Origin of the sequence: Actinosynnema sp. CS-041913 (genome assembly GCF_050942485.1) — a bacterium.
Taxonomy (GTDB): domain Bacteria; phylum Actinomycetota; class Actinomycetes; order Mycobacteriales; family Pseudonocardiaceae; genus Actinosynnema.
The window spans coordinates 7,616,640-7,731,579 of the sequence record NZ_CP192037.1; the positions used below are offsets into that span (position 1 = coordinate 7,616,640).

Annotated in this window: 102 protein-coding genes and 2 tRNA genes (2 of these 104 only partly in view); 35 read left to right on the forward strand and 69 right to left on the reverse strand. The window is 71.3% G+C overall.

The genetic code is table 11. The annotated features are described in order from the left end of the window. Nucleotides 1-965 carry the 5' portion of an MBL fold metallo-hydrolase gene (locus ACQPZF_RS34275; protein ID WP_433264167.1) on the reverse strand. Its footprint begins 148 nt before the window's first position, so 965 of the gene's 1,113 nt are visible here — the first part of the coding sequence; the start codon lies at nt 963-965; its stop codon lies off the left edge, out of view. A 142-nt stretch (nt 966-1,107) separates the two neighbouring features. Here ACQPZF_RS34275 and ACQPZF_RS34280 point away from each other — a divergent pair, with 142 nt between their 5' ends. Further along, the gene (locus ACQPZF_RS34280; RefSeq protein WP_433264169.1) at nt 1,108-1,650 is read left to right on the forward strand and encodes a helix-turn-helix domain-containing protein; all 543 of its coding nucleotides are present in this window, start codon (nt 1,108-1,110) and stop codon (nt 1,648-1,650) included. Continuing rightward, nucleotides 1,647-2,120 carry an IS3 family transposase gene (locus ACQPZF_RS34285; protein ID WP_433264171.1) on the forward strand — a complete coding sequence of 158 codons (474 nt, stop codon included), beginning with the start codon at nt 1,647-1,649 and terminating at the stop codon, nt 2,118-2,120. The genes ACQPZF_RS34280 and ACQPZF_RS34285 overlap by 4 nt, the downstream gene beginning before the upstream one ends. 5 nt (nt 2,121-2,125) lie before the next feature. Here ACQPZF_RS34285 and ACQPZF_RS34290 read toward each other — a convergent pair. After that, a protein-coding gene (locus tag ACQPZF_RS34290; RefSeq protein WP_433274840.1) for an IS5 family transposase occupies nt 2,126-2,919 on the reverse strand; the annotation gives its coding sequence in 2 pieces (ribosomal slippage) (nt 2,126-2,586 and nt 2,586-2,919; 795 coding nt in all). A gap of 35 nt (nt 2,920-2,954) precedes the next feature. Between ACQPZF_RS34290 and ACQPZF_RS34295 the strand changes: the two genes are divergently transcribed. After that, nucleotides 2,955-3,395, forward strand: coding sequence for a transposase (locus ACQPZF_RS34295; RefSeq protein WP_433264173.1), 441 nt, complete (start codon nt 2,955-2,957; stop codon nt 3,393-3,395). 62 nt (nt 3,396-3,457) lie between these two features. On the opposite strand, the gene ACQPZF_RS34300 is transcribed toward ACQPZF_RS34295, so the two are convergent. After that, nucleotides 3,458-6,835, reverse strand: a complete 3,378-nt coding sequence (locus tag ACQPZF_RS34300) for a pyruvate carboxylase (protein ID WP_433264175.1) — start codon at nt 6,833-6,835, stop codon at nt 3,458-3,460. Between the two features lie 793 nt (nt 6,836-7,628). On the opposite strand from ACQPZF_RS34300, the gene ACQPZF_RS34305 reads away from it, so the two are divergent. Further along, nucleotides 7,629-8,930: a hypothetical protein gene (locus ACQPZF_RS34305; protein WP_433264176.1), complete on the forward strand. Its 1,302-nt coding sequence runs from the start codon at nt 7,629-7,631 to the stop codon at nt 8,928-8,930. Between the two features lie 186 nt (nt 8,931-9,116). On the opposite strand, the gene ACQPZF_RS34310 is transcribed toward ACQPZF_RS34305, so the two are convergent. The 4 genes from ACQPZF_RS34310 to ACQPZF_RS34325 are packed head-to-tail and all read right to left on the reverse strand — an operon-like array spanning nt 9,117 to nt 15,375. Further along, complete coding sequence (locus ACQPZF_RS34310; protein ID WP_433264178.1) at nt 9,117-9,938, reverse strand: hypothetical protein; 822 nt, start codon at nt 9,936-9,938, stop codon at nt 9,117-9,119. A 35-nt stretch (nt 9,939-9,973) separates the two neighbouring features. After that, nucleotides 9,974-10,915 carry a hypothetical protein gene (locus ACQPZF_RS34315; protein ID WP_433264180.1) on the reverse strand — a complete coding sequence of 314 codons (942 nt, stop codon included), beginning with the start codon at nt 10,913-10,915 and terminating at the stop codon, nt 9,974-9,976. After that, nucleotides 10,916-13,771, reverse strand: coding sequence for a helicase-related protein (locus ACQPZF_RS34320; protein ID WP_433264182.1), 2,856 nt, complete (start codon nt 13,769-13,771; stop codon nt 10,916-10,918). It lies immediately after the preceding gene. Nucleotides 13,772-13,785: 14 nt separating this feature from the next. Beyond that, nucleotides 13,786-15,375, reverse strand: coding sequence for a DAK2 domain-containing protein (locus tag ACQPZF_RS34325; protein ID WP_433264183.1), 1,590 nt, complete (start codon nt 15,373-15,375; stop codon nt 13,786-13,788). Nucleotides 15,376-15,522: 147 nt separating this feature from the next. On the opposite strand from ACQPZF_RS34325, the gene rpmB reads away from it, so the two are divergent. Continuing rightward, nucleotides 15,523-15,714: a 50S ribosomal protein L28 gene (gene rpmB / locus ACQPZF_RS34330; RefSeq protein ID WP_433264185.1), complete on the forward strand. Its 192-nt coding sequence runs from the start codon at nt 15,523-15,525 to the stop codon at nt 15,712-15,714. 125 nt (nt 15,715-15,839) lie between these two features. On the opposite strand, the gene ACQPZF_RS34335 is transcribed toward rpmB, so the two are convergent. Genes ACQPZF_RS34335 through ACQPZF_RS34350 form a run of 4 tightly spaced genes read right to left on the reverse strand, consistent with a single transcriptional unit; the run spans nt 15,840 to nt 18,521 of the window. Further along, on the reverse strand, nt 15,840-16,514 hold the full coding sequence (locus ACQPZF_RS34335; RefSeq protein ID WP_433264187.1) for a uracil-DNA glycosylase: 675 nt from the start codon (nt 16,512-16,514) through the stop codon (nt 15,840-15,842). Between the two features lie 14 nt (nt 16,515-16,528). Further along, nucleotides 16,529-17,050 carry a gamma carbonic anhydrase family protein gene (locus tag ACQPZF_RS34340; protein ID WP_433264189.1) on the reverse strand — a complete coding sequence of 174 codons (522 nt, stop codon included), beginning with the start codon at nt 17,048-17,050 and terminating at the stop codon, nt 16,529-16,531. Nucleotides 17,051-17,061: 11 nt separating this feature from the next. Then, complete coding sequence (locus tag ACQPZF_RS34345; protein ID WP_433264191.1) at nt 17,062-17,541, reverse strand: GNAT family N-acetyltransferase; 480 nt, start codon at nt 17,539-17,541, stop codon at nt 17,062-17,064. A 14-nt stretch (nt 17,542-17,555) separates the two neighbouring features. Then, nucleotides 17,556-18,521, reverse strand: coding sequence for a thiamine-phosphate kinase (locus ACQPZF_RS34350; protein ID WP_433264193.1), 966 nt, complete (start codon nt 18,519-18,521; stop codon nt 17,556-17,558). Nucleotides 18,522-18,618: 97 nt separating this feature from the next. On the opposite strand from ACQPZF_RS34350, the gene ACQPZF_RS34355 reads away from it, so the two are divergent. Next, complete coding sequence (locus ACQPZF_RS34355; RefSeq protein WP_433264195.1) at nt 18,619-18,852, forward strand: Lrp/AsnC family transcriptional regulator; 234 nt, start codon at nt 18,619-18,621, stop codon at nt 18,850-18,852. Nucleotides 18,853-18,872: 20 nt separating this feature from the next. Further along, nucleotides 18,873-19,454 (forward strand): DUF3515 domain-containing protein, encoded by a 582-nt coding sequence (locus ACQPZF_RS34360; RefSeq protein ID WP_433264197.1) that lies wholly within the window; start codon nt 18,873-18,875, stop codon nt 19,452-19,454. Between the two features lie 557 nt (nt 19,455-20,011). Here ACQPZF_RS34360 and ACQPZF_RS34365 read toward each other — a convergent pair. Both ACQPZF_RS34365 and ACQPZF_RS34370 read right to left on the reverse strand, forming a co-directional pair. Then, nucleotides 20,012-21,082, reverse strand: coding sequence for a D-alanine--D-alanine ligase family protein (locus ACQPZF_RS34365; RefSeq protein ID WP_433264199.1), 1,071 nt, complete (start codon nt 21,080-21,082; stop codon nt 20,012-20,014). A 36-nt stretch (nt 21,083-21,118) separates the two neighbouring features. After that, nucleotides 21,119-22,501 (reverse strand): PLP-dependent aminotransferase family protein, encoded by a 1,383-nt coding sequence (locus tag ACQPZF_RS34370; protein WP_433264201.1) that lies wholly within the window; start codon nt 22,499-22,501, stop codon nt 21,119-21,121. Between the two features lie 67 nt (nt 22,502-22,568). Here ACQPZF_RS34370 and ACQPZF_RS34375 point away from each other — a divergent pair, with 67 nt between their 5' ends. Beyond that, nucleotides 22,569-23,216 carry a pyridoxamine 5'-phosphate oxidase family protein gene (locus ACQPZF_RS34375; RefSeq protein WP_433264203.1) on the forward strand — a complete coding sequence of 216 codons (648 nt, stop codon included), beginning with the start codon at nt 22,569-22,571 and terminating at the stop codon, nt 23,214-23,216. On the opposite strand, the gene ACQPZF_RS34380 is transcribed toward ACQPZF_RS34375, so the two are convergent. The 4 genes from ACQPZF_RS34380 to ACQPZF_RS34395 all read right to left on the reverse strand — a co-directional run bounded on the left by ACQPZF_RS34380 (nt 23,200) and on the right by ACQPZF_RS34395 (nt 26,654). Next, complete coding sequence (locus ACQPZF_RS34380; RefSeq protein ID WP_433264205.1) at nt 23,200-23,667, reverse strand: cysteine dioxygenase; 468 nt, start codon at nt 23,665-23,667, stop codon at nt 23,200-23,202. The genes ACQPZF_RS34375 and ACQPZF_RS34380 overlap by 17 nt on opposite strands. 209 nt (nt 23,668-23,876) lie before the next feature. After that, nucleotides 23,877-24,950 (reverse strand): cystathionine gamma-lyase, encoded by a 1,074-nt coding sequence (locus ACQPZF_RS34385; protein WP_433264207.1) that lies wholly within the window; start codon nt 24,948-24,950, stop codon nt 23,877-23,879. Then, nucleotides 24,947-25,933, reverse strand: a complete 987-nt coding sequence (locus ACQPZF_RS34390; RefSeq protein ID WP_433274842.1) for an NAD(P)H-dependent glycerol-3-phosphate dehydrogenase — start codon at nt 25,931-25,933, stop codon at nt 24,947-24,949. Before ACQPZF_RS34390 ends, ACQPZF_RS34385 begins: the two co-directional genes overlap by 4 nt. Before the next feature lie 19 nt (nt 25,934-25,952). Then, nucleotides 25,953-26,654 carry a lysophospholipid acyltransferase family protein gene (locus ACQPZF_RS34395; protein WP_433264208.1) on the reverse strand — a complete coding sequence of 234 codons (702 nt, stop codon included), beginning with the start codon at nt 26,652-26,654 and terminating at the stop codon, nt 25,953-25,955. 88 nt (nt 26,655-26,742) lie between these two features. On the opposite strand from ACQPZF_RS34395, the gene cofC reads away from it, so the two are divergent. Further along, complete coding sequence (gene cofC, locus ACQPZF_RS34400) at nt 26,743-27,345, forward strand: 2-phospho-L-lactate guanylyltransferase (protein ID WP_433264210.1); 603 nt, start codon at nt 26,743-26,745, stop codon at nt 27,343-27,345. 28 nt (nt 27,346-27,373) lie between these two features. Here the strand turns inward: cofC and ACQPZF_RS34405 are convergent, their stop codons facing one another. Then, nucleotides 27,374-28,948, reverse strand: coding sequence for a hypothetical protein (locus ACQPZF_RS34405; RefSeq protein ID WP_433264212.1), 1,575 nt, complete (start codon nt 28,946-28,948; stop codon nt 27,374-27,376). 91 nt (nt 28,949-29,039) lie between these two features. On the opposite strand from ACQPZF_RS34405, the gene ACQPZF_RS34410 reads away from it, so the two are divergent. The 3 genes from ACQPZF_RS34410 to ACQPZF_RS34420 all read left to right on the forward strand — a co-directional run bounded on the left by ACQPZF_RS34410 (nt 29,040) and on the right by ACQPZF_RS34420 (nt 32,639). Continuing rightward, nucleotides 29,040-29,234 (forward strand): hypothetical protein, encoded by a 195-nt coding sequence (locus tag ACQPZF_RS34410; protein WP_433264214.1) that lies wholly within the window; start codon nt 29,040-29,042, stop codon nt 29,232-29,234. A gap of 229 nt (nt 29,235-29,463) precedes the next feature. After that, a complete protein-coding gene (locus tag ACQPZF_RS34415; protein ID WP_433264216.1) occupies nt 29,464-31,731 on the forward strand; it encodes an RNA degradosome polyphosphate kinase in 2,268 nt (755 codons plus the stop codon). Then, nucleotides 31,731-32,639: an NUDIX hydrolase gene (locus tag ACQPZF_RS34420; RefSeq protein WP_433274844.1), complete on the forward strand. Its 909-nt coding sequence runs from the start codon at nt 31,731-31,733 to the stop codon at nt 32,637-32,639. The genes ACQPZF_RS34415 and ACQPZF_RS34420 overlap by 1 nt, the downstream gene beginning before the upstream one ends. 416 nt (nt 32,640-33,055) lie before the next feature. Here the strand turns inward: ACQPZF_RS34420 and ACQPZF_RS34425 are convergent, their stop codons facing one another. From ACQPZF_RS34425 to leuC, 3 genes are all read right to left on the reverse strand, one after another. Next, nucleotides 33,056-33,730 (reverse strand): HU family DNA-binding protein, encoded by a 675-nt coding sequence (locus ACQPZF_RS34425; protein ID WP_433264218.1) that lies wholly within the window; start codon nt 33,728-33,730, stop codon nt 33,056-33,058. 207 nt (nt 33,731-33,937) lie between these two features. Further along, entirely contained in the window at nt 33,938-34,540 is a 603-nt protein-coding gene (gene leuD / locus ACQPZF_RS34430; RefSeq protein ID WP_433264220.1) for a 3-isopropylmalate dehydratase small subunit, read from the reverse strand. A 13-nt stretch (nt 34,541-34,553) separates the two neighbouring features. Beyond that, complete coding sequence (gene leuC, locus ACQPZF_RS34435) at nt 34,554-35,957, reverse strand: 3-isopropylmalate dehydratase large subunit (protein WP_433264222.1); 1,404 nt, start codon at nt 35,955-35,957, stop codon at nt 34,554-34,556. Nucleotides 35,958-36,026: 69 nt separating this feature from the next. Here leuC and ACQPZF_RS34440 point away from each other — a divergent pair, with 69 nt between their 5' ends. Beyond that, nucleotides 36,027-36,728: an IclR family transcriptional regulator gene (locus ACQPZF_RS34440; RefSeq protein WP_162470707.1), complete on the forward strand. Its 702-nt coding sequence runs from the start codon at nt 36,027-36,029 to the stop codon at nt 36,726-36,728. A 206-nt stretch (nt 36,729-36,934) separates the two neighbouring features. On the opposite strand, the gene ACQPZF_RS34445 is transcribed toward ACQPZF_RS34440, so the two are convergent. The 4 genes from ACQPZF_RS34445 to gltX all read right to left on the reverse strand — a co-directional run bounded on the left by ACQPZF_RS34445 (nt 36,935) and on the right by gltX (nt 39,596). Then, nucleotides 36,935-37,007 (reverse strand) — tRNA-Glu (locus tag ACQPZF_RS34445). A gap of 83 nt (nt 37,008-37,090) precedes the next feature. After that, a tRNA-Gln gene (locus ACQPZF_RS34450) sits at nt 37,091-37,162 on the reverse strand. A 104-nt stretch (nt 37,163-37,266) separates the two neighbouring features. After that, the gene (locus ACQPZF_RS34455; RefSeq protein WP_433264224.1) at nt 37,267-38,004 is read right to left on the reverse strand and encodes an HAD family hydrolase; all 738 of its coding nucleotides are present in this window, start codon (nt 38,002-38,004) and stop codon (nt 37,267-37,269) included. Between the two features lie 104 nt (nt 38,005-38,108). Beyond that, on the reverse strand, nt 38,109-39,596 hold the full coding sequence (gene gltX, locus ACQPZF_RS34460; protein ID WP_433264226.1) for a glutamate--tRNA ligase: 1,488 nt from the start codon (nt 39,594-39,596) through the stop codon (nt 38,109-38,111). Between the two features lie 87 nt (nt 39,597-39,683). Between gltX and ACQPZF_RS34465 the strand changes: the two genes are divergently transcribed. Continuing rightward, nucleotides 39,684-40,928, forward strand: a complete 1,245-nt coding sequence (locus tag ACQPZF_RS34465; RefSeq protein ID WP_433264228.1) for an FAD-dependent oxidoreductase — start codon at nt 39,684-39,686, stop codon at nt 40,926-40,928. Between the two features lie 257 nt (nt 40,929-41,185). Here the strand turns inward: ACQPZF_RS34465 and ACQPZF_RS34470 are convergent, their stop codons facing one another. Beyond that, complete coding sequence (locus tag ACQPZF_RS34470; protein WP_433264230.1) at nt 41,186-41,956, reverse strand: fumarylacetoacetate hydrolase family protein; 771 nt, start codon at nt 41,954-41,956, stop codon at nt 41,186-41,188. A gap of 56 nt (nt 41,957-42,012) precedes the next feature. Here ACQPZF_RS34470 and ACQPZF_RS34475 point away from each other — a divergent pair, with 56 nt between their 5' ends. After that, a complete protein-coding gene (locus tag ACQPZF_RS34475) occupies nt 42,013-42,618 on the forward strand; it encodes a S1 family peptidase (RefSeq protein WP_433264232.1) in 606 nt (201 codons plus the stop codon). Here ACQPZF_RS34475 and cimA read toward each other — a convergent pair. From cimA to serA, 7 genes are all read right to left on the reverse strand, one after another. Continuing rightward, entirely contained in the window at nt 42,599-44,209 is a 1,611-nt protein-coding gene (gene cimA, locus ACQPZF_RS34480) for a citramalate synthase (RefSeq protein WP_433264234.1), read from the reverse strand. The two genes, ACQPZF_RS34475 and cimA, sit on opposite strands and share 20 nt — an antisense overlap. 248 nt (nt 44,210-44,457) lie before the next feature. After that, the gene (locus tag ACQPZF_RS34485; protein WP_433264236.1) at nt 44,458-45,444 is read right to left on the reverse strand and encodes an ABC transporter substrate-binding protein; all 987 of its coding nucleotides are present in this window, start codon (nt 45,442-45,444) and stop codon (nt 44,458-44,460) included. Next, nucleotides 45,441-46,205: an ABC transporter ATP-binding protein gene (locus ACQPZF_RS34490; RefSeq protein ID WP_433264238.1), complete on the reverse strand. Its 765-nt coding sequence runs from the start codon at nt 46,203-46,205 to the stop codon at nt 45,441-45,443. Before ACQPZF_RS34490 ends, ACQPZF_RS34485 begins: the two co-directional genes overlap by 4 nt. Further along, nucleotides 46,205-47,227, reverse strand: coding sequence for a FecCD family ABC transporter permease (locus tag ACQPZF_RS34495; protein ID WP_433264240.1), 1,023 nt, complete (start codon nt 47,225-47,227; stop codon nt 46,205-46,207). Before ACQPZF_RS34495 ends, ACQPZF_RS34490 begins: the two co-directional genes overlap by 1 nt. Nucleotides 47,228-47,535: 308 nt before the next feature. Beyond that, complete coding sequence (locus ACQPZF_RS34500; RefSeq protein ID WP_433264241.1) at nt 47,536-48,576, reverse strand: 3-isopropylmalate dehydrogenase; 1,041 nt, start codon at nt 48,574-48,576, stop codon at nt 47,536-47,538. A gap of 228 nt (nt 48,577-48,804) precedes the next feature. Next, nucleotides 48,805-52,137, reverse strand: coding sequence for a S8 family serine peptidase (locus tag ACQPZF_RS34505; protein WP_433264243.1), 3,333 nt, complete (start codon nt 52,135-52,137; stop codon nt 48,805-48,807). A 468-nt stretch (nt 52,138-52,605) separates the two neighbouring features. After that, nucleotides 52,606-54,213 carry a phosphoglycerate dehydrogenase gene (gene serA / locus ACQPZF_RS34510; RefSeq protein ID WP_433264245.1) on the reverse strand — a complete coding sequence of 536 codons (1,608 nt, stop codon included), beginning with the start codon at nt 54,211-54,213 and terminating at the stop codon, nt 52,606-52,608. A 266-nt stretch (nt 54,214-54,479) separates the two neighbouring features. Here serA and ACQPZF_RS34515 point away from each other — a divergent pair, with 266 nt between their 5' ends. Both ACQPZF_RS34515 and ACQPZF_RS34520 read left to right on the forward strand, forming a co-directional pair. Beyond that, entirely contained in the window at nt 54,480-55,781 is a 1,302-nt protein-coding gene (locus tag ACQPZF_RS34515) for a hypothetical protein (RefSeq protein WP_433264247.1), read from the forward strand. Between the two features lie 43 nt (nt 55,782-55,824). After that, the gene (locus ACQPZF_RS34520; protein ID WP_433264249.1) at nt 55,825-56,640 is read left to right on the forward strand and encodes a hypothetical protein; all 816 of its coding nucleotides are present in this window, start codon (nt 55,825-55,827) and stop codon (nt 56,638-56,640) included. Nucleotides 56,641-56,652: 12 nt separating this feature from the next. On the opposite strand, the gene ACQPZF_RS34525 is transcribed toward ACQPZF_RS34520, so the two are convergent. The 5 genes from ACQPZF_RS34525 to ACQPZF_RS34545 form a co-directional block, all read right to left on the reverse strand. Beyond that, complete coding sequence (locus ACQPZF_RS34525; protein WP_433264251.1) at nt 56,653-56,868, reverse strand: hypothetical protein; 216 nt, start codon at nt 56,866-56,868, stop codon at nt 56,653-56,655. A gap of 200 nt (nt 56,869-57,068) precedes the next feature. Then, complete coding sequence (locus tag ACQPZF_RS34530) at nt 57,069-57,338, reverse strand: DUF397 domain-containing protein (RefSeq protein WP_433264253.1); 270 nt, start codon at nt 57,336-57,338, stop codon at nt 57,069-57,071. Nucleotides 57,339-57,404: 66 nt separating this feature from the next. Further along, on the reverse strand, nt 57,405-58,418 hold the full coding sequence (ilvC, locus tag ACQPZF_RS34535; protein WP_433264255.1) for a ketol-acid reductoisomerase: 1,014 nt from the start codon (nt 58,416-58,418) through the stop codon (nt 57,405-57,407). Nucleotides 58,419-58,486: 68 nt separating this feature from the next. Beyond that, complete coding sequence (gene ilvN, locus ACQPZF_RS34540; protein WP_433264257.1) at nt 58,487-58,993, reverse strand: acetolactate synthase small subunit; 507 nt, start codon at nt 58,991-58,993, stop codon at nt 58,487-58,489. Then, a complete protein-coding gene (locus ACQPZF_RS34545; RefSeq protein WP_433264259.1) occupies nt 58,993-60,825 on the reverse strand; it encodes an acetolactate synthase large subunit in 1,833 nt (610 codons plus the stop codon). Before ACQPZF_RS34545 ends, ilvN begins: the two co-directional genes overlap by 1 nt. 270 nt (nt 60,826-61,095) lie before the next feature. On the opposite strand from ACQPZF_RS34545, the gene ACQPZF_RS34550 reads away from it, so the two are divergent. From ACQPZF_RS34550 to ilvD, 3 genes are all read left to right on the forward strand, one after another. Further along, on the forward strand, nt 61,096-61,494 hold the full coding sequence (locus ACQPZF_RS34550) for a PH domain-containing protein (protein ID WP_433264261.1): 399 nt from the start codon (nt 61,096-61,098) through the stop codon (nt 61,492-61,494). A gap of 36 nt (nt 61,495-61,530) precedes the next feature. Next, a complete protein-coding gene (locus ACQPZF_RS34555) occupies nt 61,531-61,971 on the forward strand; it encodes a vitamin K epoxide reductase family protein (protein WP_433264263.1) in 441 nt (146 codons plus the stop codon). 75 nt (nt 61,972-62,046) lie between these two features. Next, nucleotides 62,047-63,891, forward strand: a complete 1,845-nt coding sequence (ilvD, locus tag ACQPZF_RS34560; protein ID WP_433264265.1) for a dihydroxy-acid dehydratase — start codon at nt 62,047-62,049, stop codon at nt 63,889-63,891. A gap of 527 nt (nt 63,892-64,418) precedes the next feature. Here the strand turns inward: ilvD and ACQPZF_RS34565 are convergent. Together ACQPZF_RS34565 and ACQPZF_RS34570 are read right to left on the reverse strand one after the other, a co-directional pair. Continuing rightward, a complete protein-coding gene (locus ACQPZF_RS34565; RefSeq protein ID WP_433264267.1) occupies nt 64,419-65,162 on the reverse strand; it encodes a DoxX family protein in 744 nt (247 codons plus the stop codon). Nucleotides 65,163-65,512: 350 nt separating this feature from the next. Further along, a complete protein-coding gene (locus ACQPZF_RS34570; RefSeq protein ID WP_433264269.1) occupies nt 65,513-66,427 on the reverse strand; it encodes a 2-hydroxyacid dehydrogenase in 915 nt (304 codons plus the stop codon). 28 nt (nt 66,428-66,455) lie between these two features. On the opposite strand from ACQPZF_RS34570, the gene ACQPZF_RS34575 reads away from it, so the two are divergent. Both ACQPZF_RS34575 and ACQPZF_RS34580 read left to right on the forward strand, forming a co-directional pair. Next, nucleotides 66,456-67,322, forward strand: coding sequence for an alpha/beta fold hydrolase (locus ACQPZF_RS34575; RefSeq protein ID WP_433264271.1), 867 nt, complete (start codon nt 66,456-66,458; stop codon nt 67,320-67,322). A gap of 11 nt (nt 67,323-67,333) precedes the next feature. Beyond that, nucleotides 67,334-68,518, forward strand: coding sequence for a PQQ-dependent sugar dehydrogenase (locus ACQPZF_RS34580; RefSeq protein WP_433264273.1), 1,185 nt, complete (start codon nt 67,334-67,336; stop codon nt 68,516-68,518). A gap of 144 nt (nt 68,519-68,662) precedes the next feature. On the opposite strand, the gene ACQPZF_RS34585 is transcribed toward ACQPZF_RS34580, so the two are convergent. Further along, nucleotides 68,663-69,859 carry an IS701 family transposase gene (locus tag ACQPZF_RS34585; RefSeq protein ID WP_433264275.1) on the reverse strand — a complete coding sequence of 399 codons (1,197 nt, stop codon included), beginning with the start codon at nt 69,857-69,859 and terminating at the stop codon, nt 68,663-68,665. Nucleotides 69,860-69,925: 66 nt separating this feature from the next. Then, nucleotides 69,926-70,809, reverse strand: a protein-coding gene (locus ACQPZF_RS34590; protein WP_433264277.1) for an IS5 family transposase whose coding sequence is annotated in 2 segments (ribosomal slippage) — nt 69,926-70,461 and nt 70,461-70,809 — 885 coding nt in all. Because the reading frame shifts where the segments join, the coding sequence is not laid out codon by codon here. 98 nt (nt 70,810-70,907) lie between these two features. On the opposite strand from ACQPZF_RS34590, the gene ACQPZF_RS34595 reads away from it, so the two are divergent. Continuing rightward, a complete protein-coding gene (locus tag ACQPZF_RS34595; RefSeq protein WP_433264275.1) occupies nt 70,908-72,104 on the forward strand; it encodes an IS701 family transposase in 1,197 nt (398 codons plus the stop codon). Nucleotides 72,105-72,231: 127 nt separating this feature from the next. On the opposite strand, the gene ACQPZF_RS34600 is transcribed toward ACQPZF_RS34595, so the two are convergent. The 7 genes from ACQPZF_RS34600 to gatC all read right to left on the reverse strand — a co-directional run bounded on the left by ACQPZF_RS34600 (nt 72,232) and on the right by gatC (nt 82,525). Beyond that, nucleotides 72,232-74,775 carry a M14 family zinc carboxypeptidase gene (locus tag ACQPZF_RS34600; RefSeq protein WP_433264279.1) on the reverse strand — a complete coding sequence of 848 codons (2,544 nt, stop codon included), beginning with the start codon at nt 74,773-74,775 and terminating at the stop codon, nt 72,232-72,234. Nucleotides 74,776-74,986: 211 nt separating this feature from the next. Beyond that, nucleotides 74,987-77,566, reverse strand: coding sequence for a CHAT domain-containing protein (locus tag ACQPZF_RS34605; RefSeq protein ID WP_433264281.1), 2,580 nt, complete (start codon nt 77,564-77,566; stop codon nt 74,987-74,989). Between the two features lie 128 nt (nt 77,567-77,694). Beyond that, nucleotides 77,695-78,237: a hypothetical protein gene (locus ACQPZF_RS34610; RefSeq protein ID WP_433264283.1), complete on the reverse strand. Its 543-nt coding sequence runs from the start codon at nt 78,235-78,237 to the stop codon at nt 77,695-77,697. 710 nt (nt 78,238-78,947) lie between these two features. Then, nucleotides 78,948-80,450, reverse strand: a complete 1,503-nt coding sequence (gatB, locus tag ACQPZF_RS34615; RefSeq protein WP_433264284.1) for an Asp-tRNA(Asn)/Glu-tRNA(Gln) amidotransferase subunit GatB — start codon at nt 80,448-80,450, stop codon at nt 78,948-78,950. Beyond that, nucleotides 80,447-80,620, reverse strand: a complete 174-nt coding sequence (locus tag ACQPZF_RS34620) for a hypothetical protein (RefSeq protein WP_433264286.1) — start codon at nt 80,618-80,620, stop codon at nt 80,447-80,449. Before ACQPZF_RS34620 ends, gatB begins: the two co-directional genes overlap by 4 nt. Before the next feature lie 14 nt (nt 80,621-80,634). Continuing rightward, on the reverse strand, nt 80,635-82,134 hold the full coding sequence (gene gatA / locus ACQPZF_RS34625; RefSeq protein WP_433264288.1) for an Asp-tRNA(Asn)/Glu-tRNA(Gln) amidotransferase subunit GatA: 1,500 nt from the start codon (nt 82,132-82,134) through the stop codon (nt 80,635-80,637). A 91-nt stretch (nt 82,135-82,225) separates the two neighbouring features. Continuing rightward, complete coding sequence (gatC, locus tag ACQPZF_RS34630) at nt 82,226-82,525, reverse strand: Asp-tRNA(Asn)/Glu-tRNA(Gln) amidotransferase subunit GatC (RefSeq protein ID WP_015104569.1); 300 nt, start codon at nt 82,523-82,525, stop codon at nt 82,226-82,228. A 211-nt stretch (nt 82,526-82,736) separates the two neighbouring features. On the opposite strand from gatC, the gene ACQPZF_RS34635 reads away from it, so the two are divergent. Further along, nucleotides 82,737-83,390 carry an amino acid-binding protein gene (locus ACQPZF_RS34635; protein WP_433264290.1) on the forward strand — a complete coding sequence of 218 codons (654 nt, stop codon included), beginning with the start codon at nt 82,737-82,739 and terminating at the stop codon, nt 83,388-83,390. Nucleotides 83,391-83,418: 28 nt separating this feature from the next. Here ACQPZF_RS34635 and ACQPZF_RS34640 read toward each other — a convergent pair whose 3' ends face one another. Both ACQPZF_RS34640 and ACQPZF_RS34645 read right to left on the reverse strand, forming a co-directional pair. Continuing rightward, nucleotides 83,419-84,144 carry a 3-keto-5-aminohexanoate cleavage protein gene (locus tag ACQPZF_RS34640; protein WP_433264292.1) on the reverse strand — a complete coding sequence of 242 codons (726 nt, stop codon included), beginning with the start codon at nt 84,142-84,144 and terminating at the stop codon, nt 83,419-83,421. A 184-nt stretch (nt 84,145-84,328) separates the two neighbouring features. Next, on the reverse strand, nt 84,329-84,835 hold the full coding sequence (locus ACQPZF_RS34645; protein ID WP_433264294.1) for a GNAT family N-acetyltransferase: 507 nt from the start codon (nt 84,833-84,835) through the stop codon (nt 84,329-84,331). Nucleotides 84,836-84,980: 145 nt separating this feature from the next. On the opposite strand from ACQPZF_RS34645, the gene ACQPZF_RS34650 reads away from it, so the two are divergent. Continuing rightward, nucleotides 84,981-85,400 carry a phosphatase domain-containing protein gene (locus tag ACQPZF_RS34650; RefSeq protein WP_433264296.1) on the forward strand — a complete coding sequence of 140 codons (420 nt, stop codon included), beginning with the start codon at nt 84,981-84,983 and terminating at the stop codon, nt 85,398-85,400. A gap of 175 nt (nt 85,401-85,575) precedes the next feature. Then, entirely contained in the window at nt 85,576-87,390 is a 1,815-nt protein-coding gene (locus tag ACQPZF_RS34655; protein ID WP_433264298.1) for a GTP-binding protein, read from the forward strand. A gap of 27 nt (nt 87,391-87,417) precedes the next feature. Here the strand turns inward: ACQPZF_RS34655 and ligA are convergent, their stop codons facing one another. Genes ligA through ACQPZF_RS34670 form a run of 3 tightly spaced genes read right to left on the reverse strand, consistent with a single transcriptional unit; the run spans nt 87,418 to nt 91,216 of the window. Further along, the gene (gene ligA / locus ACQPZF_RS34660) at nt 87,418-89,598 is read right to left on the reverse strand and encodes an NAD-dependent DNA ligase LigA (protein WP_433264300.1); all 2,181 of its coding nucleotides are present in this window, start codon (nt 89,596-89,598) and stop codon (nt 87,418-87,420) included. A gap of 32 nt (nt 89,599-89,630) precedes the next feature. Next, nucleotides 89,631-90,281 (reverse strand): hypothetical protein, encoded by a 651-nt coding sequence (locus ACQPZF_RS34665; RefSeq protein WP_433264302.1) that lies wholly within the window; start codon nt 90,279-90,281, stop codon nt 89,631-89,633. A 47-nt stretch (nt 90,282-90,328) separates the two neighbouring features. Beyond that, nucleotides 90,329-91,216, reverse strand: coding sequence for a LysR family transcriptional regulator (locus ACQPZF_RS34670; protein ID WP_433264303.1), 888 nt, complete (start codon nt 91,214-91,216; stop codon nt 90,329-90,331). Between the two features lie 11 nt (nt 91,217-91,227). Between ACQPZF_RS34670 and ACQPZF_RS34675 the strand changes: the two genes are divergently transcribed. Next, a complete protein-coding gene (locus ACQPZF_RS34675) occupies nt 91,228-92,076 on the forward strand; it encodes a YeiH family protein (RefSeq protein WP_433264305.1) in 849 nt (282 codons plus the stop codon). Here the strand turns inward: ACQPZF_RS34675 and ACQPZF_RS34680 are convergent. From ACQPZF_RS34680 to ACQPZF_RS34690, 3 genes are read right to left on the reverse strand one after another with little or no spacing between them, the layout of a single operon-like run. Next, nucleotides 92,052-92,798: a succinate dehydrogenase/fumarate reductase iron-sulfur subunit gene (locus ACQPZF_RS34680; protein WP_433264307.1), complete on the reverse strand. Its 747-nt coding sequence runs from the start codon at nt 92,796-92,798 to the stop codon at nt 92,052-92,054. The genes ACQPZF_RS34675 and ACQPZF_RS34680 overlap by 25 nt on opposite strands. Then, nucleotides 92,795-94,705 carry a fumarate reductase/succinate dehydrogenase flavoprotein subunit gene (locus ACQPZF_RS34685; RefSeq protein WP_433264308.1) on the reverse strand — a complete coding sequence of 637 codons (1,911 nt, stop codon included), beginning with the start codon at nt 94,703-94,705 and terminating at the stop codon, nt 92,795-92,797. The genes ACQPZF_RS34680 and ACQPZF_RS34685 overlap by 4 nt, the downstream gene beginning before the upstream one ends. A gap of 1 nt (nt 94,706) precedes the next feature. After that, the gene (locus ACQPZF_RS34690) at nt 94,707-95,336 is read right to left on the reverse strand and encodes a succinate dehydrogenase cytochrome b subunit (protein WP_433264310.1); all 630 of its coding nucleotides are present in this window, start codon (nt 95,334-95,336) and stop codon (nt 94,707-94,709) included. Between the two features lie 72 nt (nt 95,337-95,408). Here ACQPZF_RS34690 and ACQPZF_RS34695 point away from each other — a divergent pair, with 72 nt between their 5' ends. Both ACQPZF_RS34695 and ACQPZF_RS34700 read left to right on the forward strand, forming a co-directional pair. Then, nucleotides 95,409-96,314: a LysR family transcriptional regulator gene (locus tag ACQPZF_RS34695; protein WP_433264312.1), complete on the forward strand. Its 906-nt coding sequence runs from the start codon at nt 95,409-95,411 to the stop codon at nt 96,312-96,314. Between the two features lie 9 nt (nt 96,315-96,323). Further along, nucleotides 96,324-96,830, forward strand: coding sequence for a GNAT family N-acetyltransferase (locus tag ACQPZF_RS34700; RefSeq protein ID WP_433264314.1), 507 nt, complete (start codon nt 96,324-96,326; stop codon nt 96,828-96,830). Between the two features lie 13 nt (nt 96,831-96,843). On the opposite strand, the gene ACQPZF_RS34705 is transcribed toward ACQPZF_RS34700, so the two are convergent. Continuing rightward, nucleotides 96,844-98,700, reverse strand: a complete 1,857-nt coding sequence (locus ACQPZF_RS34705) for a glycoside hydrolase family 9 protein (protein ID WP_433264316.1) — start codon at nt 98,698-98,700, stop codon at nt 96,844-96,846. A gap of 85 nt (nt 98,701-98,785) precedes the next feature. Next, nucleotides 98,786-99,796: a methionine synthase gene (locus ACQPZF_RS34710; protein WP_433264318.1), complete on the reverse strand. Its 1,011-nt coding sequence runs from the start codon at nt 99,794-99,796 to the stop codon at nt 98,786-98,788. A gap of 205 nt (nt 99,797-100,001) precedes the next feature. Here ACQPZF_RS34710 and ACQPZF_RS34715 point away from each other — a divergent pair, with 205 nt between their 5' ends. Further along, nucleotides 100,002-101,375 (forward strand): cellulose binding domain-containing protein, encoded by a 1,374-nt coding sequence (locus ACQPZF_RS34715; protein ID WP_433264320.1) that lies wholly within the window; start codon nt 100,002-100,004, stop codon nt 101,373-101,375. 74 nt (nt 101,376-101,449) lie between these two features. On the opposite strand, the gene ACQPZF_RS34720 is transcribed toward ACQPZF_RS34715, so the two are convergent. Further along, the gene (locus ACQPZF_RS34720) at nt 101,450-101,920 is read right to left on the reverse strand and encodes a hypothetical protein (protein WP_433264322.1); all 471 of its coding nucleotides are present in this window, start codon (nt 101,918-101,920) and stop codon (nt 101,450-101,452) included. A 29-nt stretch (nt 101,921-101,949) separates the two neighbouring features. Between ACQPZF_RS34720 and paaI the strand changes: the two genes are divergently transcribed. Then, nucleotides 101,950-102,336 carry a hydroxyphenylacetyl-CoA thioesterase PaaI gene (paaI, locus tag ACQPZF_RS34725; RefSeq protein ID WP_433264324.1) on the forward strand — a complete coding sequence of 129 codons (387 nt, stop codon included), beginning with the start codon at nt 101,950-101,952 and terminating at the stop codon, nt 102,334-102,336. Between the two features lie 44 nt (nt 102,337-102,380). On the opposite strand, the gene ACQPZF_RS34730 is transcribed toward paaI, so the two are convergent. Continuing rightward, nucleotides 102,381-102,758 (reverse strand): hypothetical protein, encoded by a 378-nt coding sequence (locus tag ACQPZF_RS34730; RefSeq protein ID WP_433264326.1) that lies wholly within the window; start codon nt 102,756-102,758, stop codon nt 102,381-102,383. Nucleotides 102,759-102,824: 66 nt separating this feature from the next. Beyond that, complete coding sequence (locus tag ACQPZF_RS34735) at nt 102,825-104,000, reverse strand: hypothetical protein (protein ID WP_433264327.1); 1,176 nt, start codon at nt 103,998-104,000, stop codon at nt 102,825-102,827. 41 nt (nt 104,001-104,041) lie between these two features. Here ACQPZF_RS34735 and ACQPZF_RS34740 point away from each other — a divergent pair, with 41 nt between their 5' ends. The 3 genes from ACQPZF_RS34740 to ACQPZF_RS34750 all read left to right on the forward strand — a co-directional run bounded on the left by ACQPZF_RS34740 (nt 104,042) and on the right by ACQPZF_RS34750 (nt 106,205). Continuing rightward, on the forward strand, nt 104,042-104,542 hold the full coding sequence (locus tag ACQPZF_RS34740; RefSeq protein WP_433264329.1) for a DUF6584 family protein: 501 nt from the start codon (nt 104,042-104,044) through the stop codon (nt 104,540-104,542). Nucleotides 104,543-104,558: 16 nt separating this feature from the next. Further along, nucleotides 104,559-105,428, forward strand: coding sequence for a serine/threonine dehydratase (locus ACQPZF_RS34745; protein WP_433264331.1), 870 nt, complete (start codon nt 104,559-104,561; stop codon nt 105,426-105,428). Nucleotides 105,429-105,539: 111 nt separating this feature from the next. Then, on the forward strand, nt 105,540-106,205 hold the full coding sequence (locus ACQPZF_RS34750; RefSeq protein WP_433264333.1) for a hypothetical protein: 666 nt from the start codon (nt 105,540-105,542) through the stop codon (nt 106,203-106,205). A 174-nt stretch (nt 106,206-106,379) separates the two neighbouring features. On the opposite strand, the gene mnmA is transcribed toward ACQPZF_RS34750, so the two are convergent. The 7 genes from mnmA to ACQPZF_RS34785 form a co-directional block, all read right to left on the reverse strand. Continuing rightward, nucleotides 106,380-107,462, reverse strand: coding sequence for a tRNA 2-thiouridine(34) synthase MnmA (gene mnmA / locus ACQPZF_RS34755; protein ID WP_433274845.1), 1,083 nt, complete (start codon nt 107,460-107,462; stop codon nt 106,380-106,382). Nucleotides 107,463-107,467: 5 nt separating this feature from the next. Beyond that, nucleotides 107,468-108,664, reverse strand: coding sequence for a cysteine desulfurase family protein (locus ACQPZF_RS34760; protein ID WP_433264335.1), 1,197 nt, complete (start codon nt 108,662-108,664; stop codon nt 107,468-107,470). Continuing rightward, the gene (locus ACQPZF_RS34765; RefSeq protein ID WP_433264337.1) at nt 108,664-109,956 is read right to left on the reverse strand and encodes an MFS transporter; all 1,293 of its coding nucleotides are present in this window, start codon (nt 109,954-109,956) and stop codon (nt 108,664-108,666) included. The genes ACQPZF_RS34760 and ACQPZF_RS34765 overlap by 1 nt, the downstream gene beginning before the upstream one ends. A gap of 317 nt (nt 109,957-110,273) precedes the next feature. After that, complete coding sequence (locus tag ACQPZF_RS34770; RefSeq protein WP_433264339.1) at nt 110,274-111,077, reverse strand: lysophospholipid acyltransferase family protein; 804 nt, start codon at nt 111,075-111,077, stop codon at nt 110,274-110,276. A gap of 68 nt (nt 111,078-111,145) precedes the next feature. Further along, nucleotides 111,146-111,919, reverse strand: coding sequence for a GNAT family N-acetyltransferase (locus ACQPZF_RS34775; protein ID WP_433264340.1), 774 nt, complete (start codon nt 111,917-111,919; stop codon nt 111,146-111,148). 215 nt (nt 111,920-112,134) lie between these two features. Then, nucleotides 112,135-113,094 (reverse strand): electron transfer flavoprotein subunit alpha/FixB family protein, encoded by a 960-nt coding sequence (locus ACQPZF_RS34780; RefSeq protein WP_433264342.1) that lies wholly within the window; start codon nt 113,092-113,094, stop codon nt 112,135-112,137. A gap of 14 nt (nt 113,095-113,108) precedes the next feature. After that, on the reverse strand, nt 113,109-113,891 hold the full coding sequence (locus tag ACQPZF_RS34785; protein WP_433264344.1) for an electron transfer flavoprotein subunit beta/FixA family protein: 783 nt from the start codon (nt 113,889-113,891) through the stop codon (nt 113,109-113,111). A 293-nt stretch (nt 113,892-114,184) separates the two neighbouring features. On the opposite strand from ACQPZF_RS34785, the gene ACQPZF_RS34790 reads away from it, so the two are divergent. Beyond that, nucleotides 114,185-114,940: the 5' portion of a DegV family protein gene (locus ACQPZF_RS34790; protein WP_433264346.1), read on the forward strand. The gene runs 87 nt beyond the window's last position; 756 of the gene's 843 nt are visible here — the first part of the coding sequence; the start codon lies at nt 114,185-114,187; its stop codon lies beyond the right edge, outside the window.

Here is a 114,940-nt window from a genome sequence, read left to right on the forward strand (position 1 = left end):
ACCGGCTCGGCCCAGTCGTGGAACGCCAGGTTGAACGTCGCCCAGTGCACCGGGATCAGCAGGCCGCCCTGCACATCGCGGTGCGCCGCAACGCCTTCCTCCGGCGTCATGTGGATGTCCGGCCACCCCGGCCCGTACGCCCCGATCTGGATCAGCGACGCGTCGAAGGGCCCGTACTCCTCGCCGATCCGCTTGTACCCGTCGAAGTACCCCGTGTCCCCGCTGTAGTACACGCGGTGCCGCGGGCCGACGATCGCCCAGGACGCCCACAGCGTGTTGTCCCGCTGGAACCCGCGCCCGGAGAAGTGCTGCGCGGGTGACGCGACCAGGCGCACGCCGGCCACCTCGTGCGACTCGTCCCAGTCGAGTTCCACGATCCGCTCCTCGGGCACCTTCCACCGCCGCAGGTGCGCCCCGATGCCCAAGGGCACCACGAAGACCGCGTCGCCGCTCCGCGTCAACGCCCGCACGGTCGGCAGGTCCAGGTGGTCGTAGTGGTCGTGCGAGATGACCACCGCGTCCACGTGGCCCACCTCACTCAACTCGTGCGGCACCGGGTGCAGCCGTCTCGGACCCACCAGGTGGGACGGCGAGCACCGGTCGCTCCACACCGGATCGAGCAGGACGCGCGCGCCGTCGATCTCGACCAATGCGGACGCGTGGCCGTACCACGTGATGTGCAAACCCTCGGCCGAACCACCGGGCACGGGCCGCACCAACGGCACCTCGCCCACCGGATGCCGTTGCCGGCCACCGAAGAACAGCTCCCGCGCGGTCTCGCCCGTACCGCCCGGAGGCAGGGTGCGGGTACGAGCGGCATTGTGGAACCTGCCGTCGCGGAACTGCGGGGAACGCCGCACCCGTTCCCCGCCGGGGGTGCCGCCCAGCGCGGCGGGCAGGTCGCGCAACGCCCACGCGACCGCCCCCGCCGCCAAGCCGAGCAGCGCTGCGGTGACCTTCTTCATGGTTCCTCCAACGGCCGGTTCGCGCCTCGGGTTCCCGCGCACGCGGAGATCAACCGGACGAGTGAAGTCGGCAGGAGAAGACAACCGATGCACGAGAGCCGCGATTTCCTGAAGTGACCTTGAGAAAGGGGTTCGCCGGACCATGAACCGCTCCCCAGAAGTTGGACTGGGAATCCAGTTCCGACTTCCGGGGAGCGGTTTGGTGCATCCACGAAGTTCGTTGTCCGAGGGGCAGCGGGAGTCCGCTGTGGCGTTGTTCGAGGCCGGGTATGGTCCGAAGGCTGTGGCAACCCGGTTGGGTGTGTCCAGGGCCGCGGTGCGACGCTTGCATGATCGTTGGAGGTTGAGAGGCGCGGGAGCGCTGATGAACAATCCGGGCAAGCGGTCGTTCACGTTCGAGTTCAAGCTCGGGGTCGTGCGCCGGTTCGTGGCGGGTGAGGCGACCGCGGCCGAGCTGGCGCGCGAGCACGACCTGTCCTCGTCCAAGCTGGTCGAGAACTGGGTGCGGGCGTATCGGCGCGAGGGAGAGGAAGCGTTGCGCCCCAGGCGGAAAGGCCGGCCCGCGGCGCCACCGGCTTCGGAACCGGATGAGCTGGAACGGTTGCGGGCCGAGAACCTGCGGTTGTCCGCGAAGGTGGCCTACCTGGAAAAATTGCGGGCCTTGAGGGAGCAGGGGCGAGGGTGAAAACCCAGGTCATCGCCGCCCTCAAGGCCGACTACCCGCTGCCGGTGCTGCTGGCGGTCGCCGGCCTGGCCCGGTCGACGTTCTTCCATCACCAGGCCCGGCTCACGCGACCTGATCCGCAGGCCGGGCTCAAGACCGCGATCATCGAGGCGTTCGAGGCCGCCCGTGGCCGCTACGGGCATCGGCGGATCCACATCATGCTGATCCGTCAAGGCCGGCAGGTGGCCAAGAAGACCGTGCTCAAGCTGATGAACATCCTCGGCCTGGTCTGCGAGGTCCGGCGGCCACGCCGGTATCGGTCCTGGCTCGGGCAGACCGGCACGACCGCCGAGAACACGCTGAACCGCCAGTTCACCGCATCGGCGCCGGACACGAAGTGGGTCACCGACGTCACCGAGTTCCGCATCGGTGACCGCAAGCTCTACCTGTCCCCGATCATCGACCTGTTCGACCGATCCGTGATCGCTTAGAGGTCCTAACAGAATCGCTGGACGTGTCGGTAGCAGATGATGCAGGTGGCGAGGCCGAGGAAGGCTTCGTGGATGTCGTCGCGGCGTTCCCAGCGGATGCGCAGGCGCTTCATGCCGTGGTACCAGGCGATCGTGCGCTCCACGACCCAACGGATCGCGCCCAGGCCGGAGCCGTGCGGTTCGCCGCGACGGGCGATCCGAGGGGTGATTCCCCTGGCGCGCAGGCGTCGGCGGTACTTGTCGTGGTCGTAGCCGCGGTCGGCGTAGACCGTCTTCGGACGCCGGCGGGGTCGACCCCGCCGACCGCGCACGTTCGGCACCGCGTCCAGCAGCGGCTCCAGGCCGACGACGTCGTTGCGGTTGCCGCCGGTCAGCAGGACCGCGAGCGGGATGCCGCCGCCCTCGGTCAGGACGTGGTGCTTGGAGCCCGGCCGGGCGCGGTCGACCGGGCTCGGCCCGCTTTTGGGCCGCGTCGCGCAGCCCGGATGTGCGAGGTGTCGATTACCGCGCGGTCCCAGTCCAGCCTGCCCGCCGAATGCAGCTCGGCGAGCAGCAACTCGTGCAGCCGGGACCAGACGCCGGCCTCGTTCCAATCACGCAGCCGCCGCCAACAGGTCATCCCGGAGCCGAAGCCCAGCTCCTGCGGCAGGAACTCCCACTGGATGCCGGTATGCAGCACGAACAGGATGCCCTGCAGACACAGCCGGTCCGGCACCCGCTTGCGGCCCGGGTTGTGGGTCCTGCGCGGCACCACCGGCAACAACGGCTCGATCCGCTCCCACAGATCGTCGGAGACGATCCATGGCGGCGACTCACCCCTCCTCACAACCGAACATGATCCAGATCGGGCAGGCCCGACGCCACCACGTTGATCATTTTGTTAGGACCTCTTACTCCTGTGGCCCGTCGCCAACGCTGGAGCTGACCAACTCTTCACTCCGCGAGGCGATCGCCACCCTGCCCGCCGGCACCTCGCCGCTGGTGCACTCCGACCAAGGGTTCCAGTACCAGCACGCCTCCTGGCGGAAACTGCTTGACGACGCGGGCCTGACCCAGTCGATGTCACGGCGGGCCAACTGCCTGGACAACTCCATAGCCGAGAACTTCTTCGGCCACCTCAAGGAAGAACTGTTCCACCACACCAAGTTCGACACCGTCACCGAGTTCACCACGGCGCTGGACGAGTACATCGACTGGTACAACACCACCCGCATCTCGACCACGCTCAAGGGCCTGAGCCCGGTCGAGTACCGAGCCCAGGCCCTCACGGCCTAACCTTCAGTTAGCCAGTCCAACTTCCGGGGACCAGTTCAACCACCGACGAACCCCCGTCCCCGCTACTCCAGCACGATCAGCAGGTCGCCGCCCTCCACCTGCTGCACGCCCCGCACCGCGAGCCGCTTCACGCGGCCGGCCTTGGGGGCGGTGATGGCGGCCTCCATCTTCATGGCCTCGATGGTGGCGACGGTCTGCCCAACCTCGACCTCGTCGCCCTCGGCCACGGAAGGCGTGACGACACCCGCGAACGGCGCGGCCACGTGACCGGCGTTCGCGCGGTCCGCCTTCTCCGCGACCGGTACCTCCGCCGCGATCGACCGGTCCCGCACCTGAATCGGCCGGAGCTGGCCGTTCAACGTCGCCATCACGGTCCGCATACCGCGTTCGTCGGCCTCGCCGATCGCTTCGAGACCGATCAGCAGGCGCACGCCGGGCTCCAGGTCGACCGAATATTCCTCACCCGGCCGCAGGCCGTAGAAGAAGTCCTTGCTGCGCAGCACGCTCGTGTCGCCGTACGCGTCCCGGTGCGCCTCGAACTCCTTGGCGGGCGCGGGGAAGAGCAGGCGGTTCAGCGTCGCCCGGCGGTTCTTCTCCAGGCCTTCGCGGTCTTCGTCGGTCAGCTCCGACACGCCCTTCGGCGCGGCCCGACCCTGCAGGGCCTTGCTGCGGAACGGCTCCGGCCAGCCGCCGGGCGGGTCGCCCAGCTCACCGGACAGGAACCCGACCACCGAAGCGGGGATGTCGAACTTGTTCGGCTCCGCCTCGAAATCCTTCGGGGACACGCCGGCACCGACCAGGTGCAGCGCCAGGTCGCCCACGACCTTGGACGACGGCGTCACCTTCACCAGGCGCCCGAGCATCCGGTCGGCCGCCGCGTACATGGCCTCGATCTCCTCGAACTTCTGACCGAGGCCGAGGGCGACCGCCTGGGTGCGGAGGTTCGAGAGCTGACCGCCGGGGATCTCGTGGTTGTACACGCGGCCCGTGGGACCGGGGATGCCGGACTCGAACGGCGCGTACACCTTGCGTACGGCCTCCCAGTACGGCTCGATGTCGCACACCGCTTGGAGGTCGAGGCCCGTCGCGTGCTCGGTGTAGTCGGTGGCCGCCACGATCGCCGACAGGGGCGGCTGGGACGTGGTGCCCGCCATCGACGCCGCAGCGCCGTCCACGGCGTCGACACCGGCCTGGATGGCCGCCAGGTACGTCGCGAGCTGCCCTCCCGCCGTGTCGTGCGTGTGCAGGTGCACGGGGAGGTCGAACTCCTTACGCAACGCGGTCACCAGCCGTGCGGCGGCAGGAGGCCTCAAGAGGCCTGCCATGTCCTTCACGGCCAGCACGTGCGCGCCCGCGCCGACGATCTGCTCGGCCAGCTTGAGGTAGTAGTCGAGCGTGTACAGGCGTTCGTCCGGATTGGACAGATCCGCCGTGTAGCACAGCGCCACCTCGGCAACGGCCGTTCCGGTCGCCCGCACGGCCTCGATCGCCGGACGCATCTGCTCCACGTCGTTCAACGCGTCGAAGATGCGGAAGATGTCGATGCCGGTCTTCGTCGCCTCTTCGACGAAAGCGCTGGTCACAGCCTCGGGATACGGCGTGTAGCCGACCGTGTTGCGGCCTCGCAGGAGCATCTGGAGAGTGATGTTCGGGACGGCTTCCCGCAGTGACGCAAGGCGTTCCCACGGGTCCTCGGCCAGGAAGCGCAGCGCCACGTCGTACGTCGCGCCGCCCCACGCCTCCAGCGACAGTAGCTGCGGCGTCATACGAGCCACGTGCGGCGCTACTGCGAGCAGGTCCTTGGTGCGTACTCGGGTCGCCAACAACGACTGGTGCGCGTCGCGGAACGTGGTGTCGGTCACCGCCAGCGCCTTGCTCTCCCGCAGCCAGCGGGCGAAGCCCTCCGGGCCCAGCTCGGTCAGCTTCTGCTTCGACCCGGCGGGCGGCTCGACCGTCACATCCACGGCCGGCAGCTTGTCCTTCGGGTCCACGGCGGCCGGGCGCGGGCCGTTCGGCAGGTTCACCGTGACGTCCGCCAGATAGGTCAGCATGCGCGTGCCGCGGTCGGCGGAGTGCCGTGCGGTGAGCAGGTGCGGGCGCTTCTCGATGAACGACGTGGTGACGCGGCCCTCGTAGAAGTCCTCGTCGTCCAGGACCGCCTGGAGGAACGGGATGTTCGTGGACACGCCGCGGATGCGGAACTCGGCGACCGCGCGGCGGGCCCGCGCCACGGCCGCGGAGAACGTACGGCCGCGGCAGGTGAGCTTGACCAGCATCGAGTCGAAGTGCGCGCCGATCGCGGTGCCGGAGCCCGTGGTGCCGCCGTCCAGCCGGATGCCCGAGCCGCCCGGCGAGCGGTAGGCGCTGATCATGCCGGTGTCCGGGCGGAACCCGTTGGCCGGGTCCTCGGTGGTGATGCGGCACTGGAGGGCCGCGCCGCGCAGCCGCACGGTGTCCTGGCTCAGGCCCAGGTCCTCCAGGGACTCGCCGGACGCGATGCGCATCTGCGACTGCACCAGGTCGACGTCGGTGACCTCTTCGGTGACCGTGTGCTCCACCTGGATGCGGGGGTTCATCTCGATGAAGACGTAGTTGCCGTTGGGGTCGAGCAGGAACTCGACGGTGCCCGCGTTGCGGTACTTGATGTGCCGGGCGAACCGCACGGCGTCGTCGCAGATGCGTTCCCGCAGCTCGGGGTCGAGGTTCGGGGCGGGCGCGATCTCGATGACCTTCTGGTGGCGGCGCTGCACCGAGCAGTCCCGCTCGAACAGGTGCATCACGTTGCCCTCGCCGTCGGCGAGGATCTGCACCTCGATGTGGCGGGGCTCCACCACGGCCTGTTCGAGGAACACGGTCGGGTCGCCGAACGCGGACTCGGCCTCGCGGGACGCGGCCTCCAGGGCTTCGCGGAGGCCCGCGGGGTCGTCGACCTTGCGCATACCGCGCCCGCCACCGCCCGCCACGGCCTTCACGAACACCGGGAAAGCGATGTCCCGGCCGGCTTCGAGCAGGGTGTCGATGTCGCTGGACGGCTCGCTGGACTTCAGCACCGGCAGGCCGGCTTCCCTGGCCGCGGCGATGGCGCGGGCCTTGTTGCCGGTCAGCTCCAGCACGTCCGTGGGCGGGCCGACGAACGTGATCCCGGCTTCGGCGCAGGCCTTGGCCAGCTCGGGGTTCTCCGACAGGAAGCCGTAGCCGGGGTAGACCGCGTCGGCACCGGCCTTGCGGGCCGCCTTGATGATCTCGTCCACGGACAGGTACGCCCGGACGGGGTGGCCGGGCTCGCCGATCTCGTAGGACTCGTCGGCCTTGAGCCGGTGCAGTGAATTGCGGTCCTCGTGGGGGAAGACGGCAACCGTGCCGGCGCCCAGCTCGTAGGCAGCGCGAAAAGCCCGGATCGCGATCTCGCCGCGGTTGGCGACAAGAACCTTGCGGAACATTCGGCGTTCCCTCCCAGGTCACTCGGCGGTCAATCAAGGCACGCTACCGTGCGTGTCCCGCCCCTCGGGAGTTCCATCCCACGTGACGGACGTCATCGTGATCGTTCACTCACGCGGTCAAGCGGCTCCCGGCCCGGCGCACGGCCCGTGGATTGTCCCTTGCGGGCGAGCCCGGCGCAGCCCCCTGACGGACGGCTCACACCGCCGGCGGCCACCACGGGCGACACTCCGCCCACTTCACCCGATAGTGATCTTGACCCCCTCGAACGCCTGTTCGACAATAGAACGGCAAGCCCACAACCCGGCTGAAATCCCGACGACGAAAGGAGGTCCGAGTGCCAAGTGGTGTCAGAGCGGTGGTGGCTCCCTCGAACGCCCCGGGGGTCGTTCCCCACCCCACTGAGCCGATCTTCGGGCGGCAGAACCCGACTACCTCACGGCGAGTGGGCGTGCCGCCGCGCCGACGACCGGTCAGGGCGTGCCGGTCGGAGGCGCGGCGCCGACAACCGCCGTAGCCATCGCTCTCGTTTCCGTTGTCGCCGTTCGACGCCGCCGTTCGACACCGGCCGCGGTGAACGTTCGGTAACCGCCACGAGCGGGTGGTCGTATCACCGCTGTGAGCGCTCGATCACCGAGCCGTTACACTGCGTTCGCTGCATCGGGTGACGGACGGTGCCGACTTCTCGGTAGGGTTGGACATATGGCCGGGGCTGAAGGGACTGGGCAGCCTGCTGCCCGCACCCACTTCGACGTTGTTCTGCGCGGGTACAACCAGCGACAGGTCAACGAACGCGTGACACGTCTGGAATTCGACCTCAAGAACTCCAACAGATCACGCGAAGCCGCCGCGGCCCAGATCGCGGAGCTGAACAAGCTCCTCGGCACCACGCGCGCCGAACTGGACAAGGTCAAGGCCCAGCTCGGCAACCTCGCCAACAGCCCCGTCAACGCGTCGAACGTCACCGAGCGTGTACGCGTGATGATGACGCTGGCCGAGGAAGAGATCGCCGACATCCGCAAGGGTGCGATCGACCAGGCCAACGCGACGCGTGCCGAGGCCGAGCGCTTCGCCGCCGAGGGCCGGGCCGCGCACCAGCGCGCGATGGGTGAACTCGACGAGCGCCGCAAGCAGTTGGACGCGGCCCACCAGCAGCGCTCCGCCGAGCTGGAGTCGATGCACCAGCAGCGCGCGGCGGAGCTGGAGAAGCAGTACCAGGACCGCCGGGCCGAGCTGGAGCGGTCGCACGAGGAGCTGCGGACCAAGCTGGCCGCCGAGCACGAGGCGCTGGTGGCCGAGACGCGGGCCGACCGCGAGCGGGTAACGGCCGAGTACGACGCCAAGAACGCGGCGCTGGACGCCCGCCGGGTTGAGTTGGACCAGAAGTACAAGAGCTACCACGACGACCTGGACAAGGAGTACGACGAGCTGCGTGCGACGCTCCGCAAGGAGCACGAGGCACACGTCGTGGAGGCCAAGGCCGAGGCCGCCCGCCTGCTGGCGGAGGCCCGCGCCCAGGCCGACGCGCTGCGTGCCGAGACGGAAAAGCAGATCGCCGACCTGGAGTCCGAGGCCTTGGCGAAGGCCGAGAAGGCAGTGGCCGACGCGAACGCCTACGCGGAGAAAACCACTGCCGAAGCGACCGCGCACGCCGAGAAGACGATCACGAACGCCGACAACCAGGCCGACAAGACCGTCACCGAGGCGACCGCCAAGGCGGAAAAGACCCTTGCGGACGCGAAGTCCGCAGCGGAGAAGACGGTCACCGAGGCGAATGCCCACGCCGAGAAAACCGTCCGCGAGGCCAACGCCCGAGCCGAAAAGACGATCAGCGAGGCCACGGCCAAGGCGGAGAAGACGATCAGCGACGCTGATTCCCACGCCGACCGCCGCACCACCGCCGCCGACCGAAAGCTGACCGAGCTGCACACCGTGCACAAGGCCCTGTCCGAGCAGTTCGCCGCGGCCCAAGCCGCCGTCAGCCAGGCCGTGGCCAGCCTGTCGCCCTTGGACGCGGAGTCCGACTCGTCAGAGCCCGAAGCGTTGTCGGACTCCGAACAGCCCACCAAGCAGCTCCCGCTCCCCCGCACCGACTGACCGCACCCGACCGACCGGGCCGACAGCTTCTGACCGACCTCGATGCGACGCAGCGTCGGTGCCGCATCGAGGTCGGTGCCGCATCGAGGTCGACGTCAGGCCGGTGACCCAGCGGTGCGGCGGCGAAGCGCGCCGGCGGGCGGTGTGGGTCGGCCGCCGAGGCGGATCAGCGTGGGGCCGGGCTTGCTACTGCGGCGGCAGTTGGTCGGCGGGCACGACTTCGGCCGGGGTCGGCACGGTGATCTCGATCGGCTTGCCCCAGTCGGTGAAGCGGGTGGTCGACTGCTTGACGACCTTGCCGTTCATCTCGAAGCGGTACTCCGCTTTGAGCGGTGCGCCGGTGTTGTCGACCCACACCACGGCCGCGATGGTCACCCCGTACTCGGCCAACTGGGTGTGTTGGAGCTGGATGTCCGGGTCTTCGATGACCTTCGCCATCTTCATCGGGTCGACCACCAGCTCGTAGCGGGTCGTCGGCACGCCGTCCAGCCGCTCCTCGCCCCGGCCGGCGATGAGTGCCGCGCGTGGCTGCACGTAGTCCAGTTCCGCGCCCACGGTCGCGCCTGGGCCGAAGCCTCGCAGCAAGGCGTCGACCTCGCCGCTGTTCTTCCGGGAGTAGAGGCCCCACTTCTTGCCCTCGGGCATCGGGGCGCCGTCGACGTGCACGTAGAGACCGTCGCGGGTCATGACCATGTCCATCTTGCGGGCTTGGCCGCCCGTCGACATCTGCATCGCCATCGAGCCCGTCACGCCGTCGGGGTCTTGGCGGAGGGCGCCGTCGACGGTGCTGCGCACCTCGGTCGCGTCGCCGTCCGACGCGAAGCCCTCGGTGTGGAAGTGAGCGGTTCTCAGCTCGGTTCGCCGTTGGTCGATGCGTTCCGCCAGCACCGCCAGGTCGCCCTTCGGCGGCGATGACGGCACGGGCGCCGGCGTCTCGCCGGACGAGCACGCGACCAGCAAGAACGGAACCAGCGAAATCGGCATCAGGGCGAGCAGCAGACGGCGCACAATGCGGCGACGATACTCCAGCTGCCGAAGGCCGCTCAGCGCAGCAGGACGTCCCACTCGTCTCGTACCGGCGGCAACTTCATCCCCTCGAACTCGATGAAGTCCCTCCGCCACTGCGGAGCGGTGCGAGCCGAGTGGACGATGTACACCGACCCGGCGACCACGCACCCGGCTGCGCAGACGGCGGCGATCCTGGCCGGCCAGCCGCCGTCCGACCAGGCCCGGAGGGCCACCAACACCGGCGAGCCGAGCACCACGAGGTCGAAGAGCCATCCCACCGCGTTCCGCCACCAGGGGCGCGTCACGAGCCGCACCCCGGCGACGGCGATGGTGTCGCCTTCGTCCGGTCCGTGCACCCGGAGCCTCGTCGCCTCGATCCGACGCATCGAGACCTGGCCGATCACCGACCACAACGTGCCCAGCCCGAGGACCAGCAACAGCACGTCAACCAGGTGGAAGAACCATGGCGCCCCCTGGTTGGCCACCATCGAGCCGCCCGCGCCGAGGAGCATCAAGCCGCCGGCCACCTTCAACGAGCCGAGATGCAACGTCGACAGCCACGGAGGCAACAGCGATCGGACAACCTTGTCCCGCACCTCGGGCCGTCCGGCCAGGAACTGCCGGACCTCGGCCCGAGCACGAGTCACCGCGAGATCACGCGACTCGGCCGCCGCAGACCCCGGCTCGGCAGCCTTCTGGTCGGCGCGAGCCAGCTCGGGATCGTCCGGCGCTGCGGGAGCCCTGGCGGTGTCGTCCGGGGCGGCGTGGGTCGTGTCGGCGTTGTCGGGCTCGGCGTTGTCGGGCTCGGCGTTGTCGGGCTCGGCGTTGTCGGGCTCGGTATGGAGTGCCTCGGTGTGCGCTGGCTCGGCGTGGGGTGCCTCGGCGTGGGGTGCCTCGGTGTCGTCCGGCTCGGTGGCTGGGCGGGCCGGGGTGGGTGGCTGGGGTTTGGTGTCGTCGACTGCCGAGGGATCGCGCATCTAGGCCTTCTCCAGGTATTCCGCCCGTTCCTCGTCCAGCAGGCCGGCCACCAGTGCTGCCAGGCCCGGGTGCTCGGCCAGTTCTGGGTCGGCGTCCACCACTCGTGATGCCACCACTCGCGCGTCGGCGATCACGTCCTCGTCCCGCAGCAGGGACAGCATCTTCAAGCCCGAGCGCTTGCCGGACTGGGCCGCGCCGAGGATGTCGCCCTCCCGCCGCAGCTCCAGGTCGAGCTGCGCCAGCTCGAAGCCATCCAGAGTGGACTCGACCGCGCGCAGGCGGTCCATGGTCGACGTCCCCTCGGGCATCTCCGTCACCAGCAGGCACAGGCCCGGCGCGCTGCCCCGGCCCACCCGGCCGCGTAGCTGGTGTAGCTGGCTGACGCCGAATCTGTCCGCGTCCATGATCACCATGACGGTCGCGTTCGGGACGTTCACGCCTACCTCGACCACTGTCGTGGCCACCAGGACCTGCACCTCGTTCGCCGCGAACGCCCTCATCACGGCGTCCTTGTCGTCCGGTGGCATCCGGCCGTGCAGGATGTCGACGCGCAGGCCGCTCAGCGGGCCTTCGGCCAGCCGTTGCGCGACGTCCACGACCGCCAGTGGTGGGCGGCGGTCCGAGGTGTCGTCTTTCGGGGGTTCGGGGCCGTCTTCGGACTCTCCGTCACCGATGCGTGGGCACACCACGTACACCTGGTGGCCCTTGCGGACCTCCTCGTGGATTCGCTGCCATGCCCGGTCCAGCCAGGCGGGTTTGTCCGCCACGGGGACGACGGACGTGCTGATCGGCGAACGGCCCTGGGGCAGTTCGCGCAGTGCGGACACCTCCAGGTCGCCGTAGACGGTCATCGCCACGGTGCGCGGGATCGGGGTCGCGGTCATCACCAGCACGTGCGGGGTCGAGCCGCCGGCTCGGCCGCTCAGGGCCGCTCGCTGCTCCACGCCGAAGCGGTGCTGCTCGTCGACCACCACGAAGCCCAGGTCGGCGAACTCCACCTTGTCCTGGATGAGCGCGTGCGTGCCGACGACGATGCCCGCCTCGCCGGTCACGATCTCCAGCATCGCCTTCTTGCGCTGTGCCGCCGGCATCGAGCCGGTCAGCAGGGTGACCCTGGTCGCGTGCTCGGCGCCGCCCAGCTCGCCCGCCTGGCCGAGGTCGCCCAGCAGGTCGCGCAGCGACCGGGCGTGTTGCGCGGCCAGCACTTCGGTCGGCGCGAGCATCGCGGACTGGCGTCCGGCGTCCACGACCTGGAGCATCGCCCGCAGCGCGACCATCGTGTTGTGGGTGACGATGAAGTGGTCCGTCACGTAGAGCTGGGACGGGTGCGCGACCGAGATGCACTGCACCGGCTTCACGCCCACGAACTCGACCCGCTCGATGTGCCGCACGGGCGGCGCGGTGCGGTCCAGCGCGTCGCGGAACGGCGGGAAGTCCTCCGGCAGCCGCACGACCACCTCGTGCTGCTCGTAGCCGTAGCGCAGGAGCCCCGTGCCGCCCAACGACTCCGCCAGCTCGCTCACGTACTCGGCGAGGTGCGTCGACTCGGTGCGGAACACCACGTCCGTCCCGTCGCACCGCCCGCCGGTGCTCAGCAGGCCCTGCAACAGCTCGTGCCGCTCCTTGACCGGCGCCAGCTCCACGCAGTCCACGTCCGGCGCGACGACCATCGGCAGCCGCCGGCGGGACGGGCCGTCGCCCGCCAGCAGGCCCTCCCGGATCTCCCGCAGCGTCAGCACCTCCCCGCCGTGCGTCGCCCACAGGTGCTCCAGGTCGGACTCGACGGACTTGCCGTCCGACAGCACCACCCGGAACACCTCGCGCTCGCCCTGCGGGAACACGCCCGTCACCGCCGTGGGCGTGCCGTCCGCCGAGATGACCTCGTCGCCGACCTGGATGTCGCCCATCGGGCGGAAGCCCTCGTGCGTGAGCACCAGCGCGTCCAGCGGCTGCGCCTTGCCCGAGCCCACTTCGCCTTGCAGCAGGCGGTTCATCGGGTGCTCGCCGGACAGGTCGCGCGCGATCTGCTCGCCGACCTCCTGCTGCCCGGCGGTCAGCTCGAACGGCAGCCGCGCGTCGAACGCGTCGCCCACCAGGCCGGGCCGGCGCGGGCAGGCGGGCGCTGGACGGGCCGTCGCGGACTTCCGGCGTTGCGCCAGCGCGAGCTGCACGGCCATCGCCTCGTCCCACTTGAGCCGCTGCTGCGCCACGGCGATCGCGGCCCACCCGTCCGGCCGGTGGATGTCCCGCAACGCCTTCTCCAGCGGCACCAGGCCGCGTTCGGCACGCAGTTCGAGCGGCAGCGGGTCCTCGGCCACGCCGTCCCACACGGCCAGCACCTGCTCCACGCAGTTGGACACGTTCCACGACTGGATGCCCTGCGCCGCCGGGTAGACCGGGATGAACGCCCCGGCGAACTTCGCGGCGTTCTCGTCGACGGTGTCGTCCAGCACCTGGTAGTCGGGGTGCGCGAGCTGGAGCTTGCCGTTGAACATGCCGACCTTGCCCGCGAACATCGCCTCGCGGCCGGGCAGCAGCTCCCGCTCCACCTTGCGCGAGCCGCGCCCGAAGAACACCAGGTGCAGGTCGGACGAGCCGTCCGTGATCACCGCCTCCAGCAGCTCGCCGTTGCGGCTCTTCATCCGCCGTTGGCGCGCGCTCTTGACCCGCGCCTGCACGGTGGCGTGCTCACCCAGCTCCAAGCCCTTGATCTCGGTGAGCTTGCCACGCTCGTCGTACCGGCGCGGGTAGTGCCGCAGCAGCTCGCCGACCGTGGTCAGGCCGAGGCCGCTCTCCAGCGCGTCGGCGCTCTTCTTGCCGAGCACCGACACCAGCTTGTCGTCGAAGGTCGTCATCCCGGCCTATTCAACTACTCGACACCGACAATCAGGACAGCGCCGGGCTGGCCGCCGTGATACGCCGCCAGTTCGACCTCCGGATGGACGATCCGGAGGTGGTCCTCCACCACGTTCGCCAGCCCTTCCGGGGCGTCCTCGCCGAGCAGCACCGTGACCAGTTCCCCTCCGCCCGCGAGCATCCGGTCCACCAGCCGGCAGGACAGCGCCGCCACGTCGGCCGGGCCGGGCTCGATCAACACGACCTCGCCGTCCAGCATGCCAAGGAGATCGCCCGGCTGACAGCGTCCCACCCAGGTGATCGCCTCGCGCTCGGAAACCCTGACCTCACCCCGTCGGGTCGCCGCCGCCGCCTCGGCCATCGCCACCACGTCGTCGCCGGCCCGCCGCGAGGCGTCGTGCACGGCCAGCGCGGACAGCGCCTGCACCGGGGAGAACGTCGGCACCACGACCACGTCCTGGCCGGACTCGACCGCCTGCGCGACCGCCTCCTCCAGCGGCGCGCGCAGGTCGGGGTCGCCGGGGAGCAGCGTGACGTGCCGGGCGCGGGTGCTCACCACGACCGCGAGCAGGTCGGCCGGGTGGTCGGTCGGTTCGGCCACCACGGCGCCCTCGGAGCGGAACAGCTCCTTGGCCCCCTCGCCCTCGACCAGGACGACGACCGCCCGGTCCCGGACGAACCGCGGGGCCTGGGCGGCGACCTGGTCGGCGAACCGGGCCACCGTGATGCGGTGCGGACGGCCCTGCGCGATACCCGCCTCGACGGCCGCACCGATGTCGTTGCAGTGGACGTGCACGGTCCACAGGCCGTTGCCGTCGCCGACCACCGAGACGCAGTCGCCCAGTGCGGTCAGCTCCTGCTTGAGCCGGTCGGTGTCGGGTTCGCCGTCGAGCAGGTACATGACCTCGTACTCGTACTCGGCGGAGCCCGCCTCACGGGCGGTGGTGAGCGATTCGGGCGTCCGGGGCGGAGCGGTGGCGGGCGGCACCTCCACCGGCTGCCCGGTGATCACCGCGACCAACGTGTCCAAGAGCACGACCAGGCCTTTCGCGCCCGCGTCCACCACACCCGCCTTCGCCAGGACGGCGAGCTGGCGAGGGGTCTCGGCCAGGGCCTCCGCACCGGCCTTGGCGGCGGCCGTGACCACCTCGTCCAGGTCGTCGGAGGGGCAGTCCCGGGCGGCTTCGGCCGCGGCGTGCAGGACGGTCAGCACGGTGCCGGCGACCGGCGCGGAGACGGCGGCGGTGGCGAGTTCGTCGGCCCGGCGCAGGGCGGTGCGGATGGCCTGGCCGCCGGCGGTGGACGTGCCCTGGGCGGCTTCGGCCAGGCCTCTGAGCACCTGGGACAGGATCACGCCGGAGTTGCCCCGCGCGCCCGCCAGCGCGCCCCGCGCGAGCGCCGCCAAGGCCTGCCCGACGGAGTCCACCGGGGTCCTGAGCAGCGAGTCCTGCGCGGACCGCATGGTCTGGGACAGGTTGGTGCCGGTGTCGCCGTCCGGCACCGGGAAGACGTTGATGCGGTCGATCTCGTCGCGGTTCGCGTCCAGGGAACGGACACAGGCGTCCGCCCACTGGCGCACCGCGACCGCGTCGAGAGCGTGCATGGCGAGGAGGGTATTCCCACCCGGTTTGGAGGGGACGCCCGCCATTGGCTACCCTGTCCAGGTTGCCATGCCCGGCTGAGGCTTGTGCACGCTTGCGCGCCCGCCGGGGCGTGAGTACCGCTGGATAAACCTTAAGGAGTGGCTGACGTGGCTGCCGTGTGCGACGTCTGTGGCAAGGGGCCGGGCTTCGGCAAGTCGGTCTCGCACTCCCACCGGCGCACCAATCGCCGGTGGAACCCGAACATCCAGTCCGTGCGCGCGAAGGTTTCGTCTTCGCAGCGCCAGCGGCTGAACGTGTGCACCTCCTGCCTCAAGGCGGGCAAGGTGGTTCGCGGCTGAGACCGCGTCCGGAGCGTTGTCGGAAGGCCCCCGGGACTTGGTCCCGGGGGCCTTTCGGCGTTCGAAGGTGTCGGTTCGGAGGTGTCGGCGAGTGCGACGTCCGGAGTTCCTCGGCGGTGCGGCCGTCAGGGCAGCTTCCAGTCGATGGGGGACGCGCCCTGGCCGACCAGCAGCTCGTTGGCCCGGCTGAACGGGCGTGAGCCGAAGAAACCCGCTCCCGCCGACAGCGGCGACGGGTGGGCCGACTCGACGCACGGGAACGGCTGGAGCACCGGCTTGAGGTTGCGGGCGTTGCGGCCCCACAGGATGGCCACCAGCGGCTCGTCGCGCGCCGCGAGGGCCTTGATCGCCTGCTCGGTGACGGCTTCCCAGCCCTTGCCCTGGTGGGAGTTGGACTTGCCCGGCTGGACCGTCAGCGCCCTGTTGAGCAGCAGCACGCCCTGCTCGGTCCACGGCGTCAGGTCGCCGTTGGACGGCTTCGGGTGGCCCAGGTCGTCCATGTACTCGCGGTAGATGTTGATCAGGCTCTTCGGGATCGGCCGGGTCTCCGGCGCCACCGAGAAGCTGAGCCCCACCGCGTGGCCGGGCGTCGGGTACGGGTCCTGGCCCACGATCAGCACCCGCACGGCGTGGAACGGCTGCTGGAACGCCCTCAGCACGTTCTCGCCGGCCGGCAGGTAGGTCCGCCCGGCGGCGACCTCCGACCGCAGGAACTCGCCCATCTTCGCGATCTGGTCGGCTACCGGGGCCAGCGCCTGCGCCCAGCCGGCTTCCATGACTTCCTCAAGCGGACGTGCCACGGCGGGACCTTATCTCAGTCGAGCCGGCGGAGACCCTTGCGGTACGTCAAGATGTTGTTCACGTACTTGTCCACCACGGGCAGGCACGCGCCGTCCGGCACGGCGAAGCCCTCGCGGATCTTCGCGGGCACGCCCAGCGCCATCGAACGTGCCGGCACGTGGCCGTTGAACGACACCACCGCGCCCGCGCCGACGATCGCCCCCGTCTCCACCACCGCGCCGTTGAGGACCACCGACCCGGACGCGATGAGGCAGCGGTCGGCGACGGTCGCGCCCTCGATGTGCACGTTGTGGCCGATGACGCACTCCTCGCCGATCAACGCCGGGTGCACCTCGGTGCAGTGGACGACCGTGCCGTCCTGGACGGACGTCCGCGCGCCGATCTCGATGCGCCCGGAGTCGCCGCGCAGCACGGCTTGCGGCCACACCGACGCGTGCGCGTGGATCCGCACGTCGCCGATCACCGTGGCATCCGGGTGGACGTAGGCGTCCGGGTGGATCACCGGCTCGTGGTCGCCCAACGCGTAGATCGCCATCGCGACCCTCCTCAGTGCTCCGGTAGTTCCTTCGCGTAGCAAAGGCTTTCGGGATGATCCCGGTAGACGCCGAAGTTGTCGATCCGCCGGTACCCGCTGGACTCGTAGAGCCCGATCGCCTCGGGCTGGCGCAGGCCGGTCTCCAACACCATCCGGGTGCGGCCGACCGCCCGCGCGGACGACTCCAGCTCCGCGAGCATGACCCGGGCCAAACCCTTGCCGCGCACGGAGTCCACCGTGTACATGCGCTTGATCTCGGCGTCGCCGGGGCGGATCGAGTCCCGGGCCACGTCGTGCGCCCGCCACCCGCCGCAGGCCACCGGGACGCCGTCGAGGTAGCCGACGACGAAGTGGCCCCGGGGCGCGGTGAACTGCGCCGGGTCGACCGGTGTGGCGTCCTCGTCGCCGTAGCGGACCACGAACACCTGTTGGAGATCGGCGATCAGCTTGACCGAGTCTGGATGGTTATACGCACGTGTGAATATTTCCACAGCAGGCAGACTACCTACCGCCAGTGCTCCCAGCCAGGGGGTTTCTCGTAGGCCCGACCGTCCACCGTCACCCCGCTGCCGTGCCGCACGGTGCCGATCGTCCGCCACCCCTCGGGCACCGCGGCCGGCTCCGGGAACGTCGCGGCGAGCGCGTGGTCCTCGCCGCCGGTCAACACCCAGTGCCGCGCGTCGGCGCCCAGCGCGGAGGCCACGTCCAGCAGTCGCGGGTGCACCTCCAGCAGCTCGGTGCGGATGTCGATGCCGATGCCCGACTCGTCCGCGATGTGCGCGAGATCGGCCAGCAGCCCGTCCGACACGTCGATCATCGCCGTCGCACCGGCCGCGGCGGCCTGCGGCCCGGCCGCGTAAGGAGGTTCGGGATTCCGCTGCGCCCCGACCACCGCCACCGGCGACCGGAACCCGCGCCCCAGCACCGCCAGCCCGCCGGCCGCCCAACCGAGCCTCCCGCAGACGGCCACGACATCACCCACTTGGGCTCCCGACCGGGTGACCGGCTCCAGTCCGTTCATATCCCCCAGGGCGGTAACGGAGATCACCAGTGTCGCGGAGGACACCATGTCCCCGCCCACCACACCGGCTCCCGCGACGGCCGCCTCCTGCCACAGGCCGGCGGTGATGCCCTCGACCAAAGAGGACGGCGTGTCGGACGGGCAGGCGAGACCGATCAGCAACGCCGTGGGCATGGCCCCCATGGCGGCCACGTCGGCCAGGTTCACGGCCGCCGCCTTCCGGCCGACCTGCTCGGGAGACGACCAGTCGAGTCTGAAGTGGACGCCTTCGACCAGCACGTCGGTGGACACCACCACCCGTCCGTCGGGCGCGGCCACGACAGCCGCGTCGTCACCCGGCCCGAGCAGGGTGGTGGGCGGCTGCGTCCGACCTGCCGTCACCCGGCGGATGAGACCGAACTCACCCACTTCAGCGACCGTGTCCGCGTTGCGCGGCGGCTCCGGACGCAAGATTGCCTCCCGTTCTGAGCATTCGGAACCCCGACTGGGGTACGTTGCTGACCACGTTCCTACCCCGACCTAACCTGTCGCGACGAAGGGGCACGCCGTGGTGCACGCATACATCCTCATCCAGACCGAGGTCGGGAAGGCAGCCGCCGTCGCGGCCGAGATCTCCGGCATCCCCGGAGTCGCCACGGCGGAAGACGTCACCGGCCCCTACGACGTCATCGTGCGCGCGGAAGCCGACACCGTCGACCAGTTGGGGCAACTCGTGGTCGCCCGCATCCAGACCGTCGAGGGCATCACCCGAACACTGACCTGCCCGGTGGTCCACCTGTAGCCCCGTGTTGTCATAACCGGGTGGCACAGGACCCGAAACCCACCGCACTGCTACCCAAACCGCTGATGGCCGTAGCCGTCGGCCTGCCTGTACTGCTGGCCGCAGGCGTGGCGGCCGTGGGCCTCTTCCTGGCCACCGGCGGACAGGACGTGCAGCCCGCCCCGACGACCGAAGACCGCTCAGGGCCATTGGCCTTGGTCCCGGTGCCCGCGCCGGAGGCGGAGGGCGAGGAGTGCAAGGCCCTGCTGAACGAACTCCCGACGGAACTGGTCTCGAACGGCGCCCCCCTGCCCCGACGAGAACTGGCCTCACCGGCCCCGACGGCGACAATGGCCTGGGGCAACGCCGACCACGAGCCGATCGTCCTGCGCTGCGGCCTGAACCGACCGGCGGACCTCAACCAGACCTCGCAACTGAGGGTCGTCTCCGAGGTGCAGTGGCTGGAAATCAACGAGGGCGACAAAGCCACCTGGTACACCGTGGACCGACCGACCTACGTGGCCCTGACCCTGCCGTCCGACGCAGGCACAGGCCCACTGCAAGACATCTCGACCACCATCCGCGACACCCTCGCCCCAGTCCCCATCGAAACCGAGGGCTGAACGCACTGAGCGCGCTCCGCGCTCTTGTCCTCGGCGCGCGCAGCGCGCACACCCCCAGGTGGGCTGCGTGTCATCCCCGTATGGCCTGCCCGCAGGGAACCGCGCTTTTCCTGGGGATGCAAGCACGCTTTTCGCTTGCATCCCCAGGAAAAGGGTGGTTGTCTTTGACCAGGTCATGCGGGGATGGCACGACGCCCGAGTCTTGCTTTTGTGTACATCCTTGGCGGCCTGCCTGTCCGGCGAGCGAGGACGCTTGTAGCTTCTCGACTCAGCGCGATCGCGACCGCTCTGAGTCGAGAAGATTAAAAGCGACGCTCGCCGCTTGGCAGGCCTCCGGGGAGGAAGGGCAAGGCGTCGTGTTCTCCCCGTATGGCCTGGTCAAAGACCACCACACTTGTCAAGGAGGCGCAAGCGAAAAGCGTGCTTGCACCTCCTTGACAAGCGCGGTTCCCTGCGGGCAGGCCATACGGGGAGAACACGAGGCCCCTTCTTTGTGCTCGCGCAAGCCTCAGGCCGCCGTGCTCGCGCAAGCCTTGGGCCGCTGTGCTCGCGTCGTTTCAGCGCAGGCCGGTGCCCCGGGCGAGTGCCGTCTCGATGAGCGTGGTGAGCAAAGTCGGGTAATCGACACCGGTTTCGGCCCACATCCGGGGGTACATCGAGATCGGCGTGAAGCCGGGCATGGTGTTGACCTCGTTGAGGACCAGTTCGTCATAGTCCGTGATGAAGAAGTCGACTCGGGCCAGGCCCTGGCAGTCGAGTGCCCGGAACGCCGTGACGGCCATTTCCCGGAGGTCCGCCGTGATCCTCGGGTCGAGTTTCGCCGGGATGTCGAACTCGCAGACGTCGTCCAGGTACTTGGCGTCGAAGTCGTACCAGTCGACCTCTCCGCCGACGATGCGCAGTTCGGCCGGCAGGGAGGCTTCCACCCGGCCGTCGGGGAATTCCAGCACGCCGCATTCGACCTCGCGGCCGGCGACGGCGGACTCGATGATCACCTTCGGGTCCGTCTTCCGGGCCAGTGCGATCGCGCTGTCCAGGTGCGACCAGTCGACCACCTTCGAGATGCCGACCGACGAGCCCGCCCTGGCCGGCTTCACGAAGACCGGCAGGCCGAGCCGGGTCCGGTCGTCGATGGACAGCGTGTCCTGGTCACGGCGCAGGACGGCGAACTCGCCCACGGGCAGACCGGCGCCGCGCAGCAGGCGCTTGGTGAACTCCTTGTCCATCGCCATCGCCGACGCCAGCACGCCGGGTCCTACGTACGGGATGGACGCGAGTTCCAGCAGACCTTGGATGGTCCCGTCCTCGCCCCAAGCCCCGTGCAGCACGGGGAAGACCACGTCGACGTCGGTCAGCGCCTCGTCCGGCGACACGGGCACCAGCTCGCCGCCCGACACGGGCACCAGCGAGTTGACCGTCGGCAACTGCCGGTTCCGGACCTCCAGCGCCTTGGTGTCGTCGGCGCCGATCACCCACCGGCCTTCGCCGTGGGTGATGCCGACCGGGACGACCTCGAAGCGGTCCCGGTCCAGGTGCGGGAGGATGCTGCCGGCGGACAGGCAGGAGATCATGTGCTCGCTGCTGCGCCCGCCGAACACCACGGCGACCTTGGTCTTGCGTCGAGTCATGGTTTCCGACCCTACCCGGATGGCGTAACCGGCTGCTCAGACGGGACGGAGCAGCTCCACCAGCACCGGGAGCGCGGCCATCAACTGCTCCCGCGAGCAGGCCCCGTACCCGATCGCGGCGCCGAACACCTTGGGCCGGCCCGCGTGGTGCCGGGCCAGGCCGTCCAGGCGGAGGCCGCGCGCTTCGGCGGCGGCCAACAGGTCCCGTTCCGCCTGGGCGTCGTCCAGCAGCACGACGACGTGCGCGCCGGCGTCGTCGCCGAGCACGGAAACCCCTGCGGCGGCGAGGGTCGAGGCGACCAGCGCCCTGCGCTCGGACAGCTCCCGGCGCAGCTTCCGCAGGTGCCGCCCCAGATCGCCGGTCCGGGCCAGCTCGACCAGCACCCGTTGCCCCGCCGCCGAAGGACTGGTGCCGGTCCGATCCCGGTGGGCCAGCACCTCCAGGGCGATGGGCTCGGGCGCGACCATCCACCCCGCGCCCAGCGTCGGGGTGAGGATCTTGCTGGTGGTCCCCAAGTGCACCACCACATCGGGCGCCAACGCCGCGAGCAACGGCAGCGGCGCTACGTCATAACGGAGTTCGCCGTCGTAGTCGTCCTCCACGACGAGCCACCCCTCCCGACGGGCCCGCTCCACCAACGCGACCCGGCGGCCGGCCGACATCCGGCCGCCCATCGGGTACTGGTGCGCCGGCGAGCAGTAGACGCCCCGCACGCCCTCCGGCACGCCCTCCACGAGCATCCCTTCCTCGTCCACCGGGGCCTGCACGACCTTGATCCGGGCCGACCGCAGCGCCCACACGGCACGCTGGTAGCCGGGTTCCTCCACGGCCACCACGTCACCGGGCTTCAGCACCGCCGCCGCCAGTTCCACCAACGCCGCCGTGGTCCCGCCGGTCGCGAGGACCAGTTCCGCGCGCAACCCGCCGCGCACCGCCAACCCCCGGTGCCGCAACAGGTGCTCGGCGACCACCGCGCGGTACTCGGGCAGGCCGCCCCGCTGGGGGCGGAACAACGGCAGGGCATCCGCCGCCGCGCGCCACGCCCGCCGCCACGCCGCCCGGTCCAAGCCGTCCGCCCACGGCCCGCCGGGCGCGAAGTCGATCACGTCGACGGCGGGCTCGGGCGCGGACGCGCGGCGCGGACGTCCTTTGAAGGAGCCGGGAGGTGTCGTGGTGACGTAGGTGCCCGACCCGTGCCGCCCGGCGATCCAGCCCTCGGCGTGCAACTGCTCGTAGGCCGCCGCCGTCACGGTCCGGCTGACGCCCAGCCGCTCGGCCAGCGCACGGGTCGACGGCAGCCGGTCCCCGCTGCGCAACCGCCCGTCGGCCGCCGCCGCCCGCAGGGAATCCGCGAGCTGCACGGCCAACGGCTCGCCGGAGGCCCGGTCCAACGTGACCGGCAACGCCGTCTCGGACAAAGCGGCCTCCTCGGTCAGCCAGTAATTGGCTCTTGAAGAATGCCACTTTACCCGTGAAGCTGCGGACATGACGTTGTCACCGACGCCCCGCAGCACGATCAAGCGCGGCAAGAACCGCGCCGTGACCGAACGGGACGCCCTGCACGCCGTGCTCGACGCCGCCCTGGTCTGCCACCTCGCCGTGGTGGTGGACGACGCGCCGCTGGTCCTGCCGACCGGCTTCGGCCGCGACGGCGACACCCTGTTCCTGCACGGCTCCACGGGCGCGCGCAGCCTCCGCGAGGCGGCGACCGGGGTGCCGGTGTGCGTGGCGGTGACGCTCCTCGACGGCGTGGTCTACGCGCGCTCGGTGTTCGACCACTCGATGAACTACCGTGCGGCCGTCGTCCACGGCACCGCCGTGCCCGTCACCGACCCCGACGAGAAGACGCACGCGCTGCGCGTCCTCACCGAGCACCTCGCGCCCGGCTCCTGGGACTACGCCCGCCGGCCCACACCGAAGGAACTCGCCGCCACCTCGGTGCTCGCGCTGGGCCTGGCCGAGGCGTCGGTGAAGATCCGCAGCGGCCCGCCCGGCGACGAGGACGAGGACGTCGCCGCCAACGCCAGGTGGGCGGGCGTGCTGCCGCTGCGCACCTCCTGGGGCGAGCCGGAGCCCGACCCGCTGCTGGTCGGCGACTGGGACGTCCCCGGGCACGTCAGCGGACGGCGGTAGCCCCGTCCACCGGGTCGAACCGGTACGGCCGCATGGTGCGCCCGCCGTCGCGGTACACGTGGATCGTGACGGCCGGGTCCGGCCCGTCGTTGCGCACCTGGTGCACGTAGTCGGGGCCGAACACGCGGGACTGGCCGGCTGTCAGGTGGTGCAGCACCTGGGTGCGGCCGGGCGCGACGATCTCCGTCAGCGAGCCGTTGACCAGCGTGAACGCGCCGGTGGTCGGGCCGTGGTCGTGCAGGTCGGTGTGCTGGCCGGGCAGCCAGCCCATCAGCCAGACCTCCTGCTCGGCGGTCTTCTCGACCAGCGTGGAGAAGCGGCTGTCGGGGTCGTAGCGCAGCAGGTGGGCCCAGCGCTCGCGCCGTGCCGCCATGTCGAGCGCGATCCGCACGGGGTGCAGCGCGGCGTGCGACTGGGGCAGGGCGATCGTGTTCTCCGGAACGGCGAACATGGTTCCTTCTCGGGGGAAGTGCGGAATGCAGGCGTCACAGGCCTGCGGGACGCAGGTGGATCACCGAGAAGGACAGAGCGCGCTGGCGACCAGGCTGAGGTCGATGTGACCCCGCCCGTCGATCATGGCGCGGAAAGACATGGGCAAAGCCTGACAGCGCCGCCCGCGCCGGGCAACCACGTCCCACGAATTGGAACACGCGTCACCCACTAGAGCGACTGGAGCACGTCCTCCACCAGGTCCGCCGTGTCCTCGCACCCGGCCGACATCCGCACAAGCCCTTCCGGCACCGGGTCGCCCCACTGCGCGCGCCGGTCCAGCGTCGTGTGCAGGCCGCCGAAGCTCGTGGACGCCGCCACCAGCCGCGACCGCTCCAGGAACGCGCCCACCGCGTCGGCGTCGCGCAGCACGAACGTGAGCACCCCGCCGAACCGCCGCATCTGCCGTGACGCCACCTCGAACGCCGGGTCCTCCGGCGCGCCCGGCCACCGCAGCCCGGAGACCTCCGGCCGCCCCTTCAACGCCTCGTGCAACGCCGCCGCGTTCTCCGCCTGCCGCGCCAGCCGCAGGTCCAATGTGCCCAGTCCGCGATGCGCCAGCCAGGCCTCGAACGGGCCGGGGATCGCACCGCCGACCGTCCGCGCCGCCCGGATCCGGTCCGCCAGCACGTGATCCACTGTGGACACGTGCCCGAGCAGCACGTCGCTGTGCCCGGCGACGGCCTTCGTGTCGCTGCCCACCACGATGTCCGCGCCCAGCGCCAACGGCCGCTGACCCAACGGGGTGGCGGTCGTGTTGTCCACCGCCACCAACGCGCCCGCCGCGTGCGCCCGCGCGGCCAGCGCGGCGATGTCGCACACGTCCAGGCCCGGGTTGGAAGGCGACTCCAGCAGCACCAGCCGCACTCCGTCGAACGACGGATACGGCCCGGCGGTGGGCGCCGCCACGACCTCCACGGGCATTTCGGCGGCCAACGTCCGGGTCAGGTAGTACCCGTCGGCCGGCAGCACCACCGTGTCACCGGGCGCGAGCACCACCCGCAGCAACGTCGAGATCGCCGCCATCCCGGACGGGAACAGCACCGCCTCGCCGCCGTCCAACCCGCCCAGCGCGGCTTCCAACGCCCGCCAGGTCGCGTTGTGCGCACGCCCGTAGGTGTCGTCACCGCCCAGGTGGTAGGCCGACGCGAACACCGGACCCGCCAGGAACGGCTCGCCCGCCACGGCCGACACCGAGTGCACCACCCGCGTGCCGTCGCCCCATTCGCCGCCGGAAGTGCTCACTGCCGCTCCGCCTTGCGCTCCCGGCCCAGCAGCGCCGCCGTCAGCGCACGCGGGTCCAGCCCGTCGTGGCACACCCGGTGCACGCCGTCCGTGAGGGGCATGTCCACGCCCAGCCGCGCGGCCAGCTCCCGGATCGACGAGCACGACTTCACGCCCTCCGCGACCTGCCCGTGCGCGGCGTCCTGGGCCTGCGCCACGGTGTCGCCGCGCCCCAGCCGCTCGCCGAACGACCGGTTCCGGGACAGCGGGGACGCGCAGGTCGCCACCAGGTCGCCCAGCCCGGCCAGACCGGCGAACGTCAGGGGGTCCGCGCCCAGCGCCGCGCCCAGCCGCGCCGTCTCGGCCAGCCCGCGGGTGATGATCGACGCCATCGTGTTGTCGCCGAACCCGAGCCCGGCCGCCATGCCGCAGGCCAGCGCGATGACGTTCTTGCACGCCCCGCCCAGCTCGCAGCCGACCACGTCCACGTTGGTGTACGGCCGGAAGTACGCGTTCGAGCACGCGTGCTGGAGGTCCACCGCCCGGTCGTGGTCGGTGCACGCGATGACCGTCGCGGTCGGCTGCTCGGCCGCGATCTCCTTGGCCAGGTTCGGCCCGGACACCACCGCGACCTGGTCCTCCGGCACGTCCGCGACCTCCCGGACGACCTCGCTCATCCGCTTCAGCGTGCCCAGCTCCACGCCCTTGGCCAGGCTGACCAGCGTCGCGCCGGGCGGCAGCGCGGCACGCCACTGCGCGAGGTTCGCCCGCAACGTCTGGCTCGGCACGCCCAGCACCACGGCCTGCGCCCCGTCCAGCGCCTTCCCCGCGTCGGCGGTCGCCACCAGGTTCTCCGGCAGCACCGTGGTCGGCAGGTAGCCCGAGTTCACCCGCGACCGCGTGATCTCGTCGGCCACCTCCGCCCGCCGCGCCCACAGCACCACGTCCGTGCCCGAGTCGGCCAGCACCTTCGCGAAGGCCGTCCCCCACGACCCCGCACCCATCACCGCGACGCGCTCCACGTCAGCTCTTCTTCGAGTAGAAGCCGTCGGGCGCGGGCTCCTGGCGGATGTCGGCCAGGAGGTCCTTCACCTCGCCCATGAGCAGGTCGGTCACCTCGCGCAGCACCGCGAGCGACTGCGGCTTCACGCGGTGCGCCGACAGGTCGACCGGCTCGCCGACCTTCGTCACCACGGTCTTGCGCGGGAGCGGCCGGAACTTCTTGCGGTAGTGGTCGTAGACCTCGCGGGTGCCCCAGCGGGCGGCCGGGATGACCGGCACGTCGTGCTCCAGCGCCAGCCGGGCCACGCCGGTCCGCGACGTCATCGGCCAGCCGTCCGGGTCGCGGGTGATCGTGCCCTCGGGGTAGATGATCACCAGCAGGCCGTTCTCCAGGGCCTCGTGCGCGGCGCGCAGGCTCTGCTGGGCGTCGGCGGTGCCCCGGTAGACGGGGATCTGCCGCGCGCCCTTGATGACGGTCCCGAGCACGGGGACGTTCCACAGGCTGTGCTTGGCCAGGAAGTGCGGCACGCGCCCCTGCTTGTGGGTGAACACCGCGTCGTAGACGGGGTCCAGGTGGGACACGTGGTTCATCACGAGGAGCGCGCCGCCCGTCTTGGGAATCCACTCCACGCCCTCGTTGCGCCGCCGCGCCATCAACGCGGTGGCCGGGTAGAACGCCGCCGCGGCGACCCCCACCCAGAAGCCGCCCTTCTCCTTGGCCAATGTCCTGCCCTTTCGTCACCCGCGGTTCGCCTGGAGTCTTCCCCGCGAGTCCCGGCGAGGTCCAGTCGACATCGGGGAGTATGGCGGTGTGCGTGCCGATGTGGACCTGGTGGTGCCGGTCAAGACCCTGCAACGGGCGAAGACGCGGCTGGTGGGGGTGACCGACGACCGGCCGGCGCTGGCGCTGGCGTTCGCCCTGGACACCATCGCCGCCGCGCTTCCGGTCGTGCGGAGGGTGCTCGCCATCACCGAGGACCGGGCCGTGGCGGCGGAGCTGCGGGCGATGGGCGTGGGCTCGATCCCCGGACCGGAGGGGCTGAACGAGGCGCTGCGGTTCGGCGCGGCCGTCCTGCGGCGGCGGGACCGGCACTCGGTGGTGGGCGCGCTCCAGGCCGACCTGCCCGCGTTGCGGACCGACGAGCTGGAGCTGGCCCTCGACGCCGCCGAGGGGCGGGCGTTCTGCCCGGACCGGCAGGGCACCGGCACGACGCTGCTGCTCTCCGCGCCCGGCGCGGACCTGGACCCGAGGTTCGGGGCGGGGTCGGCGGCGGCCCACGCGGCGGACGCGCGGACGCTGGTCGGGCCGTGGCCGTCGCTGCGCAACGACGTGGACACCGCCGAGGACCTGGGGCTGGCCGCCGGACTGGGACTGGGGCCCCGCACCTGCGAGGCCCTCAGCCCAGTCTGCTAGCAGTCCGGCCGGTCAGCGGTCCACTCCGTCAGCAGCAGGCCGAACCGTCACCGCAACCACGGCCGCTGAGCATCGGGCACGCGTGCCCGTAGTCCGGGTGCGGCACGAGCGGCAAGCGCTTGCGCGGGCCGTCGGTGGACCGGAACGACGCCGCCACCGGCTCGGTCTTGAGCGTCACGTTGGTGTGCGTCGCCTGGGCGTCGTACGCGCCCTTGCCGAGCTCCAGCACCTCCACGCCACGGCCGTAGTCCGCCAGGAACACCCGGTCGCGGTGGAAGTAGGGCGCCCACGAGACCGCGCCGTCCGGCCGCCAGTAGGCCACCTGGATGGGGTTCTTCGGGTCCGTGATGTCCAGGAACCGCGTCCCCTGCTCGTACCACGAGTAGGCCACGATCCGCTTGTGCACGTCGAAGTAGTGCGCCGAGCAGAACACGTCCGGGCCGGGCACCGTGCCGTCCTGGTCGTCCGGGCTCCAGATGCCGACCGTCTCCATCGTGAACGGCTTGTCCGGCGTGGCCCGCCACGACTCGCCGTTGGTCGAGCCGTCCAGCGACGAGATGACGAACCGCCCCTGGTCCTTGCACGTCGCCGAGCCGAACGCCTCCTCGGTGTGCAGCAGCAGGCTGCCCGCCGGGTGCTCGCGGGTCGGCTTCGGGCCGTCGTGCAGGGTGCGGCCGACCGGTCGGAACGAGTTGTGCGAGAACGACGTCGGCATGTCCAGCTTCGGCACCCCGCCGCCCGCGTACGGCACCGGGCTGTACGGCGTCGCCTCGCGCACCTTGCCGGTCAACGGGTCTCGGTGCCAGCCGCGCGTGTGGTAGCCGCGGGTGCCGCCGGTGCCCGCGACCCACGCGATGCCCGCGCCGTCCACCTGGACGTCGTGGGTCATGTGCGTCTCGCCCTGGTTCCGGTTCAGGTCCACGTACGTCGCCAGGGTCTTCGGGTTGCGCGGGTCGCGCAGGTCGGTGACGAACACCTTGCCGGAACGGCGGTAGCTGTCCGGGTCGTTCGACGGCGTGCCGTCGTAGCCCGTGGTCCACAGGTAGTTGCAGTCGTTGATGCACGTGGTGATGTGGCCGGTGCCCATCGACGCGAAGCTCATCAGCTCCAGCCTCGCCGGGTCCTTCGCCGACACGATGTAGACGCCGGTCGGCCGTTCGTTGCCCGGCTGGCGGCCGAACGCGTTGCGCTCGCGGGCCAGGAACACCAGCTTGCGCTTCGGGTCGACGGTGACGTCCTCGTTCTCCCAGAAGCGCTGCTCCGGGTCGTCGCCCGGCAGCGCCAGCTCCTTCTTCGTCAAGTGGTCCAGGAGCTTCGGGTCGTCCTGGTTCGTCACGTCGTAGGACTTGAGGCCGAACGTGCCGCTGACGAACATCACGTCGCGGTGCCGGTACTGCACGAAGTTGATGGAGATCGCACCCACGGTGTCCGGGATCGCCTTGCGCAGCTCGACGTTCTTCGCCGCCGGCGCGAGGCCGCTGCCCGAGGAGCCGGCCGGCTCCTCCTGCCCTACCGGTGCGTCGGGGACAGGCGCCGCTGTCGCGCTGCCCAAGCCCACGAAGCCGAGGAGCACCCCGGCGACCACCCCTGCCAGAACCTTCATGCCCGCCACTCCTTTCGGTGATGGGGATATCGCGGAGCGTGTCAGGTGCGCGACCGGGGCCACCACCTCCGATCGGCTAACGTTGCCCGCCGTGGCGGAGCAGGCGACGGTGAGCGCGCACCACCCGGACGGCTCGGCGACCGTGCTGCGCGACGACGGGGTGCTGGTGGAGGTCCCGGCCGCGGCCGTGGCGGAGGGCGGCTGGCGGACGCTGCGCCCCGGCCAGCGCGTCACGCTCGACCGCGCCCCCGACGGCACCGTCCGCGCGGCCCGACGCCCGGTGTGACGCACGGCCCGCGTGACCTCCGACTCGTCGGGACCGCGCTCGCCGACAGGCCTCGACGGGAGCACGCTTGCCGCACCGTCCGGCGTGTGGGGTTCGGTGGCGCGAACAATCGGGTGGGACGCGGGGTTCGGCGTCACGAAGAGTTCCGCGTGCCGCCGCGTCCGGTGTGACGCGGTGTTCATCTCATCGTCGGCTGCGATCAGCGCGAGGCCGCCCGTTGTGGGGAACAATGCCATCCGTGAGCACGGACAACACCCCCGAACAGCCCGCGCCCAAGCGACGGACGAGGACGCCGCGGACGCAACCCGCCGGCAGCGCGCCCCGCCGCCGCCCGCGTCCGGCCGTCCGACGCGAAGACACCCGCGCCGAGACCCAGCCCGAGACGCCGCCGCGCTCGTTCCCGAGCTCGCCGCCCGCCGTCACCGCGACCGAGGCGCAGGCCGACCTGCCCGACGACCGCTACTTCAACCGCGAACTGTCCTGGCTGGACTTCAACGCCCGGGTGCTCGCGCTCGCCGAGGACGCCTCCCAGCCGCTGCTGGAGCGGGCCAAGTTCCTGGCCATCTTCGCGTCGAACCTGGACGAGTTCTACATGGTCCGGGTGGCCGGCCTGAAGCGCCGCGACGAGACCGGCCTGAACGTGCGCAGCGCCGACGGCCTCACCCCGCGCGAGCAGCTTGCCGCGATCTCCAAGCGCAGCCAGGAACTGGTCGAGCAGCACGCCCGCGCGTTCCTCGACCACGTGCGGCCGGAGCTGGAGAAGCACGCGATCAGCATCGTCACCTGGACCCAGTTGACCGACTTCGAGAAGCTGCGGCTGACCAACTACTTCAGCGACCAGGTGTTCCCGGTCCTCACACCGCTCGCGGTGGACGCCGCCCACCCGTTCCCCTACATCTCCGGCCTGTCGCTCAACCTGGCCGTGACGGTGCGCGACCCCGAAGGCGGCGCGGAGCGGTTCGCCCGCATCAAGGTGCCGGACAACGTGCCGCGGCTGGTGCGCGTGGAGCAGGACCGCACCAGCCCCACGGCGACGTTCCTGCCGTTGGAGGAGCTGATCGCCGCGCACCTGGGCGACCTGTTCACCGGTATGGAGGTCATCGAGTGCCACGCCTTCCGGGTGACCCGCAACGCGGACCTGGAGGTCGAGGAGGACCAGGACGAGGACCTGCTCAAGTCGTTGGAGCGGGAGCTGGTGCGCCGCCGGTTCGGTCCCCCGGTGCGGCTGGAGATCGCCGACGACATGACCGAGCACATGCTGGAACGGCTGCTGCGGGAGCTGGAGGTCGACCCGCACGACGTCGTCCAGGTGCCGGGGCTGCTGGACCTGAGCAGCCTGTGGCAGCTCCACAGCGTGGACCGCAAGCAGCTCAAGGACGCGCCGTTCGTGCCCGCCACGCACCCCGCCTTCGGCGAGCGGGAGACGCCCAAGAGCATCTTCGCGACCCTGCGCGAGGGCGACGTGCTGGTGCACCACCCGTACGACTCGTTCTCCACCTCGGTGCAGCGGTTCATCGAGCAGGCGGCGGCCGACCCGCGCGTGCTGGCCATCAAGCAGACGCTGTACCGGACCTCCGGCGACTCGCCGATAGTGGACGCGCTGATCGACGCGGCCGAGGCGGGCAAGCAGGTCGTGGCGCTGGTGGAGATCAAGGCGCGGTTCGACGAGCAGGCCAACATCAAGTGGGCGCGGGCGCTGGAGAAGGCGGGCGTGCACGTCGTCTACGGCCTGATGGGCCTGAAGACGCACTGCAAGACGTCGCTCGTGGTGCGGCAGGAGGGCTCCCGCATCCAGCGGTACTGCCACATCGGCACCGGCAACTACAACCCGAAGACCGCGCGGCTGTACGAGGACATGGGCCTGCTGACCGCCGAGCAGACCATCGGGGCCGACCTCACCGACCTGTTCAACGTCCTCACCGGCTACGCCCGGCAGGACCACTACCGCAGCCTGCTGGTCGCGCCCTACGGCGTGCGGCGCGGGATCGTGGAGCGGATCGAGCGGGAGGTCGAGCTGGCGCGCTCCGGTGAGCGGGCGGGCGTGCGGATCAAGGTGAACTCGCTGGTGGACGAGCAGGTCATCGACTCGCTCTACCGGGCGTCGCAGGCGGGGGTGCCGGTCGAGATCGTGGTGCGCGGGGTGTGCACGCTGAAGCCGGGCATCAAGGGCCTGTCGGAGAACATCCACGTGCGGTCCATCCTGGGCCGCTTCCTGGAGCACTCGCGGGTGTTCCACTTCGTCGGCTGCGGCGAGCACTGGATCGGCAGCGCCGACATGATGCACCGGAACCTGGACCGCCGGGTGGAGGTGCAGGTGCGGGTGACCGACCCGAAGCTCGTCACGAAGCTGGAGGACATCCTCGACTCGGCGCTGGAGCCCACCACCCGGTGCTGGGTGCTGCAACCCGACGGCGAGTGGGAGGCGTCCCCGTCCGACGGCAGCCGGGTGCGCGACCACCAGACCGAGCTGCTGCGCGTGCACCGCGCACAAGGGTGATCCGGGCGGCCGGCGCCGTCCTGTGGCGCGACGGCTCCGTGGCCGTCGTCCACCGGCCGCGCTACGACGACTGGTCCCTGCCCAAGGGGAAGCTCGACCCCGGTGAGACCGTGCCCGAGGCGGCCGTGCGGGAGGTGCTGGAGGAGACCGGGTACCGGGCCGTGCTCGGCCGGCACCTGACGACCGTGCGGTACACGGCGTTCGGCAAGCCGAAGACCGTCGACTTCTTCAGCGCCCGCGCCGAGAGCGGGTCGTTCACGCCCAACGACGAGGTGGACGAACTCCGCTGGCTGCCGGTCGACGCGGCGGCGGACCTGGTCACCCGGGACACCGACCGCGAGGTCCTGGCGACGTTCGCCGCCACGCCCGCCGACCTGGCGACCGTGCTGCTGGTGCGGCACGCCAAGGCCGGCAAGCGCGACCACTGGCCGGGCGAGGACGACCTGCGCCCGTTGAGCCCGGCGGGCTGGCGGCAGGCGGCCGGCCTGCGCTCCCTGCTCCCCCTGTGGGCGCCGTCCCGCGTCCATTCGGCTCCGCGCGTGCGGTGCGTGGAGACCGTGCAGGGCGTGGCGGACCGCCTCGGCGTGGGGGTGCTGCTGGAGCACCGGCTGTCGGAGGAGGGCTACTGGCCGGACCGCGAGGCGGGGCTGGTGCGCCTGCTGGAGATCGCGGACGGGGTGGGCGTGCCGGTGGTGTGCAGCCAGGGCGGCGTGATCCCGGACGTGGTGTCCACGCTGGCGTCCTTGTCCGGGCTGCCGCTGGCCGAGGTGCCGTGCAAGAAGGGCAGCGTGTGGCTGCTGTCGTTCCACCGGCCGGCGCCCGGGTGGTCCACATCGGACACGGGTAGCTGGCCTCGGCTGGTGTCGGCGCACTACCTGCCCAGCCCTTTGGCGACTCCCAATCCGTAATTCCGCGTTGGCCGGGTTCCGTATTCGCGGGGTTTCGCCTCGGCCGGGAATGTTGGGCCGAACGAGTGGGGCCGGGCTGCCGGTGGTGGGTGGCCGAGCGAATCCGGTGTGGCGGCGGCGAATCGGGCCAGGCGGCCGGTTTCGGGCTCAGGCGCCCGGTATCCGGCTTGGAGAGCGGCCCGGCGGTACTTGCCGTGAAGGGGAAGTACCGCCGCCAGGAGCCGTTTCAGGGCCACTGGAAGCCATCATCCCGTTGCGTGGCGCTTCAAGCCGACCTTCAGCGGTAAGCCGGCTGGGTGTCGTGGCACTGCCCACGCCGGTTCCTTACTCCGGACACGCCTAGGGCCCGGTGCGCGTCCGCACCGGGCCCTGAGCGTGGTTGACGCTTCTCCCGCCGGGCCACTACCCGGCCGGAGTCACTTCTTGGCCGCGGCCTTCTTCGCCGCCGGCTTCTTGGCCGTGGTGGCCTTCGCCGTGGTCGCCTTGGCAGCGGCCGGCTTCTTCGCCGCGGCTGCCTTCGGGGCGGCTGCCGTGGCGGCCTTCGCCGTCGTCGCCTTGGCCGTGGCCGCCTTCGCGGCGGGGGCCTTGGTGGCGGTGGCAGCGGGCTTTGCGGCCGCGGTGGTCCGGCGGGTCGCCGGGGCCTTGGTCGCGGCTGCGGCCGTGCGCGCGGTCGTGCTGCGCGCGGTGCGCGTAGTGGTGGTACGCGCGGTGGTGCTGCGGGTCGCCGGCGCCTTGGTCGAGGCAGCCGTCTTCGTGGCGGCGGCGGACTTCGCGGCCGAGGCGGCCGGCTTGGCGGCCGTGGCCTTCGGCAGCTTCTTCGTGCCGCTGATGACGTCCTTGAACGTCGAACCCGCGCGGAACGCGGGAACGTTGGTCTTCTTGACCTTCACGGTCTCACCGGTGCGCGGGTTGCGAGCGGTGCGGGCCGCGCGGGCCCGCTTCTCGAAGACACCGAAACCGGTGATGTTGACCTTCTCGCCCTTGTGGACGCTGCGAACGATGACGTCGACGAGCCCGTCGACAGCGGCAGCGGCGTTCTTCTTGTCGCCAAGGCGCTCGGCGAGCGCCTCGATGAGCTGGGCCTTGTTCACCTTCAGTCCCTCCCAGGACGCTCACGGCCCTAGTCGGGCCGACTGATGGCCACGGTAAGCCCATATGCAAGGAAATACCAATCGCCACGCCAGATTTTTCGTTGTGGCGTGGGCAATTACGACCTGTCGAGGGACACCGGAACGGCCCCTAAGGGGTCCGCCGGAACCGGATTCCCGCTGGCAGAGGGGGAATCCGGCCCCTGCCGACTACCGTCCGGGCACCGGTTCGGTGGTGGGCAACCAACCTGGGCGGTTCCGCTCGAACGTGGTGATGTCGTCGGCGTGCCGCAGGGTCAGCGCGATGTCGTCCAAACCCTCCAGCAGCCGCCAGCGGGTGTACTCGTCGACCGTGAAGGGCGCGGTGAAGTCCTTGGCCACAACAGTGTTCTTCGTGAGGTCCACGGTCACCCGGGTGCCGGGCTCGTTCTCCAGCAGCTTCCACAGCAATTCGACATCGGACTGCTCGCACTGGGCCGCCACGAGGCCCTGCTTGCCCGAGTTGCCGCGGAAGATGTCGGCGAACCGGGAGGAGATGACCACCCGGAAGCCGTAATCCATCAACGCCCAGACGGCGTGCTCGCGGGAGGAGCCGGTGCCGAAATCGGGTCCGGCGACCAGCACGCTGCCCGCCCGGAACGGTTCCTGGTTGAGCACGAACTGCTCGTCGCCGCGCCAGGCCGCGAACAGCCCGTCCTCGAAACCCGAGCGGGTGACGCGCTTGAGGTAGACGGCGGGGATGATCTGGTCGGTGTCCACGTTGGACCGCCGCAGCGGCACCCCGACGCCGGTGTGCGTGGTGAACGCTTCCATCTCTGCTAGCTCCTCAGACCAGGTCGGCGGGCGACGACAGGGTGCCGCGCACGGCGGTGGCGGCGGCCACGAGTGGCGAGACCAGGTGGGTGCGGCCACCCTTGCCCTGCCTGCCCTCGAAGTTGCGGTTGGAGGTGGACGCGCTGCGCTCGCCCGGCTTGAGCTGGTCCGGGTTCATGCCGAGGCACATCGAGCACCCCGCCTGCCGCCACTCGGCGCCCGCCGCCAGGAACACCTCGTGCAGCCCCTCGGACTCGGCCTGTGCGCGCACCCGCATGGAGCCGGGGACCACGAGCATCCGCACGCCGGCGGCGACCCGGTGCCCGCGCAGGACGTCCGCGGCGGCGCGCAGGTCCTCGATACGGCCATTGGTGCACGAGCCGAGGAACACGGTGTCGACGTGGATGTCGCGCAGCGGCGTGCCGGGCTCCAGCCCCATGTACGCCAGCGCCTTCTCGGCGGCGACGCGCTCGTTCTCGTCCCCGATGGCCTCCGGGTCGGGCACGCGGCCGGCGAGCGGCAGGCCCTGCCCGGGGTTGGTGCCCCACGTGACGAACGGGGTCAGCTCGTCGGCGTCCAGCCGCACCTCGGCGTCGAACTCGGCGCCTTCGTCGGTGCGCAGCGACTTCCAGTACTCGACGGCGGCGTCCCAGTCCGCGCCGGACGGCGCGTGCGGACGGCCCTGGAGGTAGTCGAACGTGGTCTGGTCCGGCGCGATCATCCCGGCGCGCGCCCCGGCCTCGATCGACATGTTGCAGACGGTCATGCGGGCTTCCATGGACAGCGCCTCGATCGCGCTGCCCCGGTACTCCAGCACGTAGCCCTGCCCGCCGCCGGTGCCGATCCGGGCGATGACGGCGAGGATGACGTCCTTCGCCGTGACGCCGGGCCGGAGCGTGCCGTCGATCGTGATCGCCATGGTCTTGAACGGTTTCAGCGGCAGCGTCTGGGTGGCCATCACGTGCTCGACCTCGGACGTGCCGATGCCGAACGCCAGCGCGCCGAACGCGCCGTGCGTGGAGGTGTGGCTGTCGCCGCAGACCACGGTCATGCCGGGCTGCGTGAGGCCGAGCTGCGGGCCGACCACGTGGACGATGCCCTGCTCGGCGTCGCCCATCGGGTGCAGCCGCACGCCGAACTCGGCGCAGTTCTTGCGCAGCGTCTCGACCTGGGTGCGGGACACCGGGTCGGCGATCGGCAGTTCGATGTCGACCGTCGGGACGTTGTGGTCCTCGGTGGCGATGGTCAGGTCGGGTCGGCGGAGCGGGCGGCCCTCCAGGCGCAGGCCGTCGAACGCCTGCGGGCTCGTGACTTCGTGCAGCAGGTGGAGGTCGATGTAGAGCAGATCGGGCTCCGCACCACTGCCGTGGCGCACCACGTGCGCTTCCCACACCTTCTCCGCGAGCGTGCGGCTCATCGCTTCTCCCAGTATCTGGACGGTCGATAGATCTGGACTTCCCAGACAGTGGGAAGTTAGTATCGGCTTGTGGGACAGCATAGCGGGATCGGCGTGCTGGACAAGGCAGTGGCTGTCTTGAACGCCGTCGCAAAGGATCCGTGTGGGCTCGCCGAGTTGTGCAACCGGACGGGCTTGCCTCGCGCAACCGCGCACCGGTTGGCAGTGGGGCTCGAAGTGCACCGGTTGCTGCGACGGGGTTCGGACGGCCGGTGGCGTCCGGGCGCGGCACTGGCGGAATTGGCGGGCGGGGCCACGGACCCGTTGCTCGACGCGGCGTCCTCGGTGCTGCCGAGGCTCCGCGACATCACCGGGGAGAGCGTGCAGCTTTACCGGCGGGATGGAATGCAGCGGATCTGCGTGTCGTCGGCGGAACCGCCGAGCGGTCTGCGCGACACCGTCCCGATTGGAGCCAGACTGCCGATGACGGCCGGCTCGGGCGCGAAGGTGCTGGCGGCGTGGGCCGATCCAGGCACCCAGCGGTCGGTGCTCGCGGACGCCGTCTACGGCGAGCGGACCCTCCTGGAGGTGCGCCGCCGAGGCTGGGCCCAAAGCGTCGCGGAACGCGAACCAGGCGTGGCCAGCGTCTCAGCCCCGGTACGGGACAGCACCGGCTCCGTAGTGGCCGCAGTCTCCGTCTCAGGCCCCATCGACCGCATGGGCCGCCGCCCAGGAGCCCGCTGGGCAGCCGACCTACTAGCCGCCGCAGAAGCCCTACAAACCCGCCTCTAACCCCAACACACCGACACCCGACACCCGCCCTCAGCAGCCACGGCCCTGAGGGCGGCTTGCCGTCCCCCTTCCACCCCCGCTGGGCTAGGCCGGCACGCGCACGTCGGGGTCCGGGGCAAGCCCCGGCCGGGGTTTGGGGGTTGGACCCCCAATGCGAATGCGAAAGATCCCCGTGTCGCATGCCGACACAGGGATCCGCCAATCTGTAGCCCCGATGGGATTCGAACCCACGCTACCGCCTTGAGAGGGCGGCGTCCTAGGCCGCTAGACGACGGGGCCCTAGGTTTTTGCTCGATCTCGTCGAGCGATTTAGTTGTTTCTTGCCGCAGTAGCTTACCACACTGGATTTTCTACCGCCGCTGCTGGGGTACCAGGACTCGAACCTAGACTAACTGAACCAGAATCAGTCGTGCTGCCAATTACACCATACCCCATTGGCTTTCCCGATCAACTTCCTCGGCAACCTGGGCTGTCGAGGGGCTGTCCGTTCCGCCGGGAGGAATAGTAGACCAAGTGCCCGGCGGAACGGAAATCGGGGTCAGGCGGAGGCCGCCGACAGCTCGCAGACCAGCAGTTCGGGCAGCTCAGCGAGGCTGCTGATGGCCGCGATGCCGGTGGGCAGCGATCCTTCGCGCGGGCCTTGCCGGTTGAGCCACACGCCCTTCATCCCGGCGTCGCGCGCGCCGATGGCGTCGGCGTGCAGGCGGTCGCCGATGTGCACGGTGTCGCGGTGGGACACCCCGAGGTCGGCGCACGCGGTGTCGAAGATCACGCGGTCCGGTTTGGCCGCGCCGACTTCACCGGCGATGAGCACGGTGTCGAAATACTGCGCCAGGCCGAGCGTGGCGATCTTCACACGCTGGTGGCGGCCGGACGCGTTGCTCACCGCGGCGAGGGGCAATCCGGTGGCGCGCAGCCATTCCAGGCAGGGCACGACGTCCGGGAACAGCCGCCAGCCGGCCGCGAGCACGTCCTGCCGGTACAGCTCGCGCCGGGTCGCCTCGGCCAAGTCGAGTTCCTCGCCGAGCGCGGCGAAGAACGCGCGGGTGCGGATGTTGCGCATCGACTCGTATTCCAGCTCGCCCGCGAGCAGCCGGGAACAGTGGTCGTCGGTGATGCGCTGCCACAACGTCCAGTTGTCGGCGTTGCCGACCATCGCGGCGAGCGCGGCCCGCGACGAAGTGCTGTAGTCGACGAGCGTGTCGTCCACATCGAGGCTCACCGCGCGGATCTCGCCGGTTCTCCGGGGGGTGAAGGTCGGGGCTGCGGTTGTCACCCAGTGAGGCTAGGTGCGAGCGCCCCTCGTCCGACTCGACCAGAGAGGTGATATCTCCGTGTTCTTGCACGGTCAAGCACCCCTGGAGCCCCCGAAGGCACCAGTCAGATTGCCCCGAGCGCCCGACGCAATCGCCCGATCGAGCGATCCCGACCGACCAACTCCATCGATTCGTACAGAGGTGGCGAGACGGTACGGCCCGTCACGGCAACCCGCACCGGCGCGTACGCCTTGCGCGGTTTGAGGCCCAGACCGTCCACAAGAGACGTCTTCAGCGCCTCCTCGATCGAGGCCGCCGTCCACTCCTCCAGTGCCTCCAGAGCGGTGATACCCGCCGTCAGCACCGGGCGCGCGTCCTCGCCCAGCACCTTGGCCGCCGACTCCTCCTCCGGGGCGAACGACTCCTCGTCCGTGAAGAGGAACCGCACCATGCCGGACGCCTCGGACAGCACGACCAGACGCTCCTGCACGAGGGGGGCCACTCCGCGCAACGTGGTCAACTGCTCGTCGGTCGGGTCCACCAGCAGTCCGTCGGCCGCGAGGTACGGCAGCACGCGGCTGACGAACTCCTCCACGGGCAGCGCGCGCAGGTGCGTGGCGTTGATCGCCTCGGCCTTCTTGAGGTCGAACCGGGCGGGGTTGGCGCTGACCTTCTCCAGGGTGAACGCCTCGACCAGCTCGGTGACCGTGAAGATGTCCCGGTCGTCCGCGATCGACCAGCCGAGCAGCGCGAGGTAGTTGAGCAATCCCTCCGGCAGGAATCCCCGTTCCCGGTAGAGGAAAAGGTTCGACTGGGGATCCCGCTTGGACAGCTTCTTGTTGCCTTCGCCCATCACGTAAGGCAGGTGCCCGAAGCGCGGGGTGGAATCGGTCACGCCGATTCGCCGCAACGCGGCATAAAGGCCGAGTTGGCGCGGAGTGGACGGCAGCAGGTCCTCACCGCGCAGCACGTGCGTCACGCGCATGAGCGCGTCGTCCACCGGATTCGTGAACGTGTAGAGCGGGTCGCCGTTGGCGCGCACCAGGACCGGGTCGGGCGTGGCGCCCGCCTTGAACGTGATCTCACCCCGGATCAGGTCGTCCCAGGTGAAGTCCTCGTCGGGCATCCGCAGCCGCAGCACCGGCTCGCGCCCCTCGGCGCGGAACGCGGCCTTCCGCTCGTCGGTGAGGTCGCGGTCGTAGCCGTCGTAGCCCAGCTTCGGGTCCTGGCCGGCCGCCTTGCGCCGCGCCTCGATCTCCTCGGCGGTGGAGAAGGACTCGTACAGCTCCCCCGCGTCGAGCAGCTTCCGGGCCACGTCGGCGTAGACGTCGCGGCGCTCGCTCTGCCGGTACGGGCCGTGCGGGCCGCCGACCTCGGGGCCCTCGTCCCAGTCCAGGCCGAGCCAGCGCATGGCCTCCAGCAACTGCTCGTAGGACTCCCGCGAGTCGCGGGCCGCGTCGGTGTCCTCGATCCGGAACACCATCGAGCCGCCGGTGTGGCGGGCGTACGCCCAGTTGAACAGGGCGGTGCGGATCAGGCCCACGTGCGGTGTGCCGGTCGGCGACGGGCAGAAGCGGACACGGACCTCTGGGGTGACTGCGGATGCGCTCATGACCCGATCAGCGTATCCGCCTTGACCGGCGTCGCCGACAGGAGCATCCTGAACTTATTCAACTACCGTTGAAAAGAGGTGGGGATCATGGAGAGGACCACGGTCGTGGTCGTCGGGGGCGGTCCGGCGGGCATGGTGTGCGGGCTGCTGCTGGCCCGCGCGGGCGTCGAGGTGACGGTGCTGGAGAAGCACGGCGACTTCCTGCGCGACTTCCGCGGCGACACGGTGCACGCGTCCACGCTCACGCTGCTGGACGAACTGGGGCTGGGGCCGTCGTTCGCGGAGGTTCCGCACCAGCTCGTGGACAAGATGGAGGTGCTGCTGGACAGCGGCCTCCAGCGGGTGGCCGACCTGTCCCGGCTCCCCGGGCCGCACAAGCACATCGCGTTCGTGCCCCAGTGGGACTTCCTGGACCTGATCGCGGACGCGGGCCGGCGCGAGAAGTCCTTCACGCTGCGGATGAACGCGGAGTTCACCGGGCTGCTGAAGTCCGGCGGCCGGGTCGACGGGGTCCGCTACCGCACCCCGGAGGGCGAGGTCGCGCTGAAGGCGGACCTGGTCGTGGCGGCCGACGGGCGGCACTCGCTGGTGCGGCGGGAGGCCGCGCTGCCGGTGCACGCGTTCGGCGCGCCGATGGACGTGTGGTGGTTCCGGCTGCCCCGCAACCCCGGCGAGCCCGAGGGCGGTGTGGGGAGGTTCGGCCGCGGCACGGGGCTGGTGCTGATCAACCGGGGTGAGTACTTCCAGACCGCGTTCCTGATCCGCAAGGGCACCGACGAGATGCTGCGGGCGGAGGGGATCGAGGCGTTCCGGGAGCGCGTGGTGAAGCTCGTGCCGTGGGTGGCGGAACGGCTGGAGACCATCGAGTCGCTGGACGACGTGAAGCTGCTGGACGTGAAGCTGGACCGGCTGCGGCGCTGGCACGACGAGGGCGTGCTGTGCATCGGGGACGCCGCGCACGCCATGTCGCCCATCGGCGGCGTCGGCATCAACCTGGCAGTGCAGGACGCGGTCGCCGCCGCGCGGATCGTGGCCCGTCCGCTGCGGGAGGGGCGGCTCACGGCGAAGGAGCTGGCGAAGGTGCGCCGGCGCCGGTGGTTCCCGACCGCGGTCACGCAGACGTTCCAGCGGCTGATCCAGAACGCGTTCCTGCGGCCCACGCTGGACGGGAAGTCGAAGATCGCCAACGGCCGGGCGCCGCGCCCGGTGGCGGCGTTGCAGCGGTTCCCGTGGTTGCAGGCGATCCCGGCGTACCTGATCGCGATCGGGCTGCGGCCCGAGCACGCGCCGGCCTTCGCCCGCCGCACCCCGGAGAGGATCGAGCGGAGCTAGCCCGCTAGCCTCAGGGGCCTTCGGGCGGCCGACACGCCCATAGCCGTTGACCCCGCAGGACCCGAGCCGCCGACGTTGTCCGACACAGAGTCGCCGCCGACCCCGGGGTGACTTCCGGGCCGCCGACGTAGTCCGACACAGAGGCGCCGCCGACCCCGGGGCGACTTCCGGCCGCCGACGTTGTCCGACGCGCCGTTGCCGCGAGTCCCGCAGGACCCGGGGCGACTTCCCACGCGGGAGCCGCCCCTGGGGTGTGGCTAGCGGTTCGCCACGGTGTTCGTCAGGGTGCCGAGCCCTTCCACCGTCACGGAAACCGTCTGCCCGGCGGCGAGCGGCCCGACGCCGGCGGGCGTGCCGGTGAGGATGACGTCGAGTGGCCGCAAGGTCATGACGGCCGAAATGTACTCGATCAGCTCGCCGATGTCGTGGATCAGCAGCGAGGTCCGCGAGTTCTGCTTCACCTCGCCGTCCACCTCGGTGCGCAGCGCCACGTCGGACGGGTCGAACTCGGTCTCCACCCACGGCCCGAGCGGGCAGAACGTGTCGAACCCCTTGGCGCGGGTCCACTGCCCGTCGGTCTTCTGCAGGTCGCGCGCCGTCACGTCGTTCGCGATGGTGTAGCCGAGGACCGACTGCCGGGCCCGCGACGCGGGGATGTCCCGACCGCCGACGCCGATGATGACGGCCAGCTCGCCCTCGAAGTCGACCCGCTCGGACACCGCCGGGAGCTTGATCTCCGCGTTGGGCCCGATCACGGCGGTGTTGGGCTTGAGGAACATCAGCGGTTCCGCCGGCACCTCGTTGCCCAGCTCGGCGGCGTGCTCGGCGTAGTTGCGGCCGATGCACACGATCTTGGGCGGCAGGAACGGGGCCAGCAGGCGGACGTCGGCGAGCGGCCACTTGCGGCCGGTGAAGGTCGGGTTCGCGAACGGGTCGTCGGCGATCTCGACAGCGGTCAGGTCGTCGCCGTCGCCTTCGATCGCGGCGAAAGCGAGGCCATCCGGTTGGGCGATACGGGCAATGCGCACGGGAATCACCCTAACCGGCGGCTTGCGGCGGCACCCGGCGTGCCTAGCGTCGAACCATGCGAACCCTGCTGATAGTTCTCCTCGCACTGGTCGCCACGGCGACCCCGGCTTCGGCGGCGACCCCGCTCGAAGCGGGCACCCAGCTCACCCTGAACCAGAACAGCCGCTGCGTGAACGGCTTCAACGTCCGGGGCTACCTGCTGGTGTCCGTGCACTGCGCGAACGCCAACGGCACCCTGATCGGCCCGGGCGGCGTGGTCATCGGCCCGGTGGAGCGCAAGCGCGCCACCTACGGCGTGGTGCGGATCCTCGACCCGTCGGCCTGGGACCAGCTACCCCGCCTGGCCGGCCACCCGACGCCCATCACCGGATCGGTCGAGGCGGCGGTGGGCGCGACCGTCTGCACGTCCAGCCGCATCAGCGGCTGGCGCTGCGGGACGGTCGTCGCCAAGAACCAGTCCATCAGCCACGGCACCGGCACCATCACCGGGCTGACGCGCACGAACCTGTGCGTCCAGCCCGGCGACGACTGGCTGCCGGTGATCAGCGGCTCCCACGCCCAGGGCCACCTGATGGGCGGCTCCACCGGGGGCTGCACCTCGTTCTTCTACCCGATCAACCGGATCCTGGCGGCGGAGGGTTTCACGCTCGTGACGGCCTGACCCGCGTCGCCTTGTGCACCAAGGCGTCGCACAGGGCGAGCCAACTGGCTTCGACGATGTTCCCGTGGACACCGACGGTGGTCCATTCGCGCTCACCGTCGGTGGACTCCACCAGCACGCGGGTGACGGCGTCGGTGCCGTGCTCGACCTTCTTGTGCGACTCGGTGAGGATGCGCACCTTGTAGTCGTTTAGCTGCACACTGTCCAACCAGGACAGGTGCGGCAGGAGCGCCTTGCGCAACGCCGCGTCCAGCGCGTGCACCGGCCCGTTGCCCTCGGCGGTGGCGATCACCCGCTGCCCGGACACGTGCACCTTCACCGTCGCCTCGGACACGATCGCGCCGTCCCGGTTGTGGTCCAGCACGACCCGGTAGGACTCCAGCACGAACGGCGGCGCGTCCATTTCGGACAGCTCCCTCTTCATCAGCAGCTCCAGGGAGGCGTCGGCGGCCTCGAACGACCAGCCGCCGGCCTCCAGCTCCTTCACCTTCCGCACCGCGCTCGTCAGCGCGTCGGGCCGGCGGGCCAGGTCGATCCCGAACTCACGTCCCTTGAGTTCGAGACTGGCCCGACCCGCCATCTCGGTGACCAGCACCCGCATGTCGTTGCCGACGGTGTCCGGATCGATGTGGTTGTACAGCTCCGGATCCACTTTGATCGCACTCGCGTGCAGCCCCGCCTTGTGGGCGAAGGCCGACGACCCGACGTAGGCCTGGTGGGAGTCGGGCGCGATGTTGGCGATCTCGGCAAGCGCATGGGAGACCCGGGTCAGCTCGGCCAGCGATTCGCGCGGTAGCACGGCCAGGCCGAGTTTGGTCACGAGGTTCCCGACGACGGCGAACAGGTCGGCGTTCCCCGCTCGCTCGCCGTAGCCGTTCGCGGTGCACTGGACGTGGGTCGCCCCGGCCTGCACAGCCGCGATGGTGTTGGCCACCGCGCAGGACGTGTCGTCCTGGCAGTGGATGCCGACCCGGAAGCCCGTGCGGGCGACCACGTCGGCGACGGTCTCGGCCAGCCCGAGTGGCAACTGGCCGCCATTGGTGTCACAGAGCACGACGACGTCCGCGCCACCCTCCACAGCGGACTCCAGCGTGCGGAGCGCCGTGTCCGGGTCGAACGCGAAGCCGTCGAAGAAGTGCTCGGCGTCGAGGAACACCCGCCGCCCCTCGTCCACGAGGAACCGGACGGTGTCCCGGACCATGGCGAAGTTCTCCGCGACATCGGTCCGCAACGCCTTTTCGATGTGCCGGCGATCGGACTTGGCGACCAACGTCACAACCGGCGCCCGGGACTCCAACAAGGCCTTGACCTGCAAGTCCTCGGAAACCTTGACCCCGGCCTTCCGAGTGGCCCCGAACGCGACGAGCTGGGCGTTCTTCAACGTCAGATCCCCGGCCGCCGCCCGCGCGAAGAACTCCGTGTCCTTCGGCAAAGCCCCAGGCCAGCCCCCCTCGATGAACCCGACGCCCAACCCGTCCAACAGCCGGGCGACAGCCAGCTTGTCCGTCACCGAGTAGGAAATGCCCTCACGCTGGGCCCCATCCCGCAAGGTCGTGTCGTAGACGTGGAAGGAATCGCCGAGCGTGGTCACCAGGGTCTCCTAGAAGATCGGATCGGGAAAACAAAAAGACCCCCCGCAGGATGCGAGAGGTCAGCGCGCCGGGTGCTTAGGGAAGCACTACCCGACGCGCTCAGAAATAATGATCACAGCGTGGAGAGCCACGAACCAGATACTGCCACACCCCACCCGGCAAGACCAAGCCACGGACGGGTTGTCCCACACTCTGAGCACAGCCAACGCCGGCAAACCACCCCGAGGCTCCACGCGAGAGCCGCGGATCACCCCGCGGCCAGGAACCGGGCGAACGCCTCGATCGCGGCAGGGTTCCGAGGCCCCTCCACCAACGCCGCATAGGGCAACACGAAGAACCGCCCATCCCGAACCGCGGGTACCTCCCGAAGCGGCGCATAAGACTCCAGGAACGCCCGCTTCTGATCAGGAGTACTGGAATCCCCATCCGCGTAGTCGTTGATCAGGATGACCTCGGGAGCACGGGCCACCACAGCCTCCCACCCCACCGTGGCCCAACTGTCGTCCAGATCCCCGAACACGTTCGCCCCACCGGCCCGCTCGATGATGTCCTGCGGAGCAGCGTTCTTCCCAGCCGTAAAAGGCTGGTCCAACCCGCTGTCATACAGGAAGACCTTCGGCCGAGCCTTACCCTGCAACAACTTCTCCGCCGAAGCCACCTGCGCCGAGTACCCAGAGATCAACGACTCGGCCCGCGCGGACACTCCAAAGAGCACACCCAGGTTCCGCAGATCCGTGTACAACGCCTCCAGCGGAGGCATGATCCCGCGCTGCTTCCCCACCCCGTTCCGACAAGCCTCGGTGAGCTGATAAGTGGCCACCCCCAAGGACTTCAACGCGTCGGGCGTGAACCCGGTGCTCTCGGAGAACCCGTAGTTCCACCCGGCGAACACCAGATCGGCCGAAGCCCCTTGGACGACCTCCTTGTTGATCTCCGAAGCCAACCGGGGCACCTTGGCGAAGTCCGCCTTCCACGGGGAACTCTCCACATCGGCCTGATGGGCGTCCCCGATCACGTAGCCCGCCATCCGGTCGGCCAGCCCCAGCGAGAACATCAGCTCCGCGATCCCGGTGTCGTTGGTGACCACCCGCCGGGGCACCTTGTCGTAGGTCACCTCCTGGCCGCAGTTCCGCAGCGTGATCTTCGCCGAGCCGGGCGGCTCCTGCGCGATGGTGGCGCCGCACGCGGTGGTGGACAGGACAACGACAAGGGCGAGCGCGACGAGCCTTCTCACGGGCCGACCTCCTGGTGTTCGAAAAGCAACTGCGGCACGCCGCTGGTCGGGTGGGGCACGACGTGGGCCGCCACCCGGAAGACGTCCCGCAACAAGGCGGGGGTGAGCACGTCCGCCGGCTTGCCGCCGGCCACCACCCGCCCTCCGTCGAGGACGTGGATCCGGTCGCAGTACGCGGCGGCGAGGTTCAGGTCGTGCAGGACGGTGAGGACGGTGACGCCCAGGCTGCGCACCAACCCGAGGACCGCGATCTGGTGGCTGATGTCGAGGTGGTTGGTGGGCTCGTCCAGCACCAGCACCGCCGGCTCCTGCGCGAGGGCCCGCGCGATCAGCACCCGCTGCCGCTCGCCCCCGGACAGGCTCAGGAAACTCCGCCGCGCCAGGTGCGCGGCGTCCATCCGGGACAGTGCCGAGGCGCAGACATCCCGATCACCGGCGGTTTCCCGGTCGAGCCCGGTCTGGTGCGGCAACCGGCCCATCATCACGACTTCGGCCACCGTGAAGTCGAACTCGACGTGGCTGTCCTGGGTGAGCGCGGCCATCGCCCGCGCGCTGTCCCGGATCGGCAGGTCGTCCAGCGCGGCGCCGTCCAGCCGGACCACGCCGCCGGACGGTCGCAGGGCGCGGTACACGCACCGCAGCGTGGTGGACTTGCCGCTGCCGTTGGGCCCGACGATCCCGTGCACCTCGCCGCTGTGGGCGGCGAGCGTGATGCCGTGCAGGATTCCGGTCACGGTGACGTCCGTCAGCGAGACGTCCATCACCTTCCCCCGAACACGTAGCCGCGGCCCCGCATGAGGAACACGAAGCACGGCACGCCCAGCGCGGCGGTGATCACACCCAGCGGCAGCTCTTCCGGCGCGGCCAGCAGCCGGGCCGCGACGTCCACCCAGATCAGGAAACAGGCCCCGGCCAGCGGGGCGACCGCGAGGACCCGGCGGTGGTCGGCGCCCACCACCAGCCGGACCAGGTGCGGCAGCATCAACCCCACGAACCCCACCGCGCCGCTGACCGCCACCAGCACACCCGTCATGGCGGCGGTGACCACGAACAGGGCCTTGCGCAACCGGGCCACGTCCACCCCCAGCGTCGTCGCGGTCTCGTCCCCCATGGACATCGCGTTGAGCTGCCGGGCCCTCGTCCGGAGGTAGACGGTGCCCGCGACCACCGTGACGGCGGCCACCGGCAGCGAGGCCCACGTCACCCCGCCCAGGCTGCCCAGCAGCCAGAACATCGCCGCCCGCGCGGCCTCGCCGCGCGGCGACTGGAAGACCAGCAGCATCGCCACGGCGGAGAACCCGTAGGCCATCGCCGTCCCGGTCAGCACCAGCTTGAGCGGCGTCAGCCCGCCGCGCCGCGCGGCCAGGTACACCAGCGCCATGGCCGCCAGCGCCGACAGGAACGCGGCGGTGGACAGCGCGTAGATGCCGAGCGAGGCGAACAGCCCCATCGTGGCCACGGCCGTGGCGCCCACGCTCGCGCCGGACGAGATCCCCAGCACGTACGGGTCTGCCAGCGCGTTGCGGACCATCGCCTGGATGGCCACGCCCACCACCGCCAGCCCCGCGCCGACCACGGCGGCGAGCAGCACGCGCGGCAGCCGGATGTCCCACACGATCCGGTACGGCCCGGCTTCGGACGGCTCGATCACGCCGCCCGTCACGGCCGCCTCCAGCAGCCGCAGGACGTCCCCGAACGGGATGCGCACCGGACCGAGGGCCACGCCGCACACGATGGAGAGGGCCAGGAGCGCGGCCAGCCCGACGCAGAGCCGTTTGGTCACCGGTCGCCTTTCGGACGGGTGGCCGTGCGGCACGCAACCCGAGGGACCGGCGCGTCCGTCCCGCAGACCACGGCAGGAGTGGAGCTACTTCCGCCGCCTGCGGGTAATCGGGCTCGCCCCTCGGGGAGGGGCCTACCGTTGCGGGTCAGCGCCGGACTCAGACCGGACTTCCCCCGCGGGTGGCGACGCCGACCCTACGTGCCGCCCCCGCCGCCGTCCCGAGCACCCCTCACGAAACCCAAAGAGCCCTCACGAACCGGAAAGGCCGCCTCCCGGGGGAGGCGGCCTTCGGCGGGCTGACCCGGGACTCAGGCCCCGGTGCGGACGTTCGAGCTGACCAGCGCCGCCAGCCGGTCGCCCACCGCGTAGGTGGCGCCGGGCGAGGCGTGGTCGCGGGTGGCCAGGTCGAAGGCGACCGACGCCTCGATCCGGCGGGCCGACTCGTGCTCCCCCAGGTGGTCGAGCATCAGCGCCACGGACAGCACCGCCGCCGTCGGGTCCGCGATGCCCTGGCCGGCGATGTCCGGCGCGCTGCCGTGCACCGGCTCGAACATGCTCGGGTTGCGCCGGGTCACGTCGAGGTTGCCCGACGCCGCGAGCCCGATCCCGCCGGTGACCGCCGCCGCCAGGTCCGTGAGGATGTCGCCGAACAGGTTGTCGGTGACGATCACGTCGTACCGGGCCGGGTCGGTGACCAGGTGGATCGTCGCCGCGTCCACGTGCTGGTAGGCCACCGTCACGTCGGGGTGCTGGAGCGAGACCTCCTCCACCACCCGCGACCACAGCGAGCCCGCGTGCGTCAGCACGTTGGTCTTGTGCACCAGCGTGAGGTGCTTGCGAGGCCGGTTGGCCGACCGCGCGAACGCGTCCCGGACCACCCGCTCCACCCCGAACGAGGTGTTGATCGACACCTCGGTGGCGATCTCGTGCGGGGTGTCCTTGCGCAGCAGACCGCCGTTCCCGGCGTACAGGCCCTCGGTGCCCTCCCGCACGACCACCATGTCGATCTCCGGCGGATCCGCGATCGGACTGCGCACACCGGGGTAGAGCCGCGCCGGGCGCAGGTTCACGTGGTGGTCGAGTTCGAAGCGCAGACGGAGCAGCAGACCCCGTTCCAGGATGCCGCTGGGCACCGAGGGGTCGCCCACCGCGCCGAGCAGGATGGCATCGTGCTGGCGCAGTTCGCCCAGCACCGACTCCGGCAGGAGCTCACCTGTGGCGTGCCAGCGCGCCGCGCCGAGGTCATAGCGGGTGATCTCGGCCGCCGGAACGACCTCACCGAGCACCTTCAGGGCCTCGGCGACGACCTCGGGCCCGATCCCGTCTCCTGGGATCACTGCGAGCCGCATCCACACACCTCCCAGGTATCAGTCCCATTGCGCGGGACTAGTTTCCTTTGCGAAAGGCTACCGGTCGCGGACCCGATCGCCGCACTCGGAACACACTTCAGTGGCCATATGTCCCGGACTGCGGGACACCCGAACGGTTCAGTGCCCCCGTTCGGCCGTCACCCGATGCGCTTAACCGGCTCTGGCCGGCCGGGAGCAACCCCCGACCGGCCAGAGTGGTGCACGGTGTCAGTCCGCTGAGCGGTTGCCCCGGCTCGCCTTCACCTTCACGACATCGGCCTTGTCACCGGTGGCGTTGTGGTGGTGGAGCACCAGCAGGCTGTCCGAGCCGTCGGCGGCCAGCGCCGCCGCGTCCCGGTTGACCACCAGCGCGGTGCCCGGACGGGACAGGTAGGACAGCGCGGCGTCGCCGCCGCCCTGCACCCACAGGCCCGGCTTGAGCGGGTCGAACGACGCCGGCCGGTCGATGGAGTCGATCAGGCCGTTCGACGCGCCCGGCGCGACGTAGAAGCCCGCCACGCCGGTCGTGTACGAGAGGCGCGACGTGTCCGCCGACGGGTCGATGCCGAGCGCCGTGAGCAGCACCGGCAGGACGACCACGTTGGTGTCGAACACGTTGGTGTCCACGTCGCCGAACTGGCCGTTGACGGGCTGGATGTCGACGGTCTGGCCGGTGGCCAGGTCGACCGTGGCCGCGACCAGCAGGTCGGTGCCGGTCAGCTTGTTGGCGTAGACCTCGTAGTCCGGCACGCCGTCACCCGTGGTGTCGATGTCGACGAACGGGATCGTGTTGTTGCCCAGGTTGTACCAGTTGCCCCAGGTCGCGATGCCGAACGCGAGCAGCGCGTTCTGCGGCTCGCCCTGGGCCTTGGCCAGCGGCGCGGTGGACGTGACACCCACGTGCCGCAGGTCGCCGCCCTTGGCCGTGTCGTTGAGCGTGCAGTTCGTCGTCACGTTGCGGCGGCACTCGCGCAGCTTCGGCGAGGACTGCTGCAATTCGAGGACGCTGACCAGCGACTTGTACGCGCCCTGGTGGACGCCCCGGCCGGTGAGGTTGAGCACCGACTGGGTCGCGTCGCCGCGGAACGTCACCCGGTCCGGCGTGTTGATGTCCGCCACCGGCTTCGGCGCCGAGTACACCGGCACCCGCAGCGCGACGGTGGAGCCGCTCTTCGGCGTGAGCACGATCCGGCCCGACGCGTCGGCCAGGAACTGGCGCGGCGCGTCGAGGTGGTTCGCCTGGACCGTCGGGTCGACGGTCTTGCGCAGCTCCGCCGGGTTGTCGATCTTCAGCGTGACCTTGACCTTGGCGACGCCGCGCGGGCTGAGGCGCACGGTGCTCTGCGACAGCTCGTAGCGGACGCCCGGGATCGAGGTCAGCTCCTCGTAGTTCACCGTGTAGTCGACCCACTTGGTGGACTTGTTGACCACCTTGACGGTCTTGGTCAGCGCCACCGGCCTGCTCACCTCGACCACGCCGAAGGACGCGCTGACCGCGCCCGGGTCGTCCTGCACGTAGGCCAGCACCTGGTTGTCCAGGGCCGCCCTGCCGTCGATCCGGCCGGCCCCGACGCGGTTGGGCGCGTAGGTCTTGCCGTCGGCCTTCACGTCGGCGGACGCGCTGTTCATGATCGCGGCCTTGACCTCTTCCGGCGTCCAGTCCGGGTGGGCCTGGCGGACCAGCGCGGCGATGCCCGTGGTGTGCGGGGCCGCCATCGAGGTGCCGCTGTTGACCAGCGTCTTGTTGCCCGAGCCGACCAGGGCCGAGGCGATCGTGTCACCGGGGGCCGCCACGTCGGGCTTCACGACCGGGCCGCGCACGCCGCGCGAGGTGAACGAGCTGGGCGTGTCGGCGATCGCCTGGTCGTAGGTGGGCAGCACGGTGCGCAGGTCGCCCGCGAGGCGGAGGGTCAGCGTGCCCGCGACCACCGCCGGGCGCACCGAGTCGGTCGCACTGCCGGTGAGCTGGACGACCGGGATGACCGCGTTGCCCGCGATGCCCGCGCTGAAGTGCCCCAGGGCGGAGGTGAACACCGCGCCCACACCGCCCGCGGCGGTCACGTTGTTCGCGCGGGCGCCGGAGCCGCAGCGCCGGCTGGCGTCGTTGTCGTCCCACTCCAGCCAGGCGATCTTGCCCGCGACGGCGGCCCGGTCGGCGGCCGACAGCGGGAGGCAGCCGTCCTTGTTGGCCGGGTCGCCCAGCGGCACGACCTGCCCGGTGACGGACTTGCCCTGGTAGTCGAAGTTCTGGCTGTACTGGCCGGCCTTCAGGCCCGCGACGTTGCCCGGCGCGGTCGCCTCGGCCGCGTCGCGCAGCACGTACGCGTCCCGGGTGGACGCCACGGTCAGCGCCTCAAGGGTGCTGCCCGGCGCGCCGCCGATGTCGTACAGGTCGCCGCCGTTGCCCGCGGAGAACACGGTGACCACGCCGGAGGCGTTGAGCTTGCGGACGAACAGCGAGTCGGGGTCGTCCGGGGCGCCGTAGTCGGAGCCGAGGGACAGGTTGACCACGTCGAGGTGGTCGGAGAAGTCGCCGTCGCCGTCCGGGTCGAGCGACCAGTCCAGGGCCTGCGCGGTGACGTTGGTCGAGCCGTCGCAGCCGAACACCTTCAGCGCGTACAGCAGGGCCTTCGGCGCGGTGCCGGGGCCGATGCGCATCGCGTTGAGCGCTTCCGGGGTGAGCTTGGTGTAGTCGCCCTTGAACGTGGAGCCGTCGGCGTTGACGCCGAAGCCCGCGGCGGTGCCGGCGACGTGCGAGCCGTGGCTGTGGCAGTCGAGCGGGTTCGGGTCGGGCTTGGGGGTGTTGATCGCGGGGTCGTCGCTGTCGCCGTCGTAGGCGTTGCCCACGAAGTCGTAGCCGCCGACGACCTTGGCGGTCGGGAAGTACGAGGCGTCGACCTTGGTGTCGTCGATCGCCTGGTACGCCTCGACGGTGCCCGGACCGCCGAAGTCGGCGTGGGTGTAGTCGATGCCGGTGTCGATGATGCCGATGCGGGTTTCGTCGCCGAGCTTCCCGTACTGCTGCCACGCCTTGAGCGTGTTGGTGAGCTGCACGGCGGACGAGTTCTGGCGGGACTTCGGCACCACGGTGCGGACGGACTTCACGTCCGCGCGCTGCGCCAGCTCGCGCACCTTCGCGGCGTCGGCCGTGACGACCACGCCCGGCACGCCGTTGGCGGTCCGGTAGACCTCCTTGGTGGAGGCGTCCTTGCCCTTGAGGTCGCCCACCACGGAGTCGACCACCTTGGCGGTGTCGTTCTTCGTGGCCTTGGCGGCGTCCTTGGCCTGCTGCTTGCTCGCGCCCTGGCCGGTCTTCTCGGTGTAGGTGTCGACGGCCGGCTTGGCCTCCAACTCCACGAACGCGGTGACCTTGCCCTGGGCGGCGGTCAGCCGCTTGCCCACCTTCAACTGCAACTTCCCGGCGTCCAGCCCGCGCGCGGCGGCGACGGACGGCGCCAGTGGTTCTTCCGCGCCCAGCGCGGTGCCCGCGGTGGAGCCCGCGACGAGTATCGCGGCCAACACCGGTACGGCAGATCTGGCGACAACGCGAGATCGGCTCACAACGTGCCCCTACCGAGGCCTGATTAGACCCGGCGGGCAGCGTCGCAGTGATCCGGTAGGGGGGAGGAGCCGCCCGCGTGGTGCCGTGCCCTCTACGGCACCGGGTCAACCTCGTGGGTGGAACCTAATAGCAACCCGAACACGATCGATTACACCGAACGAGTGACGACGCCCACAGATTTGACAATCAACAGTCAACTGTGACGCCGCCAAGACCAGCAGCGATATACACAGCTACCCGACCGTGCACACGCCCTCTCACCACCATCACCGTACGTGAGACCACGAGCCCCCGGCCCTTCCCCTCCCCCGCCCCCTGCCGTCCCCGCCCTCTCGCCCCCCACGCGAGGCCGCGTCGGTAGGCCGAGCCCGATTTCCGGCGATCACGCTTTTCGATCGCCGGAAATCCGGCTCGGCGTGCCGCCTTTCAGGCGGCCGAGCCCGCCGTCTGCGGAGCAGCGGCCAATGTCACTGCGCGGCCGATGACACAGCAAAAGAGACACTCCTGGCAGTGCGAGCGCCCACTGCCGCGCCGATCGGGTTCAGGACCGCGGTGTCCACCGGGCGGTCCACGCGGAGCAGCATGAACGCGTCCGCGCCGTCCGTGGTCTGGCTGATCTGCGCGGCTTCGACGTTCACGCCGGCTTCGCCGAGCAGGGTGCCGACGGCGCCCATGACGCCGGGCCGGTCCGGGTACTCCAGCAGCAGCACGTTGCCCTCGGCGCGCAGGTCGAAGCTGCGGCCGTTGATGCCGACCAGCTTCTCCACCTGGTCCAGCCCGGTGAGCGTGCCGGACACGGTGATGACCGCGCCGTCGGCCTGCACCGCGCGCACGGTGGCCAGGCTGCGGTGGTTGGCGCTCTCCGGCTCCTTCGTCAGGTCGACCGACACGCCGAGGCTGGCGGCCAGGCTGGGCGCGTTGACGAAGGTGACCTGCTCCTCGACCACGCTGGAGAACACGCCGCGCAGCGCGGCCAGCGGCAGCACGGCCACGTCCTCGTTGGACAGTTCGCCGCGCACCTCGACGGTCACGCTGGTCGGGGCCTTGGCGGACAGCGCCGCGACGACCGTGCCGAGCTTCTGCACCAGCGGCAGGTAGGGGCGGACCTCTTCGCCGACCACGCCGCCGCCCTGCACGTTCACCGCGTCCGGCACGAACTCGCCGCGCAGCGCCAGCAGCACCGACTTGGCGACGTCGGTGCCCGCGCGGTCCTGGGCCTCCGTGGTGGACGCGCCGAGGTGCGGCGTGACGACCACGTTCGGGAGGCCGAACAGCGGGCTCTCGGTGGTGGGCTCGGTGCTGAACACGTCGATGCCCGCGCCGCCGACCTGGCCTTCCTTGACGGCTTCGGCGAGCGCGTCCTCGTCGATGAGGCCGCCGCGCGCCGCGTTGACGATGATGACGCCGCGCTTGGCCTTGGCGAGCTGCTCGGCGCCGATCAGGCCCTTGGTCTCGGGCGTCTTCGGCAGGTGGACGGAGATCGCGTCGGCGCGCTCCAGCAGCTCCTCCAGCGTCACCAGCTCGATGCCGAGCTGGGCGGCGCGCTGCCGGCTCACGTACGGGTCGTAGGCGATCAGCGTGGTGCCGAACGCGGCGAGGCGGGCGGCGAATAGCTGGCCGATCTTGCCGAGGCCGACGACGCCGACGGTCTTGCCGCTGATCTCGACGCCGTTGAACTTGCTGCGCTTCCACTCGTGGTTCTGGAGGGTGGCGTGCGCGGCGGGGATCTGGCGGGCCGTGGCGAGCAGCAGGGCGACCGCGTGCTCGGCGGCGCTGACGATGTTGGACGTCGGCGCGTTCACCACCATGACGCCGCGCTCGGTGGCCGCCGGGACCTCCACGTTGTCCAGCCCGACGCCCGCGCGGGCGACGACCTTGAGCTTGGTGGTGGCGGCGAAGACCTCCCGGTCCACCTTGGTCGCGGAGCGGACCAGCAGCGCGTCGGCGTCGGCCACGGCTTCGAGCAGCGCGGGACGGTCGGTGCCGTCGACGTGGCGCACCTCGATGCCCTCGCCGAAGACGTCGAGAACGGACGGGGCTAGCTTCTCGGCGATCAGGACAACGGGCTTGGTCACGGACGTGCTCCCGGTGGTGTGCGAGGCGGGTGGGGAGCGCGGGGCCGTCTGAGCCAGCCGAGACCCGCGCCGGCCGGCCACGGCAGTGTGTCCGGGTTGACGAGCATATCCGGCGGTCGGGCGCGTCCCGACACCCGGGTGCCCTGTCCCACCTGCTGGTTTCCCGTACGACCGTCCTACATGTACGGGGTAACGGGCGTGCCCTGGGACGCGATCATCCGGCGACTCCACCCCCGGCCCGGAACGGCGGTGCGCCCGTGGTCCTGATGAGTTCGGTGCTGTGGCGCAAGCGGGGCAGGCTGGAGGACGTCCGGCGGCGGAGACGGCCGGGCAACACCGCGGTCGAGCCGAGGGTGCTCGCCGTGCGCGCCCTGCGCAGCCTGCGGTTCGGCGAGGTCTGCCCGCACGAGGCGCACGACGGCGCGAACACCGGCCGGCTGGTCTCCGCCACGCTGTCCCTCTCGGCGCTCATCGGGTTGTTCCTGCACCTGGTGGTGGTCGAGCGGTTCGACGCGGTGGTGGCGTCGGGCGCGGTGGGCGGCGTCTACCTGCTGTCCGTGGCGCCCGGCGTGCTCGGCATGGACCGGAAGCTGGGGTGGCTCGCGGTCCAGGCGCTGTGGCTGGCGGCGCTGATGCGGTCGATCGCCGAGGACCTCAGCGCGCTGGTCATGGTCACCCACCTGCTGCCGGTGGCGCTGGTGTTCCTCGGCCGGTGGGCGATGGAGGCCGCCGAACTCGCGCTGCGGGTGCCGCTGTTCGTCCCGGCGGCGCTGGTGCTGGTCCTCGCGCCGCTGTTCACGGAGGACCCGTGGCAGTTCGCCGCCGCGGCGGGGTGGCGCGTCGCCCTGGTGGCGTTGGCGGTGGTGCCGCTCGCCGCCCTGGTCGTGGCGCGGTTCCGACGGCTCCCGCTGACCGGGGTGTTCGACCGCGCGGCGGCGGACGTGGCGGGCAACGCGGACGAGTGGGTGGACGTGGCGGGCCGGATGCTGCGCAGCCGGTGCCTGACCACGGAGCACTGGCCGCCGGCGAGGCAGTTGGAGCGGTTCCTCAGGCCGTCGTTCGAGCACAGCTCGCTGCGCGCGGACGCGGCGCGCCTGCGGGACCTCGCCGGGGACGGCTTCCGCAGGCAGCTCCGGGCCCGGTTCGGGAAGTTGCTCGTGGGCACGACGGCCATCACCTACGCGCTGGTCTACCTGCTGACCGTGGTCGCCATGCCGGCCGCGCTCGCCGAGGACTGGTCCAAGGCGTCGGTGACGACGGCCCGCGTCGACGGCGTCGTGCCGTGGGTGGCGTTCGACCTGCCGCTGTGGCCGTACGCGGGGGTGGCGGCGTTGTTCTCGGCCGTGGCGGCGGTGGGGTTCCTGACGTTCTGCCTGACCGACGAGACCTACACGACGACCATGGCCGACGCGGTCGCCGGCCGGCCGGCCCGCCTGCTGATCATCATGGGCGCGCCGTACCTGTTCGACGGGGCGAAAGCCGCGCCCGTCCCGGTCGACCCCGCCCCGGACCCGACGCCGAAGCCCGCGCCGCGGCTGAACCGCAACGGGAAGAAGGCGGGGCGATGAGCGACCGTGTATCCGCGGCCCGGCGGCCGGCATCGGGATGGTCATGACCGACAACCCGTTCCGTCCCACGGCCGAGGAGCGCCGGCAGGGTTACACGCTGCTCGCCGAGTTGGCGGCGTCGATGGTGCTCGGCCCCGTCGCGCCGTTCGCCGTCCTCGCCGCCCGCTACCTCTATGACCGGCGGGACGCGATCTTCGACCGCGCGGGCGTGCCGGTGCAGGCGTTCGACGCGTCCGGCGAGTCGTTTCGGCTGGACAGGTTCGCGGCGGCGCGCGCTCCGGGGAACGCGCGGAGCGTCGTGTCGGTGCGGCCGGGGCTGACGGCGTCGGCACGTGCGCTCGGGCTGCGCGAGGGTGATCCGGTGGGCCTGGTCCTCACCGGACAGGACTTCCGGGCCACCCGCAGCGGTCTGGTGGTGCCGGCGCGGATCGGCGAGCACGTCGCCCTCGCCGTGCCGCGCGGCACCTATTCGCTGGGCGCGTTCGCGGGCCGGCGGGACCACCTGTTCGCGACGCCGCACCCGTTCACCGCGGTCGACGGCCGGATGGTCACGCTGAACGGACACGGCGCCCTGGACCTGTCCCTGGCCACGCCTCGTCCCACGCGCCGCCCGCCGTTCGCCCGCGGCCCGCTGTGGCCGGGCGGCCCGGGGTCTTCGGGTCTCGCCCTGAGCCCGCCGCCGGGCGGCTACCGGCTGCGGCACTGCCCGCGCTGCGGACGGCTGCACCCCGTCACCTGGCAGGGCTGCGCACCGCCGGCCGTCCCCGCGCCCGGCCCCGACTGCTGGTGGTGCGGCCTGCGGCAGACCGCGTGCGACTGCCTGATCGGCGAGGCGCGGCGGTTCTGGAACGGCAACTGATGTCGACCGGTCTCAGGCCGTGGTCGTCTTCGGGTAGTGCGGCCGGAGGCCGGCCCGGAGGATGTTCGCCTCCCCGACCGGCGACCCGGCCGTGATCCACGCGGCGACCCGCGCGGGGGAACGCGCCCGGGACGAGTACGTCACCATCGTCGGCGACCTGGTCGGCGCACAGCACGCCGACCGGTTCGGCGTGCTGCTGTCGACCAGCGTGCACGGGATCACCGACATGGAGGTCAGCGGGCACCTGTCCGCGGACAAGTGGCACGTCACGGCGGAGGAACTCGTCTCGGACCTGGTGTCCATGATCGACCGGCAGACCCGGGGCGGTAGCGCCGGTTCCGGGCGAGGGCGGCTTTCACATCCGCTGCGGGTTGTACCGGGAGGGCGCGTAGTCCTCGGCGGCGGAGACCCTGCTGGTCGGCCGCCGCCTACCAGGGCTCGTCGAACTCGCCGTCCTTCACCCCGAGGATGAACGCCTCCCACTCGGCGGGCGTGAACACCAGCACCGGGCCCTCGGGGTGGGCGGAGTTGCGCATCGCCGTGTAGGTCACGCCGTCGGTGTGCTCGACGAACGCGATCTCGACGTGCTCCTCCTCGTCCTCCGCGCCCTCGTCGCTGCGGATCCAGTCGGCGCCGGTGAGGTCGAGGTTGCCCCGCACGTGGGCCTTGTCGTCGTAGATCGGCGCGCTGTCGCTCATGGCGCCTAGATATACCGGAGCCCGCGGCGTCGGTGAACACCGCGGGCTCCGTCCTGGAAAAGGGACTCAGGCGGTCTCGGTGATCGGCCGGTCGACCCAGGACATCAGGCCGCGCAACTTCTTGCCGACTTCCTCGATCGGGTGCTGCTCGCCCTCCTGCTGCAACTTCTTGTAGTTGCCGCGGCCGGCGTCGTCCTCGTTCACCCACTCGGTGGCGAAGGTGCCGTCCTGGATCTCGCCCAGGATCCTGCGCATCTCCTCCTTGACCGCGGGCGTGACGACGCGCGGGCCGCGGGTGAGGTCGCCGTACTCGGCGGTGTCGGAGATGGAGTACCGCATCCGCGCGATGCCGCCCTCGTACATGAGGTCGACGATCAGCTTCAGCTCGTGCAGGCACTCGAAGTAGGCGACCTCGGGGGCGTAGCCCGCCTCGGTGAGCACCTCGAAGCCCGCCTGCACCAGCGCGGACGCACCACCGCACAGCACCGCCTGCTCGCCGAACAGGTCGGTCTCGGTCTCTTCCTTGAACGTCGTCTTGATGACGCCCGCCCGGGTGCCGCCGATGCCCTTGGCGTAGGACAGGGCGAGCGCCTGCGCGTTGCCGGTGGCGTCCTGCTCGACCGCGATCAGCGCGGGCACGCCCTTGCCGTCCACGAACTGCCGGCGCACCAGGTGGCCGGGGCCCTTCGGCGCGACCATCGCCACGTCCACGTTGGACGGCACGGTGATCAGGCCGTACCGGATGTTGAAGCCGTGGCCGAAGAAGACCGCGTCGCCGTCCTTGAGGTTCGGCGCGATGTCCTGCGCGTAGATGTGCCGCTGCGCGGTGTCCGGCGCCAGGATCATGATCAGGTCGGCCTCGGCGGCGACCTCGGCCGGGGTGCCGACGGGCAGGCCCTCCTCCTCGGCCTTGGCGCGGGACTTGGAGCCCTCGGGGAGGCCGATCCGGACGTCGACGCCGGAGTCGCGCAGGCTCAGCGCGTGCGCGTGGCCCTGGCTGCCGTAGCCGATGACCGCGACCTTGCGCCCCTGGATGACGCTCAGGTCGGCATCGTCGTCGTAGAAGATCTCGACGCTCACTGGTGGTACTTCCTTCCTGGTTTTCGTTCCACGCCGGCCTGCGGGCGGGCGCTGGAGTCGTGCGGTTCTCAGCGCACCGCGGTCGCGGTGATGGAGCGGGCGCCGCGGCCGATGGCGACCATGCCGGACTGGACGATCTCGCGGAGCCCGTACGGCTCCAGCATCCGCAGCAGCGCGTCGAGCTTCTCGGACGTGCCGGTGGCCTCGACGGTGACCGCCTCCGGGGAGACGTCGACCACCTTCGCGCGGAAGAGCTGCACCGTCTCCAAGACCTGGCTGCGCACCGTCGCGTCGGCGCGCACCTTCACCAGCAGGAGCTGGCGCTGGACCGACGCGGACGTCTCCAGCTCCACGATCTTGATGACGTTGACCAGCTTGTTGAGCTGCTTGGTGACCTGCTCCAGCGGCAGCTCGTCCACGGACACCACGATGGTCATCCGGGAGATGTCGGGGTGCTCGGTGCGGCCGACGGCGAGCGACTCGATGTTGAAGCCGCGGCGGGAGAACAGGCCCGCCACCCGGGCGAGGACGCCGGGCTTGTCCTCGACCAGCACGCTCAGGGTATGCCTCGTCATCACTCGTCCTCGTCGAACAGCGGGCGGATGCCCCGCGCGGCCATGATCTCGCTGTTGCCGGTGCCCGCGGCGACCATCGGCCACACCTGGGCGTCCTTGCCGACCACGAAGTCGATGACCACCGGGCGGTCGTTGATCTCCATGGCCTGCTGGATGACGGCGTCGACCTCGTCCTTGGCCTCGGCGCGCAGGCCGGCGCAGCCCATGGCCTCGGCCAGCAGCTTGAAGTCCGGGATGCGGTGCTTGTGCGTGCCCAGGTCGGTGCTGGAGTACCGCTCGCCGTAGAACAGGGTCTGCCACTGGCGGACCATGCCCAGGTTGCCGTTGTTGATCACGGCGACCTTGATCGGGATGTTCTCGATGGCGCAGGTGGCGAGCTCCTGGTTGGTCATCTGGAAGCAGCCGTCGCCGTCGATCGCCCACACCTGGACGCCCGGCACGCCCGCCTTCGCGCCCATCGCCGCCGGCACCGCGAAGCCCATGGTGCCGAGGCCGCCGGAGTTGATCCAGGTGCGCGGCGACTCGTACTTCACGAACTGCGCCGCCCACATCTGGTGCTGCCCGACGCCCGCCGTGTACAGGGTGTCGGGCGGGGCCAGCACGCCGATCCGCTCGATCACGTACTGCGGCGACAGCGTGCCGTCGTCCGGCCAGTCGTAGCCCAGCGGGAACGTGCCGCGCAGCGCGTCCAACTGCTCCCACCACGGCGTGAGGTCGACGGTGCGGTTCTCCCGCTCGGCCCGGACCGCCTCGATCAGCTCGGTGATGATCTCCTTGCAGTCGCCGACGATCGGCACGTCCGCGCGCCGGTTCTTGGAGATCTCCGCCGGGTCGATGTCGGCGTGCACGACCTGCGCGTCCGGCGCGAACGACGAGAGCTGCCCGGTGACCCGGTCGTCGAACCGCGCGCCCAGCGCCACCAGCAGGTCCGACTTCTGCATCGCGGCCACCGCCGCGACCGCGCCGTGCATGCCGGGCATGCCCAGGTGCTGGCGGTGCGAGTCGGGGAACGCGCCACGCGCCATCAGGGTCGTGACGACCGGGATGTTCGTGTCCTCGGCCAGCCTCAGCAGCTCGGGCGACGCCTCGGCCTTGATGACGCCGCCGCCGACGTAGAGCACGGGGCGCTTGGCCGCCGCGATCAGCTTCGCCGCCTCGCGCACCTGCTTGCCGTGCGGGCGGGTGGTCGGCCGGTAGCCGGGCAGCCGCAGCTCCGGCGGCCAGGAGAACGACGTCATCTCCTGGAGCACGTCCTTGGGGATGTCCACCAGCACCGGGCCGGGCCGGCCGGTGGACGCCAGGTGGAACGCCTCCGCGATCGCCCGCGGGATGTCGGCGGCGTCGGTGATCAGGAAGTTGTGCTTGGTGATCGGCATGGTGATGCCGCAGATGTCGGCTTCCTGGAACGCGTCGGTGCCGATCAGCGGCCGGGACTGCTGGCCGGTGATGGCGACCACCGGCACCGAGTCCATGTTGGCGTCGGCGAGCGGCGTGACCAGGTTCGTCGCGCCGGGGCCGGAGGTCGCCATGCACACCCCGACCTTGCCGGTGGCCTGCGCGTACCCGGTGGCGGCGTGCCCCGCGCCCTGCTCGTGGCGCACCAGGATGTGGCGCACCTTGGTCGAGTCGAGCAGCGGGTCGTACGCGGGCAGGATCGTGCCGCCGGGAATGCCGAACACCACCTCGCAGCCGACCGCTTCGAGGGAGCGGACGAGGGACTGGGCGCCGGTCACGCGGACGGGGGCGCCGCTCGGCGGGGCCGGTTTCGGCCGCGGTCCAGGGCGGGGCGACGGCGGCTCGCCGGGAGCCTGTCGCGAGGTTGCGCTGGTCATCTGTCTGCCTCGTGGGTAAAGGAGAATGCACGGTCCGGGCACGAAAAAACCCTCGCCAACCCGAACGGGTGGGACGAGGGTCGCGCGTCGACGCAAGCTCGATAAGCCTAGGCGGCGACGCGCCTGGGAAGTACGAGAACGAGGTTGCGCTGCATGGCGGTGACGTTAACCGTCAACCTCGACGGGCGTCAACTGTGCGGGACGGCACTCCCGGATCGTGGACGCCCGGCGTGGCCGGCGGAGGGCTGCCATCACCCGCCCGGAGGACCGGTGGCAGCATCCCGTGCCGTGCAGAAGCTCGTGTTCCGGATCCCGTCGCCCGCCCTCATCGCGGCGGGCACCATCGCCGTCTGCGCGACCCCGTTCGCGTGGGCCGCGCCCGGCCTCCAGGCCATCTACCTGCTGCCGCTCGGGTTCGCCTGGTGGGTGCTGCGCAACCGGACCACGGTGGACTCCGCGCGGCTCGTGGCCAGGGGCACGTTCGGCAAGCGGGTGCTGGCCTGGGACGACGTGACGGCCATCAAGGTCGTGCCGCGCGGCTGGCTGAGCGCCGTGCTGGCGGACGGCTCACTGGTCCGGCTGCCCGCCGTCCGGGCGGGCCACCTGTCCGCGCTGGCCGCCGTCAGCGGGGGCCGCGTGCCCGACCCGGACCACCGCCCGGAGCCCTGACCGGGACGCAACACCGGGCTCCGTAGAATTCCCGGAGTGACGTCGAACACGCAGGTCCGCTGGGTCGCGCCGGTCAGCCTCGTGCTGTCGCTCGCGGGGCTCGCGGTGTCGGCCTACCTGACCGTGACGCACTTCTCAGCCGGCGCGCTGCTGTGCGCCGAGGGCGAGGTCATCGACTGCGGCACGGTCACCACGAGCGAGCAGTCGGAGTTCCTGGGCATCCCGGTGGCGATCCTCGGCCTGGCGTTCTTCGCGTTCCTGACCCTGCTGTGCCTGCCGGTGGCGTGGCGCGACGAGCGGCTGCACTGGCTGCGGCTCGGGTCGGTCGGCGTCGGCGTGCTGTTCGTCGTGTACCTCGTCGCGGCCGAGTTCGTGCTCATCGGCAAGTTCTGCCTGTGGTGCACCGCCGTGCACGTCATCACACTCGCGCTCGCGGGCGTGCTGGTCGCCGCGGCGCTGCGGCGGAGTAACCTCTGAGTCACCGCTCCCGGACTCCGGCGCCCACCCCGCGCCCTCCTCGCGACACTTTTTGAGCTTCCCTCTGGAGGAGCCGTGCCACCGCTCCGTTCCCGCACCACGACCCACGGCCGCAACGCCGCGGGCGCCCGCGCGCTGTGGCGCGCGACCGGCATGACCGACAGCGACTTCGGCAAGCCGATCGTGGCCATCGCCAACTCCTACACGCAGTTCGTGCCCGGTCACGTGCACCTCCGCGACCTCGGCGACATCGTGGCGGAGGCGGTGCGCGAGGCGGGCGGCGTGCCGCGCGAGTTCCACACCATCGCGGTGGACGACGGCATCGCCATGGGCCACAGCGGGATGCTCTACTCGCTGCCGTCACGCGAGATCATCGCCGACTCCGTCGAGTACATGGTGAACGCGCACCAGGCCGACGCGATCGTGTGCATCTCCAACTGCGACAAGATCACCCCCGGCATGCTGAACGCGGCGATGCGCCTCAACATCCCCGTGGTGTTCGTCTCCGGCGGGCCGATGGAGGCCGGCAAGGCCGTCGTCGTGGACGGGGTGGCGGTCGCGCCGACCGACCTGATCACGGCGATCGCGGCGTCGGCGTCGCCGGAGGTGGACGACGAGGGCCTGTCCGTCGTCGAACGCTCCGCCTGCCCGACCTGCGGCTCGTGCTCGGGCATGTTCACCGCCAACTCGATGAACTGCCTGACCGAGGCCCTGGGCCTGGCGCTGCCCGGCAACGGCTCGACCCTGGCGACCCACGCGGCCAGGCGCGACCTGTTCGCGGCGGCCGGCCGGACCGTGGTGGAACTGTGCGAGCGCTACTACGGCGACGACGACGAGTCGGTCCTGCCGCGCTCGATCGCGTCCCGGGCGGCGTTCGAGAACGCGATGGCGCTCGACATGGCCATGGGCGGCTCGACCAACACCGTGCTGCACATCCTCGCTGCCGCGCAGGAAGGCGAGATCGACTTCACGCTGGAGGACATCGACGCCCTCAGCCGGCGCGTGCCGTGCCTGTCGAAGGTGTCGCCGAACTCCGACTACCACATGGAGGACGTGCACCGGGCGGGCGGCATCCCGGCGCTGCTCGGCGAGCTGTGGCGGGCGGGGCTGCTGAACGAGGACGTGCGGACGGTCCACTCCCCCGATGTGGCGTCGTGGCTGTCCGCGTGGGACATCCGGGCGGCCTCGCCGTCCCCGGAGGCCGTCGAACTGTTCCACGCCGCACCCGGTGGCGTGCGCACCACGCAGGCGTTCTCCACGGCCAACCGGTGGTCCAAGCTGGACACCGACGCGGCCGGCGGCTGCATCCGGGATGTCGCGCACGCGTACACGAAGGACGGCGGACTGGCCGTGCTGCGCGGCAACCTGGCCGTGGACGGCGCCGTGATCAAGGCGGCGGGCGTCGACGAGGACCTGTGGCACTTCGAGGGTCCGGCGCGGGTCGTGGAGTCGCAGGAGGAGGCCGTGTCGGTGATCCTGAAGAAGGAGATCCAGGCCGGCGATGTCCTCGTGGTCCGCTACGAGGGGCCGGCGGGCGGTCCGGGGATGCAGGAGATGCTGCACCCGACGGCGTTCCTGAAGGGTGCGGGCCTGGGCAAGAAGTGCGCCCTGATCACCGACGGCAGGTTCTCGGGCGGGACGTCGGGCCTGTCCATCGGCCACGTGTCGCCGGAGGCGGCGGGCGGCGGGACGATCGGCCTGGTGCGGGACGGCGACCGGATCGTGATCGACGTGCACTCGCGCAGGCTGGAACTGCTGGTGCCGGACGAGGTGCTGGCGGAACGCCGGGCGAAGATGGAGGCGTCGGAACGCCCCTGGCAACCCGCCGACCGCGTCCGCCCGGTGACCGCGGCGCTGCGCGCGTACGCTCGCCTGACAACCGACGCGTCCAAGGGCGCAGTCCGCGACGTCACCCGCTGACCGTCGCACCCGCCTGGTCGCATGTCGCCCAGGCGGGTGCGACGTCACAGCCCGTAGACCCAACGGCGCCGCACACCGCTCCACAAGATCACCCGGACGAGTGGCGGCATTTCGGGCACTTTCCGGCCACGGATTTCGTTGCCGTAAACAAGGAGCGCGGCACGGCGGCGAAGCATGCAAGCAACCGGCCAAGCCCCCCGGCCCGCTGACGCCCTGGTCGTGATCGACACACGCCCCTGGACTGATCGACACGTCGACACGGAGCACGCGGCAGCACACGCCACCAGCGCCGCGGCACACGCACCAGCGCCGGCCACGCGGACACCCGGTGCGGTGTCACGCGGACCCGGCGCGGCGTGCGGGCGGGTGCACGAAGTACGCGGGTGCGCCTGCGTGGTGTCCCGGTGGTCGTGTCCCGGTGGTCGTGGTGCCGGCAGTGGTGTCCCGGTGGCGGTGTCCCGGTGGCCGTGGTGTCCCGGCAGTGGGCGAACCGAGGTGATCTCGGCGGCGGCGGTCGGCGGCGGAGGTCAGCGGCGGAAGACGAGGAGGGTCGCGGCGGTCGCGCCGGCGGCGAGCAGCAGGCAGATGAACCCCGCCAGCAGCGGGTGGCGGAACCAACTGCGGTTGTAGTCGATCGCGGCTCGCCCCGGGCCGGCGAAGATCAGCGCGAAGGCCATCGCCGCGTAGGCCATCTCCTGCTCGACGCCGTCCGGGTTGAGGAAGCGCCGGACGCCGTCCGGCGGGAACAGGCTGCCGCCGTACTTGATGGCGATGGCGTTGGCCATCACGCCGAGGATGCCCGCCGCCGCCAACGGGGTGAAGAGGCCGAGCACCAGCAGGCTGCCGCCCGCCAGTTCGGTGATGCCGGTGACCCACGCGAGGATCCGTTCCTCGCGGTAGCCGAGTTCGGACAGGCTCCTCGCGAAGCCGTCGATGCCGGGGCCGCCGAACAGGCCGAAGACCTTCTGCAGGCCGTGTCCGATGAACACGCCGCCCAGCGCCAGTCGCAGCACCAGCAGGCCCAGGTCGGCGCTGCCCGACCACCCGAACGGCTTGCGTTCGTCCTCGTCGTCGTAGTGGGTCGCGGTCTGGCCGTACGTGTCCACCGGCGTGTAGCCGGAGGTGTCGAAACTGCTGGTGTCCTTGTTGAACGTCTGGGTGCCGTCGTCGAAGTGGTGCGCTCCTCCGCCCACGCCACTCGTCGAAGTCGAGTAGAAACCGTCGTCGGAGTAGCCGCCCGAAGTCTTCGGGGCGTCGTCGTGAGTAGCCACGCACCCGCACGTTAGGAGGTTCGGAGGACCACCGCGAGCGTCCGTTGCGCGGCCACCCCTCAGCCGAATGGGCTAATTTCCGCACCCGGTCGAGGCTCGACCCGCATGAACGCCCCGCCGGAGCCGCCCATCGGCGGGCGTGGAATCCGCACCCGTGGAATCCGCACCTCCGCGTCGGACCCTCGTAGCGGACCACTTGGACATCACCGGACTGGATCTGCCTACGGCGGAGGTGCGACCGACATAGGCGGGGCGGAGGCACAGGCGGGGCGGAGGCGGAGTGGTGCAGCGCGCGACCTGGCGGTGAGACCCGAAGCGCAGCCTCGAACCACCGCCCCCGGCACGAGACCTCAGTACTCGCCCCGCACGAGGTTGCGCGGCTCCTCACCCCGGGCGAACCGGGCGACCTCGGACGCCACCACGGCATAAGCCCGCTCGGCATGACCGGTGCACGAGCCGGCCACGTGCGGCGTCAGGAACAGCCCCGGAGCAGTCCACAGTGGATGATCGGCGGGCAACGGCTCCGGCTCGGTCACGTCCAAAGCCGCCCGCAACCGCCCGGAAACCAGCTCGGCGACCAAGGCATCGGTGTCCACCACGGGCCCCCGCGCCGCGTTCACCAGGATCGCCCCGTCCTTCATCCGCGCCAGGAACCCGGCGTCCACCATCCCGGACGTCTCCGCGGTCAACGGCACCACCACCAGCACCGCGTCGAACCCGCCCAGCAGCTCGGGCAGCTCGTCCATCCCGTGCACGCCGTCCCGCGCGGTCCGGCCGACCAGGGTCGCGGTGGCGTCGAAGGGCTCCAGCCGGCGCCGGAACTGCTCACCCAGGTCACCGGCCCCGACGACGAGGACCTTCTTGTCCTGCAACGTCTCCGTCAGGTGGTAGTCCCACCGCCGCTCCCGTCGCGCCTGGTCGAACGCCGGGAAGTCGCGGTAGATCGCCAGCAGCGCCCCGATCGCCCACTCCGCGGTGCTCCCGCCGTGCGCGCCCCGGCAGGTCGAGAGCCGCACCCCGTCGGGCACCGTGCCGATGAACCGCTCCGCCCCGGCGCTGAGCAACTGCACGAGCCGCAGCTTCGGCAGCCGGCCGAAGAACTCGCGCGGATCGGTGTTGTGCAGGAACTTGGGCACCAGCACCTCGGCGTGCGAGGCCTCGGGCGGCAGTTCGGCGTCCGCCGAGTACCGGACCGCCCGGACACCCTCCACGTCGGACAGGACACGGATGCCGAGTTCATCGGGAACCAACACGGTAAGCGTCACACCCGCACGCTACGGCACACTGTCGGCCATGCGGGAGCGTGACGTGTTCTCCACGGACGGGACGCGCATCAGGCTGTGGCGCACCGACTCCGAAGGCCCGGACGTGCTGTTGAGCCCGGGTTTGGGCGCCGTGCCGACCGGGTGGCCGGAGCTGCCGGCCGCCCGCGTCCACGGCTGGTACCACCGCGGCACGATGGGTTCGAGCCGGCCGGACGACCCGTCGCGGATCACGCTCCGGGATCACGTCGCGGACGCGCTGGCCGTGCTGGACGACGGCGGGGTCGAGCGGTGTGTGGTGATGGGCTGGTCGATGGGTGTCACGGTGGCGGCGGAGCTGGCGTTGACGCGTCCCGAGCGGGTGTCGGGGCTGATGCTGGTGACGGGTGCGCCGGGTGACCCGTTCGCGAGCGCGCTGGGTGTGCCGGGGGTGCCGGAGGGTCTGCGGAGGCTGCTCGGGGTGTCGTCGGTGACGGCTCTCCGGCTCGCGGGTCCGCTGTTGGACTCGGTGCTGCACCGGGTGCCGGTGCCGGAGCTGCGGTCGCCGTTGATGGGCGGGCTGCGCCGGTTCCTGAAGCACGACTGGGGCTGGTACTTCACGTTGGCGCTCGCGCTGGGCCGCACGCCGCGCCTGGACCTGACGGGCGTGACGTGCCCCATAACGGTGGTGGCCGGCCGGTACGACTGGCTGGCGTCGCCGGACAGCATGCTGGGCCCGGTGTCGGGGCTGCCGCAGGCTCGGGTGAGGGTGCTGCCGAACACGCATTTCCTGCCGTTGGAGAACCCGCGGGTCGTGGTGGACGAGCTGGAGCTGCTGCTGGCCCGCGTGGCGGCGGTGGAGCAGGCGGTCGAACAGGCGGACGGCCTGCTCACCTCACGTTCACGGCCACGCGCCTAGCCTTGGTTCTCGTGTCACGACTCCGTGGGTTGCTGATCGGCTCCGCTGTCGGCCTGCTGGCCGTCGGCTGCGCGAGCTTCCCGGAGCAGCCGGGTCCGTCCGGGTGGAGCCCCGCGCCGCAGTTGACGCCGCAGGCTGGTCCGAGGCCCGAGTTGCCCGGCGAGTTGCCGAGAACCCCTGGTCAGGGCCAGCAGCCCGGCCAGCAGCCGACTCCGGTGCCGCCGCCGCAGGGGTGCAAGGACTTCAACCCGCTGGTGGTCGGGACGTGCCTGTCGCCGGTGTCGGGGGTGGCGCTGACGGATGTGAACCAGACGACGGGCGCGGTCACGGCGTTGGCGACCGAGCGCGCGACGGGGCGGTTGGTGAAGGTCACCAAGGACGTGGATCCGGTGGTGGTGCACACGTTCGAGGTGGACGCGTCGTCGGATGGCGGTCTCACCGGTCTGACGTTGTCACCGACTTACCCGGAGGATCAGCTCGTATACGTCTACGTGACGACACCCACCGACAACCGCGTGATGCGTCTCGCTCCTGGTGACGTGCCGAAACCCGTGTTGACCGGCATCCCGAAGGGTCCGACCGGCAACCGTGGCGTGCTGTCCTACGACCGCACGGGCGCGCTGTTGGTGGCGACCGGCGACGCGGGCAACCCGGCGCTGGCCGCCGATCCGGAGTCGCCGGCGGGCAAGGTGCTGCGGATCGACGGGGCCGGCCAGCCGGCGCGCGGCAACCCCACGGCGGGGTCGCGGGTGTTGGCGTCGGGTCTGCGTTCGCCGGCTGGGCTGTGCGTGTCGGGTGACGGCTCGAAGACGTGGGTCACGGACGTGGGTGGTCCGGCGGACCTGCTGTACCGGGTGGAGTCGGGCAAGCCGTTGGGCAACCCGGCGTGGTCGTGGCCGGACAAGCCGGGGGTGAGCGGCTGCGCGTCGCTGACGAACGTGATGTGGCTGGGCGTGGCGAACGTCCCGGGCACGCTGATCATGCCGATGAACCCGGACGGCAGCTTCACCGGCAAGCCGGAGCCGTACATGAACGACGAGCCCACGTTCGGCCGGACCGGCGCGCTGGTGGCGGTCGACGACAACACCGCGCTGATCGGCACCGTCAACAAGAACGCCGGTGGCGCGCCGGTGTCCAGTGACGACCGGGTGGCGATCATCGTCCGTGACAACGCCACCGGTGGGGGTCAGGACTAGCCGGCTCGCGGGACTAGTACTCCAGCCGCACTTCGTTGTATATGGCGTGTCTTCGCTGGTAGTGGGCTTGTTTGGCGCGGTGTTGGTGGCGTCTGCGCCAGTGGGACCAGTTCCAGGTGTGGGCGCGGTCGGGGATGGTGGTGATCAGGTGTGCCAGGAGACGCCTGACCTCGCCGAGGGTGACCGGGATGAGGCCGCCGCCAGGGCTTTTGGGGCGATGGCGGCGGTGACGGCGAGGTAGGTGTGGGCGAGCATCGCGAGGGTGATGTGGCGGTACCAGGCGTCGTAGCGGCGGACCTGGTACTGGTCCAGGCCGACCTCGGTCTTGGCGGTCTGGAAACAGTCCTCGACAGCCCAGCGGGCTCCGGCCACCCGGATCAGGTCGTCGTCGGTGGTTCCTGTTGGGGCGCAACACAAGTAATAGGCCAGTTCGTGCTCGCCGCGACGGTTGGCCGTGAGTGAGCGGCGGATCAGCAGCCACCGTCGCCACCCGGCAGGTGTGGTGTCGTCGTAGACGGGTAACGAGGCCACCGCCCAGTCGAACAGGCGGGGCCCTTTGGCGCCCTGGCCGCAACTGCGGCGCTTCCACGCTGCTTGCGGGGCGTCGGCGGTCAGGTGGTCGGCGCGGGTGGCGCCCGCAGTGGCGGGAATGGTCTGGCTGCTCGGCACGGCCACCACATAGGCGATGCGCCGATCTTCAAGCCAAGTCCGGAATTTCGAGTCGCCGCCGTAGGCTTCATCCGCAGTCACCCAACGGGCCGGCACGCCGGCGTCCAACGCCCGGGCCAGCATCGCGCGGGCGAGCACGGGCTTGGTCGCGAACTCCACGGTGTCGGGCACCGCCGCCTCCCGACACCGTTCCCGGTCGGCGACCCAGGACTTGGGCAGGTACAGCTCCCGGTCGATCAGCGTGCGACCTTTGCTTGTGGCGTAAGCAAGAAACACGCCCAGTTGGCAGTTCTCGATCCGACCGGCGGTGCCGGAGTACTGCCGCTGCACCCCGGCCGACTTGTCGCCCTTCTTCAGGAAACCGGTCTCGTCCACCACCAGCACGCCATCGCCGTCGGCCAGGTGCTCCACGGCATAGTCACGGGCGTCGTCGCGGACCCCGTCGACGTCCCATGACGCGGCGTTGAGCAACCGCTGCATCCCGTCCGGCGTCGCCTCACCAGCCACTTCGGCCAATGTCCAGCCGTTCTTGCCCGCGATCGGAGCCAACAGACCCCGAACATACGCCCGAGCCCGACGCCGCGGCTCCGCCCGCAGAAACCGTCCCGCCACCCGCCCGAACAACTCGTCCAAGCCGCTCACCCACGCCTGAACGTCCTCATCAACCAACACAAGATCGACAAGCTACCAGAACATGATCACGAAGTGCGGCTGGAGTACTAGGGCGTGTCCGCCGGGTCATGATCGGGTTTTGTCTGGGGCAGCTCGGATCCAGTCGATGGTCTCGACGATGTCGTTGGTGGCCTGCCAGTGCAGGGCGAGCTTGTCGTAGCGGGTCGCGACGGCGCGGAACTGCTTGCGGCGGTTGAATCCCCGTTCGACCTGGTTGCGTCGCTTGTAGGCATCGGCGTCAAAGGACGGGGGGCGCCCACCGGCCGATCCCTTGCGCAGCCGGTTGGCGACCTGATCCCGCCGCTGGGGAATCACCGCCTTGATCCTCCGGCGCCGCAGCGCCGCCCGGTTCGCCCTGCTGCCGTAGGCCTTGTCCGCGGTCAGCGAGTCCGGACGCTTCCGCGGCCGGCCCACGCCACCGGGCCGGGGCACGGCGATGCCCTCCAGCAGCGCCTCCAACCGCTTCGTGTCCGCGGCCTGGCCGGGGGTGACGTGGGTGGACAGCGAGCGGCCCCGGCCGTCCGCGATAGTGTGGATCTTGGACGTGAGCCCGCCCCGGGACCGGCCCAGCCCTTGGGCTGCCCGAGATTCCTCCGAGTTCAGCCCCCCTTTCGGGCACCGGCCGCGTGCTGGTGGGCGCGCACGATCGTGGAGTCGGCCTGCGCGTCCCAGTCGATGTCACCCTCGGCCTCGGCACGGCCCTGGACCTGCCGCTTCACCCGCGCCCACGTCCCGTCCACGGCCCACCGGCGATAACGCTCGTAACAGGTCTTCCACGGCCCGTACCGCTCCGGCACGTCCCGCCACGGCGCACCCGTCCGCATCCGCCACAGGATCCCGTTGACCACCCGCCGACGGTCACCCCACCGGCCACCCCGTCCAGGCGCCGGGCCGGGGAGCAACGGCTCCAGGATCGCCCATTCCGCATCCGTCAGATCACCACGCGCCACACCACAATTTGATCAAACCCTTCGATCAACGTTCCGGCGGACACGCCCTAGTACTCCAGCCGCACTTCGTGATCATGTTCTGGTAGCTTGTCGATCTTGTGTTGGTTGATGAGGACGTTCAGGCGTGGGTGAGCGGCTTGGACGAGTTGTTCGGGCGGGTGGCGGGACGGTTTCTGCGGGCGGAGCCGCGGCGTCGGGCTCGGGCGTATGTTCGGGGTCTGTTGGCTCCGATCGCGGGCAAGAACGGCTGGACATTGGCCGAAGTGGCTGGTGAGGCGACGCCGGACGGGATGCAGCGGTTGCTCAACGCCGCGTCATGGGACGTCGACGGGGTCCGCGACGACGCCCGTGACTATGCCGTGGAGCACCTGGCCGACGGCGATGGCGTGCTGGTGGTGGACGAGACCGGTTTCCTGAAGAAGGGCGACAAGTCGGCCGGGGTGCAGCGGCAGTACTCCGGCACCGCCGGTCGGATCGAGAACTGCCAACTGGGCGTGTTTCTTGCTTACGCCACAAGCAAAGGTCGCACGCTGATCGACCGGGAGCTGTACCTGCCCAAGTCCTGGGTCGCCGACCGGGAACGGTGTCGGGAGGCGGCGGTGCCCGACACCGTGGAGTTCGCGACCAAGCCCGTGCTCGCCCGCGCGATGCTGGCCCGGGCGTTGGACGCCGGCGTGCCGGCCCGTTGGGTGACTGCGGATGAAGCCTACGGCGGCGACTCGAAATTCCGGACTTGGCTTGAAGATCGGCGCATCGCCTATGTGGTGGCCGTGCCGAGCAGCCAGACCATTCCCGCCACTGCGGGCGCCACCCGCGCCGACCACCTGACCGCCGACGCCCCGCAAGCAGCGTGGAAGCGCCGCAGTTGCGGCCAGGGCGCCAAAGGGCCCCGCCTGTTCGACTGGGCGGTGGCCTCGTTACCCGTCTACGACGACACCACACCTGCCGGGTGGCGACGGTGGCTGCTGATCCGCCGCTCACTCACGGCCAACCGTCGCGGCGAGCACGAACTGGCCTATTACTTGTGTTGCGCCCCAACAGGAACCACCGACGACGACCTGATCCGGGTGGCCGGAGCCCGCTGGGCTGTCGAGGACTGTTTCCAGACCGCCAAGACCGAGGTCGGCCTGGACCAGTACCAGGTCCGCCGCTACGACGCCTGGTACCGCCACATCACCCTCGCGATGCTCGCCCACACCTACCTCGCCGTCACCGCCGCCATCGCCCCAAAAGCCCTGGCGGCGGCCTCATCCCGGTCACCCTCGGCGAGGTCAGGCGTCTCCTGGCACACCTGATCACCACCATCCCCGACCGCGCCCACACCTGGAACTGGTCCCACTGGCGCAGACGCCACCAACACCGCGCCAAACAAGCCCACTACCAGCGAAGACACGCCATATACAACGAAGTGCGGCTGGAGTACTAGCCGGCTCGTGGCTGGCCGGTTGTGCGGTAGATCGCGTCGGCGACCTGCCGGTAGAGGCCCTTGGGATGGTCGCGGAACAGCGGTTCGGTGCCGAACAGGACGGCTTTGCCGCCGCGTGCCGACGTGCCGGACACGACGGCCGCCTGGCCTGCGGCCGAGTCCTGCCCGCCGGAGCCGTCGGCGCGGGCGGTCCAGTGTCCGGCGACCAGGTCCCGGTAGCGCTGCTCGGCAACCACGCCGGGCCCCAGGTCCGTGAACCAGAGGGGCGTGTAGACGAACGAGTGCCCGGTGCGCCCGGCGCGGTCGGTCACGGACACGATGCCGTTCGCGTCCTGCGTTCCCACCACCGCGTGGGCCGCCAACACGCCCGCGTCGGCGTTGAAGCGCGCACCGGTCGCCCCTCGCGTGACCACGCCGCCGCGCGTGAGGAACGCGTCGAGCGAGGCCTTCGCGGCCGGCGTCAACTGGTTGTAGTGGAGCCCGGACGACACGAACAGGACGTCGACCCGCGACCAGTCGAACCCGGCGTTCAGCACCTCCGTGGACACGGTGCGGATTTCGAAGCCCATGTCCCGCAACGCTTTCAGCTCATCGGCCGCCACCGCGCCCGCCACCACGGGCCGGCGCATCGGCGCACCGCCGGACGTGGACGCGGCGGTGAACCGCACCCCGTACCGGTCGGCGACCTCGACGGCGGCGCTTCGCGCCTCGGCCGGGACCACGATCGTGCCGTCGCCCAGCCTGCGCAATTCGAGCCCGCGCCCGAGGAGGTCGTTGACGGCGGCGATGTCTTTCCCGTCGACGAGCCGCAGCGCGAGGTCCCGGCCGGGCGCGGCTTCCACCGACCCGGTGGGCGAGGCGGCGACGACGTCACGGCCGTGCACGTCGAGCCGGCCGGCACGCAGGACGTCCACGGAGGCGCCCCATAACAGGCGGTGGCTCCAGCCCGAGATGTCGTACATGACCCGCACCTTGTCGGAGATGTCCCGGCCCGCCTCCAACATGACGTTCGCCAGGCCGCGCTTGGGCTGGTGCATGTCCACGACGTACGAGCCGGCCGGGTACCTGCGCCCCGCCGCCGTGAACGGCCGATCGGCACGCTTGACCCGCACATCATTGGCGACCAGATGATCTACCAGCCGCGCAACGGCGGGCCCGGAACGCTGGCCGGCGCCGACCGGGAGGACGTAGGCGCGCGGGAACTCCGTGGTGTAGCGGTCTTCCGGGCCGAAGCCGGGCACGTAGCCGTCCGGGATGTGCCGCAGCCGCTCACCGGCCGAACCGCGCCGGAACATCTCGATTTGGTTGGCCACCAGAACATCTCGGTGCCGATGGACGTAGTCGAGGGCACTGCGGATGGTCGCCTCGACAACGTCGGTGTTGATGCCGGACCGCCGCCGGAGTTCGGTCAGGGGCAGCGTCGTGTAGTCGTTCCGGTTGACCCGCAAGGGGATCTCGACCGTGTAGGAGATCGCGCCGTGGTACATCGAGTACTGGGCGGTGTAGATCGGGGCCCAGCCGTCCCAGACGCCGGGTTCGTAGTCGCGGAACGGCATCACCGGCTTGGCGGCGTCCGGGTGGCCGAGGTCGCGGACGGCTTGCTCCATGCGCAGGCCGCTCTCGTAGCCGTGCTTGAGGTAGAGGTCGAAGTCGTAGTTCTGGCCGTGCGGCGGGGTGGTCGGCTCGATGAGGGTGTTGGCGACGTAGCCGTGTTCGTCGAGCATCAGCAGGGGTTGGATGCGCTTCACGAGATCGCGCATCGCCCGCGCCTCCGGTTGTGACGCGGTGGCGAAGTCGCGATTGAGGTCGAACCCGGAGGCGTTGGCCCGCGTTCCGGCGACCCGGCCGTCCGGATTGGCCGTAAGGTTTACATAGAGCCTATTGCGCCGCAGTAAATCCAGCACTTCTCGATCGTTACTGGTCGAAAGATGTTCGATGACGCGTAACGCGCCATCCGTGCCTTCCCATTCGTCGCCGTGGATGTTGGCGTTGATCCAGACCGGCGCTTTGTAGGAGTTGCGGAGGAACGGATCACGCCGCGCGCCGACCGGATCGTTCTCGATCTTGTCCCGCCACCCGTCCTGTCGGCGGGTCTCGGCCGGGCTTTCCGGGGCGGTGAGCGTGACGAGGTAGAGATCGCGGCCGGCGTGGGATTGGCCGATCACTTCGACCGACAGGCGATCGCCGCGGCGCTGGAGCTCGTTCAGCTTGGGGGCGAGGGCGTGGTAGGGGGCGAGGCCGAGCTTGATCGACTTGTCGGTGGGGTCCTCGGGGTAGACCCGTAACTCCGTGCGGCGGGGGTAGCCGGGATTGGCGTCGGGGCGGTTGACGCCCTGCGCGACGGCGGTCGGCCCTCCCCGCGGGTCGAGCGCGGCCACCTCGTTCCGCTCGGGCCCGTTGCCCGGCTCCGCGCCACGTCCTTGGGCCGGCGCGGCGGTCGGCGCGGCGGCGGTGGTGACGGCGGCGGCACTGACGGGAGTGACGGCGGCGGGCGTGACGGCGGTGACCAACATCAGCAGGGCGAGCAACACCGACCGCATCGAGGCTCCTCCGATCACCGGCATCACCTTCGTGACTAGTGGGTCCGATGGCCCCTGGTCAACCGGCCTTTCGGAGGGTGAGGCGGTAAGATCGGCAGCGTCTGCGATGGCGGGGCCACGCACCTCCGGTGCACTGCGCCCGCTTGTCACGCCGTTCGTCAGCCCGAGCCCAGTCGTCAGCCCGAGCCCAGTCGTCAGCCCGAACCAGTCGTCAGCCCGAGCCCAGGCAGACGAACGGTCGGCGTAGGGGGTCGACGGCTACCGCGTCCGCCAAGGCCACGGCCGGTGAGGCGCCGGCTGCCAGGTTGCGGTGGAAGTCGGCCATCGCGGCAGCCGACGGTTGGTCGCCCACTTTGCTGGATGCGGCGATCACCGTGCGCGTGCCGCCGGCCAGCAGGGCACCCGCGAAGCCGAGTGGCTCGTCGCCCGGGCGTACTCGGTTGAGCGCGAGTTCGCAGGCGGCCAGCACGACGCGGTGGGGTGGGCGGCGCATGCGGCCCACCTCGTGGGCGAACAGGGCGCCGTCCACCAGTTCGAGCTTGGAGAACAGGGCGTTCTCGGGCTCGTGTTCGCCGTGTGCGGCGATGTGGGCCAGTGCCACGCCGTCCAGTGCCTCCAGCACGGCGCTGACCCGGGCGTCCGCGACGCCGAGCAGTTTCGCGTCCACGTGGTAGCCGGCCAGGCGGTCGATTTCGCCTTGTGCGGCTTGGAGTCCTGGGCCGCGGACGAGGAGGACGCCGTTGCCCGGTTCGGTGTCGGCGCGGCTGCTGGACAGCCAGGCGGTGGCTGAGGGGGCTACTACGGTCGGGCGGTTGACGCAGGTCGGCAGTACGTTCCACGGCACGACGTACAGGGCGCCGGTGGGTATGACCACCAGTTCGCGGTCGCCGATCATCGTCGCCAGGGGCCGGAGCAGGGCTTTGTCGAGGCGTTCGGCTTCCCGCCTCGCCGACGCGGAGACGACTTCCACCAGGGGCGGGGGTTGGTAGTCCGGGGCCAGGGCGGTCAGGTCGGCGTGGAGGCGGCGGGCGGCTTCGGTGATGCGGTCCGCGGCGCCCAGGCGGATCATGCGGACGCGGCCACCGGCCAGGACGACGGCGATCATCTCGTCGTCGGACGAGGCGAAGGTGACCAGTGCGCGGTCGCCGAGGCGGGACAGGACTTCGTGGTGGGTTGCCACCGGGCGGGGTTTGCCCCACGGGCTGGCGCTCCAGCCCAGGCGCATCGCGTCGCGTTGGCTGACCGCGAGTCGGGCGATGAGTTTCGCCGTGGGCAGGCCGTCCAGGCGGGCGCGGAGCAGGGCGCGGCTGAGTTGGCGGACTTCGGTGATCCGTTCCGCCAGGACCGGGTCCACTGTGGACTCGAAGGGGTCGTAGCGGTAGAGCTGTGCTTTGGTGCGTTCCAGCCACGTGAACAGGCGGCGGGCGTTGGACGCGGAGTCGCCGCCCGCCAGTACCAGCCTGATCGCGAGTTCGCCCAGTTCACGGCCGTGCAGTGCGGTGCCGGACACGAGTTCCAGGCCGCCCAGTCGGTCGCGCATGCGGCCCAGTTCGGCGAGTCCGGCTTTCGCCTGGGCCAGTGCGACGCGTTGGTTGCCGTGGGCCAGCGCGAGTTCCGCCCGGCACAGGCGCAGCAGCATGCGGTGGTCGATGGGGGCGATGCGGCGGGATTTGGGCACGTCGCGGAGTAGGCGTTCGGCGTGTTCGGTGTTGCCGCGGCGGACTTCCACGCGGGCCGCCAGCACTTGGGCGAATGCCGCCTGGTCGTACAGCTTGAGTTCGCTCAGTTCGCCGGCCAGGGCCAGCGCCCGGTCTACCACGGCCGCCGGGGGGCGGCGGGGGGCGTCCAGGGCTTTGAGCGCGTCGACGCGCAGGGCGATCAGGCTGGCGACGGCCGCCCACGCCGGGCTGCCGCGGCGGGCGAGTTTCCGCTGTGCCGCGTTCGCCATCCGCTTGGCCAGCACCAGGTCGCTGTCGAGCAGTGCGGCGGCGGCGCGGAAGAGTTCGGCTTCGGCGACGTCCTGGCCGATGCGCTGGCGGCGCAGTTCGGGCAGCACGTCGTCGAGCAGGGTGCCTGCCTCGTCGGCGAGGCCGACGCTGATGAGCGCTTCGGACTGGTCGATGCGCAGTCGCATGAGCAGGCCGGGTTCGAGGTCCTGGAACGCGCGCTGCGCTTCGGTGTAGCGGCGCAGTGCGGCCGGGATGTCGCCCGCGCGTTGGAGGACGTTGCCGAGCGCGTGGGTGGCGATGGCTTCGCGGATCTGGAATCCGTGCCGGCCGGCGAGTTCGACGGCGCGGTCGAGGTCGGCGATGGCCCGGTCCGGGCCTTGGTCGGTGCGGTAGGCGTGGGCCATGCCGCGGTTGGACAGGCCGGTGACGAGGAGTTCCGCTATGGCGTGCGGGTCGCCGGTGGTTTCGGCGAGTCGGCGTTCGTTGAACGCGATGTCGGTGTCGAGTTGGGCGATGCCCTCGTCGATGCGGCCGACGCGGCAGAGCAGGACGCCCCGGTTGCCGTCGACCAGGCTGTACAGCTCGTCGCGCAGGGCCGGGTCGGACAGGTCGGCGAGCGCTTCGCGGGCGGCGGCCATCTGGGCGAGGCCGTCTTCGAGGCTGCCGGTTTCGGCGAGGCAGAACGCGAGGGTGTTGAGCAGCCGGGTCCTGACCTCTAGCCGCTCGTCGACGCCGCCCGGTGGGTCGACCAGTGCCAGTCCCTTGCGGAGGAGCCTGATCGCCACCAGGTACCGATCGGCGGTGGCGGCCTCCACGGCGTTCTTGTGGTAGGTCCTCGCCACTGCCACGGCATCCGGTCGACCGGGGGGACCGCCGTGATCGGGCACGCTCATATGAGAGCACAGAATGCGCGGGCACACTGCCAGCCGTCCGGGGAATGCGTCCGGCCGGCAGTGCGTCCGCGATCAGTTCACTTGACGGCGACGGGGTCGTCGGTGGTCTTGAACGGACCACCCTCGGGCTCGACGGGGTCGTCGGTCGTCTTGAACGGGCCGCCCTCGGGGTCGCCCTCGGTCGCGACGAGTGCCACGGGCTCGCTGGTGGTCTTGAACGGACCGCCTTCGGGGACCGACACCGGGTCGCCCGTCGTCTTGAACGGGCCACCTTCGGGAACCGACACCGGGTCACCGGTCGTCTTGAACGGGCCCCCTTCGGGGTCGCCCTCGGTCGCGACGAGCGCCACGGGCTCGCTGGTGGTCTTGAACGGACCACCCTCGGGGACCGACACCGGGTCGCCGGTGGTCTTGAACGGGCCGCCCTCGGGCGTGACCGGCGGCTCGTCGGTGGTCTTGAACGGGCCGCCCTGCGGGATGGCGCCGCCACCGTGCTTGCCGTTGGTCCTGCCGTTGGTCTTCGCGTGGCCATTCGTCACGGCGCCGGCCGCGTCGTCCACCAGGTCGTTCTCGATGGCGTCGATCTCTTCGACGAGCTTGGGATCGGTTTCAGCAGACATACGTTGTCCTCCCCTACAACGGAGCCCCGGGCTATTCGGGGCTGCTTGGCTGGTGAGAGTGATCATTCGGTGGCCCCCCGGCCCGACCGAACGGCTTAATCCTGACACAGATGGACGCACCCTTGAGAGGGAAATTCACCGAGCGCAATCACTTCCCGGTTGTTGGGCCGCACTGACCTGGGCGAAGTCCCCTTTCGGCGCGACGGTACCACTCGAATGGGTGAACATGTTGACACAGAGACGTCGTGTCGAGGCCCGCAATAAGAGGGCGATCCCACCGACCGGTCGCGTGGAATAAACACCGTCGGCACCCCCTTCGTCACGGTTCGCGATCCCGTCGGGACGGCATCGCGGCTACTTGGTAGTAGACCGGCGCAGGGGTCGCCAGATACGTCGGGTGCGGTGTGGATGATCACTTCGGCGAACGTCGCGGGCGCATTCTTCGACGAATGTCCAAGTTTCGCGCGGAACCGTCCACCGGCCCTTCCGGGGCCGGAAAAGGGCTCAGGCGCACGCTGAACGCCCGGCGGCGTTTCGCTGCCGGACGGCCTCGCGGTCCGCGGCGAGTCCACAGAGGAAACCGCTGCGGGGCAGGAAGATCCTGCCCCGCGGCGGACCCTGCCGAAGCGGGGACCGGATGCCCGCTCGGGATCCGCTCCCGGCTTTGGCCGGGTCCGGACTCCAAGCGGGTCCCCGGGCCGCGGAACCCGTTACGAGCAGCGGGCGATGATCAGGTCGCGGACCTTCTTCGCGTCCGCCTGGCCCTTGGTGGCCTTCATCACCGCGCCGACGATCGCGCCGGCCGCCGCCACCTTGCCGTCGCGGATCTTCGCCGCCACGTCGGGCTGCGCGGCGAGCGCCTCGTCCACGGCCTTCTCCAGCGCCGAGTCGTCGGACACGACCTTGAGGCCGCGGGCCTCGACGACGGCCTCCGGCTCGCCCTCGCCTTCGACGACGCCGGCGACGACCTCGCGGGCGAGCTTGTTGGTCAGCTCCCCCGCGTTCACCAGGGCGACGACGCGGGCGATCTGCGCCGGGGTGATGGCCAGCTCGCCGAGTTCGACGCCGCGGGCGTTGGCTTCCTTGGTCAGGTAGGCCACCCACCAGGAACGGGCCTCGGCCGGGGTCGCGCCGGCGTCCACTGTGGCCGTCACCAGGTCCACCGCGCCCGCGTTGACCAGGTCGCGGAGTTCGGCGTCGGTGAGGTTCCAGTCGTCCTGCACGCGCTTGCGGCGCTCCCACGGGAGTTCCGGCAGGGTGCCGCGCAGTTCCTCGACCCACTCTCGGGACGGGGCGATGGGCACCAGGTCGGGCTCCGGGAAGTACCGGTAGTCCTCCGCGGTCTCCTTGGTGCGGCCGGACGACGTGCCACCGGTCGACTCGTCGAAGTGCCGGGTCTCCTGGGTGATCGTGCCGCCGTTGACCAGGACCGCCGCCTGGCGGGTCATCTCGAACCGCACCGCGCGTTCCACGCTGCGCAGCGAGTTGACGTTCTTGGTCTCGGTGCGGGTGCCGAACTCGGTGGCGTCCTTGGCCATCAGCGACACGTTCGCGTCGCAGCGCAGCGAACCCTGGTCCATGCGCACGTCCGAGACGTCCAGCGCCTTGAGCAGGTCCCGCAGCGCGGTCACGTAGGCGCGGGCCACCTCGGGGGCGCGTTCGCCGGTGCCGCTGATCGGCTTGGTGACGATCTCGATCAGCGGCACGCCCGCCCGGTTGTAGTCCAGCAGCGAGTGCTCCGCGCCGTGGATGCGGCCCGTCGCGCCGCCGACGTGGAGGGACTTGCCGGTGTCCTCCTCCATGTGGGCGCGCTCGATCTCCACGCGCACGACGGACCCGTCGTCCAACGTGACGTCGAGCCAGCCGTTGAACGCGATCGGCTCGTCGTACTGGGACGTCTGGAAGTTCTTCGGCATGTCCGGGTAGAAGTAGTTCTTCCGCGCGAACCGGCACCACTCCGCGATGGAGCAGTTGAGGGCCAGTCCGATGCGGATCGCCGACTCCACCGCCTTGCCGTTCACCACCGGCAGCGCGCCGGGCAGGCCCAGGCACGTCGGGCAGACGTGCGTGTTGGGCTCGCCGCCGAACAGGTTGGCGCAGCCGCAGAACATCTTGGTCGCGGTGTGCAGCTCGACGTGCACTTCCAGGCCCAGCACCGGGTCGAACCGCTCGACGACCTCGGCGTAGTCCATCAGCTCGTCCACGGCGGTCATGCCTTACCGTCCTTCCGGAGCCCGCGCACGGCCAGCGCCGCGCCGGTGATCGCGACCAGGATGCTCGCTGCCGCGTTGGCGAGCGCCAGCTTGTCGTTCTTGCCGCGGGCCGACTTCAGGGTGGAGAACGCGCTGGTCGCCGCGCCGACCGCGGCTACCAGCGCCAACACTCCGCGTGCTTTCCTCATCGGGCGCCCGCCAGTTCCGGCACGTCCGCGATGACCGGGCCGCGGGCCGCCTCGTAGGCCGCCGCCACCCGGTACATGCGGTGTTCCTGCAACGCCGGGGCCATGATCTGCAGGCCCACCGGCAGGCCGTCCTCGTCGGACAGTCCACTCGGGACGCTCATGGCGGGCGTGCCCGCCAGGTTCGCCGGGATCGTGCACAGGTCCGCCTTGTACATGGCGATCGGGTCGTCCATGCGCTCCCCGATGCGGAACGCGGTGGTCGGGGTGGTCGGCGAGACCAGCACGTCCACCGCGCCGAACGCCTGCTCGAAGTCGCGGGTGATCAGCGTCCGCACCTTCTGCGCCGAGCCGTAGTAGGCGTCGTAGTAGCCGGACGACAGCGCGTAGGTGCCGATCATGATGCGCCGCTTGACCTCCGCGCCGAACCCGGCCTCACGGGTCAGCGACATGACCTCTTCGGCGCTGCGCGTGCCGTCGTCGCCGACCCGGATGCCGTAGCGCATGGCGTCGAACCGCGCCAGGTTGGACGACGCCTCGCTCGGCGCGATCAGGTAGTACGCGGGCAGCGCGTAGTCGAAGCTCGGGCACGACACCTCGACGACCTCCGCGCCCAACTGCTTGAGCTGCGCCACGGCAGCCTCGAACGAGCGCAGCACGCCCGGCTGGTAGCCGTCGCCGCTGAACTGCGTCACCACGCCCACCCGCACGCCGGACAGGTCGCCCCGCGCGCCCTCGCGGGCCGCCGCGACGACCGGCGGGACCGGTGCGTCGATGGACGTCGCGTCCAGCGGGTCGTGGCCCGCGATGACCTCGTGCAGCAGCGCCGCGTCCAGCACCGTGCGGGCGCACGGCCCGGCCTGGTCCAGGGACGACGAGAACGCCACCAGCCCGTAGCGGGACACGCCGCCGTAGGTGGGCTTCACGCCGACCGTGCCGGTGACCGAGCCGGGCTGGCGGATCGAGCCGCCGGTGTCCGTGCCGATCGCCAGCGGGGCCTCGAACGCGGCCAGCGAGGCGGACGAGCCGCCGCCCGAGCCGCCCGGGACGCGGTCCAGGTCCCACGGGTTGCGGGTCGGGCCGAAGGCGGAGTTCTCGGTGGACGAGCCCATCGCGAACTCGTCCATGTTGGTCTTGCCCAGGATCACGACGCCGGCCTCGCGCAGCCGGCGGGTGACCGTGGCGTCGTAGGGGGGCCGCCAGCCTTCGAGGATCCGCGACCCGCACGTGGTCGGCATCCCCTCGGCGGTGAGCACGTCCTTCAGGGCCAGCGGGACGCCCGCCAGCGGGCCGACCGGGGTGCCGGCGGCGATGTCGTCGTCCACCGCGCGGGCCGCCTTCAGCGCGCCCTCGGTGTCGACGTGCAGGAACGCGTGCACCGTGCCGTCGACCTCGCCGATCCGGTCGAGGTGGGCCTGCGCGACCTCCACGGCGGAGACCTCGCGGCTCGCGATCCTCGCGGCCAGTTCGGCGGCGCTGCTGCGGATCAGGTGGGTCATGATTCCGCCTCCGCGGGAACGAGGACGTCGGCGGGAAGGAGCACGTCGGCGGCCCTTGATGCCGCCTCCGCGGAGAAGAGCACGTCGGCGGTCATGCTTCCTCACCCAAAATGCGCGGGACGCGGAAGCGGCCGTCCTCGGCGGCGGGGGCGCCCGCGAGCGCCTGCTGCTGACCGAGGCTGGGACGCACCACGTCCTCGCGGAACACGTTGGTCAGCGGAACGGCGTGCGAAGTCGGCGGGATGTCCGCGGTGGCGATGTCGCCCACCGTGGCCACCGACTGGAGGATCACGTCCAACTGGCCGGCGAACAGGTCGAGCTCGTCGTCGGTGACGGCGAGCCTGGCCAGACGCGCCAGGTGCGCGACCTCGTCGCGGGAGATGCTGGGCACCTCGTCAACCCCCGTGGGTCCGGTTTTCTGGTTTCAGGACCCACCGAGTCTATGGGCAGGTCAGGCCGGCCTCCGACGGGGTTGCCCGCGCTCGCGCGCGAGGGTGCGGGATTTTACCGCCGGGCAACGCGGCTGGTGGGTCGGAAAGCGAAGCTGCGTCTGCGAGAATCATCGGCCGAAAGTCCCAACCCAGCCCTTGGAGGCGTGCACCGTGTCCTTCCTGATCCGGGTCCAGCTCCCGGACCGTCCCGGCACCTTGGGTGCGGTCGCCTCCGCCCTTGGCGAGATCGGGGCCGACATCCTGAGCGTGGACGTGGTGGAGCGCGGCGCCGGCCTGGCCATCGACGACCTCGTGGTGGAACTGCCGTCCGGCCGGCTGCCGGACGTGCTGATCACCGCCGCGGAGTCCATCGACGGGGTCGAGGTGGACGCGGTGCGGCCGTACGCCGGGGTCCTCGACACCCATCGCGAACTGGAGCTGGTGGAAGAGGTCGCGGAGGAACCCGCGCGCGGGCTGGAGGTGTTCACCGAGGGCGTGCCGAAGATCATCCGCGCCGGGTGGGCCGTGGTGCTGTCCTGCGACAGCGCCGGGGTGCACCGGGTGACGGCGTCGTCGGCGGCCCCGGAGACCCGCATGACGGACCCGCCGTGGATGCCGCTCGCGCGGGCCACCGTGCTGGACGGCGAGGAGGGCTGGGTGCCCGAGACGTGGCGCGAGCTGGGCACCGAGCTGGCCGCGACGCCGCTGGGCAAGCCGGACCGGGTGCTGCTGGTGGGGCGTCCGGGCGGGCCGATGTTCCGGGCGGCGGAGGTGGCTCGGCTCGCGCACCTCGCCGGGATCGTGTCCGTGGTGCTGCCCGACTGAGCCGGGGCGGGCTGGTGGGCCGCGTGGTTCAGCGGACGGCGTTGGCCCGGATGGCGCGCTGGGCGTAGGCGACCAGCTCGGCGTTGTCGCGGGTGCGGGTGCCGTCCGGGTTGAGGAGGGTGTCCTCCAGGCCGATGCGGGTGTCCAGTTCGAGGCGGGCGGCGTGGTCCAGGACGGGCCACGCGCTGTCGTCCTCGCCGTGCAGCAGGATCGGCGCGCCCAGCGGCTCCAGCAGGCGCAGCAGGGCATCCGCCTCGGTGGTCGTCTCGCCCGGCTGGACCTCGGCGAGGATGCGCCGCGTGCCGTCCGGCAGGCCCGCCCGGACCAGGGTGCGGGCGGCTTCCTCGTGGAACACGCCGAGTTCGATGCCGATGTTCGCGGCCTGCAACGCCGCGACCGTGTCGAGCCAGCCGTCCTCGTGGACGTTCACCGACGCCACGTCCGGGCGGCCGGCCGACAGGCCCGCCCAGCCCTCGACCAGCTCGGCGCGGCGCACCGGGTCCGGCTGGATCCACGCGGCGGTGGTGACGCCCAGCTCGGCGCGCGGCACGAGGGCCCGCACCACCGACACCGCGGTCGCGACCTCCGGTCCGGCCAGCACCTCCAGGCCCACCACGTCCCTCGGGTGCAGGTGGAAGTGGGTGACGCCGAGCGCGACGAGCGCGGCGGCGTCGGCGGCGAGCTGCTGCGGGGTCACCGGCAGCGCGGGATGGCTGTCGGGCACGCGGGCGCCGTTCAGGCAGGCCTGGAGCACGCCGACCAGCGTCGCACGGCACGCCCGCGGCGGCGACCCGCCGACCCGTTCGGCCGCGCGCTGGTCAGGCGAGTTGCCGGCCGGACGAGATCGGCCGGACGAAATCCGGTCGCACGAGTTCGAGTCGCACGAGTTCGAGTCAGGCGGATACCGGTCAGGCGGGTTCCAGTCAGGCGGATACCGGTCAGGCGAGTTCCAGGCTGAACGCGTAGGCGATTAGCTGCACCCCCGGCACCGGGTTCCAGTCGCGCTCCGGGAACCGCCGGAACCCCAGCCGCCGGTAGAGCCGGTGGGCGGTCGTCATGGTCTCCCCGCTGCTCATCACGACCCGCCGCGCGCCGACCTCCCGCGCCCGCGAGATCACCGCCCTGACCAGCGCTTCCCCCACGCCCCGGCCGCGTGCGCGGGGACTCACCGCGAGCATCCGGAACTCGACCTCGCCGGACCGGCTGACTTCCGCGTACGGGCTGCCGGGCAGGGCGATGGTGACGGTGCCCAGCAGGGTGTCCTCGGTGTCCACGGCCACCAGCAGCTCGGCGTCCCGGGCGCGGGCCCGCGTGTCGGCCAGCTCGTCGGCGTACCCGCCGGTGTGGCTGTCGATGTACCGGTCGACGCGGTAGGCCTCCACCGTGATCGCACCGGCCGCCGCCCACTCGTCCTCGCGCGCGGGCCTCACCACGACATCGGCCATCTCTTCCCCTCCCGCTCCGTTGTGGTCCAGCCAAACCCGAGGGCGGGGGTTCGATCAAGGCAGGATGACCAACTCGACGTGAGTGATCCGCACATCTGCGGATCCGGCGGCGGTTTCACGCCTCGCACGGATTAGCATCGGTCGGATGTTGACCGGTGCGATCGAACTCCCCGACGGCTCGCGCGTGCGCGGACGCGGACTGCGCAACCCCGCCCCGGACGACGCGCCGGCCTACGGGCTCTACCTCGGCGGCTCACGGCTGCGGCGCGGGCGGGAGTTCGCCTGGGCGCACGACTGGGTCGACTGGCCCGACTTCCTGCTGCCCCGGTCGACCGAGGACGCCGTGCGGCTGATCCGGGGCCTGCACTCCCGTGCCCTGGCGGGGGAGGACGTCGAGGTCGCGTGCGGCGGCGGGGTCGGGCGGACCGGGACGGTCGTGTCGTGCCTGGCGGTGCTGGCGGGTGTCCCCTCGGGTGAAGCGGTGGCCTGGACCCGTGCCCACTACCACCACCGCGCGGTGGAAACGCCCTGGCAGAAGGCGTGGGTGCGGCGGTTCCCCGGCTGAGCCGGGCGCGGTAAATCGGTTGTGCGGCACGGCGGACGCTGCTCTAGTGGCGCCCTGAACACCGTGGTGCGCCGGGAAAGTGGTGCGCCGGGACGAGCCGAGGAGGCGATCGTGCGCGGAGCTTTCATGCCCTTCCAGAAGGTCATCGACACCTATCTCAAGGACATGACGCTCTGTGCGGACGTTGAACCTCGGCATCCTGGCGCACGTCGACGCCGGTAAGACCAGCCTGACCGAACGGCTGCTGCACGCGGCCGGAGTGATCGACGCGGTCGGCAGCGTGGACGACGGGTCCACCCGGACCGACTCGCTGGCGCTGGAGCGGCAGCGCGGGATCACCATCAAGTCGGCGGTCGTGTCGTTCGTCGTCGACGACACGACCGTGAACCTCATCGACACACCCGGCCACCCGGACTTCATCGCCGAGGTGGAACGGGCGTTGAGCGTGCTCGACGGCGCGGTGCTCGTGGTGTCCGCCGTGGAAGGCGTGCAGCCGCAGACGCGGGTGCTGATGCGGGCGTTGCGGCGGCTGCGGATTCCGACGCTGCTGTTCGTGAACAAGACCGACCGGGCCGGCGCCGACCCGGCGCGGGTGGTGCGGGAGATCGCCGCGCGCCTCACCCCCGACGTGGCCCCGGTCGCCGCCGACACCTCGACCCTCGCCGATGTGCTGACCAGACACGATGACGCGCTGCTCGCGGCCTGCGTCGACGGCGGGGTGAGCGCGGAACGGCTGCGGGAGTCGTTCGCCGGGTTGAGCCGGCGGGCGGTGGTGCACCCGGTGTTCTCCGGGTCGGCGATCACCGGGGCCGGGGTGGGCGCGCTGATGGCGGCGCTGCCCGAGTTCCTGCCGGCGGCGCGCGGCGACGCCTCGGCCCCGGTGTCCGGGTCGGTGTTCAAGGTCGAGCGCGGGCCCGCCGGGGAGAAGATCGCCTACGTGCGGATGTTCGCCGGGACGGTGCGCGTGCGGGACCGGCTGGAAGGCGGGAAGGTCACCGCGATCAGCGTGTTCTCGCACGGCACGGCGGTGCGGTCGGCGTCCGTGGCCGCCGGGCGGGTCGCGCGGGTGTGGGGGCTGGACGTGCGGATCGGCGACTCGCTCGGCGTCGCGCACGGCGTCCCGAGGTCGTTCGCGCCGCCGACGCTGGAAACGGTCGTGGTGCCGGCGCGGCCGGAGGAGCTGGGCGCGCTGCACACGGCGTTGACGCGGCTGGCCGAGCAGGACCCGCTGATCGACCTGCGGCAGGACGACGAGCGGCGGGAGATCGCCGTGTCGCTGTACGGGGAGGTGCAGAAGGAGGTCATCGAGGCGGAGCTGGCCGAGGTCGGGCTGCGGGTCGGCTTCCGCAAGACGACGACCATCTGCCTGGAGCGCCCCTTCGGCAGCGGGGAGGACGTCGCGGTCATCGACACCGACGGCAACCCGTTCCTGGCGACCGTCGGGCTGCGGGTCGACCCGGCCCCGGCCGGGTCCGGGGTGGAGTTCCGGCTGGAGGTGGAGCTGGGATCGATGCCGTACGCGTTCTTCGTGGCGGTGGAGGAAGCGGTGCGGGACACCCTGCGGCAGGGTGGCGTGCACGGGTGGCAGGTCGTCGACTGCGTGGTGAGCATGACCCGGTCCGGGTACTGGGCACGGCAGAGCCACGCGCACGGGGCGTTCGACAAGAGCATGTCCAGCACCGCCGGCGACTTCCGCGCCCTGACGCCGCTCGTGCTGCGCAACGCGTTGGCGCGGGCCGGGGTGGAGGTGCTGGAGCCGGTGCACTCGTTCCGCCTGGAGGTGCCCGCCGACGTGCTGTCGACCGTGTCGCCGGTGCTGGCCCGGCTGCGCGCCGTGCCGGCATCCTCCGTGGTGAGATGTGGGGTCTGCGTGCTGGAGGGCGACATCCCGGCGGCCGGGGTGCACGAACTGCGGTTGCGGCTGCCCGGACTCACGCGTGGCGAGGGAGTGCTGGAGTCGGCGTTCTCCCACCACTCCCCCGCACCTTGAGAGCAGAGGAACCACCGCCGCCGTGCGTCAAGACCGCTGGTCGGCCGGCTGCGGCGCTTCCGGCTCGTCCGGAGCCGGTTCGTCCGGAGCGAAGGTCGCCACCTCGGTAGCCGCTTCCGCGCCTTCGGCCAACAGGACCCGGAACCCGGCCTCGTCCAGCACCGGCACCTTGAGCTGGAGCGCCTTGTCCGCCTTCGACCCCGGCGAATCGCCCACCACCACGAACGCCGTCTTCTTCGACACCGACCCGGCCGCCTTGCCCCCTCGCGACAGGATCGCCTCCTTCGCCTCGTCCCGCGAGAAGCCCTCCAGCGACCCCGTCACCACGATCGACAAGCCCTCCAGGTTCCGGGGGATCGACTCGTCGCGCTCCTCCGCCATGCGCACGCCCGCCTCGGCCCACTTGCGCACGACCTCCTGCCGCCACGGGGTGTCCACCCACTCGCGGACGGCCAGCGCGATGGTCGGGCCGACGCCCTCGGCCGACGCCAGCTCCTCCTCCGACGCCGACCTGATCCGCTCCAGCGAGCCGAACTCCTGGGCCAGCGCGCGGGCCGCCGTCGGGCCGACGTGGCGGATCGACAGCGCGACCAGCACCCTCCACAGCGGACGCTGCTTGACCGCCTCCAGGTTGTCCAGGAGTTTCACGGCGTTCGCCGTCAGCTCGCCCGACATGGTGCGGAACAGCTCCACCGCGGCCAGCTTCTCCGCGTCCAGCAGGAACAGGTCGCCTTCGTCCCCGTACACCGGCGACTCGACCAGCGCCGCCGCGCCCTCGAAGCCCAGCACCTCGATGTCCAGCGCCGACCGCGACGCCAGGTACGCCAGCCGCTCCCGGAGCTGACCGGGGCAGCTTGCGGCGTTGGGGCAGCGGATGTCGACGTCGCCCTCCTTCATCGGGCGCAGCGCGTGGCCGCACTCCGGGCAGGACGCGGGCATCTCGAACTCGTAGGCGTCGTCCGGGCGGACGTCGACCACCGGGCCCAGGACCTCCGGGATCACGTCGCCCGCCTTGCGGATCACGATCCGGTCGCCGATCAGGACGCCCTTGCGCCTGACCTCGCTCGCGTTGTGCAGGGTCGCCCGCGCGACCGTCGAACCGGCCACCTTCACCGGCTCCATCACGGCGTACGGCGTCACCCGGCCGGTGCGGCCCACCTGGACCTTGATGTCCAGCAGCGTGGTCGTCGCCTCCTCCGGCGGGTACTTGAACGCGATCGCCCACCTCGGCGCGCGGGACGTGGAGCCCAGTCTGCGTTGCAGCGACACCTCGTCGACCTTCACCACCACGCCGTCGATCTCGTGCACCGCGTCGTGGCGGTGCGCGCCCCAGTGCTCGACGTGCGCGCCGATCTCCTCGAACGTCTCCAGCACCGTGGTGTGCGGGGACACCGGCAGGCCCCACGCCCGCAGCGCCTCGTACGCCTCGGACTGGCGGGTCAGCTCGAAACCCTCCCGCCGGCCCAGGCCGTGGCAGATCATCCGCAGCCGCCGCGACGCCGTCACCTTCGGGTCCTTCTGGCGCAGCGACCCCGCCGCCGTGTTGCGCGGGTTCGCGAACGGCGGCCGGCCCGCCTCCACGAGCTTCGCGTTCAGCTCCAGGAAGTCCTCCACGGCGAAGAACACCTCGCCGCGCACCTCCACCAGCGCGGGCACCGGGTACTCGGCGGTGCCGGTCAGCACCTCGGGCACGTCCGCCAGGGTCCGGACGTTCAGCGTCACGTCCTCGCCGGTCCGGCCGTCGCCCCTGGTCAGCCCGCGCACCAGGCGGCCCTGCTCGTACAGCAGGTTGACGGCCAGGCCGTCGATCTTCAGCTCGCACAGGTAGTGCGCGCCCGCGCCGACCTCCTTCTCCACCCGCTCGACCCACGCGCGCAGCTCGTCGCGGGAGAACACGTTGTCCAGGCTGAGCATCCGCTCCAGGTGGTCGACCGCCCGGAACTCGGTGGAGAACGTGCCGCCGACCCGCTGGGTCGGCGAGTCCGGCGTGGCCAGGCCGGGGTGCTCCTCCTCCAGCGCCTGCAATTCGCGGAGCAGCGCGTCGAACTCACCGTCACTGACCGTCGGCGCGTCCAGGACGTAGTAGCGGAACTGGTGGCCCCGCACCTCTTCCGCGAGGGCGGCGTGGCGCTCCCGCGCGGCGGCGGGCACGTCCTCCACGCCGGGCGCGGCGCCGTTGGTCTGATCGAGTGAGTCGCTGCTGGTCACGGGGGCCAGCCTAATCAGGGGGTACGACAATTTCAGGAGGGATCCTCGGTTAGCCCCCGCACCAGCTCGCGGAATTCCAGCAGGTCGATCGTCCCCTCGGGCTCGGCGGCGGCGGTTTCGACGCGGCCCAGCCGCTCACCGGCCAGCCGCTCACCGAGCGTGACGTCCAGGGGCAGGAACGTCATCGTCCGGCGCTGCGCGTCGTCGAGGTCCGCGAACAGCGGGTGGAACACGGCCACGTCCACCAGGCCGTCCGCGACCTGCGCGACGACCCGCACGTCGGCCAGCCGGACGCGTTTCGCGCCCAGGTTGACCGTCACCTCCGTCGGGTCGGGCACCGGCGGCACCGAGTCGTGGTACTCCCAGATCATGTCCTCGGGCGGCGCGGCGGCCATCCACGCGTCGGTGTAGGGGCGCAGGCGCGGGTCCTCCTGCCCGGACACCACCAGGGCGTAGATGGCGCGGTGGCCGCGTTCCAGCGAGAAGTGCAGGTCGGGGTGGATCGAGCCGACCAGTTCGCACAGCTCGTTCTCCACCCGGTGCGGTTCGCCGTCGCCGAGCGCCGCGCTCACCGTGGGCAGCAGGTCGAACCACCGCTGCCAGAACCCGACCGCCGCCTCGGACGGGTTGGGCAGGTGCACGGGCTGCGGGTCGGGCTCGGTGCGTCGGCGGAACCAGCTCATGCCTCCCATTGAACTACGCCGCAATCGTGGACTACGCCGGAATCGGCCTACGCCCGACCACGCCGCACGGCCACCGCGAGGAGTTCCGCCGCGGGCCCCACCAACCGCCGCCCGCCCGGCCACACGGCGCGCAGCACGCGCCGCAGGTCCAGGCCGTCCACCGACGCCTCCGCGAGCCGCCCGTCGGCCACGTCCAGCGCCACCGCCAGCACGCTCAGCACGGCGGGCGCGACCCCGGCGGCGACCGCGCCGCGCACCGCCGTCGTGGAGCCCAGTTCGAGCGCGGGCGGGCACGCGTGCGGCAGGGCCCGGTCGAGGGTGTCGCGGGTGCCCGAGCCGCGTTCCCGCACCACCAGCGGGGTCCGGGCGAGTTCGGCGACGGTCACCGGCCGCCGGGCCCAGCGGTGCCCCGGCGGCACCACCACGGCGAGCCGGTCCACCGCCACCTTCCGGGACGACAAGCCGGTCAGCGGGCCGGGCGCCTCCACGAACCCGAGGTCCACCGCGCCCTCGCGGACCAGCCGCTCCACCGTCTCCGAGTTGGTCACCCGCAGACCCACGTGCAGGTCGGGCCGGGTGCGGCGGAGTTCGCCCAGCCAGCCCGGCGCGAGGTGCTCGGCGACGGTCATGCTGGCGGCGACCCTCAGCTCCGCCTCGCGTGACGTGCGCAGCGCCTCCACGCCCGCGAGCAGCCCCGCCACCTCGTCCAGCACCCGCCGCGCCCGTTCGGTCACCACCACGCCGGCCGGGGTCAGCGCCGAGCCGCGCCGGCCCCGGTCCACCAGCACCAGCCCCAGGCGGCGCTCCAACGTGGACAGGCGCTTGCTGGCCGACGGCTGCGCGACACCCAGCTCCTGCGCCGCTCGCCCGAGGCTGCCCAGCTCCCCGACCAGCACCAGCAGGCGCAGGGACTCCAGATCCGGCAGCTCGGCCATAGCCCCAGGGTATGACTTCATCGTCGACGTCCGCCTACCGGCCGACACCCGTGCGGCCCAGGCTCGGTCACGTGCTGATCGCCGCGCTGGTGCTGGGAGTCCTCGTGGGTGGCCGGCTGCCGGACCTCGCGCCCGTCACCCGGAAACTGCTGCGGGCGGGCGTGGTGCTGCTCGGGCTGCAACTGTCGCTGCCGCAGCTCGCAACCCTCGGGCCGGGGATCCTGCTGGCGGCCGTCGCCACCGTCGGTGTGACGTTCTTCGGCACCCTGTGGATGGGCAGGCGCCTGCGGCTGCCGCGTGGCCTGACCGTGCTGGTCGCGAGCGGGTTCTCGATCTGCGGCGCGTCGGCGATCGCGGCCGTGGCGTCCGAGCGCGATGAGGAGCACGTCGCCACCGGCGTCGCCCTGGTGACCCTGTTCGGCACCCTGACCATGATCGCCCTGCCGCTGCTCGGCGCGTCACCGGAGTGGATCGGGCTGAGCGTGCACGAGGTGGCGCAGGTGGCCGCCGCCGCGCCCACGGCGGGCCTGGCGACGGCCATGGCGGTGAAGCTGAGCCGGGTGGCGCTGCTCGCGCCGATCGCGGCGGGCGTCAACCGGCGGCAGGGACCGATCGTGCCGCTGTTCCTGGTGGGGTTCCTGGCGATGGCGGCCGTCCGGTCGACGGAACTGCTGCCGGGCGCGGTGCTGACCGCCGGCACGACGCTCACCACCGTGCTGTTCGCGGCGGCCATGTTCGGCCTGGGCACGGCGGTCCGGCCACGCGCACTGCTCGCGACCGGACCCCGCGCCCTGCTGCTGGGACTGCTGTCGACGGTGCTGGTGTGCTCGGCCGGCTACCTGTCGCTGCGGCTGGTGTGAGCGCGCAGCAGGTCGGCGTTGAGCCGGGCGATGGTGGTCAGCGGGATGCCCTTGGGGCACGCCGACGTGCACTCCCCCGTGTTGGTGCACCCGCCGAACCCCGCCGCGTCGTGCTCGGCCACCATGTCCCGCGCCCGCGAGTACCGCTCCGGCTGCCCCTGCGGCAGCACGCCGAGGTGGGTAGCCTTCGCGGCGGTGAACAGCATCGCCGACCCGTTCGGGCAGGCCGCGACGCAGGCGCCGCACCCGATGCACGCCGCCGCCTCGAACGCGGTGTCCGCGTCGGGCTTCGGCACGGGAGTGGCGTGGGCGTCCGGCGCGCTGCCCGTCGGCACGCTGATGTAGCCGCCGGCGGCCACGATCCGGTCGAACGCCGACCGGTCCACCACCAGGTCCCGCACCACCGGGAACGGCTCGGCCCGCCACGGCTCCACGGTGAGCACGTCGCCGTCCGCGAAGTGCCGCAGGTGGAGCTGGCACGCCGTGGTCGCCTTCTGCGGCCCGTGCGCGACACCGTTGATCATCACCCCGCACATGCCGCAGATGCCCTCACGGCAGTCGTGGTCGAACGCGACCGGCTCCTCGCCGGCCAGGACGAGCCGTTCGTTGAGCACGTCCAGGGCTTCCAGGAACGACATGTCCGGCGACAGGCCGTCCACCGGGTACTCGACCAGCCGCCCGGTTGCGCCGTGCTGCCGCCAGATCCGCAAGGTGAGTTTCACGCGTAGCTCCGGGTGCTCGGCTTGACGTGCTCGAAGACCAGCTCTTCCCGGTGCAGGACGGGTTCCTGCCCGGTGAACTCCCACGCGGCGACGTAGGAGAAGCGGGCGTCGTCGCGCAGCGCCTCCCCGTCCGGGGTCCGGCTCTCGGCGCGGAAGTGGCCGCCGCACGACTCCTCGCGGTGCAGGGCGTCCACGCACATCAGCTCGGCCAGCTCGAAGAAGTCGGCCACCCGGCCGGCTTTCTCCAGCTCCTGGTTGAGCCGGGCGCCGGTGCCGGGCACCTTCACCCGCTGCCAGAACTCCTCGCGCAGCTCGGGGATGCGCTCCAACGCCTTGCGCAGCCCCGCTTCGCTGCGCTCCATGCCGCACTCGTCCCACATCAGCCGCCCCAGCTCGCGGTGGAACGACTCGACCGTGCGGTCGCCGTCCACCGCCAGCAGGGTCTTCACCCGGCCGCGCACCTCGGACATCGTGTCGGCGACCACCGGGTGGTCCTCGGACAGCGGTTCGAACGGCGCGTCGGCCAGGTAGTCGCCGATGACGCCGGGCAGCACGAAATAGCCGTCCGCCAAGCCCTGCATGAGGGCGCTCGCACCGAGCCGGTTCGCGCCGTGGTCGGAGAAGTTGGCCTCCCCGATGACGTAGAGGCCGGGGATGTTGGACCGCAGGTCGTAGTCCACCCACAGGCCGCCCATCGTGTAGTGCACGGCCGGGTAGATGCGCATCGGCACCCGATACGGGTCCTCGCCGGTGATGCGCTGGTACATCTCGAAAAGGTTGCCGTAGCGCTGCTCCACGGCGGGCGCGCCGAGGCGTGCGATGGCGTCCGCGAAGTCCAGGTACACGCCGCGCTTCTCGTCGGAGATGTTCTTCGCCGCACGGGACGCGATGTCGCGCGGCACCAGGTTGCCGAAGCTCGGGTACATGCGTTCCAGGAAGTAGTCGCGCTCGGCCTCCGGGATGTCGTTGGGAGGCCTCGTGTCCCGGGGGTTCGCGGGCACCCACACCCGGCCGTCGTTGCGCAGCGACTCGCTCATCAGCGTCAGCTTCGACTGGTGGTCGCCGCTGATCGGGATGCACGTCGGGTGGATCTGGGTGAAGCACGGGTTCGCGAACAGCGCGCCCCGCCGGTGCGCCCGCCAGATCGCGGTGGTGTTGCAGCCCTTGGCGTTCGTGGACAGGTGGAACACGTTGCCGTAGCCGCCGGTCGCGAGCACCACCGCGTCCGCGAAGTGCGTCGACACCGCGCCCGACACCAGGTCCCGCACCACGACGCCGCGCGCCCGGCCGTCCACGACGACCAGGTCCAGCATCTCGGTGCGCGGGTGCAGCTCGACCCGACCGGCGGCGACCTGCCGTTCCAACGCCTGGTACGCGCCCAACAGGAGTTGCTGCCCGGTCTGGCCCCGGGCGTAGAAGGTGCGGGAGACCTGGGCCCCGCCGAAAGACCTCGTGTCCAGCAGGCCGCCGTACTCGCGGGCGAACGGCACCCCCTGCGCCACGCACTGGTCGATGATCTCGACGCTGATCTGCGCCAGGCGGTGCACGTTCGACTCGCGCGCCCGGAAATCGCCGCCCTTCACCGTGTCGTAGAACAGGCGGTGCACGCTGTCGCCGTCGTTGCGGTAGTTCTTGGCCGCGTTGATGCCGCCCTGCGCGGCGATGCTGTGCGCGCGGCGCGGGCTGTCCTGGTAGCAGAACGACTTCACCCGGTACCCGAGTTCACCCAGCGTGGCGGCGGCCGAACCGCCGGCCAGGCCGGTGCCGACGACGATCACCGTGCGGTGGCGGCGGTTCGCCGGGTTGACCAGGCGGGCGGAGAACCGCCGGCGGTCCCAGCGGGACTCGATCGGGCCGACCGGCACGCGCTGGTCGGCGATCGGGGAACCTTCGGTGTACAAGGGCATGTCAGCCCACCAATCCGGTGCAGACGGCGAAGGGAACGGAGAGGAAACCGGCGCAGATCACGACCGCCACACCCAGGCCGGCGACGCGGGACGTGGTGACGCCGAGGGTCTGGGTGGCGCTCCACACGCCGTGCCGGATGTGGAAACCCAGCGCCAGCACGGCGACCGTGTACGCCAGCACCACGTACCAGTGCCGGAAGTCGGCGACGACGTTGGCGTGGATCGCGCCCGGCACACCGTTCGGGTTGAGCACCCCGACGGTGAGGTCGAGCAGGTGGTAGACCACGAACAGCGCGATGATCACGCCGCCCCACCGCATCGTGCGCGCGGCGTAGGAACCCTGCACGACCCGCCGGTGCTCGTAGCGGCCACGCGCCCGGCGGGCCCGCGCGGTCAGATGGTAGGCGGCGGCGAAGTGCAGCACGACACACGCGAGCAGCCCGACCCGTACCGGCCAGACCACCCCGATGTCCCGCAGCCACCGCCCGTACCCGTCGATCGCCTCCGGTCCGGCGAAGATCGACAGGTTGCCGATCATGTGCGCGACGACGTAGAGGAACAACGCGGCCCCGGTGACCGCCATGACGGCCTTCTTGCCGATCGTGCTGCGGTAAAGCCGGATCGTGTCCACGACGTCGACGCTAGGAACCAGTGTGACGAGTCGTCCAATACATCGTGAACAGGTTGAGGATAGCCTGGGGCTATGACGCTCCAACAGCTCGTGTACTTCCTGGCAGTGGCCCGGACCCGGCACTTCACCAAGGCCGCCGAGCAGGCGCGTGTGGCGCAGCCCTCACTGTCCAAGCAGATCCACGCGCTGGAGAAGGAACTCGGCGCGGAGCTGTTCAGCCGGGTGCGCGGCAACATCACGCTCACCCCGGCGGGCGAGGCCCTGCTGCCCGTCGCGAGCCGCATCCTGTCCGATGTGGACACCGCCCGGCTGGAGGTCGCCGAGCTGGTGGGGCTCAAGCGCGGCCGGGTGCGGGTCGGCGCGACCCCGAGCCTGTGCGGGAGCCTGTTCGCCGACGTCATCAAGCGCTACCACGACACTTACCCCGGCATCCGGGTCTCGGTCACCGAAGGCGGGTCGCGGGACCTGGTGCGGGCGTTGGAGGCGGGCGACCTGGACCTGGCGCTGGTCATCGTGTCGCCCGCCGACGCCCACCGGGCGCTCACCGTCGTGCCGGTCCTGCGCGAAGAACTCGTCGTCGCGTCCGCGCAACCGTTGGGTGTCGACAGGATGCGCCTCACGGACCTGGAAGACCACCCGCTCGTGATGTTCCGGCCCGGCTACGACCTGCGGGAGACGACGCTCGCGGCGTGCCGGAGCGCGGGCTTCGAACCGCAGTTCGCCGTGGAAGGCGGGGAGATGGACGCCGTGCTGCGGTTCGTGGAAGTGGGGCTGGGCGTGGCGATCGTGCCCAGCACCGTGCTGGCGGCGAGGTCACTGCACGGCACACCCCTCGCGCCCGGCACCACCCGAACGGTGGCCCTCGCGCACCGGACGGACGTAGCCCCGACTACCGCCGCGCGGGCTTTCCAGAGCGTCCTGCTGGGGTTCCTGCGCGGCGCGGAAATGCCGTCGGGAGTTCATCTGACGACACCGTAGGCTCGCCCGGTGCTGATCAGACGCGAGACACCCGACGACATTCGAGCGATCACGGACGTCACCGACGCGGCCTTCGCCGCCAACCCCGGCGGCGAGGCGTGGCTGGTGGCCGAACTCCGCGCGGACACCGGCTGGCTCCCGGCCCTGTCCCTGGTCGCCGAAACCCCGTCCGGCGAGCTCGTCGGGCACGTGGTGTGCACGCGGGGCACCGTGAACGGCGCGCCCGCGCTCGGCCTCGGGCCGCTCAGCGTGCGGCCGGACCACCAGCGGCAGGGCGTCGGCAAAGCCCTCGTGCACGCCGTGCTCGGCGCGGCCGACGCCCTCGGCGAACCGCTGGTGGCCCTCCTCGGCGACCCGAAGTACTACTCCCGCTTCGGTTTCCGGTCGGCGGCCGACTACGGCATCGAGCCGCCGAACCCGGAGTGGGGCCCGTACTTCCAGGTGCGGACCCTGCACTCCTACAGCCCGAACCTGCGCGGGCCGTTCCGGTACGCGGAGCCGTTCGAACGCCTCTGACGCCGCCCCCGGCCTACGCCAGGGAGAACGCCAGCACGGCCGTCGCGGTGAAGTCGATCGCCGGCTCCGAACTCGGCCACGACGTCAACTCGTCCACGAACCGCGCCGACACCGAGTCGAACTCCCTGGTGTACGGCTTGGCGCAGGGGATCGCGCCCGCCGGCATCTCCCCCAGGTCGGCGAACAGCTCCGCCGCGTTCGGCCCGTTGACCACACCGCCGACCAGGACCCGGTGGCCGCCGTCCGGGTCGCCGGACAGGTTCGCCGCCTGGTGGTGCGGGCACTCCGGGAACCGGCTGCCGACCCCGACCACCAGCGTGGTGCCCCACGCGTTCGCGCCCAGCGTGAAGTTCCGTTGCCGCACACCGAAAGCGTCGAACGAGCGGTCACCCGTCAGCGACCGGTACAGGCGGGCGGTCGCCGCGAAGCCGAAGCTGCGGGTGGCCACGTCGAACTCCGACACGCTCGCGGCCGTGCCGAACGGGCTGGCCGCCGCGCTGTCCGCACCGGACCGGAGCTGCCGCCGGAGATCGCCGACGAGCTGGGCCTCCGTCACCTCCGCGCCCGGGATGCCCGCGCGCAGCAGGCGGACCAGGTCGTAATGCCCCAGGGCGCTGGTGTTGTAGACGTTCAACGTGTCGGTGTCGCCACCCGCCAGGTACACGGCGGCCCAATGGGTCGCCGCCCGCGCCCAGCCACCGGCGCGCGGATCGCGCAAAGCCCTGCCCGCCAACGCGAGCTGGGTCGCGCCGAACTCCAGGTCGTCGGCCCACGAGTCCTCGGGGTAGTAGGCGTGCGGGAACGCCGTCACCAGCTCGCCCACGTCCGAGGTCTTGGCCAGCGCGAACAGCGACGCCCCCTGCTCCAGGTAGGAGCGGGCCAGCCGGGGGTCGCGGCGGGCCTCGATCTGCGCCGCCAGCGCGAACGACGCCGCGACCCGGCCGACCAGGTTCGGGCTGATCGGCTCACCCGGCCGGTTGGCCGCGAAAACGGGGCGGTGCTTGATGAAGTACTTCTCGTCGCCCGGCCGCACGTCGAGCCGGTCGTCGTCCTCCGGCAGCCGCCACACGTCGTGGTCGCCCAGGAAACCGTGCTCCGGGCTGCCGGTGCCGATGCCCACCTGCGCGTAGAGCACCTTCCGGTCGTCGTCCCAGACCTTGTCCAGCCACCGCAGGCCGAACCGGGTCTCCGCCGCCAGCGCCGGGTCCGCCCGGTCGCGCCGCGCGAACAGCAGCGACGCCGTCGAGTACGCCGAGGCGTGGGTGAACTTCACGAAGTCGCCCGCGTCGAACCAGCCGCCCTCGACGTCGACCGTGACACCCGACGGCCGCAGCGGCTCGGCAAGCTCGTCACCGCCGTCGCCCCGGAACACCGGCGTGTCGTAGACGGTCGCGGTCCGGTCGGCCAGGTGCGCGGGCTTGCGGCCCAGCCTGCCGGGAACGACGTCCGCACCGTCCCGCTGCGCCTGGAAGAACTCCACCGTGCGGTCGGCGATCGGCGAGAACAGGTCCGACCCGATCCTGAACGGCGGCGACGTCACGCCACCCGCCCTGATCCGGTAGGTGCCCGCCCTCTCCAGGCCGGAGAAGTCGATCGGCTGCACCGCCGCGTACTTGTCGCTCCACCCGCCCCGTGACGCGCCGACCCGGCCCGACCACACCGTGCGGCCCCGCGGGTCCACCACCGTGAACCGGCCGCCCACCGCCGACGGCGTCATCAGGTAGGCCTGCTTCGGCTCGGACGTGCCGTAGCCGACCTGGTCCAGCCGCACGTGCCCGGCCTGCGCGGGCACTGCCGCCTGCGCCGGCACCGCCTGCGCCGCCAGCGCGCCGATCAGGGCAAGCGCCGACGCCCATCGTGGGATCCGCATGGAACCTCCGCTCCGGCCGGCGGCGGTGGCCTTAAGTAAAGAAACTTCCCTAATTGCGGAGAAGACTAGCCGCCGGCCGGACCGGTCACCAGCCCTCGGGCGGCTCCACGAACGCCCGGCCCACGTCCCGCGTCACCGCCAGCGCCCGCCGCACCCACGACGCGGACGCCCCGGCCAGGCCGCAGGACGGCGTCGGCACGGCGTGCGAGCCGAGCACGGATCGCGGGAAACCCAAGCGGTCCACCAGGTCCAGCGCCGGCTTGGCCACCTCGCGCAGCCCCACCGGGTGGCCGGGGTCGACACTCGGCGTGAGACCGAGGAACAGCGTCGTGCGCTCCTCCCACGCCTCGCCGACCTGGTCCCACAGGTCCCCGTCGAGCAGGGACACGTCGAACGCGATGCCCTTCGCGCCCGCCTCGCGCAGCAGCGTGATCGGCGTCCGGGGCGCGCAGCAGTGCACGACCACGTCCGCCCCGACACCGTCGACAACGGACTGGAGCAGCGCCCGCGCGTCCGGCTCCGGCACCGCCGCCACCGTCCCCAGCTTCGACGGCGTGGGCAGCAGGCCGCGCAGCACGGCGGGCAGCGTCGGCTCGTCGAGCTGCACGACCACCCGCGCGCCGGTCCGCTTCGCCACCTCCGCCACGTGCCGGGCGAGCCCCTCGGTCAGCGAGGCGGTGAGCTCCCGCAGCGCGCCCCGGTCGGTCAGCACCCGGTGCCCGCGGGCCAGCTCGACGCCGGCGGCCAGCGTCCACGGCCCGGACGCCTGCACCTTCACGACCGGCAGGTCGAGCCCGTCCGCCGCCTCCTCGAACGCGTCGAGGTCCCGGCGCAACAGATCCACCGCCCGGCGCTGGTCCCGACCGGGGTGCGCGGCGGTCCGGTAACCGGACGCCACGACCTCCACCGGCAGGTCGACCAGGATCGCGGCGGTGCGGCCGACGATGTCCGCCCCGACTCCCCGCGCGGGGAGTTCGGGCAGGTGGGGGAGGTCGGGCAGCTCGCCGAGGACGACGCGCGCGGCCTCCAGGGGGTCCGTGCCGGGCAGGGAGCCGATGCCGGTCGCAGTGCCGGCGGACCAGGGGGCAGCATTCACGGGCACAGTCTCCCACCCCCGGTTTTAACTCGGTGAAGACAGAAAAGGTCTAGACCCATTGACGAGGTGGTCTAGGCCACCTACCGTCACCTTGTCGGTGCTGACAGTTGCGACGGCACCGCACACGACGTGGTGTGGGGGCGTGCCGCGCCCCGCGCTCCCGCACCACTTCCACCCCCGTCCCCCTGCCACGGGAGCAAGTGCGATGTCGAACAAGCGCAAAGGCCTGGCCGCACTGGCGGCCGGGATCGCGGCCACCGTGGTCGGTGGACTGCTGCCGGCCGCCCCCGCGGGCGCCACGGCCACCCCGACGGCCGTGTTCACCCAGGACGCCTCCTGGGGTTCGGGCTACCAGGGCAAGTACACGATCACCGCCGGCGGCGCGGCGCTGACCGGCTGGAAGCTGGAGTTCGACCTGCCGGCGGGCACCAAGCCGGGGTCCTACTGGGACGCCACCCTGGCCAGCTCCGGCAACCACCACACGTTCACGAACCGCGAGTACAACGGCGCCGTCGCGGCGGGCGCGTCCGCCTCGTTCGGGTTCCTCGCCAGTGGCACGGGCCTGCCCACGAACTGCAAGCTCAACGGGCAGCCGTGCGCCGGCGGCACGACCACGACGACGACCACCACCACGACGACCACGACCACCACGACGTCGACCAGCACCAGCACGTCGACGAGCACGACCACCACGACCCCGCCGCCGGGCAGCATCAAGTCCGCGCCGTACGTGGACATCACGATGCCCACGCCGTCGCTGGAGTCGGTGGCCCGCGCGACCGGCCAGAAGGTGTTCACACTCGCGTTCGCACTGGCCGACAGCTCCGGCTGCAACCCGTCGTGGGGCGGCACCATCCCGCTCAACGACAGCCGGATCATCAACGACGTCAAGGCGTTGAAGGCGCTCGGCGGCGACGTGATCGTGGCGACCGGCGGCGCGGCCGGACCGTACCTGGAGTACTCGTGCTCCACTGCGGACGCGCTGCTCGGCGCGTACAAGAAGGTCCTGGACGCGGTCGGCGGCAACCACCTGGACGTGGACGTCGAGGCGTCCATCCCGCACGACATGGTCAACACGGCGCTGAAGAAGCTCCAGACCGAGCGCGGCACGTCCATCAGCTACACGATGCGGGTGCAGGGCGACGACTACGGCATGGACCCGTACTCGGTGCAGATCCTCCAGAACGCGGCGGCCAAGGGCCTCACCGTGCTGGTGAACCCGATGACCATGGAGTTCGGCTCGTCGCGCGCCGACTGGGGCGACGCGGTGATCGCGGCGGCGGAGAGCTCGCTGCGGCAGATGAAGCAGATCTGGCCGGGCAAGTCCGACGCGGAGCTCAAGCGCCTGCTCGGCGTCACCCCGATGATCGGCCGCAACTTCAACGGCAAGATCTTCAACCAGGCGCACGCCAACAAGCTGGTCGCCTGGGCGAACACCAACAAGATCGGCCTGCTCGGGTTCTGGTCGGTCGGCCGCGACAACGGCTCCTGCCCCGGCGGCGGCATCTCGCCGACGTGCAGCAGCATCCCGCAGTCGCAGTACGAGTTCACGAACATCTTCAAGGGCTTCACTCGGTAATCCCTGCACGGCGGCGGGGGTGGCGGACGTCCGACGCCACCCCCGCCGCCACCCTTTCCGGGCCGCGGGCCGCCTCAGAACAACGGCGTGAAGTGGACGACGAACGCCGGGTTGGCGTCCGGGCGGGTCGACGCGGCCAGCCAGTGCTCCCCCGGCCGCACGATCGCCCCCGCGTAGGAGTTGCGCTCGCCGCCGGTGTCCAGGACGCCCACGCACTCGGTCGGCGGGTTCTCCCGGCCCACCAGCAACCGCACGTCCGCCGTCCGGCCGACCCCCACGTACACCGCGACGAACCCGAGCACGTCCGCCCGGTACACCGTGTCCAGCTTGCCGTCGAAGCGGGGACGGCCGATGCCGAGCGGCTCGGCGCGGTTCTCCAGCGCCGTCAGGGCGCTCCGGGCGCTCGACGTCAGCGCCTCCACCCGCGCGGCGTCGGCCAGCAGCGGACGGGCGGCCTCCACCTGCGCGGAGAGCGCCCGGACCTGTCGCTCCAGTTCCGAGACGGTGGCCTGCAACGCTTCCAGCCGACGCTTCGTGCCGAACATCGCGCCCCCCATCGCCTATGGTGCGGGACATGGACGGCCCCGCCGAGATGCTCGCCAACGACGCCGCGTCGACCGCGCTCGGTATTAGAGCACTGGACCTGGCGGACGGTTCCGCGACGCTCGCCATGACGGTCACCGGGCGGATGATCAACGGGCACGGCATCGCGCACGGCGGGTACCTGTTCCTGCTGGCCGACACCGCGTTCGCGTGCGCCTGCAACCGGGCCGGGTCGGTCACGGTCGCGGCGCAGGCGGAGATCGACTTCCTCGCGCCCGTGCGGGTGGGCGACGAGCTGGTGGCGACCGCCGTCGAACGCGTCCGGTTCGGCCGCAGCGGCATCTACGACATCACCGTGCGCCGGGGTGACGAGGTCGTGGCCGAGTTCCGGGGCCGCAGCCGCACGCTCAAAGGCTGAAGCGCGCGGCCGGGGTGGCCGCGCGCTGCCGGTGGAGCCGGTGGTCAGGCCGACCGGCGCAAACCGATCACCTGCAGGACGATGAACCCGAACACCGCGACCGCCTGGGCCACGATCAGGAAAACGCCCAAGCCGGTCACCGGGAACCAGCCCGCGAAAGCGGTCAGGAAACTGTCCAACACCCACACGAAATTGCCGATCACCACCACGCCGACCAGCGGCCTGATGGGCTTCACGCCGAGCGCGAAAACACCCACGCCGTAAACCACCAGGAATGCGCCGAGCCCGAGCACGAGACCGCGCGGCAACCCCAGCGGGGCATTGATCAGCAGGGCGAGCACGCCCAATCCGCCCGAGGCGACGCCGTCGAGCTTGAGTGCGAAGCGGAGGAAACCGTCGTTGCGGACCTGAGTCGTCGTCATGGCTCCGAAGTTAGGGCCGGAACCACTGCCGGCACGACGTCGAACGCTGCCAACGGCTGCCAGTTCTCAGCGCGCGACCTGGGCGGACAGGTCGGCGGCCACCAGCTTCGCCCCCGCGTTCTGCCAGTTGTGCAACGTCCGCTCGGGGACCTGGTTGACGAACCATGCGAGCGCCTTGCGGGCCTCCGGGTCCAGGTCTTCCCGCTTCGTCCGGCGCGAATACGGCCGGATACCCACCACGTAGTAGAAGTACAGCGCGTTGTAGTGCCGCCATTCGTCGCTGGTGCCGAAGTCGCCGTCCCGCGGCTTGAGCCGGAGGATGCTCTCCAGCAACAGCGTCTTCAATTCGGCGGCGCGTTCCAGCGGCTGGTCGGCCGCACCCCGCGCGGCCAGCCGCTCGCCGATCACCGGCAATCCGGTCAACGGGCTCGCGACCAGTTTCCCCAGATCGCCGTAACTGCTCAGCGCCCGCCGGGTCAGCTTCACGAAATCCGCCTCGTCGGCCAGCGGCGCGCGGCGCGGCAGGGCGTCGGCCGCCTCGCGCAGCTCGGCCCGCTCGGACGCCACCGCCGGCACGGCCACCCGGTCCACCACCGCCGCGAGCGGGTTCGCCAGCACCTGGAGCGCGATCGCCGCCGCCACCGTCCCGAACAGCAGCGGTGTGAGCCGGTCGTCCAGGAACAACGCCACCTGCCCGCCGAACACCGCCGCCATGCCCGCCGACACGATCAACGAGCGCACCATGTCCGCCCGGATCGCCTCGCCCTCCTCGAACGCGTCCCGCACCGCCACCAGGACGCCGAACAGCAGCAGGTCCACCCCGATCGACGCGACCAGCCACACCGACGGCGTGAAATCGGTGAGCACCAACCCGGAGCCGAGCAGGAACATCAGCGTCGCCGCGCCCACCAGCGTCCGCCGGGCCCGCAGGTACAGCGCCAACGCAGCGCCCAGCGGCACCAGCACGACCGCCGGCAGGAACCACGCGGCCACCAGCAGCGGCACCGCGCCCAACCGCCACCAGCGGTCGTAGCGCTCCGGCAGCCAGCACACGATCGCGCCGGTCCACGCCACCGCCGGCACGGCCAGCACGACCGGCGGAACGGGCAGCGCGAGCGCCACCGCGTAGGCGAGCAGCCCCGCCGAGGCGCGCCGGAGCAGCGGCTTGCGCGGATCGCGCACCAGCAGGTACAGGCCGAGCCACCAGGCCAGGCCGAAAGCGGCCACCGACACCCCGATCACCCGGCGATCCTACGGTTGCGCGGGCTGGAACGATGTGGGTCATGCCCGTCGAGCTGACGCTCCGCAAGGCCGCCGAGGAAGTCGAACGTGGCGATCTGGCCAGCGTCCTGCGAGCACGGCAACGGCTCGTGGGCCTGGTCGCCAGCTACCCGGCCCGGCTGGACCTGCGCGACCGGCTCGCCGAGGTCTACCGCGTGCTCGGCGACACCGCGCAGGCCGGCCGGTGGAGCTACCTGTCCGAGCAGCGCGACCCGGCCGAGACGGCGGCGTTCGAACGGGCCTACCGCACGCCGATGGCCCGCCTGGCGGCGCTGAACTGGGCGAGCGGCGAGGCGCCCACGGAAACCGCGCGCATCCGGCTGAGCGCGTTGCAGGGCGAGGTGTCCGAGCAGTTGCGCGCGGAACTCGCCGAGGCCGACGACCGCGACTCGTCGTGGAGCACGAACATCCTCGTGCTGCTCGGCCTGGTCGTGGCGCTGCTGTGCTTCGTGGTCGGCCTGGTGACCCTCGTCATGTGGGTGTACAGGTGGCTCGCCGGGTAGGCGCATCCTGGGAGGCATGACCCCCGACGTCGCCACCGCGGCCGACCGCATCCGCCCCCACGTCCGCCGCACCCCGCTGTGGCGGGTGGAGGTCGACGGCCGCCCGCTGGCGCTCAAGCTCGAACACCTCCAGCTCACCGGCTCGTTCAAACTGCGCGGCGCGGTCAACACCCTGCTCGCGGCCGACGTCCCCGAGCGGGTGGTCACGGCGTCCGGCGGCAACCACGGCCTGGGCGTGGCGACCGCCGCCCGGCTGCTCGGCACGCAGGCCACCGTGTACGTGCCGGTGGGCGCGCCGGAGGGCAAGGTGCGGCGGATCGAGGCGGCGGGCGCGAAGCTCATCCGGGCGGGCGCGACCTACGCGGAGGCCGTGCTCGCGGCCCGGGAAGCGCCCGGGTACTACGTGGAGGCGTACAACGACCCCTCCGTGGTGGCCGGGCAGGGCACCGTGGCGGCGGAGATCGTCGCCGACGCGCCGGACGTCGACACGATCGCGGTGGCCGTCGGCGGCGGCGGGCTCGCGGCCGGCACGGCGCTGGCCGGTCGGCACGTCGTGGCCGTGGAACCCGAGCACTGCTGCTGCCTGCACCACGCGCTGGAGGCCGGTGCGCCGGTCGACTCGACCGTGGACTCGGTGGCGGCGTCCGCGTTGGGCGCGTCCCGGGTGGGCGAGCTGCCGTTCGACATCCTGCGGGCGGCTGCCGTGTCCTCGGTGCTGGTCGACGACGCCGAGCTGCTGTCCGCGCGGGACCGGCTGTGGGAGGAGTTCCGGCTGGCCGTGGAACCCGCGGCGGCGGTGCCGTTCGCGGCGTGGCTGCACGGCCGGGTGCCCGGCGAGTCGGTGTGCGTGATCCTGTGCGGCGCCAACACGGACTGGACGCCGTAACCCCGTACTCCGAACGCCCTGGTCCCGGCGCCGGTACGCGTGCCGACGTACCCGGTGAAGCCGCCTGCCGCCCGACGCCGCCGTCCGGCGATGTGAGCACCATCGGGTGACATGACTTCGCGTGTCGCGTACCGGGTGGCGGCGGTGCTGTTCCTGTCCGGGCTGTTCCACCTCGGGGTGTTCTTCGTGGCCGGCGGCCCCTGGGAAGGCCCGGTGTCGTGGCGCAAGCCGGTGACGTTCGGGCTGTCCTTCGGGCTCACGCTGGCGACCTACGTGTGGGTGGGCGGGTTCCTGCGGCTGCGGGCGTTCTGGATCTGGCTGTTCACGGCGGCCTCCGTGCTGGAGGTGGCGCTGATCAGCCTCCAGGCGTGGCGCGGGGTGCCTTCGCACTTCAACACGGCGACCGCCTTCGACAGCCTGGTGGCACGCGGGCTGACCGGTGGCGGCGTGATGATCATCGGGTCGGTGGCGGCGCTGGTGGTGGCCGCGCTGCGCGCCGCGCACCTCGCGCCGGGCATGCGGGTGGCGGTGGTGGTCGGGACGTCGACGCTCGCCGCGGCGCTGGCGTTCGGCGGGCTGATGATCGCCGAGCGCGACGGGTCGTGGAAGCTCGCGCACGGGGTCGCCATGCACGGCGTGCTCGTCCTGCCGCTGCTGGCGTGGGTGCTGGGCTTCACGACCTGGGACGAGCGGCGGCGGACCGGGCTGGTCGGGCTCGGATCGGCCGGGTACGTCCTGCTGATCGCCGGCGCGGCCCTGTTCAACGCGACCGCATGACCCACGCGCCGCGCCGGGCAGCCCGCTCCCGAGCCGAAACCGACCGGTCCGCCACGACGAGCCCCGCCCGGCCGATCGGCTCCGACACTGCGGGTCGCCGGCCCGGGACCGGACTCAGCGGGTCGAGCCGATCGTCGCACCGGCCGGCACCAGGTCGCCGGCCCGGGACCGGGCTCAGCGGGTCGAGCCGATCGTCGCGCTGGCCAGCACCAGGTCGCCCGCCGCGTCCGGCCGGTACACCGCGACCGCCTGGCCGGGCGCGACACCGCTGAGCGGCTCGCGCAGGCGCACCAGCAGCTCGCCGCCCACCAGCTCGGCCACGGCCGGCGCGAGGCCGCCGTGCGCGCGGACCTGGGCGACGCACTCCACCGGGCCGTCGAAGTCGATCCGGGTCACCGGCCGGTGCGCCACGATCTCGGTCACCGCCAGCTTCTCCGCCGCGCCCACCCGGACCGTGCCGGACACCGGCTCCAGCGACAGCACGTACCGGGGGCGGCCGTCCGGTGCGGGCGCGTCGATGCCCAGGCCCTTGCGCTGCCCCACGGTGAACTCGTGCACGCCGACGTGCCTGCCCAGCACCGCGCCGGTCTCGTCGTCCACCAGCACACCCGGCTGCTCGCCGAGCCGCTTGGTCAGGAAGCCGCGCGTGTCGCCGTCCGGGATGAAGCAGATGTCGTGGCTGTCCGGCTTCTCCGCCACCTGGAGGCCGCGCTCGGCCGCCTCGACCCGGACGTCGACCTTGGTCGAGTCGCCCAACGGGAACATGGCGTGCGCGAGCTGCTCCCCGGTCAGCGAAGCCAGCACGTAGGACTGGTCCTTGCCGTCGTCGGCGCTGCGCCGCAGCTCCACCCGGCCGTCCACAGTGGACAGGCGCGCGTAGTGCCCGGTGCACACCGCGTCGAAGCCGAGCGCGATCGCCTTGTCCAGCAACGCCTCGAACTTGATCCGCTCGTTGCACCGCAGGCACGGGTTGGGCGTGCGCCCCGCCGCGTACTCCGCGACGAAGTCCTCCACCACGTCCTCGGTGAACCGCTCGGCGAAGTCCCAGACGTAGAACGGGATGCCCAGCACGTCGGCGGCCCGGCGGGCGTCCCGCGCGTCCTCGATCGTGCAGCAGCCGCGCGCGCCGGTCCGCAGCGTGCCGGGCTTGGCCGACAACGCGAGGTGCACACCGGTCACGTCATGTCCCGCCGCCACCGCCCGCGCCGCGGCCACGGCGGAGTCCACACCGCCGCTCATCGCCGCCAGCACCCGCATCCCGCTCACACCTCCGCCGTAGTCCGGCCGCCGGTACCGGCGAGCCGCTTCATCCCCGCGATGCCCGCCGTGCGGGCCCGTTCCACCACCGGCCCGATCACCTCGGCCAGCTCGCGGACCTCGGCCATGGTCGAGGTGTGCCCGAGCGAGAACCGCAGCGAACCCCGTGCCGCCACCGGCTCCACGCCCATCGCCAGCAGCACGTGACTCGGCTGCGCGACACCGGCCGTGCACGCCGAGCCGGTCGAGCACTCGATGCCCTTGGCGTCCAACAGCATCAACAGGCTGTCACCCTCACAGCCGGGGAACGTCAAGTGCGCGTTGCCGGGCAGCCGGTGCTCCAGGTCGCCGTTCACCACCACGTCCGGCACCGCGCGCCGCACCGAGGCGATCAACTCGTCCCGCAGCGCCGCCACCTCGCCGGCCCGCGCCACCTGCTCGGTGACCGCGTGCCGCACCGCCGCGGCCAGGGCGACGATCGCCGGCACGTCCAACGTCCCGGACCGCACGTCCCGCTCCTGACCGCCACCGTGCAGCAGCGGCGTCGTCGCCACATCCCGCCCCAGCAGCAGCACACCCACACCGTAAGGACCGCCGACCTTGTGCCCGGTCAACGTCAGAGCGCTCGCGCCGGACTCCGTGAAGTCCACCGGCACCGCGCCCACCGCCTGCACGGCGTCGGTGTGGAACGGGACACCGCGCGCGGCGGCCACCTCGGCCAGCTCGCGCGCCGGGTTGAGCGTGCCGACCTCGTTGTTCGCCCACATCGCCGTGACCAGGGCGACGTCGTCGTCCAACAGGTCCCGCAACGCCTCGGGCCGGATGCGCCCCAACCGGTCGGGCTCCAGCCAGGTGACCTCGGCCCCTTCGTGCTCGACCAGCCACTGCACGGTGTCCAGCACGGCGTGGTGCTCGACACTGGTCGCCACGACCCGCCGCCGGCCGGAGGCCCGCCGAGCCCAGTAGATCCCCTTGACGGCGAGGTTGTCACTCTCCGTGCCGCCACTGGTGAAGACCACCTCGGAAGGCCGCGCGCCCAAGGCGTCGGCGATGTCTTCCCGAGCCTCCTCGACCGCCCGCCGCGCCCGCCGCCCGGAGGTGTGCAGCGACGAGGCGTTGCCCGTGGTGGACAACGCCTTGGTCATCGCCTCGATCGCCGCGGGGAGCATCGGGGTCGTGGCGGCATGGTCGAAGTAGGCCATCAGTCATCCAGGGTAGCCCGGCCCAGCCGCCGGGTGAGCACGGCACCGAGCACCGCGACGCCCGCCATCAACAGGTCGAACGGCACCACCGCCGCCGTCGGCGCCTGCGCGGACGCGAACGTGGTGACCAACACCCCACCGAGCCCGACCAGCAACGCCGACCCGAGCATGTCGCTGATCTGCAACGCCGACGAGTTGAACCCCCGGTCGACGTCACTCGACGCGGCCAGCGTGAGCACGCTCAGACTGGACATGGCCAACCCCATCCCGGCGCCCGCGATCCCCCACAGCAGCGGAGTGAGCCAGGCAGGCCCCCACGAGGGTGCGATGAGCGTCACTCCGGCAATACCCACGGCGTTGAGGACGAACCCCCACCGGACGAGGGTCGCCCGGGGGATGTCGGGCTTCCGGGACTGCCACCACGCGGCCGTGGACCAGCCGATGGCACTGAGCGTCAGCGGGATGCCGGACGCGATGGCCGAGTACCCGTGCACCGAGGTCAACGTGAGCGGGATGAACGCCTCGGCCGCGAAGAACGACCCGGCGAGCAGCGCACGAGCCAGAATCGTCACCGGAAGCCCCGGACGGGCGCGCAACGTGCCCTTGGGCAGCAACACCCGCAACGCGGGCACCAGCACGACCAACCCGACCAGCCCGACCACCAGGTTCAACCCACGCGGGTGCTGAGCGGCCCAACTGAGCCCGACGACCCCGGCCCCGGCCGCCAACGCGGCCAACGGCAGCCCCTTGCGCCGGTCGGGGTCGGGCCGGTGCTCGGGCAGGTTCCGCAGAACGGGGACAAGGAGCAACACACCCAGCAGAACCAGCGGAGCAAGCCCCAGGAACACCCAACGCCACGAAACCGCCTCCGTCAGCCACCCGGACACCGCCGGCCCGACCAACGAGGGCACGACCCAGGCACTGGCCAACAACCCGAACACGGCAGGCCGGTCGTTCTCGGGATAGACCAACCCGATCAACACATAGACCGCGACCACCTGCGCACCGCCACCCAGACCTTGCAGGACACGGCCGAGCAACAACTGGGTCATGTCCTGCGCGAACCCGGCGACCAACAGCCCGACCAGGAACAACGCGGGCCCGACCAACAGACTGGGCCGAGGCCCCCGCAGGTCGCTGAACCGCCCGGACAAGACCGTGGCGACGACACTGGCAGCGAGGAACGCGAGGAACGGCCACGCATACATCTCGTCGCCACGCAACTCGGAGACCATCCGAGGCATGGCGGTGCTGACACCCATGTTCTCGAAAGCCAACAACGTGACGAGCAAGATGATCCCAGCCGTCGGCCCCCGCCGATCCGGGGCCCACAACCTGCTGGAAGAAGAAGCCGCCTCGAACTCTCGCCCCGCATCAGTCGTGGTCACAGCCCCATGGTTCATCCTCGACTTGGGTGGAGGTCAAGGCGATATGACGCAGAACCGACACACCACCCCCACAGCCGTGCGCCGGCACACACCCCAGGCCTCCCCGGAGGCCTGCCCAGCGGCGAGCGTCGCCTTTCGACCCGACCAGGCGTGACCGCCCGCCGGCGATCTCCAGACCAGGCCCGGCGGGGATGCGGAGGCGACCACACCCCCGCCGAAGCTCACACCGACTCCCGCTCCACCACACCCCCATGCACCCGCTGAGCCGGCACCGACCTCCCGCCGTACAACGCCCGCTCAGCCGAAGCCTGCACCAACGCAGCCAACTCCCGCCGCGACGAAGCCCGCCCGGGAGCAACCTCGTCCAACACGGAAACCTCGACCACCAACCCCCGCAACCGCAACACCCGAAGCAGGGAATCCACCAACGTATCCGACCCGACGAACGCGGCCCCGGTAGCAGGAGAACCAGAAACGAGATACCGCAACACCACCGGCCGAACAGGCACCCCGGCATCCAACGCAGCCTGGAACAACGCCGGCCGATACCGCCCGGAAGCCAACCCGCACCAGGTAGTGCCCTCGGCATGAATCCCGACCGCGGCCCCGTCCTTCAGAGCCGAGGCAAGCTCGGCCACCGTCCCGGGCAACAACGACAACCGCTCCCGATCCAGGTACACCGTCCGGGCAGCGGTGATCAACCACCCCAGCACCGGCCACCGACGGATATCCCGCTTGGCCACCATCCGGATCGGCTGCACGGCATCGATGGCCAACTCGTCGAACCACGACACGTGGTTGGACACCACCAACACCCCCCGCGAGGGCGTGGCCTGGAACACCGGCCCACCCACCACCGTCAACCGAGCCCCGAACGCCCGGACCAACGCCCGAAACCACCGCCGCAGCACGACTTCACGCCAACGACCCCGCACCACCAACGCGAACAGAGCGACAACCACCCCAAGAACCAACAGGACGGTCAGCGCCGCGCACACCCGCCACACCAGACGGAGAACCCCCACCGAGGCGGACGTGCGGTCCACACACCCGTCACCGCAAGGCGAGACCGGCATCCACGCATGGGCCGCGCTCACGACGTCTCGCCCAGGAAGAACTTCAGGTAGCGCTGGTCCACGTGCTCCATCCCCAGCAGCACCAGCAGGTCCGCCACGCCGAAGTCGGGGTCCAGCGCCGGCCGCCCGCACACCCAGGCTCCCAGCCGCAGGTAGCCCTTCAGCAACGGCGGCAGCACGGCCTTCGCGGGACGCTCCACGGAGTCCACGTCCCACGGCCGCAGCGGCGTCACCCGGTACTCCTCCGGGGCGTAGTGCTTGGCGTGCACCTGGTCCCACACGCCCGCCGCGTACGTGCCGCCGTCGTGCAGCGGCACGGAGGCGCAGCCCACCAGCCACGAGTGGCCGGACAACAGCATGTACCGGGCGATGCCCGCCCACACCAGCGACACGACGGCGCCGTTGCGGTGGTCGGGGTGCACGCACGAGCGCCCCGTCTCCACCACGGACGGCCGCAGGGCCGCCAGGTTCGTCAGGTCGAACTCCGTGTCGGAGTACAGCTTGCCGGCCTCGGCGGCCCGCTCCGGCGGCAGCATCCGGTACGTGCCGACGATCTCGCCGGTCCGGTCGTCACGCACCACGAGGTGGTCGCAGTGCTCGTCGAACGGGTCGACGTCGTGGTCGGCGACCGGGGAGTGCAGGGTCGCGCCCATCTCACCGGCGAAGACCTGGTGGCGCAGTCTCTGCGCGGCCACGACCTCGGCGCTGTCGCGGGCGACGAGCAGGGAGTAGCGCGGCGCGTCGGCGGCAGCGGAGTCCCCGGTGCTGACAAGCAGTTGAGGCTGCGTCATGGGTCTGGTGTACCTACCCGATGGAAACCGACAGCAGGTCGTTCCGATGACGCATTAATGGCAGGTCGGTTAAACCCTGGTGCGCTGGAATGCGGAAGAAGATCGCCACTCACCTGCCGAAGGTGACCAACCCTCGGCTGACCAGGGCAAATCCACCTCCGAACGGCAACGGGGGCCGCCCCTCCGAAAGGACGGCCCCCGCCACGCGGAAATGATCAGCCCTTGCGCTTGTCGACCTCTTCGCTGAGCTGCGGCGCGACGTTGAACAGGTCGCCCACCACACCGAAGTCGGCGATCTCGAAGATCGGCGCCTCGGCGTCCTTGTTCACCGCGACGATCGTCTTCGACGTCTGCATACCGGCCCGGTGCTGGATCGCGCCCGAGATGCCCAGCGCGATGTAGAGCTGCGGCGAGACCGTCTTGCCGGTCTGGCCGACCTGGAACTGGTGCGGGTAGTAGCCGGAGTCCACTGCGGCGCGCGACGCGCCCACGGCCGCGCCGAGGCTGTCCGCCAGCTTCTCGACCACGGCGAAGCTCTCCGCCGAGCCGACGCCGCGGCCACCGGACACGACGACCGACGCCTCGGTCAGCTCCGGCCGGTCGCCGCCCACGATCGGCTCGCGACCGGTCACCCGGGTCACCCGGGCCGGGTCGGCGGCGGGCAGCTCCACGGCCTGCTCGACCGCGTCACCGGGGGCCTCCTCGGCCTCCACGCCACCGGGCCGCACCGCGATGACCGGCACGCCGCTGCTGACCTTCGACTTGACGACGTACGCGCCGCCGAAGACCGACTGGGTGCCGACGCCGTCGCCGTCGAGGTCGACCACGTCGTAGAGCAGACCGGAGCCCAGGCGCACGGCGAGCCGGCCCGCGACCTCCTTGCCCTCCAGCGTCGCCGACACCAGCACGGCGGCCGGGGAGGCGGTGCCCGCGATGGTCGCCAACGCGTCCACCTTCGGCGTGACGAGGTGGTTCACCGCGTCCTCGGACTCCACCGCGTACACCTTGGCCGCGCCGTAACGGGCCAGGGACTCCCTCACTTTGCCCGCGGAGCCGGGCGATCCGACCACCACCGCGGACGGCTCGCCGAGACGGCGCGCGGCGGATAGAAGCTCATAGGTGACCTTCTTGACCTCGCCGTCGACGTGGTCGACGAGGACCAGGACCTCGGACATGTGTTCCCTCGCCTTCAGATGAGCTTCTGGTCGACCAGGTACGCGGCGATCTTCGAACCGCCGTCACCCGAGTCCTCGACGCGCTGACCGGCGCTGCGCGGCGGCTTGGGAGCCGCCTCCAGCACCTGCGACCAGGCCGCGCCGAGGCCGACCTCGCCCGCGTCCAGCCCGAGGTCCGCCACGGTGAGCGTGGTCACGGGCTTCTTCTTCGCCGCCATGATGCCCTTGAAGGACGGGTAGCGCGGCTCGTTGATCTTCTCGGTCACGCTGACCACGGCAGGCAGGTCCGCCTCCAGGAACGCGAGGCCCTCGTCGGTCTCCCGCTCGGCCTTGATCACGCCGCCCTCGACGGACAGCTTGCGGACCTGGGTGACCTGCGGCAGACCCAGCAGCTCGGCCAGGATGGCGGGCACGGCGCCCGCGCGGCCGTCGGTCGCCTCGTTGCCGGCGAGGACCAGGTCGAAGGCCTCGACCGTGCCGATGGCCTTGGCCAGCACCTTGGCGGTGGTCAGCACGTCCGAGCCGTGCAGGGCCTCGTCGGAGACGTGGATCGCCTTGTCCGCGCCCATGGACAGCGCCTTGCGGATCGCGTCGGTGGCGCGGTCAGGACCCATCGCGACGACGGTCACCTCGCCGCCGTGCGCCTCCTGGAGCAGCAGCGCTTCTTCCACCGCGCGCTCGTTGATCTCGTCGAGCACGGCGTCCGCGGACTCGCGGTCGAGGGTGTGGTCGGCGTCGGTGAGCTTGCGCTCGGACCAGGTGTCGGGCACCTGCTTGACCAGGACGACAATGTTCATGGGTCCTCTTCGACCTCCTGCGGACGGGCGGCGTTGTCTCGGGCGGCACGGTTGTCGCGCGACCGGTCGCCGGGTGTGCTGCGTGTGGTTCGTGACCCTGCCATGTCATCGCCGCATTGGCATGGTGGTGTCGGCCACCCGAATGTTACCCACCAGTAGCAGGGGTGCAAACGGCGGCCGGCGCCTATCGCGCGTGACGATGCACACAAACGATATAGGGCTGAACGGTGAACATCGTGCGTGCCCTCGGTGGCGTTACAGACCCACCCCCTGCTCGGCTAGGGTCCGAAGACATGCCCCGTCGAGTAGCGATCGTCACCGACTCCACCGCGTGCCTGCCGGCCCAGTTGACCGAGCAGCTCGGGATCACGGTCGCGCAGATCCAGGTGCGCATCGGGGACTGGGTGGACGACGAGGCACGCGTCCCGGTGCCCAGGCTGGTGGGCGCCATGCGCGAACAGCTCGACGTGGCCACCTCGCCGCCCGATCCGGGCGCGTTCTTCTGGTCCTACGCCGACGCGGCGGCCTCCGGGGTGGAGGCGATCGTCTCGCTGCACGTGTCCACGGACCTGTCGCGGACCGCGGAGGCGGCCCGGCAGGCGGCGGGCCAGGTGCAGGTGCCGGTGCACGTCGTGGACACGCGGACGTGCGGCATGAGCCTCGGGTACGCGGTCGTGGCTGCGGCCACGGCGGCGGCGGCCGGCGGTGACGTCGACCGCGTGCTGTCCGCCGCGCAGCACAGCTTCCACCGCAGCACCGAGCTGATCTACGTGGACACCCTGGAGTACCTGCGGCGCGGCGGTCGGATCGGCGCGGCGGCGGCGCTGCTCGGGTCGGCGCTGTCCATGAAGCCGTTGCTGACCATGGCGGACGGGCGGATCACGCCGCTGGACAAGGTGCTCGGCGCGGACCGCGCGATGCGGAAGATGGTCGACATCGCGGTGCGGCGGGCCGGCAGCGCACAGGTCGACATCGCGGTCGAGCACTTCTCCGCGCCGGAACGGGCGCGGACCGTGCTGGAGCAGCTACGGGCGAAGCTGCCGAACGTG

Bases quoted from the DNA above. Each gene is read 5' to 3' on its own strand.
- ACQPZF_RS34365 (WP_433264199.1), bottom strand. From the start codon at position 21,082: ATGACTCGACGCAAGACCAAGGTCGCCGTGGTGTTCGGCGGGCGCAGC.
- ACQPZF_RS34740 (WP_433264329.1), top strand. From the start codon at position 104,042: ATGCCCGTCGAGCTGACGCTCCGCAAGGCCGCCGAGGAAGTCGAACGT.
- ACQPZF_RS34600 (WP_433264279.1), bottom strand. From the start codon at position 74,775: ATGCGGTCGGTGTTGCTCGCCCTGCTGATGTTGGTCACCGCCGTCACG.
- ACQPZF_RS34280 (WP_433264169.1), top strand. From the start codon at position 1,108: ATGAACCGCTCCCCAGAAGTTGGACTGGGAATCCAGTTCCGACTTCCG.
- ACQPZF_RS34475 (WP_433264232.1), top strand. From the start codon at position 42,013: ATGCGAACCCTGCTGATAGTTCTCCTCGCACTGGTCGCCACGGCGACC.
- ACQPZF_RS34685 (WP_433264308.1), bottom strand. From the start codon at position 94,705: ATGCCCTTGTACACCGAAGGTTCCCCGATCGCCGACCAGCGCGTGCCG.
- ACQPZF_RS34645 (WP_433264294.1), bottom strand. From the start codon at position 84,835: ATGGCCGATGTCGTGGTGAGGCCCGCGCGCGAGGACGAGTGGGCGGCG.
- ACQPZF_RS34675 (WP_433264305.1), top strand. From the start codon at position 91,228: ATGACTTCATCGTCGACGTCCGCCTACCGGCCGACACCCGTGCGGCCC.
- ACQPZF_RS34405 (WP_433264212.1), bottom strand. From the start codon at position 28,948: ATGAAGGTTCTGGCAGGGGTGGTCGCCGGGGTGCTCCTCGGCTTCGTG.
- ACQPZF_RS34515 (WP_433264247.1), top strand. From the start codon at position 54,480: ATGAGTTCGGTGCTGTGGCGCAAGCGGGGCAGGCTGGAGGACGTCCGG.
- ACQPZF_RS34325 (WP_433264183.1), bottom strand. From the start codon at position 15,375: ATGCACGCTCTCGACGCGGTCGCGGTGCGCCAGTGGGCGGACGCCTGT.
- ACQPZF_RS34530 (WP_433264253.1), bottom strand. From the start codon at position 57,338: ATGAGCGACAGCGCGCCGATCTACGACGACAAGGCCCACGTGCGGGGC.
- ACQPZF_RS34340 (WP_433264189.1), bottom strand. From the start codon at position 17,050: ATGGCGATCTACGCGTTGGGCGACCACGAGCCGGTGATCCACCCGGAC.
- ACQPZF_RS34300 (WP_433264175.1), bottom strand. From the start codon at position 6,835: ATGTTCCGCAAGGTTCTTGTCGCCAACCGCGGCGAGATCGCGATCCGG.
- ACQPZF_RS34745 (WP_433264331.1), top strand. From the start codon at position 104,559: ATGACCCCCGACGTCGCCACCGCGGCCGACCGCATCCGCCCCCACGTC.
- ACQPZF_RS34500 (WP_433264241.1), bottom strand. From the start codon at position 48,576: ATGCGGCTCGCAGTGATCCCAGGAGACGGGATCGGGCCCGAGGTCGTC.
- ACQPZF_RS34665 (WP_433264302.1), bottom strand. From the start codon at position 90,281: ATGAGCTGGTTCCGCCGACGCACCGAGCCCGACCCGCAGCCCGTGCAC.
- ACQPZF_RS34715 (WP_433264320.1), top strand. From the start codon at position 100,002: ATGTCGAACAAGCGCAAAGGCCTGGCCGCACTGGCGGCCGGGATCGCG.
- ACQPZF_RS34785 (WP_433264344.1), bottom strand. From the start codon at position 113,891: ATGAACATTGTCGTCCTGGTCAAGCAGGTGCCCGACACCTGGTCCGAG.
- ACQPZF_RS34295 (WP_433264173.1), top strand. From the start codon at position 2,955: ATGATCCAGATCGGGCAGGCCCGACGCCACCACGTTGATCATTTTGTT.
- ACQPZF_RS34670 (WP_433264303.1), bottom strand. From the start codon at position 91,216: ATGGCCGAGCTGCCGGATCTGGAGTCCCTGCGCCTGCTGGTGCTGGTC.
- ACQPZF_RS34575 (WP_433264271.1), top strand. From the start codon at position 66,456: ATGCGGGAGCGTGACGTGTTCTCCACGGACGGGACGCGCATCAGGCTG.
- ACQPZF_RS34760 (WP_433264335.1), bottom strand. From the start codon at position 108,664: ATGGCCTACTTCGACCATGCCGCCACGACCCCGATGCTCCCCGCGGCG.
- gatA (WP_433264288.1), bottom strand. From the start codon at position 82,134: ATGACCCACCTGATCCGCAGCAGCGCCGCCGAACTGGCCGCGAGGATC.
- gltX (WP_433264226.1), bottom strand. From the start codon at position 39,596: ATGAGCGCATCCGCAGTCACCCCAGAGGTCCGTGTCCGCTTCTGCCCG.
- ACQPZF_RS34375 (WP_433264203.1), top strand. From the start codon at position 22,569: ATGACGTTGTCACCGACGCCCCGCAGCACGATCAAGCGCGGCAAGAAC.
- ACQPZF_RS34525 (WP_433264251.1), bottom strand. From the start codon at position 56,868: ATGTCGGTGATCCCGTGCACGCTGGTCGACAGCAGCACGCCGAACCGG.
- mnmA (WP_433274845.1), bottom strand. From the start codon at position 107,462: ATGCGGGTGCTGGCGGCGATGAGCGGCGGTGTGGACTCCGCCGTGGCC.
- leuC (WP_433264222.1), bottom strand. From the start codon at position 35,957: ATGAGCCGCACGCTCGCGGAGAAGGTGTGGGAAGCGCACGTGGTGCGC.
- ACQPZF_RS34390 (WP_433274842.1), bottom strand. From the start codon at position 25,933: ATGGGTGCGGGGTCGTGGGGGACGGCCTTCGCGAAGGTGCTGGCCGAC.
- ACQPZF_RS34380 (WP_433264205.1), bottom strand. From the start codon at position 23,667: ATGTTCGCCGTTCCGGAGAACACGATCGCCCTGCCCCAGTCGCACGCC.
- ACQPZF_RS34415 (WP_433264216.1), top strand. From the start codon at position 29,464: ATGCCATCCGTGAGCACGGACAACACCCCCGAACAGCCCGCGCCCAAG.
- ilvN (WP_433264257.1), bottom strand. From the start codon at position 58,993: ATGACGAGGCATACCCTGAGCGTGCTGGTCGAGGACAAGCCCGGCGTC.
- ACQPZF_RS34695 (WP_433264312.1), top strand. From the start codon at position 95,409: ATGACGCTCCAACAGCTCGTGTACTTCCTGGCAGTGGCCCGGACCCGG.
- ACQPZF_RS34465 (WP_433264228.1), top strand. From the start codon at position 39,684: ATGGAGAGGACCACGGTCGTGGTCGTCGGGGGCGGTCCGGCGGGCATG.
- ACQPZF_RS34320 (WP_433264182.1), bottom strand. From the start codon at position 13,771: ATGACGACCTTCGACGACAAGCTGGTGTCGGTGCTCGGCAAGAAGAGC.
- ACQPZF_RS34610 (WP_433264283.1), bottom strand. From the start codon at position 78,237: ATGTCTGCTGAAACCGATCCCAAGCTCGTCGAAGAGATCGACGCCATC.
- gatB (WP_433264284.1), bottom strand. From the start codon at position 80,450: ATGACCGCCGTGGACGAGCTGATGGACTACGCCGAGGTCGTCGAGCGG.
- leuD (WP_433264220.1), bottom strand. From the start codon at position 34,540: ATGGAAGCGTTCACCACGCACACCGGCGTCGGGGTGCCGCTGCGGCGG.
- ACQPZF_RS34315 (WP_433264180.1), bottom strand. From the start codon at position 10,915: ATGCGCGATCCCTCGGCAGTCGACGACACCAAACCCCAGCCACCCACC.
- ACQPZF_RS34520 (WP_433264249.1), top strand. From the start codon at position 55,825: ATGACCGACAACCCGTTCCGTCCCACGGCCGAGGAGCGCCGGCAGGGT.
- ACQPZF_RS34650 (WP_433264296.1), top strand. From the start codon at position 84,981: ATGTTGACCGGTGCGATCGAACTCCCCGACGGCTCGCGCGTGCGCGGA.
- ACQPZF_RS34705 (WP_433264316.1), bottom strand. From the start codon at position 98,700: ATGCGGATCCCACGATGGGCGTCGGCGCTTGCCCTGATCGGCGCGCTG.
- ACQPZF_RS34490 (WP_433264238.1), bottom strand. From the start codon at position 46,205: ATGGACGTCTCGCTGACGGACGTCACCGTGACCGGAATCCTGCACGGC.
- ACQPZF_RS34730 (WP_433264326.1), bottom strand. From the start codon at position 102,758: ATGACGACGACTCAGGTCCGCAACGACGGTTTCCTCCGCTTCGCACTC.
- ACQPZF_RS34720 (WP_433264322.1), bottom strand. From the start codon at position 101,920: ATGTTCGGCACGAAGCGTCGGCTGGAAGCGTTGCAGGCCACCGTCTCG.
- ACQPZF_RS34545 (WP_433264259.1), bottom strand. From the start codon at position 60,825: ATGACCAGCGCAACCTCGCGACAGGCTCCCGGCGAGCCGCCGTCGCCC.
- ACQPZF_RS34775 (WP_433264340.1), bottom strand. From the start codon at position 111,919: ATGACGCAGCCTCAACTGCTTGTCAGCACCGGGGACTCCGCTGCCGCC.
- ACQPZF_RS34750 (WP_433264333.1), top strand. From the start codon at position 105,540: ATGACTTCGCGTGTCGCGTACCGGGTGGCGGCGGTGCTGTTCCTGTCC.
- paaI (WP_433264324.1), top strand. From the start codon at position 101,950: ATGGACGGCCCCGCCGAGATGCTCGCCAACGACGCCGCGTCGACCGCG.
- ACQPZF_RS34780 (WP_433264342.1), bottom strand. From the start codon at position 113,094: ATGTCCGAGGTCCTGGTCCTCGTCGACCACGTCGACGGCGAGGTCAAG.